The following is a 115,343-nucleotide window of genomic DNA, read 5'->3' on the forward strand; positions in this document are numbered from 1 at the left end:
GATCTACGGGTTTGGGTGATCCTGGTTACAGTGTCCTTGGCGTTAGCCAGCTGATGCATAAACCGTTTTTTACTTGTGGAAATCTGATCGGATACCTCATTCAGTACTGCAATGCAAAGCCGGGGCATGGTTTGCAGGAATGTGAGCTCGTCCAGGATCTGTTCAGGACTGTCCTCGGCTGAAATACTTTTTAACTCATCCAGGGATATGATGACGTGCTCAATTGATTGGCGTATGAGATCCTGGTGCTGGGTTTCTTCCATAATCTTGGTAAGGGGGACATTGATGCTGCGGGCCTGTTCCACCAGATCTGAGAGACCGGTGGTGATATTCTGGAGCTGGTTCAAAAAATCGGTAAAGGTTTTGGAGCATTCTTCCTCGATCCGGTCAAAGAGCCGCGCCTGGAAGGTGCTGACCTCGTTCATCTGCCCCCGGAGGTTGTTAAAGTTGGTAAGAACCTGTTCTCCGCTCTGGGTAACTCCATCGGTCAAGGAGATGATCTTGGTAGAAAGCCGCTTCAGTTCTTCCGTAATGTAGGAAAACGCCCTGCCGGAACTGCCTGCCTTCAGCGCTACGGTCATGGCGTTGAGAGAAATGATTTCCATTTCAATGGAATCTTCCTTGATATGTTCAATTCTGGCTCCCAGGGTTGAAATGCTCTGTATGCCCTCCTCCAGCCTGCTAAAAAGGGAGTCATCGTCCTCTTCCATGGAGTTCATGGTGCTAATGGTTGCGCGAATCAGTTCCTGGGTTTTATTCACCGCTGCAGCGAGCCCAAGGCGGTCATTGCTGCCTGAGGCCATGGCGAACTCCCGGCACACCGCCTGGGCACGGCTGAGGCTGGTGGTGGTTTCCTTTAACAGCTTCGGGTACTCCTTGGCGAAGCCCAGGTAAATCTCCTCGGTTTTTGTGATAATACTGTTTAAACTGGAAATCAGGCTGTTTCGTAGTTGGAGATTTTGTAGTTCCATAGTGTTAGTATAGGGTGTCATAGTAGTACTCGCAAGGGTTCTCTGCTCACCCGGCCGGGGGGCGGGCAGGCTGTGCTTAGTGGTATGCGGATCGAAGGAAAAAAAGGCCCCGCAGCGGTGCTGCGGGGCCGATCCACAAAAGGAGTGTTTCTTACAGGTTGATAGCTTCTTCGGTTTCGCCGTCGAAGAATACAGCCTTGTCGAGGTTCGGCACGAACTTGGCCTTATCGCCAACACTGAAGGCGATGCTTGGCTCGGTTCGGGCGATGAGCTGGTGCTTCCCGGTATTTACATACACGTGGGTTTCTGCACCCAGGGGCTCAATAACCTCAACGGTGGTAGGAATGAAGCTTCCTTCAGCTGCCTTCATATCGTACTGACAGTCCTCGGGGCGGATACCAAAGGTAACAGCCTTGCCTACGTAGGGCTTGAGGGGCTCAGCGTACCGGCCTTCGATGGCCATTTTGAAGGTGCCTTCATCAATCCAAATCTTCCCGCCCTCTTCTGTTACCTGAGCAGCCAGGAAGTTCATGGGAGGAGATCCGATGAATCCTGCTACGAAGCGGTTAACCGGCTGGTTGTACAGGGAAAGAGGGTCACCAATCTGCTGGATGACTCCGTTGCGCATTACAACGATCTTATCACCCATGGTCATAGCTTCAACCTGGTCGTGGGTAACGTAGATCATGGTAGCCTGGAGCCGGGTGTGTAATGAGCTGATCTCAGCGCGCATCTGAACCCGCAGCTTTGCATCAAGGTTAGAGAGGGGCTCATCGAAGAGGAATACCTTGGGGTGACGCACGATAGCACGGCCAACAGCAACACGCTGTCGCTGTCCTCCGGAGAGCGCCTTAGGCCGGCGTTCCAGAAGTTCCCGGATTTCCAGGATGTCCGCAGCCTCGTCAACACGCTGCTGGATAGTTTCCTTGGGCATCTTACGGATCTTCAGACCGAAGGCCATGTTATCGTACACGGTCATGTGGGGATACAGAGCGTAGTTCTGGAAAACCATGGCGATGTCCCGGTCTTTCGGGGGTACATCGTTCACCCGCTTTCCGTCGATAAACAGATCGCCGCCGGAAATATCTTCCAGACCGGCTATCATTCTGAGAGTGGTGGTCTTACCACATCCGGATGGACCTACCAGAACAACAAATTCTTTGTCCTGAATGGTTATGTCTGCAGACTTAACCGCCTGCACACCGCCGTCATACACTTTGCTGACGGACTTGAGTTCAACAGTTGCCATGTTGATACCTCCAAGTGTGTTATCTTATTCGTTTCTATCTTATGGCCATTTTGCCGGTCTGTCAATTTTTTATTCCCTAGAGGTTCTTGCATTATTCCATGCCGGCTCGGGAATTTCTCAGGGCCAGGTGCTTAGGAGGCTGAAATTCTGGATGAGTTCGGATAACGAACTGAGGAGATCAAGGATGACGGCATTGTGGGCGAATCTGCCCTTACTTGTGAGGCTGAGGGCGTCCGGGCTGTCTATCCATTCTTCGGTCCAGGCGCCTGCCCGGATCGCCCGGAGCACCAGGTCGTCCATGGCCGGGGGAAACCCGCGGCCCGATGGGAGATCCAGGGAGAAGCGGGTGTTTAGCAGGGAACGGGATAAGCCCCGGCGGGTTCGGGTGGCGGTGAGAATATGGTCTGCCAATAGTTCCCAGGGAGAAAGGTGTTCCCGGTGGGGGGTGTAGTCTCCCAGGGGGCGGGAGGGGGGAGAGTAGGCGAATATATCGGGGTTAGTGGTGCGGATAGCCGGCTGCCGGGGATTCCCCGTGGGCAGGGTAGAGACGGCTCCGGGTCCAAGGCCGATGTAGGGGGTCATGGCCCAGTAGGAGAGGTTATGGGCGGATTCGGCTCCGGGGCGGGCAAAGTTACTGATCTCATAGTTGGTATATCCGTGGGTTTCCAGGTAGTCGTGGGCGATGAACCATAGAGTATCGTATTCCTGCTCCGGGAGGGGGGCGAGACCGGCGCGGATGTATTGTTCCAGGGGGGTGCGGGGTTCGATGGTGAGGCTGTAGACGGAGATGTGGGCGGGGTCAAATTCTCGGGCGGTGTCCAGGTCCGCCAGGAGGTTCTGCCGGGTTTGGCCGGGAATTCCCGTGATGAGATCCACGTTGAAATCACCCTTCCAAAAACCGGAGAGAAGGTTCAGAGCATCTAAGGCATGACCGCGGGTTGCCCGACGTCCCAGGGTGTGGAGGAGATCGTCCTGGAAGCACTGGACCCCTAGGCTGATTCGGGAGACGCCGTGGTTGTGCAATACCTCAAGGAGGGCCTGGGAGAGGGACTCGGGGTTGCATTCCACGCAGAATTCCCGGAGATGTCCGGGGTTCCAGGATGGGTCCGTTCTTCGTAAGTTCTCCGATAGTTGACGGAGGAAGGAGTCGAATTGATCCGGAGGTACGGTGCTGGGGGTACCCCCGCCGATGTAGATGGTTTTTAGCTGCCGGGCCGAGAAGAAGCCGGGGTGGTAGTGCCGCCGGGATTCCTGGAGGATGCCCTCCAGGGTCCGCTGCATGATCCTGGGGGACCAACCGGTTTCAAAGTAGAAATTACAGTAGCGGCAGCGGCTGGTACAAAAGGGAATGTGGATGTAGAGACTGTGCATAGGCTACCGCAGCCGCCGGTAGAGAAGTAACAGCAGTCCCAGGCCCAGGGTAGCCAGGATGTTTAGGATGATCTGGAGGCCTCGGTCCACGGGCATGGCTTGGGACATGGTGGACAGGGGGCCGAGCAAGGAAGACCAGATGAGGGCAGTTCCCAGAAGGAAGAGCAGTAGGAGGATCCAGCTAGGGGGTCGGCGTTTGGGGGTTTGTGTTTTCATGGCCGTTCTTGGGCAGACTAACATGATCGCGTTTGAGATACCAGAAGGTGGTGAGGAGTCCAAGCAGGATGATGAGGTAGTAGGTGCCGATGCGCCAGGAAATAACGGCGATGAGGGTCTGTTCGGGCAGGCCGGTGAGCCCGGCGAATACCAGGGCGAAGAAGCCCTCGATGGTGCCGCTGGCGCCGGGGGTGGGAATATAGAATACTACCTGCCACACAATGATGAAGGTTACGATACTATCCAGCAATCCGATGCTCTGCCCGGCCAGCATATACACGGGATAGAACACTGCCAGGCCTTCCAGAAAGATAACCAGAAAATTGAGGAACACATCGGTGATCATGGTGGAGAGCTTCTCAGACCAGAGAAACTGGATCTCCGTCCGCAGGGAATGGGTCCATTTCATGAGGGATAGGGACCAGTTGGGTTTTTTTGAGATCTTGCCGATCCAGGTACCCAGACGGTTATGCCGGAGTTTAAGGCTTATACGGCCGATGATGGTGGGGTTGATGAGTACGATCAGAAAGAAGATGGCAAAGCTGAAGGTTACGATGAGGCCGAGGTAAAATACGAAGGCGCCGATGGTAACCGATCCGGCGATCTGGATAATCTTCGGGATGGAGAACAGGAGAACCGTAAGCAATGCCATGGCGTTGACTACGAACCGGGAAAAAATGATGTTGGTTGCGGTTTTTGCCTCGAACCCATGGCGTTGGAGATGGTAGATCTGAAAGGGCTGGCCTCCGGCGGCCATGGGGGTTAGGGCGTTAAAAAAGACTCCCAACATGCTGTTGATAAAGGAGTCTGCCGGGGAGATCCTCTGGCTGAAATGCCGGCCGATTAGCACGGTTCTCAGGGCGTTTATCAGGATGAGCCCGAACTGACAGGCAAAGGGAACGATGATGATCCAGGGCGACACCTGGCTTACCGATGAAAGGAGTTTCTCCCCGTCCAGGAAAATGCCGATGAGGCCGTTTACCAGGATGCCGAAGAGCAGGGCCAGAGCGATGCCTCTGGCTAGTTTTTTGGCCGATTGGGGTTTGTAATCAGATTCCGGCTCTGCAGCCGCCTTTATCGGTTCTTCTTGGGGGTCCGGTTGCGTCTTATCGTTCATGGTCTTCACCAACGGGACTATAGCACGGAGGGAGCGGTTTATTCAGGGCTGCCGGGGGCTAAACTATGAATTTTCTATGAGCTGTTTTCCCGAGGCCGGGGGGAGGTATCTGGACAATGAAAAATGGGATGGTTATTGTAATGTTTATGTTAAGGAGGAGCGTATGAAACGTGTGTTATCAGGTGTATTACTCTTGATATTGGTTCTGGGGATCTTGGTGACCCTGGGGTGCAGCCAGGAAAAAGAAGTTAAGATCGGATTTGTCGGTCCCATGACCGGGGACTATGCCAACTATGGAGAGCTGATGAGCCAGGCGGTGACCATTGCCGTAGAGGAATGGAATGCCAACGGCGGTATCGGCGGAGTGCCTGTTGCGTTGGTGATCGAGGATTCCGAGGGTAAGGCGGATAAGGCGAATGCAGCGATTGAGAAGTTAGCCAGCGTAGACCGGATTTTCGGGCTTGTGGGAGCTGTTTTTAGTTCCAGTTCATTGGCTATAGCTCCCCGGGCAAACCAGGAGAAGATTGTCATGATCTCTCCCTCTTCAACCCATGCTGATTTGACCGGCCTCGGGGAGTACATCTTCCGTGACGTGGCCAGCGATGCCCTTCAGGCTCAGGTTTTCGCCCATTATGTCTATAAAGAGCTGGGGTTGCGGCGCATTGCAATCCTCTTTACCAAGAACGATTACAGCCAAGGTCTTGCTGAAGGATTTCAGAGCACCTTCGAATCCCTGGGCGGACAGATTGTGGCCATGGAGAGCGGCCAGCAGGGCGATAAGGACTTTAAAACCCAGCTGACTACCATTAAGAACGAGAATCCCGACGGATTGTTCCTTCCCAACTACGTTGCGGAAATCGCTCAGATGCTGGAACAGGCTGCTCAGTTGGGCATTGAGGCTCAGATTCTCAGTGCTGACGGGTTCTCAAACCCCGAAATCTTCGACCTAGCCGGTGACTATGTGGATGGAGTTATCTATTCAGGTCCTGAGATTGAATCTGAGGGCGGCTCTGCAGGAACCGGTACCGAGGCGTTTACGGCGAAGTACACCGAGAAGTACGGGGTTGGACCGGACAGCTTCAGCCTGAATTCCTATGACGGTGCAAATATTATTTTTGCTGCGATTCAGAAGGCGTATGAGGCTGCCAGCGATGCTGACAAGGAGAGCTTGAATCTGAACCGGGATCTTATCCGCCAGACAGTGGCTAATACCCAGGGGTACCGGGGAGTTTCTGGAGAGATAACCTTCGATGCTATCGGGGACGTGGTGAAGAACCAGGGTATTCTGACCGTTCGAGACGGCGCTTACAGCCAGCTCGGGGTTTACCGGGTGGAGAATGATAATCTGCTGAAGGTGGATTAATCCATATTGGCCTGAGAGGGTTTGTGGATGAACGCCGGTTGTGCCGTGGTGGTACAGCCGGCTTTTTTTGTTTTGTATGTAGAGAGCAAAAGATTGGTGGTGCGCAAAAGGTTGTAATATTGCACCCCGGTGACACTATTCCTGGTTTGGTTCCCAAGTGGTGCCACTAGGGGTGGTGTAGTTTGCAACCACTTGTGCACCAAGGATTTCTTGTTGGGGTTTGTATCGGGTCGTCGGGTCGTCGGGTCGGATGTGGGGGAAAACCCCCGCTTAGCCGGGGAAGAACGGAGAGCCGGTTAAGCGGGGGTGTGGAGTATGGGCAACTATGGATGTTATGGGAGAGGGATTACCCTTCCATTAACTGCTGGATTTCCGCCATGAGGTTCGGGTCGCTCTGGGCTTGGGTGATGATTGTGTTATAGTCGTCCACAGAAATCCCCTGGTCCTCTACTGCTTCTACCATCTTTTCCTGGGCTTCACCCTCAACTGCAGTTACTTCATTCAGTACTTCCTGATAGATGCGAAGCTGATCTTCGGGAATATTGTCCGTGGGGGTACCTTGACTGATTTGGTTGTGAATTTGGTAGAACTGATCTGTATCCATATCACCGTTTTCAACAACTTCGTTTATTTCTCCCTGCATATCTTGTTGGATGCCCTGGATAGCAGTTAAGGCCTGCACGAAGGATTCAAGATCCGATTGAGAAAACTCTTCAGCCTGGGCAAAGGCAGCGGGCGCTGTCAGTATTGCTCCTATCACTAGTAGTACTGGTAGTATTGTTTTTGCTTTACTCATACATTTTACTCCTTGTTTATAATAAAGATTTTAGATTTTGCAAAAGCGGGCCTGTTGTTGAAATAAACCCGTCTTGGTATCATAAAAACGGCACCTCCGGTTCCCAGACGAGGGTAGCGTCCGACATAAGGGCTAACCTGAACTGAGAGCCGATAACGGGGTGAGGTCTAATATTCCTGGTTCATCGTGTTTGGATCTTCGGGCCTTCCGAACTCACCTTCCGGGGCTTCACAACTCAAGAAGGCTAATGCCAGGATTAGACCGAGGGCTGTAATGCTCAGTGCGCGTTTCATAAAACGCCTCCTTTCTTATTGTTCTTGTACTAGAGGGTGCCATGGCGATGTCCGGGGAGTTTTAAGGCTATGTTAAGAGTTTGTAAAGTAACGGACGGAATATACCGGGTACTACTGGTGGTTGGTTTTATCCTAGTATTTCCATGGGGGTTCAGTCAGGTGATCCCGGCGGCTACGACAGGCCTGGATACATCAAGTATTCCCGACCCCCTCGGTGAGTTGCGAGGCGTTGTGGATCGGGTAATTACCTATGAAGGGGTTGGTACTCCCGGAGCACTCGTTCGTCTAGAAGAGCTTGAAGTGAATGAATCTGACGTACTGGTGACATACTTTGAAAACGGGCGAGCTGTTGAAACGGCTACCTTTGTGTACCGTGAGGGGATGATTCAAGAATACCTGGTGCAGAGCCTGCCGGGCAATGATATCCGGAAAAAGATCAGACGTGTTCCGATCACAGATTCCCAGGAGTTACCTGGAGCGGGTTATCGGGAGTATCACCTCGGTCCCCTTGGCGAGTTATTATCTATTCGTGAGGTAGAATTTGCTGAAGGGTTCGATTTCTTGAGGATTATTCGAGAGAGTTATTATGATGGCAACGGCCAGCCGCTGTGGGAGAGAAAATATGCACCCTGGGAAGGGAGCCAAGAGGATTCACTGGAGTTGGATTGGGAGTTGATTCAACACGATGGCACGGTATTGTCCCGGGGAAGCCAAGTCTTCACCCCAGAAGGGCTCATTGTTACCGAGACAGTGGAATCACCCCCGGGCACCCCTAAAGAGTATATCCACCGGGAGTTTTCCCCCGATGGCCAGCTGGTGGCTGAGCAGGTGTATTCCGGCCCCAACAGAGAACCGGTTCATGAGGTGCGGGGAAGGTATGAGAATGGAGTGCTGAAGCACCTGCGGAGAACAGACTTTGTGAAAGATGGGGAGCGGATACGGGACGAGTACTTTAGTTATGATAGCCACGGGAATTGGGTTCAGAAGCGGCGGCTAGTGGTTCTGCGGTTAGAGGAGGGGGTTTCCAGGGTGTTGGAGAGCCGTCTTTATACGAGGAAGATTTTTTATCCAGAGGGGGCGGTTTGACCGGTGAAATAATTCTTGTGGAGGATAATCAAGATATCCGAGAGGCGTTACGGGAATACCTCATTATTGAGGGATACACAGTAAAAGAATTCTCCGGAGTGAAGGGTGTTTCCCAGGAGTTGAAGCAGCAGCGTGGTGACTTGGTTATTCTGGATCTCATGCTGCCCGACGGGAGCGGGTTCAGTTTGCTGAAGGAGATCCGTTCTATCCGTGGTGTTCCGGTACTCATCCTCTCGGCCAAGGACACTGAGTCGGATCGGATTACCGGCTTTGAGCTGGGGGCAGATGATTATGTGGTTAAACCCTTCTCTCCCCGGGAGATAGTCTTGCGGGTTGGGGCGTTGTTACGCCGGGGAGGGGGATCTGAATTCGAAACCAAGAGAGGTCGTGACGAAGCCTCAATTATTGAAATAACTGTCCGGGGCACAACCATTGTGCAGGACCTGGATGCCCATAGCCTGATGGTAAACGGAGAGATAGTGGAGGTAACCGCTGCGGAGTGGGAGATTCTCGGTTTATTATTATCCAGTCCGGGGAGGGTGTTCTCCCGGGAGCAGATTCTGGACCGGTGTCTTGGATATTCATTGGCAGGTACTACCAGAACAGTGGACACCCATATTTCTAATCTACGATCCAAATTGGGCGGTGAAGGCTGCATTCGAACTCATCGGGGGTACGGGTATGCCATCCACTCGGATCAATCTGTCCCGGATTAATGAGATGAAGAAATGAAACGAAATCCCCAGCAACCAGGAATGTTCTCCTTCATGATCGTGAATGCCCTCCTGCCTGCGGTGTTATCGGTGGCTGTATTCTTTGTGGTGGTGATGGTCTCTCTCCAAGATTCCGTGGAGAACTGGAACAGGTACCGACATCAGGCCAGGAGCGAAACCTACGCATCCATTATTACCTCAATCTACGCCTCTCAGGGGGAATTAGGGGAATCGGCTCTTCAGGATGCCCTCTCGCCACTGCTGGATGGAGGCAGCTATCTGTTGGTGGCGGATACCCAGCGTCAGCCGGTGTGGGTGTATATTCGAGGTCAGCGGGTAATTCCCCCGGAGGGGCAGAGTCCCACCCAGGTTCTGGCTGCCCAGGGGATCAAGGGGACGGCGCTTCCCCGGGTTCTCCTAAACGGGGCTGAGGTGGTAGGCTATCTGTACAGCGGCATCGGCGGATTCCTGGATGATCCGGCAAATGTCCAGTTTTTCACCCACATCCTCCGGTCCCTTTTTTGGGGTGGAGGGATCGGTCTTGTTAGCGCGTTTGCCATAGGAATGTTTAGGTCTACTGGGTTCAGTCGATCCCTGGGTCGGTTGAGCAGGGTCTTACAAGAAGGTGATTTGAATGCCCCCGATCTGGAGCATCTGAGGGTTCCAACCCGGGAAATTGATGAACTTGTATCATCGGTGGTGAGTCTTCGAAGGCGTCTGAACCGAGAGAAGGAATTACGAAAACACTGGAATCAGAACATAGCCCATGACCTTCGTACCCCCTTGACGGTGTTCCGTGCCCAAATTGAGGGGATCTTAGACGGCGTGTTAACCCTGGATCAGGACCGCGGTACCCGGCTCCTTACCCAGTTGGAGCATATCGAATCATTGGTACAAAACCTGAGGAACCTCACCGCAGCAGAAGATCCGGACACTGCGGTACAGATGGACTGGTATGAGGCCGGGGAGGTATTGGAGCATTTACCTGGGGTGGAAGAGAAACTAACTATCACAATTTCTCCCAAGACACTGCGTATTTACGGAGATCTTCATCTATTACGCCGGGGGGCGGCGAATCTCATTCAAAATGCCCTGGATAACAGCACCAGCGGCAGGGCAGAACTTCTGATTCATCAGGCAGGTACCGGAACTCACCGGCTCCTCAAAATCACCGCTAAAAATCCCGGCAGCGTAGAATCGGAGAATGATTCCCCGAAGGAGGGGCCGGAGATTACCCGGGGTCGATTCCGGGGGTTTGGAATCCCCATTCTACACGCCATTGCCCAGCGCCACGGCGGGAGCTTTACTATGGCCCAGCAGGGTAGTGAGGTGGTTTCTGAATTAGTAATTCCTCAACCGGCGGCTTGATCCTTTTTCCAGGCTTGGCAGCTGAATTCCAAGCCCTGGGCGCAGGGGGTTTGAGGTTGGTATCCCAGGTCGGATCGGGCCTTGTCCATGGAAAAGTGGTAGTGGTGTCCTGCCTGCTGCACCCGATAGCGGGTCAGGGGAGGGGGTGTTTTTATGCCCAGAAGGCGGTAGACCAGGGTTAACAGGGCTGCTGCGGTGTGCCCCAGCCAGGCTGGGATACTGGTTTTAGGCCGGGTGAGTCCGGCGAAGTCTGCCGCAAGCTCGGAGTAGGCGCGCCAGGTTATGGTTTCTCCGCTGGTTATGTTGTAGATCTGCCCGGAAATTCGGTTTCGGGCGTCCTGATCGCTTCCCAGATAGATGGCGACCATCCGGGCGTAGGCCTGTACCAGGTCGTCAATGTACACCGGGCAGGTGAGGCTCCGGCCGCGGTCGATGTAGCCGTAGATTCCCCGCCTCATGGCTCCCAGGATGTTGTAGAGAGTGGTGGTATCTCCGGGGCCATAGACGTTCCCCGGCCGTATGATGGACCGGGGTACCGTGCCCGGATGGCCGAGGACGAGGGACTCAGCCCGGAGTTTTGATCGCTGATAGTGGCTGACCGGGGCTGTGTAGGGGCCGTCCTCCCGGGTATTCACATGGTCCCGGCCAAACCCGTGAACAGAAATACTGGATGTGTATAAAAAAAAGCACATGGATTGGGCTTCGGCTTGTTCTAGGAGGTGGAGGGCGCTGGATACATTGGCTGCTTCGAAGGCGTCAGGTTTTCCCCAGTCCAGGGCGAGGCCAGCCACGTGAATGATGCCTTCGACCCGCCAATCCGGGCTGCTCAGGAGGTCCCGTACCTCCGAGGGGCTGGTGAGGTTGGTTTTAAGGGATTTGAACGCGGGTGATTCCGGGAGCCTCGGGGGATTACGGTTGTAGGTCCCCAGGACTCGGTGGCCGGCCCGGATGAGTGCCTGGGCGATGCTGCTTCCGATGAAGCCTGAGACGCCGGTGACCAGAAGGGTTGCCATGTTCAGAACCTCCAATGTTTGGTAGAATCCGGGGATGTTTCAATCCCTGATACCTAGTTGGCGTGCAAACGTTGTAACCAGCACCGGATGCAGCGGAGCTATCTGGGGTCCGGCCCCAGGGGGAGCGCCGCCGAGGGGCAAGGGTACTACCTTTTGCGCACTACATACCTATTAAAGCAGATAAGGAGAGGGTATGACCAGTCAGCTTCGCCGTTTTATTCTACTGGGGGGTATAACCCTGGCAATTTCCGGATATGTGTATCTTAATCTGCCTCTGGCACAGGTTCCTTGGATTGCCCGGGTTCTGGGATTGGGGAATTTACCCGGGGACCTTCCCTGGTATGCGAACCGGTTCGGTTCAGCGTTTCTTCTCATGGGGCTGGTTCCCATGGGGTTATTCCGGCTCCTGGGCTGGCGCTGGAACCAGGCATATCTGAGGCCCCGGGGAGAGTTTATTACCGATCCGGTGTATTGGGTCCTGGTGGCAGGGTTTCTCGGTGTGATTGCCCTTTCCGCAGGCAGTCCCCCCATCCGGGGGTTTTACCCCTTTTCCAAGACCCTGGGGGAGATGGCTGCCCAGGATGGCTGGGGGTACTTCTTGATCCACGGTGTATTGTATGTGGGGCTGTACTACCTGCCCTGGGAGATTTTGTTCCGGGGAATTCTGATAGGCGGATTGATCCAGGAGCCTGGAAGCATGACCAGGGTCGAGGCTAGGGCTGGCCTTGGTAGGCGGCCGGCGGGAGCCGGTGAGGCTGCCGGGGAGGTCCCGGGCAGGAGGGACGGGAAGGGAAGCCTCCGGGCATGGAAGGCGAGCCTTGCCGGGCCACTGGGGCTGGCGGGGGTTCAGGTGCTGCCCACGGTGTTGCTGCATATTAACCATCCCTTTTCCGAGGTGGCCGGGGCGGTGGTGTTTGGCCTGGTAGCGGGGCTGATGGTGGTGCGCTACCGGAGCATTCTGCCGGTATTGGTGCTGCACGGGGCCGCGGGGCTTTTGACCGACGGCATCATAATCGCTGCCGGGTAGGGTGCCGGAGCTTGTAGAGCCGGTGTACAGGTCGGGAGGCATGGGAATCACCCTAGGAATAGAGAAAATATAGGCCCCAAGGCGATGGGGGGCTTGTCCGGGGGAGTAGAGCTGTTTATCATGATTTCACCAAAACAGACCGACGGGAGACCAATGTGAGCGAATTAATGCAACACCTGGTAAACGGATTGACCCTGGGAGGGATTTACGCCCTGATTGCCCTGGGCTATACCATGGTGTATGGAATTCTGAAGTTTATAAACTTTGCCCACGGGGAAATACTCATGATGGGTACCTACGCCGGGCTTTTTACCTATAACCTGCTACGTACCGGGCTTCAAGGACCGGCTCTGGTGGGGGTGTTTTTTGTGAGTGTCCTGGTGGCTATGGTAGCCGGGGGCACCCTGGGGGTTGTGGTCGAACGGATTGCCTACCGGCCCCTGCGGCGGGCTCCGCGTCTGGCGCCCCTGTTGAGCGCCATCGGGGTGTCTATTATTTTGATGAACCTCGCGGGGTTCGTGTTCGGTACCAAATCCCTTAAATATGAGTATCCCTTCAGCAATAAGCCCTTTGTTGTGGGCGGGGTTTCGATTACCCCCAATCAGCTGCTGATTCTGGGTGTTTCGGTGGTGATGATGGTGCTGCTGAAGCTCTTCATCGACCGTACCCGCATGGGACGGGCAATGCGGGCAACCAGTTTGGATCAGGATGTGGCCCGGCTGATGGGGGTGAGTGTGGATACCATCATCAGCCTGACCTTTGCTATCGGTTCAGCCCTGGCTGCGGTGGCGGGGGTACTTATTGCCCTGGAATTCAAGGTGTATCCGACCATGGGAACCATGGCCGGGCTTAAGGCCTTCGTCGCAGCCGTTGTGGGAGGAATCGGGAATATTTCCGGTGCCATGATCGGCGGGGTGCTCCTGGGGATTCTTGAGACCTTCGGGGTGGCGGTGCTGGGTATTCCCGTGGGCTTAAAGGATACCATTGCCTTTACGGTGCTGATCATCATTCTTTTGGTGAAGCCTGCGGGTATCTTGGGTAAGGCAATTCGGGAGAAGGTGTAACTATGATTAATTTTGTTTTACTGCTCCTGGTATATATGGGGATTTATTCGATTCTGGCCCTGAGCCAGAACCTGATTACCGGGTTCGGGGGAATGCTCAGTCTTGCCCATGCTGCGTTTTTTGCCATTGGCAGCTACACCACGGCAATCATGATGCATTCTGCGGCCCAGGCCGGGGCAGGGTTTGATCTGATCTGGGCGTTTATGTTGTCGGCCCTGTTGAGCGGTTTGCTGGGGGTGCTCATCGGACTGCCGACCCTGCGGCTCCGGGGGGATTATCTGGCCATTGCGACCCTGGGATTCGGGGAGATTACCCGGAATGTGATCCTGAACTGGGATTCCCTGACCAGGGGGCCCATGGGGTTCAGCGGGTTGGCTGCCCCGAAAATTTTGGGGTTGCAGCTGGATCCGACCAATAAGTGGGGTTATGTGATCATGACCTGGCTGGTGGTGGCCCTGGTGTTCCTCCTGCTCCGGCGATTGACCAGGAGCAGGATCGGCAGGGCTCTGGATGCGGTCCGGGAGGATGAGATCGCCGCCTGGTCCATGGGGATAAATATTACCCAATACAAGGTGGGGGCCTTCATTGTAGGGGCCCTGGTGGCTGGGTTCGCCGGAACCCTGTGGACGGCCTACAACCAGTCTGTATCGCCGAATAGTTTTGATTTTCTTCTGTCTGTGAATGTTTTATGTATGGTGGTTCTGGGAGGTCTGGGGAATCACTGGGGTTCCATCCTCGGTGCGGTTCTCCTGGTGCTGGTGGCGGAGCTGCCACGGTTATTGGGGCTTTCCAGCATCCTGCCCCCCCAGGTGCGGCAGATTCTCTTCGGTGTTGTACTGGTGTCTATGATGATTTTCCGGCCCCAGGGGATTATTGTCCGGCGGAGACCGGCGTTACCCGGCCGGAGGGCCGGGGGCGGCGGATCTAGTGGAGGGCCTGGCGGCGGGTCCGGAGGACGGGCCGGCAGCAGTCCCGGACAGGGCATAGGGGATGCGGCGGTGGATGTTTCCGGGGGTGATGCATGAATGTGCTGCTAGAGACGAAGGGCTTGACCCGCCGGTTTGGCGGGGTAGTTGCGGTGAATGAGGTGGATTTCATGGTTCCACCCAATCTTATTTCCGGATTGATCGGTCCCAACGGTGCGGGGAAGACCACCCTGTTCAATACTATTACGGGTATGGATACGGCAACCTCGGGGGGCGTTACCCTTGAAGGTCGGGATATTACCAAGGCTCCGGCCCATGCAATTTCCCGGTGGGGTATCGGCCGTACCTTTCAAAATATCCGGCTGTTCAAGGAAATGACGGTGCTGGAGAATGTTCTGATCGGGCGGCATGGGAAGAACAGCCATATGGGAAGCTTCGGCAGCCGGTTTGTGCATGCCGTGGCGAGCTTTTTGATGATCCAAAAGGATGAGCAGGAGTTGCTTGAGGGTGCCTGGCGCTGGCTGGATTTTCTTAATCTTGGTGAATTCGCCCATAATCTGGCAAAAAACCTGCCCTACGGTAAACAGCGGGAGCTGGAAATCGCCCGGGCCTTGGCAACCGAACCGAAGCTCCTGTTTTTGGATGAACCTGCAGCAGGAATGAACCCTGCGGAAACGGCGGAACTCATGGATACCATCCGCCGGATTCGGGATACCGGGGTGACGGTAGTGCTCATTGAGCACGATATGAAATTGGTGATGAATATCTGCGACCGGATTACCGTGCTCAATTACGGCCGGAAGATAGCCGAGGGAACCCCCGGGGAGATCCGGCAGAACGAGGAGGTCATTGAGGCCTACCTTGGAAAGGATGACGATTAGGTATGTCAGAACATCTTATTTCAATCCGGGATATTCAGGTCAATTACGGAAACATCCAGGCTCTGAAGGGCATTTCTATTGATGTGCCGGAGGGTGAGATCTGTTGTCTGATCGGTGCAAACGGGGCGGGAAAAACCACCCTGCTTAAGGCCATTGTGGGACTAGAGCCCCTGGTAGCCGGATCTATTGAGTTCGACGGACAGCTGATCGCCTCCTCGGAGAAGCGTAAAAGCCTTGCGACCAATGAGATTGTCAGCCGGGGAATTGGCCTTGTTCCCGAGGGGCGCAGGGTATTCGCCGACTTGACCGTGGAAGAGAACCTGGAAATGGGGGCCTTTTTAATCCGGGATGAGGCCAGAATCCGGGAAAAGAAGTCAGAAATGTTCGAATTGTTCCCAATTCTGGAGAAGAGGCGCAGGCAAAAAGCGGCAAGCCTCTCCGGGGGGGAACAGCAGATGCTCGCTATCGGCCGGGCTCTCATGAGCAGCCCCCGGGTCCTGCTTCTGGACGAGCCAGGGTTAGGCCTTGCTCCTCTCATAATCAAGCATATTTTTGACATCATTGCCCGGGTAAATCGGGAAGAGAAGGTCACGGTGTTCCTGGTTGAGCAGAATGCCAGGATGGCTCTGTCCGCTTCGACCAAGGGCTATGTAATGGAAACCGGAACTATTGTGCTAGCCGATGAAGCTCGGCTGCTCCTAGAAAATCCAAGGGTGCGGGGCGCATACCTCGGAGAATAACCATACCCATTGAGGAGGCAGGGAATGCAGATCGCACGGATAATGACGAAAAATCCCTTTACCATTGGACCGAAGGCAAAGGTTACCGAGGCTCAGGCGTTGATGCGTCGGGAGCGGATTCACCGCCTTCCGGTGGTGGACGGAGGGGGACGGCTTGTGGGGATAATCTCCGAGAAGGATCTACTGAACGTCTCACCCTCACCGGCTAGTACCCTAGACATGTATGAGATGAGCGCTCTCCTGGCAAAGATTACCGTAGATTCGGTGATGACTAAAAAGACTATCGTAGCCGACGAGGCGTGTTTGATCGAGGATGCAGCGAGAATGCTGGTGGATAATGACATCGGAGGGCTGCCCGTGGTGAACAAGGATCATGTGGTGGTGGGGATTGTCACCGAATCGGATCTGTTCAAGCTGTTCATTGAAAGTTTCGGGAGCCGGAAGCGCGGACTGCGTATTACCTGTCTGGTACCCGAGCGTCAAGGAGAGTTAGCCGAGCTCACCGGGGCCCTGAGTGCCAAGGGCGGTAATATCATCAGTCTGGGAACCTTCCCCGGTGAAGACTCCACAAACTCCATCGTCGTCATCAAACTTGAAGGCTTGGAGCAGACCCAGGTCTCGGCAATCATTGAGCCGCTTATAGTCCAAGAGCTTGATATACGGGAGGTGTAAACACCTGCTTGAGTAGGAGGTTGATTATGGTAACCCCTACCATGGTAAGAAATATCCACCGGATGAGCCTAGTGCCCCGGTGGATAACCACGTGGCTTCCCAGATAAGCGCCGCTGACCTGGAGAAGTCCCATGAGCAGCCCAAGTGCCGGGGCAATGGATCCGGCAATGGCGAAAACCCCCAGGGAAACGAGATTGCTGGTAAGGTTCATAACCTTCGTCGAGCCTGTGGCGTGTTTCAGATCCATGCCCAGGAGTCCCACAAAGGCGATGGTCCAGAAACTACCCGTCCCGGGGCCGAAAAACCCGTCATAGAATCCCAGGAGCAGGCCGAATCCGAGGTAGAACAATGGTTCTTTCAGCTTTGGCGCCTGGGTGATCTCCGATACATCCGGTTTAGCCAGCATGTACACGAACACACCGATCAGGAGAACCGGAATTATCCTGTTCAAAAAGTCCGGGTTTATGCCCTGGATGGCCAGGGTTCCTCCGGCAGCCCCCACAAAGGTCCAGAAAATCCCCCCTGCCATGGTCTTTGGCGAGGCCAGTCCCCGGCGGCTGTAGCGGATGGCGGCGGTTAAACTTCCAAAGCTTGCCTGGAGCTTGTTTGTTCCTAAACTCAGGTGTGGGGGGATTCCGATGCCCATGAGTACCGGTACGGTAATGATACCTCCGCCCCCGGCGATGGAGTCGATGAAACCCGCTGCAAAGGCTGCCAGTAGCGCAAGTCCGAGCTGGAGCACCGAGAGATTGCCTCCGAAGAGTTGAGCATCAAGGAGGGGGGCAGTGATGGAGGACATGAATTCCGGCATGAGAGGCACTATAGCGGATGCGGTGCCGGTGGACAAGCTGGATCATGTATTTTTCTCGACTGGTACGGCTTTTTTGGGTACCATAGACTCTATGAAAAAACACATACAACAGTACGCAGAATTGGTGGTACAGGTTGGTACCGCCTTGAAACAAGGACAGAATCTGCTCATCCAAACCGGAGTGGGCACCTTCGATTTTGCACGAGAAATCGCCCGGGCAGCCTACCGCAGGGGTGCAGGATTTGTGGATATCCGGGTTGTGGATAACGAGCTTCTGAAAGCCCGGCTCGAACTAGCGGATGAACAGACCCTGGATTACGTTCCGCCGGCGGTCATTGCGGATAGCTACCAGCAACTAGCTGAGGATTGGGCGAGAATCAGGATTGACAGCACAGAGGAGCTCGATGTGCTGAAGGGGGTCGATTCGGCGAAACTCGGCCGGGTAACCCGGGCCAACCGGAGCGCCCTATCCGTCCATCGGGATGCTATGATGCGCCACAAGCATCAGTGGCTGGTCATTGCCGCCCCGGGCCCGCGATGGGCTCAAAAGGTCTTCGGCGGTCCCGAGGTGGGAGTTGACCCCAGACTTGATGAGGAGCGGACGGAAAAACTCTGGTCGCAGATGGTTAAGATCCTCCGGCTGGATACCCCGGACCCAGTGGCAACCTGGCAGGATCTGGCAAAAACCCTAAAAACCCGGGCTAAATCCCTGGATGAGATGAAACTAGACTACCTGCATTTTACCGGTCCTGGCACTGATCTGAAGGTAGCCTTGACCGAAACCTCGGTGTGGGCCGGCGGACCTTCCAAGACCCCCGAGGGTACGGTGTTTGAACCGAACCTCCCCACCGAAGAGGTATTCACCACCCCGGACTTCCGGCGAACCTCGGGGCGTGTCGCCTGCACCCGGCCGGTAAAGGTGATGGAAAGCCTGGTATTGGGTGCCTGGTTTGAGTTTAAGGATGGAAAGGTAGTGGATTTCGGGGCAGACCAGGGTAAGGATGTCCTGGAGAAGTACCTAACCGTTGATGAGGGAGCAGGGTACCTGGGAGAGGTTGCCCTGGTGGACGCATCGAGCCCTATATACCAGAGCGGTCTGCTGTTTAACAGTATTCTCTACGACGAAAATGCCAGTTGTCATATCGCCCTCGGGGCGGGGTATCCCTTCTGCCTGTCCAATGCCCATGACCTGAACTCCCCTGCCCAGCTCAAAGAAGCGGGCTGTAACGTCAGTTTAGTTCACACCGATTTTATGATCGGCAGCCCCGAGGTAGATGTAACCGGTGTAAGTAAGAACGGCGAGGAACACGCCGTCATCCGCCAGGGCAGTTTCGTCCTCTAGGGTTCGCCCGGAGGTCGCGCGCCCTGGAGGCCTCGGGGCGGCGGTTTCCAGAGCTACCTGGAAGGGCTCCGGCTCACCCCGGGTGATGGTGGTACCCACCAGTTTTCTAAAACTGCTCTGCAATTTTGTAAAACGTGGCGGCTGGCAAGCCCGCCGCCACGCTATCTGAGGCTGCCCACTAACGATCCGTGGGAAGTCAGCCGCCAAGCCTGCCTGCTACTTCGATTCTTGCTATCTTAGAGCGCGGATAGACATATCCCGGGTTCTCCCATTACAGAGTACTGATAGGACCCTCCCGGATCCATGAATCCGGGAGAGACGGGATTAGAGGCGGCTTAGGAGGATTTCCTCGATTTCCTTGGGGCCGATGGCCTGGTTTTCCCCGATTTTGCCACCCCGCTTTCTAAAAATTTCAGCGATGATACCCGGACACTCATCCAGGGGCGGGGCGGAGGGCGGGATGTGGTATTCCTGGAGCCGGGTATGAACCCCAAGATTTTCGAAGAACAGCACCATTCGCCCAATTGCCTCGTCCATGAGCACGGTTTCATCCCCCTGGGATAATCCCCAGACCCGCCGGGCGAACATAAGCAGTTTGTCTTTCTTTGCCTGTTTTTCATGGGAGAGCAGTCCCGGCAAGACGATTGCCAGGGTTCGGCCGTGGTCAATCCCGTACATGGCTGTGAGTTCGTGTCCGATGGCGTGGGTTGCCCAGTCTTGCACGGTACCTACTCCGATGATGCCGTTGAGCGCCATGGTGGAGGCCCACATCAGGGTCTCCCGGTATTGGTAGGCGTGGGGTTGTTTGAGGCAACGGGGGCCTACTTCTATCAGGGTCGTTAGAATCCCTTCAGCCCATCGGTCTTGGATAGGCGTGTTAACATCCTGGGTGAGGTACTGTTCGGTGGTGTGGACAAAGGTGTCGACAATACCGTTGGCTGTTTGTCTGAGGGGGAGTGAGAAGGTGGTTTCAGGATCGAGGATGCTGAACCGTGGGTAGAGATGAGTGCTGCCGAATCCGATTTTTTGGCCGATTTCCCTGCGGCTGATGACTGAATTGGTATTCATTTCCGAGCCGGTGGCCGGGAGGGTTAGTACCGCACCCACGGGCAGAGCGCCCTCGATAGGGGCCTGGCCGGTAATAAGGTCCCAGGGCTCGGTCATGGCCGTTCCATTACCCCGTGCCCAGGCTGCTGCTGCAATAAACTTGGCGGCATCCAATACACTTCCCCCTCCCACGGACAGGATAAAATTCAGGTTGTGTTCTTCTATGAGGTCCAGGGCTTTCAGGCAGGTTTCGTACTCGGGGTTGGGTTCGATGCCGGACATTTCGGTTACTATGGGAGCTGGAATAGCCAGGGCGGTTTTTACCTGATCGTAGACCCCGTTTTTTTTGATGGATCCGCCGCCGTAGAGCAGTAACACTCTGGCGTCTTCGGGGAGCAGGCCGGAGAGGGATTGGATGGTGCCCCGGCCGAATTCAATCTGGGTCGGATTTTGATAGGAAAAGTTTTTCATGGCTTCCTCCTAGGTGGTATACTGGTGGACAGTACCGGATATTGTAGCATCCCACTGCAATCCATACCAGATTCCTCATGAAAAAGGATGTACCGTGACTAAACCAACCGATCTTGAGATTGCCAGACTGGCTGTACCCCTGCCTATTACGGAAATTGGAAAAAAAATCGGGCTTTCGGCCCAGCAGCTGTACCACTACGGTCCCCACATTGCCAAGATTCAGGGAACTTTCCCGGATCAGAGCCTGGGGGGCAAGACTCAGCCCCAGGGTCACCTTATTCTTGTTACAGCCATGAATCCCACCCCGGCGGGGGAGGGAAAAACCACGGTCACCGTGGGGTTGGGGGATGCGCTATCCAAGATAGGCAAAAAAACCTGTATTACCCTCCGGGAGCCATCCCTGGGGCCGGTGTTCGGCATGAAGGGTGGTGCTGCAGGGGGCGGGTACTCCCAGGTAATTCCCATGGAAGACTTGAACCTGCATTTTACCGGGGACATCCATGCAGTGGCCACGGCCCACAACCTTCTTTCCGCATTAATTGACAACCGGTTATACCGGAGGATGGAGCCCAGACTGCATATAAAGAAGGTGTATTGGAAACGGGTTATGGATATGAATGACCGGTCCCTGCGGTCCATGGTTTGCGGCCTGGGAGCCGGCGGGGGAACGCCGAGGGAAACGGGGTTTGACATTGCCGTTGCCAGCGAGGTTATGGCGATCCTCTGCCTTGCCGAGGGGCCTGAGGACCTGACCCGGCGTCTTGCCAATATTATCGTGGGTATGGATGAGTCGGGCAATCTGGTTCGGGCAAGGGATTTTCAAGCCCAGGGAGCCATGGCTTCCCTTCTACACCGGGCCCTGCTTCCGAACCTAGTGCAAACCCTGGAGCATACCCCGGTAATTGTTCACGGCGGTCCCTTTGCAAATATTGCTCACGGGACGAATTCCATGGCTGCTATTAAAACGGCCTTGAGCAGGGCGGACTACGTGGTTACCGAGGCAGGATTCGGAGCGGATCTGGGGGCTGAAAAGTTTCTTGACATCGTCAGCCGAAAGGGTGGCATATGGCCCTCTGCCGGGGTGATTGTGGGGACGCTCCGGGCTGTAAAAATGCACGGGGGAGTGGCTAAGGCTGACTTAGCGAAGGCAAATTCCCAGGCTATCCGCCGGGGGTCGGCGAACCTTCTGGCTCACGCTGAGAACCTGACCCAGGTTTACGGGTTACCGGTGGTTATCGCTCTGAACCGGTTTCCCTCCGACAGCCGTGAAGAATTAGATTTACTGGCCCAGATCATCCGGGAGGCGGGGTACCCTGTCCAGGAAGCCGATGTGTGGGCCCGGGGCGGGGGCGGCGGTACGGGCCTGGCTGAACAGGTTGTTCAGGTTTGTAAAAAACAGAGCCCCCGGTATCTTTATGACCTTGAAACACCGGTAGAGGAAAAGATTTCGGCAATTGCCCGGAGAATTTACGGTGCAGGTAGGGTGGATCTGAGCGATTCAGCCCGGAAGACCATCGAGATTTGTAAATCTGAAGGCCTGGATACCCTGCCGGTGTGCATGGCTAAAACCCAGTACTCCCTAAGCGCCGACCCGAACCTACTAGGACGCCCCCGGGGATTTGACCTACCGGTCCGGGAAATACGGATATCCGCCGGTGCCGGGTTTCTGGTTGCCCTGACCGGTGATATAATGACCATGCCGGGGCTGCCAAAACACCCTGCTGCGGAGGGTATTATGCTCGATGGTGAGAATCGCATTCATGGGCTCTTTTAAGGTTCCGCAGGGGGTACGCGACTTTATTGCGTGTAAATGGATTAGCCAATCGCAGAAATCATATTGCTTGCGGCATGCGTAAATGGAAAAAGCAACTCGTTTCACAGAAATGAGCTGCTTTAGTTTGGCCGGCGCATGGTTGATTCACAACTCCGATTTGAATCAACCTCGGTTGTAACCGTCCGTGCTGCCGACCCTGCCTGAGGCGTGGGCCTTGGATGGAGCGGCTTATCCGGTGCTTTTTACGTGGTGCGCAAAAGGTTGTAAAAGACACAAGATATAGCGGAGCAACCTAAGTTAAAAATCGCATGAGCGAGGATGATCATGAAATACCAAGATTCACGGTCCCAGGAATTTTTTTCGGTTAATATCGTGTTGTTCTACATATGTTACGCCTTCATCATGTTGGGGGCGGCGTATGCTATCTATCTGGATTTCGGGTATTGGGACGAACCGCCCATCATAAAAATTGTTGATGTGGGTGGATTTGTACTGATGGTGATCTCCTTTATCTTATCCATGACCGGTAAGATTACTAAAAACATCGGGGCTGCCCTGGTATTATGGATTGCAGCGTTTATGTGGGTGGTGTCCACCATCGTCACTACCACCAATGGTAAGGCGGTGGAGAACGGCGTCTATACGCTTTTGGTGCTAACCGCCATTGCCGGGGGATCTGCCTTTTTGGTTCACCGCCAAACTGTTGTAATTCTGGGTCTGATCAACTTCGGTATACTGACCTTTTTAACCTACTATAGCCCGGTTCCGTCGCTGTATAATATGTATCCGCTCTTTGCCATTGTTATTATTGGTTTTACGGTGGTTCTGTATTACTACCGGTTTCTCCTGGATTCTCTGGTTATCCGATTGAATAACAGCTACGACAACCTCCAGCTTACGAGTATGGAACTTAAGCGGTTGAAGGATAAGGCGGAGAATCTGAATGCCCAGAACCGACCCTTTGTGGTCTTCGGAAAGAATACCGCAGGTCTGGTACATGATTTTAAGAATGACTTGAGTCTTTTTACGGCTAGTCGCTCTCTCTTGGAACTGAAGATACAAAGAAATATGCCGATCACCCCGGATGATCTGGGGAGTCTGAATAATGGAATCCGCCGCTTGGAGGAGAGGATTGACCGGGTTAAGTTTATTACCTCTGCCCGGGAGGATGCGCCCCTGGAGGATTTGGATCTTGTAAGTTTAGCCCATCATGCTGTGTATCCCTTCACCCTGACGCGGGAGGTTAACCTCGCGGTGAATTTTACCTTCGAGACCCCCGATGAGCCGGTGATTCTTCAGGGGCAACGCTTTTTGCTGCTGCAGATCATGGAAAACGTAGTGCGTAACTCCTGCGAAGCTATTATGGAACAGGGGGAGACGGGGCAAATAACGATTACCGTATCCAACCGGCAGGATTCTGCTGTGCTGTCTATTCATGATACCGGTCCGGGTATTCCCTTCTGTGTGGACTGTGACCGGGAGCAAAGGGATTGCGCCACCTGTTTTGCCTTCGAGATTGGAAAAACAACCAAACCCAACGGCTCGGGCTACGGAATGTATAACGTCATGCAGGCTCTAAAAAACCTCAAAGGGACTATTCAGATCTTTTCCGGTCCCGAGCGGGGAACCTTGATTGAAATGACCTTTCCGCGGCAGGCTTCCGAAACCACTGAACCCACTGAACCCACTGAACCCTGAGACAGCCTCCTTGACTTATATACCCCGAGGGGGTATATTTTACTGACCTTGGAGGTTCCTGCAAAACCTGTATCGCAAGAACCATGAGGACACCTACCACGCTTCTCGTTGGTAATCGGTCGGCAGGAAGCCGAAGGTGTAGAACCGGCGGGTTGTTCAGTTACCGGATACCGGGTTCGGGGGCTGTGAGGGGTGTATACGGTTCTGCAGCTGTACAAACGGTCTTGGATCCTACCGCCCGGGTATCTGGGGCGGCTCGTTTACGGAGGATACTATGTCGGAAAAACAAACGACCTTGCATATAGAAGGGATGTCCTGCACCTCGTGTGCTGCATCCGTGGAGAAGGCATTGAAAACCCTCGAGTTTGTAGGGGATGCCCAGGTGAGCTTCGCCGGTAAAAAAGCGGTGGTCCGCTATCGGGATGAGGAGCAGGAAGAAGATATTCGTGACCGCTTTGCCAAGGTTATAAAGGATGCCGGATACAGTCTTCTGGATCCGGTTAAGCGTCGAGAGGAGGAGGCTGCCCATTTGCGGAAAGAACGCCTGCGGCTGACCTGGAGCTGGATTCTGACCGCACCCTTGGCGATAAAAATGCTCCTGATGATGATCTGGGATATTCACCTTGTACCCCTGGCTGTGGGTATTTGGGTTGATGTTCTGGTCTCAGGAACGGTCATCTTTGTAATCGGCTGGCCTGTCATCAGGACGACTCTGAATAATTTCAAAACCTTCCGGTTCAGCATGGACGCCCTAATAGGAATCGGAACCATCGCAGCCTTCAGTACCGGAATTCTGCGGATTCTCGGGGTACCGGTACTGAGCTTTACCGACATCGGGGCCATGATTATGGCAATAAACTTTATCGGTAACTACCTCAAACTTCGGGCGACCGGCAGGGCCAGCAGCGCTATTCAGGCGCTGTTAGAACTGGGAGCAAAAACCGCCAACCGTGTGAATAGCGACGGCACCCTTACCCAGGTTCCGGTGGAAGCCTTGCGGGAGGGAGACCGCGTCCGGGTTCTTCCCGGGGAGAAAATCCCCTTAGACGGCACCATCGAGTCCGGGCAGACTGCCATTGACGAGTCGATGATCTCCGGTGAATCGGTGCCGGTAGATAAGGCGCCGGGAGACGAGGTCATCGGGGCTACGGTTAATCAGATGGGGGCGGTAACCGTCCTCATTTCGAAAACCGGAGAAGATACGGTACTGAGTCAGATAGTCCGGATGGTGGAGCAGGCCCAGGGCAGCCGGGTTCCTATTCAGGATGCCGCGGACCGTATTACCGGGGTGTTTGTTCCGGTAATCATGGTTCTGGCTGGGCTCACCTTTGCACTGTGGATGATCTTCCCCCAGATGGGCGGTCAGCTGTTAGCCTGGGCGGACGGTTTTTTACCTTGGATATCCCTGGGTATTCCGCCAGCCAGCCAGGCCCTTTCTGCTGCAATCGCGGTATTGGTTATCGCCTGCCCCTGTGCCCTGGGATTGGCTACCCCCACCGCCCTGATGGTCGGAATGGGCAAGGGCGCTGAATCGGGGATTCTGATTCGTAACGGGGAGGCCATTCAGGTTGCGAAAAACCTGACAACTGTTGTCTTTGATAAGACCGGTACGCTAACCGCTGGAAGGCCGCGGCTTACCCTGATCCAGGGGCGTTCGGAGGACGGCCGGAGTGTCTATGAGGTTGGGTTTTCCGGGGATGGATCTGTGCAGGGTGATTCTCATGGTGGGGCATTCCATTCTCTGGTGGGGATGCTACATGCCTTGGAGTCCCACTCCGAACATCCCCTGGCCAAGGCCCTGGTCCAGGACCTGGCCGGAGTTGTCGACGGAACAGCTGAGGAACTAGGAGAAACCCGGGTGATTCCCGGCCGGGGAATCCGGGGAACCCTGGGGAGAACCGCCTCCTCTGTAGCAGCCGGCAGCCGACGGTTCATGGAAGAACTGGGGGTTGAGAGCCGGGAGTTTGAGGCCTTTGCCCAGGCTGAAGAGAAGCTTTCCAGTCAGGGACATACCCTGGTGTATGTTGTCCGGGACGGATCACTCCTGGGACTGGCCGCTCTGGCGGATACCGTGCGCCAAGACGCCCGGGACGGCATTGCCGCCCTGCATGCCATGGGGATACAGACCGTCATGCTCACCGGAGATAACCACCGGGCCGGGGAGCATATTGCCCGGGGGGCAGGCATCGACCTCGTGTTCGCCGAGCTCCTTCCCCAGGATAAAATTCAGAAAATCAGGGAGCTCCAGGCCCGGGGCGAGCAGGTAGCGATGGTGGGAGACGGTATTAATGACGCCCCTGCCTTGAAGCAGGCCCAGGTCGGGATTGCCGTGGGTACCGGCACGGATATTGCTATTGAAGCTGCGGATATTACCCTGATGTCCAATAGCCTGGCCGGGGTGGCCAGAAGCATTGAAATCAGCATAAAAACCTTCGCAAAAATCCGAGGAAACCTTTTTTGGGCTTTTATGTATAATGTCGTTGCGATTCCCTTGGCAATATCCGGAATGCTGCATCCCGTGGTGGCTGAGATTGCCATGGCTTTAAGCAGTATTACCGTGGTTGTGAATTCCCTGCATTTAGCGCGGAAGATCGAGGAGCGGCCTGGGCGCCAAAGAAGGACAGGGTAGCATCGCCGAGGCGGAAATGTATATTGGTTTACCGTTATTCAGCGGCGGAGAATAAAAATTTATACCTAAGGAGGTATGTATGGGATTGTTTTCAAAGAAGAGTGTTATGACGGTCCGGATACCGGACATGAACTGCGGGCATTGTGAGGGAAAGGTGAGTTCGGCCTTGACCCAGGTGTCGGGGATCGACAAGTTTACGGTGGATCTGCCGGCAAAGACGGTTAGCATTACCCTAGCAAAGAAGGAACCTGCGGATTTTGAAGCGGTTCAGCATGCCCTGACCGAGGCGGGGTATCCCGGCGAACAGGCCTAGGGAAGCCGGCGTGACGATTAAAGAGGTGGCCCAGCGGACCGGTTTATCGGAACACACCCTGCGCTATTATGAGCGGCTAGGGATTATTTCCGGGGTAAGCCGGTCCGAGTCGGGCTACCGGGATTATTCCGAGCAGGATATCGGGTGGATTGATTTTATTCAGTGCCTGAAGCGTACGGGTATGCCCTTGGAGGACCTGCGGGAGTTTTCTCAGTACTTGAACTGCGGGCAGCCTTCTGCAGAGGATTACCAGGCGGTCTTGGATATTCTGAATCAGCAGCGCAGCCGGGTATTGGATCAGATTGAAGAGCAACGAAAATCCTTGGGGCACATTGAATTTAAACTGTCTCTCTTCAGCGAAAAGAAACAGCGCTCCCTGGAGGAGTCTGGCTGTGAGGGGCGAATGGTTCCCCCGGGGTCTACTCAATAAGCCCTTCGGAAAGCGAAAAACTTAGGCTGAGCGGTATGACCGAGAGGGAGATGATATGCTCCTTCTCGAAGGGTATGTCTGTAAGGCGGAGATTGGCGATGAGTTCCTTGGCGGTTTCCACCCCGGGAATGCGGGCTAATACCAAGAGCTGCTCTCCCGCCCGTTCCCCACGGTCGCGGAAGAATCCGGTAAAGAGACTAAACTCGCTTTCCAGGCTCTTATCCAGGTTTTCTCCCGAGAGGCAGGAGGCCTGGTTTATGCCTACACTCTGCAGGGCCAGAAACACATCTTCTTTATAATCGATATCGTTGATTTCTAGGATCATTAACTGCATGAATTCCTCCCGTAGATTCCTCTATTTTGTATCCTGATCATGGCTATGGATTTCTCCAGCTTTTCCCAGGGCGAACCGGGTGAGCAGGGGACCGATTATTTCGGTAATGATGGTGGTGAACAGCAGCACGTTGATAATCACCGTAGCAAGATCATGGCCGGCCGGACCGAACCGGGGGTTGGTGAACTGCTTGCTGATGGCCAGGGCCAGCGCCAGGGCAACCCCTACCTGGGGAAGCAGGGAGAGGCCGATGAGCCCGCGGATTTTCTTGGGTGCCCGGCCGATTATTGCACCCAGGGTAGCCCCGCCGATCTTTCCCAGGGCCCGGGCGGCGAAGTATACGAGTCCCAAGAGTCCGATTCTGGAGATGAGTCCAAGATTTAGATGGGCCCCCCCCAAGATGAAGAACGCCGCTAAAAAGATGGGGGTAAGGCTTCCAAGAATACCTTCGCTCTTCTTACTGAGTACCGGGGATGCATTGGCCACGATCATCCCGAATACCATAATGGACAGAAGTTCGGATACATGGAGGATCTCACTGATTCCCAGGAGACCGAAGATGGCTGCAGCTAACAACAGGGTAATCCAGTCGTTGTTTTTTACCCGTCGGAGAACTGCCACGTACAGGAACCCGGCTACAAGACCGATGCCCCCGGCCATGAGCAGGGAGAGTACCGCTTTACCCAGCATGTGGCCCCCTGAGAGGGTAGCTCCGGTGAGGTTGGCAGCTACAAACCCCTCAACAAATACGTAAATAATCAGGGCAACGGCATCGTCAATGCCAACCACCGCCAGGATTGTGGAGGTCAGGGTTCCCTTCGCCTTGTATTGCCGGATAACCGCCACGGTGGCTGCCGGCGCGGTAGCCGAGGCAACGGCTGCCAGAAGAAGGGAGGTATTGAGATCCGCACCGATGATCAGGTAGACCCCGGCGAAGACAACCCCGAAGGCCGCCAAACACTCCAGGACCACAATGCTGAGAATGCTCATGCCCAGGCGCCGGATAACATCGAAACGCAGTTCGCTGCCTATCAAAAATGCGATAATGCCCAGAGCAACCGTGGAGAGAGGGGAAAGGGCTGTCAGGATTTCTTCATTCAGCAGACGAATGACGGATATGCCCAGGATTACACCCAGGAGAACATATCCGGTGACCTCGGGGACCTTGATGGCCGAGGTAAGGACCTTTACCGCGTATGCTGAGGCGAAGAGGGCGGCCAGGTATAGAAATAGATGCAACTCCATGATACTGCTCCGGCCTAGAGTTCGGAGAACTCAGCCAGGATGGCCTGGGCATCCGGCGCCTTCAATAGGGCTTCACGTCTGCCGGCATTTTTTATTACCAGGGTTATTTTTGAAAGGATCTTTAGGTAATCTGACTGTCGGTCAGCGGGACCGCCGATCATGAAAACCAGGCGGACAGGCTGTTTATCGATGGAATCCCAGTTGACTGCCTCCCGGGTTACCCCGATGAGTACAAAAAAGTCCGCGATGCCGGGGATTTTGGCGTGGGGCACCGCGACCTGGAGGCCGATTCCGGTGCTCATAATCTGCTCACGCTCCAAGATGGCGGTGCGGAACTGGTCCAGGCCCGGAACCATGTTCATATCCGCAGCGTGGCGGCACATGGTTTCGAGAATCTGGGATTTATCTGTTTCGGTTAGAAAAAGGACGGAGTCCGGGGTAAGATACGTACTAATTTGCATGGATGACCTGCCTTATTAGGGTTGTGATAGGATAGCTTTTTACCGATACTTATGTAAATCCCCTTGGGAATAACCGGTTTAGTGTGAGTTCCCATGTTCCAGAGGAGTAGGCATGAAAAGGTTGGATTTCCGGATCCGGGTGGCGTTAGTAATCGCCTTGGTCGTTGTTGTGAGCCTTATTTATCAGTTGGCTGGGTACGGGGTCATGTGGGCCTTCCTCTCTAAGGATTTGGGGAGATTGGGCAGCTATCTCCTGGATTCCTTTGATGTGGTTGCCATGGCCACGCCGATTATCCTGATCGTGGTTTTGTTGCTGTTCCGGCAGATGACTCCTTTGTACAAGGCGGTCAAGAGCATTGAGGCCGGGGACGCTCCGGATGATGCCCTGTATTTCAAGGCGCGAAGCCGGGTCACCCAGATGCCGAGAACCATCCTGATCGTGAATATCATCGGATACACCATCGGGAGTCTGCTGAATTTCCTCGAGAAGCCCGGGTTCATGGCCACTCCCCAGGGAGTGATTGAGTTGCTGCTCAATGTTACCGCCGGGGCGCTGTTCTCCCTGGTACAGATCGGTATGATCAATCGTATTTTGGCTCACCCCCGGCGGATTCTGGGTATAACCAGCATCGACCGCAAGAACGGTGAGAAGGAAATGAGTATCTGGACGAAGCAGCTGCTTACTGCGGGTCTACAGATCTCCTACGCCGTATTGTTCATTGTAAGTACCACCCTTCAGCCCATTATCCGTGATTCCATCTACAGCGAGGTTCAGACCAAGCGGATGGAGGGCACAATTTCCGCCGCCCAGGCCGAGGAAGAGTACTATCAGCTGGTGAACCGGGAGCTTCTAACCTTGAATCCCCAGCGGGACTATCCCTACGACAGGTCCCCGTCCTCCAACCGTGACTACGCCGGGGTTTTTCTGCTTTCCTTCTTCCAGGTGTTGGCGGCGGCCATGGTGATTCAGTATCTGGTGTCCCGGGGCGATACGGATGAACTACGGCGGATGAGGCATAGCCTGCAGCGGTTGAACAATGACGATCAGGGGGATGATGAGCACCTCATTCTGACCAGATACGATGAACTTGGCGAGATCAGCCAGGAGATCAATACCCTTATTAGTCAGCAAAAGGAACGGATTGCGCACATTGAGTATGTGAGCGAGGATGTGGCCCAGTCGAGCCAGCAGATGGCCGGGGTTATTTCCCAGGTTTCAGCCTCCATCAACCAAATTCTGGGTAATATCCAGGAGGTGGATGATGATGCCCGGCACCAGGTGGAGTCGGTTCGACAGACCGGGGATTCCATCAGCCGGATGCTGAAGGCCTTCGATGAGATTTCCAGTAACGTGGATACCCAGGCTGCCTTCGTGGAGGAGACTTCCAGCGCTATCAACGAGATGGCGGCGAGCATTCAGTCTGTAGCCAAGGTGACCCAAAATGCCAACCAGGTAGCCTCTGAACTGGATGAGGTAGCCAGGCTGGGATCATCTTCCGTGCGGAACTCTCTACTATCCATTCAGGAGATAGAGGGGTCCTCAAAAAAAGTAGGGGATATACTCCGGGTCATGACGAAGATTGCTGCTCAGACAAATCTCTTAGCTATGAATGCCGCCATTGAAGCGGCTCATGCCGGGGCTGCGGGCCGGGGCTTTGCCGTAGTGGCCGAAGAGGTCCGGAACCTGGCTGAAAATTCCCAGGTGAGTGCGAAGGATATTGCATCTCAGATCAAGGCGATGCAGGATCTGGTGGCCAACGGGGTTAATTTATCCGGGGAGGCAGGGGATTCTCTGACCAGGATTTCTGAGGATATTGATAAGACCACCACCCTGATTAACGAGATTGCCGCCGCAATGAATGAGCAGAGCCAGGGAACAACCCAGATTCTGGAGGCCATGACAAGTCTGGTAAGTTCCACCGAGAAGATCCGTGAAGAGAGCCAGGCTCAGCATGAACGCTCCCAGGAGATCCGGGAGGCTATCAGCCAGATGGTGGGCAGTTTTGAACAGGTTCATACATCCATGAATGAACAGGTGCAGGGAAGTCGTGATATTTTGACTGCCGTGGAGAGTCTGAGAAGCGTTGCGGAGAAGAATACCTCCATTATTACCCAGTTGCGAGGGTTATTTAGCAAGGAGGGCTCCGAGGTTTAGCCGATGGAAGGTGCGTTGATGTGATGATTACCTAGTATGTAAAAGGTTGTACCATTGCACCCCGGCGGTACCACCCATGGGTGGACGTATAGATTGTCCCGCTATATCCGGTGTCGTTTACAACCTTTTGCGCACTAGATGATGATAAAACAGGAACTGTGAACACAGGCCGGGCAAGGTGACTGCCCGGCCTGTGTTATTGTGATTAGTCTTGATCCACGTAGGCGGTTTCTATTTTGGCCGCTTCTTTGGCCTGCTGAGCCAGGCGCTCGGCTTCGATTTCCTTTTGTTCTTCCAGGACCTCTTTATCAATGTCCGGGAGCAGAAGGTTGAGGACGATCCCCACCAGGGTAGCCAGGGCGACCCCGGAGAGCTCGAATTCCAGCCCTTCCCCAGTGGCAAACTTCAAGGCTCCGCCGCCGATACCGATGACGAGAATCACTGAGGAGACAATGAGGTTCCGTTTATGGGAGTAGTCCACACCGCTTTCCACCAGGGTCCGGATTCCGGCGCTGGCGATGATCCCGAAGAGCATCATGGTGATGCCTCCCATAACAGGGCTGGGAATGGTCTGAATGAGCAGTCCGAACTTATGGAAGAAGGACAGAACCAGGGCAATGACGGCTGCACCGCCCACAACCCAGACGCTGTACACCCGGCTGATGGCCATTACACCGATGTTTTCGCCGTAGGTGGTGTTCGGGGGGCCGCCGAATAGGGCTGCCACGCTGGTGGCCAGACCATCCCCCAGGAGGGTTCGGTGTAATCCCGGTTTTTCATAGATGTCTTTTCCAATGACCCGGCCTATAACCAGGGTATCCCCCAGATGCTCGCTGATGGTTGCCAGGGAGACAATGAGAAATACACTGATGGGAATAATATCGAACTTTAGTCCCATGATACTGGGGAGGCTGATCCAGCCACCCTCTTGAACGGCACTGAAATCAATGAGGGCAAAGGCGGGGTTTACCGAACCCATGATCAGGGTGAAGAGATACCCGCCGACGATGCCGAGGAGAATTGGAATCACCGTAAAAAATCCCTTTAGGAAGATGCTGGAAATAATGGCGATGCCCAGGGTGACCAGGGCGATGAGGACTGCGGGCATGGAGAACTCACCGTCCAGGTAGAACACCTGGCCCATGGCCACGGGGCTGAGGCTCAATCCGATGACGATGATCACCGATCCGATGACTACCGGAGGCAAGAGCCGGGACAACCAGGACTTTCCGAAGAGGCGGATGAGGCCAGCAACCAGGGCATAAAAGATTCCCACCACGAAGGCTGCCCCCAGGGCGTACTCCGGGCCGTAGGCAGGGCTGGTCCCGACGCTGATCAGGGGAGCGATAAAGGCGAAGGACGATCCGAGATATGCTGGAACCTGGCCGCCGGTAACGGCGATGTAGAGCAGGGTTCCGAGTCCGGATGTAAAAAGTGCCACCGAAGGACTGAATCCCGTTAATAGGGGGACCAGGACGGTGGCACTGAACATAGCAAATACATGCTGGATACTGAGGGGAATCCACTTAGCCAGGGGCGGCCGCTCGTGGATACCGATGGGTTGGTGATGCATAGAATTCCTCACTTGTGGTTTTTTTGTGTGTATACCACCAGCCGGGATTCGTCAAGGCATTTTTTCTTCGGCCCCGAGTTCGGCCATGGATCCGGAGACCTCCAGCCCCGCAGCGGTGGATTCGTCCCGGGAGAAGAGGGAACGCCCGCGGGCGGTGTCGGTTAGGGCGACGGAGAGGTGGGCAGCCACACTCTCTTTTATCGTCCGGACCATGCTTCCCTGGACCGGGGCCGCGAGTTCCTGGCCGTCATCCCGGTGGGCATGTACCTCTAGGAGCCTGGACCGGGTTCGGATCTGGATGCGGATATCCTGGGGGAGGATCTCCAGGTGAAGGATTCGTGAACCGAGGTAGCTACCCAGGTGGTAGAACCGGTTCTCGGTGTACAGGTAGCCAAGAAGGCCGGTAAAGCTGGAGCCCATCCAGGGAATCCGGGCAATGGAGAGCATGAAGCTGGCCTGGGGGTCGGTTGAGAAATTGTTTGCCTGAAGCCATATCCAGCTGGATGGGAAGGACCGTCCCCAGTCCTTTTCTATGTAGCCCCGGCCGCCGGTAAAATCCAGGGCGGCATCCCCGTACTGGATGGAGCCCTCAAGGTCGTGACCGGCGCTCACCAGGCCGTGGTTACACTCCATGGCGGGGACATAGGAGTAAGGCCCCATGATGCCCGGCCGGTAGAGGCTTTTGGGGTAGGGGATTCTACTGCGGTAGGTCACCTGTCCCTGGATGGGGGTACCGTCGGGTGTGCTGAGATCTAGACTCATCCCCTGGGGGGAAAACAGGTTCTTCCCGATACGCACCCGGTATTCCCGGGGGCTGAGTTCAGCCTGATCCAGGGGGTAGCGGCAATACCATGACGCCCCAAGACTGGTATTGATCTGAACGAAGGCGTGGGAATCGGAGCCGAGGGAAATGCCGGGTATGGCCGCCAGGGTCGTCCGACCGTCGGGTGCTACAAGCTTGTTGTACCAGCCCTCAAAGTAATTTTTTTTACGAAATGAGCCCTGAAAGGCTTCGGAGTTAAACATCTTCATTTATAGTATTGTAGAATAATTTGGGGATTTTCGGGGGAAAAAAGGAGGTACTATGTCCCAGGTCTGGTCTTTGCTGATTCTCGGGCTCTTCGGACCCACCCTTGTTACTGCTATTTTGCTCAATACCCTGCTGCTGCAGATCTTTGATATTCTAGGGCTTCATACCCTCTGGAACTGGATTCAGATCCGGTTCCGGTTTAATCCTCCCCGACGTAGGGGAACCGCCAGTTCGTTAGCCGGGGTGGTGGACCGGGTTGATCGGGTGGTCCGGGCCTTTGTAGAAATGGGATTTTCATCCGATCCGGGTAGACGCCGGGTCATGATCCTCAACGGGAGATTCGGCCTGCGGATTGACCACGCCACGGCGGTGAATTCCAAGAGCGGCAAGCCGAAGTATGCCATGTACGTTGAGGGTACCCGGTTTGAGATGGGGCGATTCATCGGGGCCTTGGCGGAACCGGAGCTCTTCGCCATGAGCCGGGATTACGTTGATAATGTGGTCTTTGATTTCATGAACATGCCGAGGCACTCGGTGTTAGGCAGCATCATCGGCGATACGGTGTTTCGCCTTTCTACCTGGATGGACCGTGATGTCCCCGATGAAATTAGCGCAGAGATCTTCGGTCTCTGGGCAGGAAGCCGGCATCCGGCTTTGCCTGGAGCTGCCCGGAGGCGGGTACTCATCCGGGACCTGTTTACCCTGAACTACGGGATCGATGTGATTCTATCGTTTGTGTATGCCCAGGTTCAGCCGATTTTGGCGATCCTGGGAATCAAGATTAAAGAGTATATGCCGCCGGTGCACTGTAATGCCTTTAGCCTGAGCCGGGGGCTTGCGGGGAGTTATGGGGATGGCAGCCCAGAGGATCCGCGGCCCGGGCATCTCTTCGGCAGGGATTTTATGTTTCCCACCTGTGATGTTTTTGACCAGGTGGCCTGCCATGTGGTGTATAACTTTTTTCCCGATGACCAGGGAGACCAGGAACGGTTATTGAGCCTCAACGCTCCCGGCATGGTGGGCAGCGTAGTGGCCCTGAACGAGCATGCCCAGATTATGGGTACGGACATGGTAAATGGCCGAAACTGCCGGTGGTACAAGCTGGGGGTTAACTCCCTGATGATGGTGCGATGGGCCATGGAGGGTTCGAGGAGCTGGCAGGATACGGTGCGGCGGGTAGCACATACCCCCCGGGCAGTTACCTGGCTCTACCCCTTTGCGGACGGACGCCAGGACCGCGGCGGGGTGATTGAGGCCGGCCGCCGGGAATCACGGCCCCGTACTATGCTGCGGTACGTGCCTGGTTGGCTGAAGAAGAGCGGGTTACTCCCCGACAATGAGTATGTTGAGGCCAACCCCTCGGGCCCATGGAACCAAGGTGCGCTGGTTCGGATGGATGACTGGCAGTATCCCCAGGGATACGGTGATTTTAACCGGGGACTCTTTGAGGATTGGCAGCTGGCCTACCATCCCGAGCGTTTTACGGACCCGGCGGGGATGTTGGTAGATAACCCAAAAGCTCCCGGCCTGCCCCTTGCCTACTATTTCGCCCCCCTCCGGGTAGCCTGGCCGGGTATGTTCGTGGTTACCAATCTGTTTATAACCCCGGAAATGCGTCTGCTTGCCATGAACGACTGGACCGTTCAGGTGCCCGCGGCCTCGAACGAGTACTCGGATTTCCAATGGCGGTATGACGAGCTGAACCGGACCCTGTGCCAGGCCTTGGAGGAGGGGCCGGTATCCTGGGAGAAGGCGTGGCAGTGTATCAACTTCCTTCAACCCTATGACGACCGGGGACACAAGACCCGGAACTTCTTCTATTACGGCATACGTCAGGGCCGGGAGCTGCCTCGGGAGGAGATCCAGGTTGGAGGGAGTGTGAGCCTGGCGGATCTGCACGCTCTGGTAATGAAAACCCGGTACGGCCAGTATGTGGACGAACCGGTTACCCTGGAATTCGGCAGGATTCTCGCAAGCCTGGACGGGTGAAATAATCATATTCCTTGACAGAGCGATACGTGCAACCTACTATTCCTTCGGGGAGTGCCATGAAGCTGCTGGTTTTTGTACTGAATAAGGAAGAATTTCTCGAAGATGTGCTGGAAGCCTATGTGGAAGCCGGAGTTGCCGGCGCCACCCTCTTGGACTCCGAGGGAATGGGGCGTTTTCTTGCCTATGAGGTGCCGCTGTTTGCCGGGTTTAAGGAATTCATGAAGGGCAATAAGCCTTACAATAAGACGATTATCTCGGTAATAAAAAATGATGCGGTCATAAGCCGGGTCAAAACCCTGGTAGATCAGGTTGTCGGCGGCCTAGAGAACCCTGGAACAGGAATAATGTTTACCATTCCCGTGGATTGGGCCACCGGATTAGTTCCCGAAGACGAAGAGGTTTAACCAAATGAGTTTGCTTTGTAAAATGATTTCTCCAGAATGGATTCTTGTGGATGAGGATGCTGAGAATAAGCAGGATTGTATCAAGAAGCTCATTACAGCATTGCAGGCGAGTGGAGACGTTGCGGATCCGGAGAAGTTGTATTCGGATATCATGGACCGGGAAGCCCTTTCTTCCACCTCGGTGGGATCCGGGTGTGCTATTCCCCACGCTCACTCCACCGCCATCGGTTGTACGAGGGTTGCAGCCCTGCGTCCTAAGAAACCAATTGACTTTCAGGGTCCGGACGGGGAGGAAGTGCGGCTTGTGTTTCTCATGGCGGGACCCAAAAAGGATACGGGAATTCACCTGAAGGTTCTCTCTAAGATTGCCCGACTGCTTCATGATCCGGCCTACCGCAGCAAATTCCTTGAAGCCCCGGATGCGGAATCCTTTTACGCCGTTCTCTGCCAAACGGAGACCTAGGCTATGCGGACGGAGCAACGATGGCGGGTGACCCGCTTTTTCATTACCAGCGCCGTTCTATACCTTACCTGGCTGATTTTTACCGCTAGTGTTGAACCCTTTTCCCTGATTGCCGGTGCCGTGGGATCGATATTCGTGGGCTCCCTTACCTATGATGAGTTCATCGCATCCCATGAGGCCTCCCTCAATTCCTTCATGCCCAAGCCCCTCATGTTGATTCTCTATTTATTTCTGCTGTTGTATTCCTTGTACGCTTCCAGCTTCACACTATTGGGAGCGGTATTCCATAAGCGAATAAATCCTCGGATCATCCATTTTAGAACAAGAATCAAGTCCGATTTAGGTAGAATGGTTCTGTCTAATTCCATCACCTTCACGCCGGGAACCATCACCATCGACCTGAATGATGATCACCTGATTGTCCATTGGCTTTTTTGCAACACATCGAATTCCCGCGCGGCGGGGGAGCAGGTAAAGGGCCGGCTTGAGGGGCTGCTGAGGAGGGTGTGGCAATGAGGGAGTTCATGCTGGAGGCGATGCAGTGGATTCTGGCCGGGGCATCTGCAGCGGTCTTTATTCGCTTGATTATTGGACCGACGGGGGCTGATCGGCTGGTGGCCCTCAATATTCTTTCCGGTCTGGCACTGGCGTTTTTGGTTACCCGGGGGGTTGCCCAGGGCCGGGCTCTGTACCTGGATGTGGCGTTGGTTTACGATATTTTCGGATTCCTCGGGTTCCTGGCCATTGCCCGGTTTCTGAAGGATAAGATTTCTGATGAGGACGGTTCCGCCTGATGGAAGTAGTACGAGAAATTTTCGCTGGTATTGCCTTCACCTTGGCGGGGATTTTTACCCTGGGGGGGATCATCGGGTTGTTTCGGTTTCCGGATGCCTATACCCGCCTTCAGGCCGGGTCCCTGGCGGGGACTACGGCGGTGATTTCCGTGTTTCTCGGCGCTTTGGCATTGGCCCCCAATTGGGCAGTCGCTGGCAGGATCATCATAATCATCATCTTTTTTCTTCTCTCCTCTCCCACCGGCGGGCATATTGTCGCCCGGTTTGCCTGGAACTCTGACCTCCCGGCATGGAAGCCCCGGGACCAGAAGCGGAGCGGGCCGGAGCGAAAGAAGAAAGCCGGGAAGGAAAGACGAAGGATACAGCTGTGGAGGGCATTCTTCCGCCGGTTTAGGAACCAGCGGGACAATGCCTCGGATTCTCAGGAAGGAAACACCGAGGGTGAATCATGATAATCCTTTTCTTAGGGCTGATCGTCGTACTCTCGGTGTATACCCTCATTTCTCGGAACCTGCTGTACGGGGTCATGGCACTTTCGGGGATCAGCCTTGTTTCTGCCCTGCTATTTTACATTCTTCAGGCTCCGGATGTTGCCATTACTGAGGCGGCGGTGGGTGCCGGGGTTTCAACGGTAATATTTGTTTGGGCAATTAAGGCAACCCAAAAAAGGGGGAAGGATGAGTAAAAACCGTACCCGCGGGGAATCTCCCTCAAGAATATCGTTTTATATCCAGATAGGCGTTTCTCTGGTTGCGGCTGGAATATTATTGGTTCCCTTGATATTCAGCGATGTCCCCTGGCCCGAGGCCGCCCGGGATTACCTCCAGGGTTCCGCCCTTGAGGATACCGGCGCCGTAAACACTGTGAGCTCCATCTATCTGGGATACCGGGTGTTTGATACCCTGGGGGAGACCATTGTTCTCCTGGTGGCGGTGAGCGGTACAATCAGCATTATCGCCTACAGCGGCTCTGTCTTAGCCAAGGGATTTAATCTGGATGAAGCGAATACCGTCACTCCGGTGGAGGGGATTCAAGGGAGGCGGCTGCGGACGGCTTTAATTGAGGTGGTAACCGGAAAGCTAGGACCAATAGTCCTGCTTTTCGGGGTCTATGTGATGCTTTACGGACATCTTTCACCCGGCGGCGGCTTTCAAGGGGGTGTGGTTATCGCATCGGGGGTGGTGTTTCTATCTCTCGGAGGGCGGCAGGGGGCTTCTACACGACTGACAGAGCCGAGAGTCCTTGCCGGTCTGGAGGCGGGGGCGTTTTTTATTCTCGTGCTTGCCGGGTTGAGCGGCAGCATTCTGGCCCAAGGTTTTTTTTCGAATTTTATTTCCGGTCTGGGGCTGCCTGATGTGGCGTTTATCGTGTTTCTCAACACGGTTATCGGGCTGAAGGTTGGCGCAGGCATCGGTTTCATGAGCATCGCTATGTTAGGGAGGGTACATGATTGAGCGGATACTGTTGGCATTGATCTTCCTTACGGGATTCACCGCCATCATTGGGAATCGCAATATCATCAAGAAGGTTTTTGGTCTAACCATTATTAATAACGCTGTCGTACTTCTGTTCATTATTGAAGGATCGGTTATTGGCAGTGATTCCCCGATACTGGGAGACGGGGTTCGATCTATCGTGGATCCTGTTCCCCAGGCACTGATGCTCACGGCCATTGTTATTGGAGTGTGCATAACGGCCTTGGCCCTGGCTCTGGCCTACCGGCTGCATCGGGCAACGGGGTCATTCAACATCGATACCATCTACCAGCGGCTGAATAGTAATGACAATGATTAATTCCGATATTGTGTATACTCTGGTGGGGCTGCCCCTGCTGGGCTCTGCCTTGGCGCTGCTTTCTAAGGCATTTTGGCCTGGTTCCAAGAACCGGGTTCTTGAGTATGCCGGTGCCTTCATTGGCCTTGCACTTCCCTGGGCGGTGCTGGTATATACCCTCCCTGATGTCCTAGACGGGCATGTGTACGGGGGGATAATCGGAGGTTGGAGTCCCCAGGTGGGTATCCAGTTCCGGTTTGACGGCCTTGCCTGGCTGGTGAACCTTATGGGCTTTACCGTGGCCGGAACCGCTTGGATCTACAGCCTCGGAAAGGGCCCCCGGGGTGCGGGATTCACCTCCGTATTCCTTATTCAGACCGCAGCCCTGGCGGCCACATCCATGACCGCAGATATATTCAACCTCTTTGTTTGTCTAGAGGTGATGGGAATCGCGTCCTACGTCTTGGTGGCTTCCAGTGAGAAACCTGGGGCGATTCTTGCTTCCTTCTCGTATTTGATGGTGAGCGCCACCGCCATGGTTTTTTTCCTGATCGGTATATTCGGGCTTTACCGGCTTACCGGGAGCCTGGGATATCAGGATATCGCTTCCTCCCTGGCTGCCCTTCCGGACCACGGAGGTATAGCCGGGGTGGTATCCATAAGCCTCATTGTTGGTGCCGTGGCTATTAGGGTTGCGATTATGCCGGTGTACGGATGGCTTCCCGATGCCCACGCCCTGGCTCCTCATAGTATTTCTGCGGTTCTCTCCGGGGTACTCATAAAGACCCCGCTTTTTGCGCTTTCCCGGGTGATTCTACTCATTCCTGCCGGGGCAGCCGCGGCCCAGCTCATGGGATATGCCGGGGCTGTGACCGCCCTGGCAGCGGTGATTATTGCTCTATCCCAAAGCGATGCCAAACGGCTGTTGGCCTACCATAGCGTGAGCCAGATCGGGTATGTGGTAACCGCATGGGGGGCAGCCCTCCATGTGGGGCCGGAAACCCCCCAGGGAGCGGCTCTGATGACCGCAGCCTTCCTCCACGCCCTCTTCCATGCCATGTTCAAGGGGCTGCTCTTTTTAACCATCGGAAATCTCAGCGATTCCGCCGGGGAACGGAACGTGTACCGCCTCAAAGGCGGTGCAGCCCTGCTTCGTCGCCAGGGAGAAATTCTGCCGGTTACGGCCCTTGCCTTTATGACCGCTGCCCTGGCTATTACCGCCATTCCGCCCATGAACGGGTATGTGAGCAAAACTGCTCTCTCCTATGCCCTGAAGGGAAGCTGGGAATACTATCTTCTCTTCGCAGCGGGGATCGGAACCATGGCCTCCTTTATCAAACTAGGAAAAACCTTCTTCGGCAAACCCGTCGCCGATTCGGCCCAAGGCCAACTTCAGTCCCAAAACCAACCTCATCCCCAGGGCCAAATCCAGGACCGAAGTGACGACCTGCCCCGGAAGGCCGAGGGATCAAATGGCTCCTCGGGGTTCGTGTTAGTGAGCCAGTCCATCCTCGCCCTGGCCGTTGCCGCTACGGGGATTTTCGGTCCTTGGATGTATCGCTTTGTACTGACCATGTTTGCCTCCGGGGCGGGGGAGAACCTGCAGTATGACCCGAGGGGTATGAAGGGGCTGAGCCTCTACAGTCCCGGGGGTATCCGGAACACTGCGATTATTCTTGCTGCGGGGTTCCTTCTCTATGTTCTCACCAGGACCCGGCCGGGAACCCGGTTGCTGAAGCGGATCAGGGACCGCCAGCGGGGCTTTCACGGCCTCTTAACATCCTTTACCCTGGGAACCCTGGCTATTGCGCTGTGGATGTACCTGAGGTAGGGGCTTTCTCCACGGTGATTCGCGCGAGGTATTCTTGCCCCGCCGCTTCAAACACCAGGGTCTTGGATAAGATCAAGGTTCCATTACTCGTTTTTCCTATGGATTTTAGGGGAATGGTGATTCTAATGGGTAAGGTATCGGGAAGCACCTCGGGTCTACGTGAGGAGTCCAGGAGTACCATGGTCTCGGTGTCCAGATCATCCGAATGAATTTCGACCTGGAGGATCACTGCTTGGTCTTCTTGGGAGGGCTCCCAGTCCACAGAGTAGTCCACCCGTACCTGATCCTTCCAGTGGAGGTAACCGGCACTATCGTCACCCTCCTGGTGAACTCTGGTTAGTGCAATAAGGTGATCCGGATACAGCACCATGTTAGATCCCGTAAGAATCTGTTCTTCAACGAATTGGCTGCCCAGGCGTTTTCCGGTGTCCAGGTAATACCGGGCCACATCGGGCATGATTTCATGAAAATCACCGCTAAAAAACTGAAAATAGGGCATGTGCCAATACTGCCGGGGATAGTCCTGGTAGTTTAGCAGTTCGGCCCCGTGGTCCATGGCCCGGAAGATGAATTCTTTCTTTTCCTCCAGGGGAATATCCGCCTGCTTTAGGTTGGTCAGAAAGGTTGTAAAGAGGGGCTCATCGGTGTAGGTGTTCAGCTGGTTTATATCCGCGCCGCGTTCCACCAGTTCCATAGCCTTCATGATCTGTCCGTCATCCAGTACAGCAATGATCGGGGTATAGTCCTTATACCCGGGTAGATCTGGATCCGCCCCCTGATCCAGGAGGACGTCAGCCGCCCAGTAGGAATCTGGATCTGTTAGGGCGTAATACAGGATATGGTAGCCGTTTTCCAGGCGGTGGGCCATGCCCTGGGCTGAAATATGGGGTGCGAACTCCTGGAACGCCTGGCGTAGTCCCCGGCGGATGAGAGAATGGGCGATGCTGTACTGGTTACCCGGCGGGATGTTCTCCAGCAGCTCCGGCGCCTCCTGTTTCAGGTATTCAACCTCTTCGATGAATCTCTCCTCCGAGGCGTAGGCGCGAAGGAACCAGATGAGACTCCGGCGCTTATCGCCTGCGGTGAGGGAGCGCTGTTGGGGGAATAACTCTATATACCGCTCCAAATCCGGGGCAAAGTTCTCCACCGGATCGTAGCGGGTGTCTGAATCCCGGGCGTCCCAGATGTCGAAGTGTTTGCTATTTATGTAGGTGTGTAGGACCGGATATCCGCCATTGCTCCGTAGATCGGGATCTGCACCGGCCTTGATGAGCACCTGGACATTCTCGAGCTGATCTGAGGCTGCTGCGGTGATTATGGCCGGGGTTCCGTTGGCGGCCCGGGAATCGGGGTCGACACCCCGATCGATCACCGCCTGGACCAGGGTGGGACTGCCGTACTGGACTGCCAGATGCAGGGGCGGCCAGCCGTCGGAATCCTTCTGTGCGGGATCGGCTCCGTACTGAAGAAGGGCCAGGGCGAACTCGGTATCCCGGCGGGCGATGGCGTAACCCAGGGGGGGATCATCGTTGATGTACCCGGCATTCGGATCGGCTCCATGCTTCAATAGCAGCTTCAGGCCCTCCAGAAAATCCCGGGATATGGATACCGTCAGGGGGGTGGAGGAGTTCCTGGCATGGCTGACCTGCACCTCGGCTCCGTGTTCGATGAGAAGCCGCATGGATTCCAAGTTTTTTTCTTGGGTGGCCCGGAAGAGGGCGTTGTAGTTGTAGCTGTTTTTAACGTTGGGATCGAACCCAGCTTCCAGGAGCAGTTTCAGCGCCTGGCTGTTGGGGACTGCGTGATGGGTCCAGGAATACCCGTCCACCGCAGGTGCATCGATGTACTGGTACCGGCGGAGCAGGGAATCTACGGTGCTCAGGTCGTTGTTCGCAATGGCATGGTAGAGATCGAAGTCCTTCCGGTAATAGGGAATGAGGGATTCGGGCTTTTCATCCGGGTTAAAGAGGGCCTGGATGTCCTGGGATACCTTGATTCCCTCCGGGAGGGGGGGGAGGTCCCGGGTGAACCGGGGGAAGAAATCGGGCAGGGACCGTTCGCCGGTTTCCAGGAGGGTTCGGGCCTGCTCTCTGGCTGCGTCCCAATATTCGGCCTGCCACTCACCTCCCTGCAGCAGGCGCCACACCTCGATACCCCTGGTGGTGGTTGCTACCTGGAGGTTGTTGCTGCCACGGTAGAGAATTCCGATTCCCACCAGCTGGGCATGGGCGAGAAGCGGGAAGTCCCAAGGGGTGGCAGCCAGACTCAGGCCGATGTCTTCCATGAGCAGGCGGGTCTCTTCCTCGGTTAGGTACCCTGCGGCGTATCCCCAGCGGACCAGGGAGGAGAGGCGCCCCAGTTCGAAGACGCTGAAGGAGCTTAGGGTCATGAAGGAATGATTTCGGAGAATGAAATCCAGGGCGCCGATATCAGAAGCGGCATCGGGCTGCTCTTCAAGATAGGAATCCCAGAATCCCTCTTCGAGAAAGCGGTTGGGTTGCCCCATCTCCTGGGGATGGTCCAGGAGGATGTCCAGCACCCGGCGGTACAGTCCGGGAAAGCCCTTGGTGTAGGCCAGGTTGTCCAGGGTGGAGAGCAGGTCCTGGCGGGAGAAAACCTCCCAGACCGGTTCCAGGACGGCTTTTGCGTGGGAGGCGTTTTTTTCCGGATCATCCCCGAAGGACAGGGTGGCCGGATCTCGATTATTCGCGAGATTGACTGCACCGGAGGCGAGGATTCCCAGTTGTACCATGGGTTCCCGGGGTGCGGGATCTGACTGGGCTTGCCTGCGGCTCAGGGCATCGTGCAGCCACCGGGATTCGGGCTGTTCCAGGATCGGAGCCTGGGGTGTCTGGGTTGGGGACGGGGTGGCACAGCTCAGGACGATGGCGGAGAGGAATATCAGGATTAACAGCAGGAAGGTAAGCTGGCGGGAAATCCTGGGGACGGAACCGGGGGTAGGGCCGGACCGAGATATGTTCGAAGAAGGGAGTGATTGGCGTACATTCATTGGGTATCCTCCGGGGGTTGATTGAAGCGGGATGACGTTAGAATCTTCCAGGAAAAAAAGAATAAAAGACCGATTACGGGAATGAGAGCCAGAGCCCAGAGTTTGCCCTGAAAGAGGCCGAGGAAGAATACCCGCATGAGGTTTCCGCCGTCCAGAAAGCTGGTGATGGGGCCGTCATACCCGGGAACGGTGAAGCCCACGTCCTGAGCCAGGGTGGTGAAGAGGGGGGCAAGCCCGCTGGCGGTGTAGAGTACGGCGATGAGCACCGGGATGCCGATGATGACCGACCGGATTACGTTGCCCCGGGCGGCTACAGTGATCATGGCTACCAGGCCGACCATATTGGCTAGATCGCCGATGGGGATGAAGCGAACACCGGGAAGGATGAAGGCCAGAATCAGGGCGATGGGTATGAGCAGGATGGCTGAGACGATGACGGAGGTATGGCCTACGAGAATGGCGATGTCCAGGCCCATGGCGGCATCGGCGAGTTTCGGTACCCGGCGTTTCAGGAAGGCGGTCATTTCTTCGGAGACGATCATGAGTCCCCGGCCGAGCAGACCGCTCATCATGGGAAGAAGGGTTACCACCGCGGCGATTTTTACCGCCAGTTCAAGGATATCCTTAACCTCGTAGCCCCCTGCTATACCAAGGCTCAGTCCTATGAGGAATCCGAGGACCATGGGTTCGCCGAGCAAGCCGAGTCGGCGCCGGATGGCCTCGGGATCGGCTTTGAGGTGCTTGATTCCCGGGGTACGCTCCAGGAGCCAGTTTCCTACTAGGCCGATGGGATAGTAGGTCAGGGCCGAGAGGGTACTGATGGTGATTCCCTTGAGGTTGCCGAACTCGGCGACCTGGGGTTTCGCGCCGTCTGCAAGTTTGAGGGTGATGACGGCCAGGATGAGGGCGCTGGCGATGCCCAGGAGGGTGCTTCCGGTGGTCTGCACAATCAGGGCGGCCATGAAGATGAAATGCCAAAAGTTCCATATATCAATGTTGACGGTTTTGGTCCAACCGGGGAGGAGCATGAGGATGTTCACCAGGAGGATCAGGGGGATGAGAATGGCGGCCAGGGGATAGGCCCAGGTTATGGCAGCCAGGGGAGGCCAGCCGACATCCAGGATGGGGTAGTCTAAACCGGTGCGCTCAGCCAGGGCGGTGACCGCCGGCCCCAGAGCCGCAACAAAAAAATCGAAGACCATGAAGATTCCCACGAATCCTACGGCTATGGTCAGGCTGGCCTGAAGGGCTTTTTTAACCGGTACCCGGAGTACCAGGCTGAAGACCAGGATGATGAGGGGCAACATGGTATATGCCTTAAAGGAAAGGATGTATTCGACTATCTGGGTTATCTGTTCCATCCCTGTAGTTTACCAGGGAACCAGAGGTTTGGGCCAGGAAGTTCTTGAAAATGAGCCTGGGTTGCAAGGGGTATGTAGTGCGCAAAAGGTTGTAACTTTATACCCCAGGGACACCACCCCCGGGGCCCGGGAAGGCGTCCTACACTCAAGGCTTTGCTGGAGTTACTGAACCTGGCGGGGAACCGGCCATCCGTATTACTCTATACCGTAATCCCGGATTTTCTGGAGGAGGGTTTTCCTGGTGATGCCCAGTTCGGCGGCGGTATGGGTTCGATTGCCGCCATGGCGGAGCAGGGCTGCGGTTATGGCGTGTTTTTCCAGTTCCCGGAGGGAGGACCCGGCCGGGGGGCGGGAGTCTGGAGAACGGGAGTCCGGGGAACGGGAGTAGGGGGAGGAGCCGGTCTGAGCAGCCGGACGAAGCTCCGGGAGGGCTTGGAGAATCTGGGCCTCGGTGACGCGTCGGTTGTCCGATAGAATGGCACAGCGTTCCAGGATGTTTTCCAGCTCCCGTATATTGCCCGGAAAGCGGTACTGTTCCAGGCGTCGGATGGCCTCGGGTTCGACGGATAATTCAGCCAGACCGAGACGGTTTCGGATGGAATCCAGCAGGATGGCGGTGAGCTCCGGGAGATCCTCAAGACGGTGACGCAGGGGAGGTAGGGTTATAGGGATGACATTGAGCCGGTAGTAGAGATCCGTTCGGAAGGTGCCCTGGGTAACCATTTCTGCCAGGTTCCGGTTGGTGGCGCAGATAACCCGGATGTCCACGGGAATTTCCCGGGGATTTCCCACCCGGCGAACCGTACCTTCCTGGAGTACCCGGAGGAACGCCGCCTGCATGGAAAGGGGAAGTTCCCCGATCTCATCCAAGAAGAGGGTGCCGCCCTGAGCCGTTTCGAAGAACCCCTCCCTGCGGGTTGCTGCACCGGTAAAGGCACCCTTTTCGTAGCCGAAGAGTTCGCTTTCCATGAGTTGTTCGGGTAGGCTCGCCAGGTTGACCGGCAGGAAGATCCGGTCGTGCCGGGGGGACTGCTGATGGATCCACTGGGCGGTAACCTCCTTTCCGGTGCCGCTCTCCCCGGTGAGCAGAATGGTTGATTTGGTGGCTGCGGCCTTCAGCGCCAGGGTGTAGTTTCGGCTGTTCTGGGGTGAGGAGCCCCAGTAGCAGGAGGTTTCGGGGATTTCCCGGGTGCGCCGTTCCAACTGTGCGGTGTGCAGGGTCCTGCGGATACGGAGTAGAAGCTCCTCGGGATCGTAGGGTTTTGTCAGGTAGTCCCTGGCGCCCAGTTTCATGGCCTGCACCGCATCCGCCACCTCGCCATGGGCGGAGAGAATAATGACCGGGGTAGTGATTCCCAGGGCTGTAATCCAGGCTAACAGCTCTAACCCGTCCATGCCGGGCATTCGCAGGTCTAGAAGGATGAGTTCGTAGACCCTACGGCTCAAGAGAGACTGGGCCTCCAGGCCTGAGGCTGCACTCTGGCATTCGAATCCCTCCAGTTCTAAGAAACGGGAGAGACTCTGGCGGACATTTTGATCGTCATCGACAAGGAGGGTGGTCATGGTTTCTCCGGAAGTATAAGGATAAGGGTTGTACCCTGGGAGCCGGTATTCCCCAGGATGAGGTCGCCTCCGGCGGCCTGGGCGAACTGTCGGGAGATTGCAAGGCCCAGCCCCGAGCCCTGGGCCTTGGTGGTGGCGAAGGGGGAAAACAGCCTGGGTAACAGATCCGGATCGATGCCGGGGCCTCGGTCCGTCACGGATATTCGGATGTTACGCCGCCGTATTTCCGCGGTTATGTGGACCGGCGGGGGACTGCCCGCTTGTTTGGCGTTGGTTATGAGATTTTCGAAGATTGAGCGCAGGTGGTCTGGGTCTATGAAGATCCTTCCAGGGATGCCCTGGGGTACAGCAATTTCTTGGGGATACTGGCGTTGTAGATCTGTCATGAAAGATTCTAATGCCAGATATTCGGGCGAACCCTGGGGAGCGACAAGAAGCTGGCGGATCTTTCCGCTGAGGCGATTCAGGCGCTCCACCTCCTGGGTTATGCTCTGGATATCCTGCTGGGCCTCAGGTGGGCTCAGGCGTTCCAGCACCCCCAGGCGCAGGCTGATGGCGTTGAGGGGGTTTTTAATCTCGTGGCTGATGGTCCGGGAGGCCTCTCCAAGGGTTACCAGGCTGCGCTGGGCCTCCAGGGTCTGACGGTACCGCTGATTTGTCAACAGGATCCGGGCGATCCAGGCCATGGCTCCTCCCAGGACTCCCACCAGAACCACGAAGGTCGACCAGGTGAAGAAGGTCGGCCTCGGGGGTGAACTGGGTACTGCCTTGAGGTAGAGCAGGCTGGGCGGGTTTTGTACCGGTAGTTCTCCGGGGAACCCCTGGCCCTCCCGGGGCGGGGGCGGAAATCCCCGGCTTGCAAACCGCCGGAGGTAGATCAGACTATCATCCCGGGATAGACGGCTGAGCTGTTCCTTCGGGGCCTCGGGATCTGCAGTGAGGTGTTCGGGGGCGTCTCCTTGGGCCACCAGGGGGAACCCGGATTCGTCGTAGAGGGCGAATCCGGTAATCTCCAGGGGGAGGTCTCCCGAGGCCCGCTGCAGGTAATTCCCCGAAGGATTTGACCGAACCAGGGCAATGGTTTGAGCCAGGGCTTGTTCGAGCTGGTACTGGGTAAGCAGTCTGCCCCGGGATATCTCGCTCTGGAACACCAGGAAAAACATGGCGGAAAGCAGGAGGAAAACAAGGGTGAGGAGAAAGAGCGTAATTGCCGGCTGTCTGGTTCTCATGGGGATCCTATTCATAACTTAATGCCTTTATGGGATCCAGTCTACTTGCCCGGAAGGCGGGGTAGAACCCGAAAAACAGTCCGATAGCCGTGGAGACACCCAGGGCCAGCATAATCGCCCCGGTGTTGGGCATAAAGGCCCAACCCAGGGTATTTGAAACCGCCAGACTGACCCCCATCCCGACTCCCACGCCCAGAATTCCTCCCAGGGAGGTAAGAACCCCGGCCTCGATAATGAATTGCCCCATAATAACCCCGGGAGCCGCACCGATGGCCTTTCGGATCCCGATTTCCCTGGTCCGTTCAGCTACAGCCACCAGCATGATATTCATTATTCCGATGCCCCCCACCAACAGGGAAATTGCGGCTATGCCGGAGAGCAGGAGTTGCAGGGTTCCGGTTACCTCCGAAGCGGTCTGGGCGATGGTCGCCGGGCTTAACACCCGGTAGTTCCCCTCCCCAAGAATCTTATCCAGAAACTCCTCCAGGTCGGCCTGGACGGCCAGGGGATCGGCTCCCGGTATAATCCGGATGGACAGAGAACCTACCTGGGAGCTGCGGGTATACCGTTGTGCGTAGGTCTGATAGGGAATGTATACGGCGCTGTCGTAGCTTACCCCGAAACCGGCGGATTTTTCTTCCATCACCCCGATAATCTCGAAGGTCCTGATCTGTCCTCCCCCGGTTATTCGGACCCGTTTACCCAGGGCATCCTCTTCGGGAAACAATTCCTCGGCTACCTCGGATCCAAGGACTACCAAGGATCGCCTGGCAGCCTCGTCAGCCTGGGTAAAAAAGCCCCCGGCTTCCGGGCTGTAGTCCATGACCGAAGCGAACTCTGCGGGAACCGCATTGGCGGTTCCCTGCCAGGTTTGATCGCCGCTGCGGATTTGTACCCCCGTTTGGCTTTGGGGGAGGACTGTGGCTATATCCGGAATAAAGCGCAGGATGGGTTCAATAAGCTCCCCGGTAAAATTATCCCGGATTTCCCGGCTGCCGCCCCGGGGGCTAACGGTGAGGTTTTCCAGACCGGCCTGGGCAATAGAACTGGTAACGCTGGCTGAGGCGCTCTCCCCCAGGCTGGTGATGGTTATTACCGAGGCAACCCCGATGACAATACCCAGCAGGGAAAGCAGGGTCCGCATTTTATTAGAGGTCAGGCTGTGGATAGCCAATCTGAAGTTTTCTAGGATCATGGTTGTACTCCTCCTGCCGGTCCGATATCCGATTCAATGAGGCCGTCCCGGATGGTGATGGTCCGCCGGGTCATAGCACCGACCTCGGGATCGTGGGTTACCATGACCACTGTAAGTCCTTGTCGGTTGAGATCCTGGAAAAGCTCCAGGATCTGATGCCCGGTTTTTGAGTCCAAGGCACCGGTGGGCTCATCGGCAAGGAGAAGACTCGGCTGGGTAACGATGGCCCGGGCGATGGCGGCCCGCTGCTTCTGTCCCCCTGAGAGCTCGTTGGGTTTGTGGTGTACCCGGTCAGCCAGACCAACCCGTTCCAGGGCCTGGACCGCGAGTTTTTTGCGTTTTGCCAGGGATACACCGGCGTAAAGCAGAGGAGCTGCTACGTTCTCCAGGATGCTGGTGCGGTTCAGGAGATTAAACTGCTGAAAAACAAAGCCTATCTTCCGGTTTCGCATCCGGGCCAGCTGGCTCTCCCGCATCCGGGCGGTTGATTCTCCGTCGATGAGAATTGATCCCCCGCTGGGGGTATCTAAACAGCCCATGAGGTGCATGAGGGTGGACTTCCCGGATCCGGAAGGGCCCATTATGGTGGTTAATTCCCCGGGGTTTATGGTGATTGAAACGCCCCGCAGGGCATCCACCCGCACCGCTCCCATCTGATAGGTTTTTTCCAGGTCGACGGTTCGGATAACCGGTTCGCCGGACGGACTCTTGAGAAGGGATATGCCTTCAGGTTTCTGCTTCATCTCGGTATCTCCTAATTCCGGGTGCCGGAGGGGCCGGTGGGGCCGGAGCTACCGCTGGGTGGTGCTGGGCCGTCTGCTGGGGGTGCGAAGCGGCTGGGGTCGCCTCCCCGGCTTCCCTGGCCGCTGCCAGGCAGTCTCAGCCCTGGAAGAGAGAAGCCGTTTTGGGCGCTGGTCTGTTGAGACATGACTTCCTCGGCCGCTGCAGCCGAAACAACCTGAAGCCCATCCTGAACCTCTCCGGAGATTTGGTACTCCAGCAGGCTGTGTTCCTGGATTTCCACCGGGAGAGGACTAACCCGGAGGGGATCCTGGGAAACGACCTGGTAGAGTATACCCCGGTCCTCCGTGAGGGATTGGACTGCCCGTTTATCCACAATCAGGGCCTGTTCCTCGGCTGAAACAAACACCGAGCCCGAGAAACTAAAACCGGGCAGGATACTTTCCGGCACCTGGTCTAGGCTGATATCCACATCCACAACGGTGTAGCCGTTTCCGGTGACTGTTCCCTCCTGGGCAATTTCGAGGACAGCTCCGTAGACCGGAGTATCTTCCAGGGCATCGAAGTATACCCGCACCTCTTGCCCTGGTTTGATCCTGGGAACATCCAATTCGTCAACGGATACCGTGGCCATAAGGTCGTGCCTGGTGATGATCCGGGCGATTGTCCCTCCTTTCTCCACGGTATCGCCGGATTCCACCGGCACCTCAACCACCAATCCAGAGAACCCTGCATACAGCCGGTAGTTTGTTCTCTTCTCTTCCAGGAGGGCGAGCTGGCTTCGAAGCAGGGCAAGTTTACGGGGTGATCCGGAAATGGCCTCCTGTTCAATTTGGTACTCCAGTTCGGCAATCTGGTAGGAAAGCTCACTGTTGTCCAGCCGGGCGATAAGATCACCCTGATCAATCCACTGCTGTTCCCGGACCTCCAGACTCTCTAGGCTACCCGCCAGGGAAAAGCTGTAGTTCCTGGATTCCCGGGGCTGGACATTACCTGAGATCTCCACCTCCTGGCGCGCCGAGGCGGCTTGTACCTGGTAGATGGCCGTATCCTGGGCGAGGCTGAGCTGCCGGGCGGTTGGATTGGCCTGATCGGAGGTTGGCTCTGCCCCATCCCCGGGACGGTTCCGGTCTGTAGACTGGTCTGAGGCAGCACCAGTGAGGGGGACATTCGCCTGGGAGATGAGGATGTAGGCTCCCGTGCCCCCTCCCAGGATTACAATGGCCAGTACGGAAATGATTATAATAACGGTTCGTCGTCTCATAGGGTTATCCTTGTTTGCTGAATTTCTAGGGATAGGATGTTCAGGGCCAACATGCGGCCCTGAATTCGGGATAGTTCCAGGTTCCGCCGGGCTTGCTCCAGGGCTGACGCGCTGGAGAGGCCGGATTGAACGGCTTGAGCCGTTTTATCCAGGGCGGTCTGACGGACCTGGGTTTGCAGACGCCAGGATTTAATCTCGGTTTCTAGGGAGGTTATCTGGCTTGCCAGGTTTCGGATCTGCCTCTGGCCCTCGGAGATTGCCTGGTCGAGGGCGAGCTGGGCGGTGTTGACCTGGATTTGGCTGTTCCGGCGGGTGAGGGCTTCCTCCTTGGTATTCTCCGAAGTCCAGGAACCCGAGAGGGTGATGTTCCATAGGTCCTGGGGGTTTTGGGTTGAACCCATGGTAACCGAGAGTCCGATGTCCCAGGCTCCGGGGTTCTCCAAAACCGCCCCGGCCCAAAGGGATCCGGAGAGTTGGTCGGTGGTATACCTCCCCCCCGCTCCGGCGGTAAGCCTCACCTGGGGATCATAGGACACCATGGCTTCGGCATCCTGGATCATAATACGTTCCAGGGAAGCTCTGGCCGTGCGGAGACTAGTCAGATCCGCCAGAGCAGGGACTGTCGGCAGCCGGGATTCATCGGGTTGATCCAGGGGGATGGCGAGCAGGGTTTCAGGGGTGAGCTCCAAGATACCGGTTAGCTCCCCTAGTTCTGTTACCCCGGCTTCCAAAGCGAGGGTGGCCAGTGAAATGGTAAGCTCTCCGGAGAATTGTTCCTCAAGCAACTCCTGGACAGCCAGACTGCTCTCTGCCAGATTGTCGACCTTTCGGGCGGTGTCCAGCTTCTGGCCGACGCTTTCCAGGGCACTCTCAGCTTGGAGAATCTTCTGGTGTTCGCTGTGGATCGTCTGAAGGGTTGCAATAATGGTTGCGGCGATGTCGAGGCGGGTTTGTGCATGAGCCCGAAGATTATCCTCCAAACCCTGGCGGTATTCTACACTGGCACTGTCCGGGATGGAGACAAGGTCGTCCAGGGTAAGCTGGTATTCCAGGGTTCCCTGGATGGAGGACCCTTCTGCCAGCTGAGGAACGAGCTCCAGGGGAGCGGAGATACGGAGGCTCTGGTTTCGGGGCAGATTGAGCTGGACAACCGGGGTGGCTGTAAGGCTTGAATGGCCTTGGTCTGTCCGGCTGCTGTAGCTGATCCCCTGGGTGCCGGTGGAGAGAGAAATTTGGGGCTGTTCGATTCCCAACCGCAGGGTCTCGCGGTTTTCCAGGAGCTCCCACTCCAGGTTGAGACGCTCAAGTTCAGGACTGGTGGTTTCAGCCGCCCGGATGAGTGACTCAAGCCGGAGGGATTGGACGGATGATTCCTGGGCGGATACCATCCCCAAGCCGACGGTAAGAACGAACAGGAGCCCGAAGGCTCCTGTTCGTAGGGTGTGTGTTGAAATCCTTTGGTACTGCTGCATGGTGATTAACTTGCAAAATGCGTGCCAAATAAACAAAAATGAATTTGTTTTTGTGAATTATTGGGAGGTGCACCATTCAAGGCCGCCTACAGGCCTTCAGGCCTGTCTGACTCAGCATTTCGGGGTTATTTTGGATTTCTAACCCTACCAAGAGGATCTATAGGAGGGGATTGAACTGGTACAAAAGTATCCACTGTCCGGAGCTGGGTAGTATTGTTACAGCTCCTCTTGGATTAATCGGTCCAGCTGCTCCTGGGCTTTGGGGAAGTCGAAATCCTCTAGGGCTTGGCGGATCTCTGAGAGTGGTTGTTCCCAGGTGTGGTAATCTGGGTTGGATAATAGGTCGCGGATTTGCGGAAGGGCTGCACTATCGCTCGAGGAGATCAATGCTAAAAGGTCCTCCAATCCTTGGCGGAGCTGGTCGGGTGACCTGTTAGATGCGTATCGGGATGATGATTCTGCAGGTAGGTCCTGGGTCGAAATCCATCCCTTCAGGGATTCAATTAGGGAGGTGATGCCTTGAAGCATGGTTTCTTCCAATTTTTCCACGCCCTTTGCATCAGGAGTGGTTTGCAAAGCCTCGTTCAAGGCAGCTACCTCGGATTGTAGTTCCCGAGCGCCCAGGGTGCCCAGGATGCCTTTCAAGGTGTGGACTTCCCGAATTCGTGCTTTCAGGCCGGAACTCTCTGCTAGGGATTGGTACCGTTCCGTAAAATCCTGGTAGGTGGTATAGAAGGTGCGGAGAAGACGCTGGTATAGTTTGTAGTTTCCCTGGAGTCGGCGGATTGCCCCGGCCTTATCCACGGTGGGAAGGTTCGGTACCGCGGGGGAGTCATCCCGGATATCCATCGAAGTATCCTCGGCCTGGTCCTCTTGAATTTCCAGGGAGTCAATGCCCTGACCACGGGAATCCAGGAGATTAAGCATGGTCTGAAACAGGTGTTCGATGACAATGGGCTTGGTGATGTAGCCGTTCATACCCGCTTTATGCACCTGCTCCTCAACCCCTGCCATGGCATCAGCAGTCATGGCCAAAATGGGAATGCTCCCAAAGGCCTGGTCCTTGCGAATTTCTTCCGCTGCAGAGTAGCCGTCGAGCACGGGCATTTGCAGGTCCATGAGAATAAGATCCGGGGGGGTCAAGGCTTTGGCCGCATCCTGTACCGCCTGGATGGCCTGCTGTCCATTGAGGGCTTCTTGGACTTCTAACCCCTCGGCTTCCAACACTTCCCGGGCTACTTGGCGGTTTATTTCGTTGTCTTCCACCAACAGGATCCGGATTTTACCGAGGGCATGGAGTTCCGCACTGAGTTTATCCAACGCGGTACCCCCTGTCTTGGATGGCCTTAATTCCTCCCCTAACACTGCCATGAGGGTATCAAAGAGCCGGGATTGGCTAACCGGCTTGCTCAGGAGAGCATCCACACCGTTGGTTTCCAGAATGTCCGGAGAGAGCTCGTCCCCGAAGGCGGTCACGAGGATGAAGACTGCATCGGACTGCGGACCTGTCTGTTCCCGGATGGCACGGATGGTTTTTAAACCGTCTTGGTCGGGCATCTGGTAATCAATCAGAAAGAGGGAGTAATGGTCCGGAGGGTGGGATTCCAGGGCCTTGAGACTGTCCTGGCCGCAGGAAACCCGGTCCACCTGGAGGCCGAAATGCTCCATGTAGCGGGCCATGACCTCCCGCATCGCTTCGTTGTCATCGGCCACCAGGGCTCGTTTATCCCGAAGGATCTGAGGAGCAGCCAGGCTCTGGGGTTGAGCCTGATCTGCCTGCAGGCCCAGTTCCAGGGTAAAGAAAAAGGTGGTTCCTATGTCCTGCTGGCTATCCAGCCAGATTGTGCCGCCTTGAATTTCTACCAGGCGTTTGGTAATGGATAGGCCAAGACCTGTTCCTCCGTATTTCCGGGTAATGGAGCTGTCGGCCTGACTAAAGGCTGCAAATAAATTATGTTGCTGGGCCGGGCTCATGCCTATTCCGGTATCGGCGACGGAGAACCTGAGTACCACCCGCTGGCGGTTGAACCGTGCTACCTGAATATCCACCCGGACTTCCCCGTGATGGGTGAACTTGACGGCATTTGAGCAGAGGTTCAGAAGAATTTGGTGAAGCCGCAGGGGATCGCCGATGAGCATCATTGGAACATCGGTTCCCTGGGAGAGGATGAATTCCAGGTTCTTCTCCTGACACTTCAGACCGATGACTCCCACAAGGCCGTCAATGATATCCTGAAGATTGAAGGGAGTGGATTCAATACTGAGTTTCCCTGCCTCAATCTTCGAAAAATCAAGAATGTCGTTGAGAATCCCCAGAAGGTTCTGGCTTGCCTGGGTGATTTTATCGGTGTAATCCTGCTGCTGGGCTGTGAGGGACGTCCGGGAGAGCAGGTGGGACAGCCCCATAACGGCGTTCATCGGGGTGCGGATTTCATGACTCATATTCGCCAGAAAGCTGCTCTTCGCCTTGGTTGCCTGTTCGGCGATTTCCTTAGAACGGCTCAGTTCATCGTTGAGGTGCTTGAGATCGGTAATATCGCTGGAGAGCCCGAAGAGGCCGAGGATGCGTCCCCGGCTGTCGAAGAGGGGGCGTTTGCTGGTACGCTCATACCGGCTGTCCCCCGCTAGTCCGATGTAGTGGTGGATCCGATCGGTTACCGGCTGGGCGCTTCGCAAGACCTCTTTATCTTCTTCCCAGAATTCCTCAGCGATTTCCCGGGGGAAGATCTCAAAGTCTGTTTTGCCAACGGCATCGCGCCAATGGGCGAATCCTAGGAGTAGCGCGAACTGCTGGTTAACAACCCGGTACCGTCCCTGGACATCCTTGATGAACATATAGTCCCCGGCGTTTTCCAGGATGGCAATGAAGTCCCGGGTCATTTCGATGAGCTCTGAGATATCCCGAAACAACATGACAGTGCCGATCTGCTCTCCTTCCCGGGTGAGGGGAACACTGGAGAGTTCGGCATTGAAGGCTGTGCCGTCCTTGCGCCAGAGCAGCTCATCGCCGTTTTTATACACGGTTCCCTGGGTCCGGGTTCGCAGGACCGGGCATTGGTCCTCGGGGTAGGGGGAGCCCTCGGGCAGGGTATGGTGGAAGAGGGTGTGGGGATTGCAGCCCTTGAGCTCCTCCTGGCTGTATCCCAGAATCGCGCTTGCAGCGGGATTGCTGAACATGATCAGACCCTGGTCGTCCAGTTCAATAATCCCCTCCTGGACAGATTCGAAGAGCAGCCGGAGCTGCTCCTCCGCCTGGCGTACCTGGGCCTCACGGTTCCGGATCTCGGTAATGTCGGTAATCAGGGCGAAGGAGCCCAATTGAAAACCGTCATTGGTACTCATGGGTGCAAGGTTGACGAGGCACGGCACCAGGCTGCCCTCGGATTTCTGGAAGCATAGATCGTAGGAACCCTCAGTTCCCGCTAACTCCTGAAAGGATTCCTCCCAGCGCCGGCTGTCATCGGGAGCCATAAAGGATTCCAGGGGGCGGCCGAGAATATCCTCCTCCCGGCGATCCAGAATCTGACAAAAGGCGGGATTGGCTTCCATGATTTCGCCGTAGGTATTGATGATGGTAAAGCCTTCCTGGGCGGTCCGAAGAATCTCCCGGAGCCGGTGTTCGGAGTTCGCTGCCTGTTGTAGCGCACGCTGAAGCTCGGTTGTCCGGTTATCCACCTCCTGTTCCAGGCTGCGTTTATGGGTATCCAGTTCCTCCTGGTACTTGCGGTTTTGCCGGGTGTATTCCCAAAAGGCCTGGCTTAGTTCCTGAAATTCCGCGCTTCCCCCATGGTGATGGGGGGAGAATTCCTGGGAACCATCCTCGCCAAGGCTTCGGACCCCCCGGGTCAGGGCTGCCAGGGGAGTAGTGACCAACCGGGATGCCGCGATACTCATGAGAATCCCCATCAGGGCCAGGCTGATACCCAGGGGGAGGATACCGGATCGAATGAAGTGATTCTGCTTGTCTAGGTAGATAGATTCAGACATGGCGGACAGCAGAAACCCCGGAGGCTGGGTCAGGCGCTGGGAACTCAGGATGTACCGGTTGTTTCCTAACGAACGGGAAACCGGCCGGTCCGACTCGAGGATGTCCATGAGCTCCGGCCCCCGGGGTAAATCGGTCAGGTATTGGCTGGGAACACCGGTGTTACGGCCGTCGGTACTGAAGTACCCGAACCAAAAAAGATTGCCTGGGGGTACGGCGAGAATGTTCCGGATATTATCCATGGTAACATCCATGCCGATGACCCCGTACACCTGCCCTGAGGGCTGTACCAGAGCCCGGACTACTCCAATATTGACCAGATCTTCGGTAACCGATGGATAGGGTTCGGTGAGCACGGTCTTGCCGCCCTGGGAGGCAGCCTGGATGTACCAGGGCCGCAGTCGCGGATCGTAGGCAGTGTTGCGCTGTCTCGGGTGGCTGCGGACAAAGCTGCCGTTCGCCCTGCCCATGTATACTGAGTTAACCGCAGGGTGGGTCAGGCGGTAGGCATTAAAGATGTTGATGATTGTCTGTTCCCGGGGCCCTGGTGATAGCGTGAAGACCTCGGGGTCTGCATTCAGGTAACTGGTGAAGTCCTGGTGGTCTTCTTGGGAAACCGTTTGAATCCCCGCCAGGGTTTCCAGGTCCGATTTAGTACGCTCAAAGTAGGTATCCAGCTCACGGGTAGCAGCGGCTGAACGCGTGTACAGGATCTCCAGGCTTTCTTCGTAGGCTCTGGATTTCTGGAGAAGATAGAGGCTGAGCCATCCGCTGCCCATGACTACCAGAGAAATAACAAGTAGGCCGAGCAGCAGCTGGGTTCGGAGTTTCATGATCTACCGCTCCAGGGCTTCCCGTTCTTCGGACAGCTCTACTCCGGAGCGGGCGATGTTTCGGAAGGTTTCGGTGAGCCCCTGGAAGACCTGGACGAGGGTCGGGTCGAAGTGGGTTCCCGATCCATCCAGGATGGTTTGTACAGCCAGGGAATGGGGGAAGGGCTGCTTATACACCCGTTTACTGATCAGGGCATCGTACACGTCGGCAATGGCCATAATTCGGCCTGCCAGGGGGATATCTTCTCCGGATAATCCTTGGGGATACCCGGTTCCATCCCACTTTTCATGGTGGGTGTAGACGATTTCCCGGGCGTACCGGAGGAAGCTTGTGGTTCCGATGGACTGTTCCGCCTGAAGCAAGGCCTGGTATCCCAGGGTGGTGTGGGATTTCATAATCTCGAATTCTTCCTTGGTCAGGGGGCCGGGCTTTTGGAGGATCGCATCGGGGATTCCCACCTTGCCGATATCATGGAGGGGGGCGGACTTGTACATCCGGTAGATGTCCTCGTCGTTGATTTGCTGGGCGTACCCGGGCAGATCGGGCAGGGAGATGGCCAGGGTGCGTACGTAGTTCTGGGTCCGCCAGATATGGCTGCCGGTTTCCTTGTCCCTGGTTTCCGCCAGACCGGCGAGACTGGCGATGGTCACATCCTGGGTGATGGTCAGTTCCTTGGTACGCTCCCGGACCCTGCGCTCCAGTTCGCGGTTCTGGAGGGTGAGGTGGTTCCTGGCGGCTCGGAGTTCCAGGTGGTTCCGCACCCGGGCCAGAACGATCAGGGGAGCTACGGGTTTTACCAGGTAATCCACGGCTCCGAGCTCTAAGCCCTGGGCTTCATCCTCAGTTTCGTCCTTGGCGGTTACAAATATGACCGGAATATCCCGGGTTCTGGGATTCTTCTTAAGTGATTTGCATACCTCATAGCCGTCCATTTCCGGCATGAGGATGTCCAGGAGGATAAGGTCCGGGGGATCATCGGATTCAGCAATCTGGATACCGCGATAGCCCTCCTTGGCCGCTTTAATCCGATAGTAGGGGTTCAAAATATCATCCAGTACGGCGAGGGTAGAGGGTGAATCATCAATGATTAGTATGGTGTCTTGCAGATCTGTTTGTTCCATCTCCGGCAACATCCTTCAGACCAGGGGATTGGTCAATGTAACGAGCCTACTGTTGTATACATGATACTGCACACAACCCAACTATTCTTAAGTATGGGGCGGAACAATTGATTTCACAAGCAACCTGCAGGAAAATTTGCGAACCAGGGCACGGGGACTGTCCCGTGAGCCGGGGCTCCGCTCTAACACGGAGCGGGTCGAGGGGTTGATTTATCCCCTATCAGGGGGAGTTTGTGGTATAGTTTAACCTATGAGTGATGTACCGGCGGATTTACAGAAGCAGTTTCCTGCAGCCATTGAGTACCTGACAGATATTTATGTGATTCAGCGTGAATACGGACGGGTTACCAACGCCCGCTTGGCCGACTGGATGCAGGTAAGCCGGTCAGCAGTGACCCAGGGAATTTCTCGATTGAAGCGCCTGGGGTTGACTATTCAGCCCCGGTACGAGGCCATCCAACTTACGGAGAAGGGCCGAGAGCTGGCAGTAACCTTTCTCCGGCGCCATTATTTGGTGGAGCACCTCCTGGTACGGACCCTCGGTTATCCCTGGGATAAGGCGGATGAGGAGGCTAAGGTGCTCCAAGGGGCTATTTCCGATGATCTTGCGGAGTACCTCTACGACAAACTCGGTAAGCCCCACACCTGCCCCCACGGCAATCCCTTCCCCGAGGATCCCATCGAAGAGCGGCTGGTCAAGGCCCAGGCACTCGATGCTGTTGAACCGGAACGAGAGCTGCGACTGTTGCGGATTACCGAAGAAGGGGAGGCATATCCGGGAATGCTGCACTTCTGTTATAATCACCAACTCAGCCCGGGCAGCAGGCTTTCGGTTACCCAGACTGAACCGCTGAGGATAGTTCTCCACCGCCCGGAGAGCGGAGAGGCTGAGAACATTGAAATCCCCCCGGATATGGCAAAGCATATTCGGGTAGAATACCTAAGCACCTAGGAACCCTGCCCGCCCATGGAACCCCCGATTTTCAACCTCTATACTCATCTGCGTTCTCGCCTGGGGCCCCAGGGTTGGTGGCCGGTAAACCGTCGGGCTGACATTCCCCGGAGGAACGATGGTGTTCCCCTGGATGGGATTGCCCGCTGGGAGATCATGGTTGGGGCGGTTCTGACCCAAAATACCGCCTGGAGAAATGTGGAGCGGGCCTTGGATAATCTGCGGTCCCTCCAATCCTCGGGAGAGGGGAGAATTCCCGGCCCGGATCGGTTCACCATCCTTGCCGGCGAAACCCTGGCGGAACGGATTTATCCAGCGGGATACTATAACCAGAAGGCAAAAAAACTCCGGATTCTGGCCGAAGCGGTGACCGCCCGAGACTGGCAGCCCTGGGGAGCCAGGGTTCCCCGGCGGGATGAGATCCTTTCCTTGTGGGGGATCGGGGATGAAACCGCAGATTGTATGATGGTCTATGCCTTCGGTGTGCCCCACATGGTGGTGGATCAATATAAACGGCGGATCCTGGCCAGAATTGCGGGGAATCCGGGCAGCGGCTTCCCTCGTTTAGGGGGTGATTTTACCGCCAGCGAGCAGATGCCCTATGCCGAACTGGCAGGGATGCTGGAGGATCAGCTCCCCAGGGATGTTCGGGTGTATAACGAGTTTCATGCCCTGCTGGTCCGCCTGGGATCCCTGGCCTGCGGAAAGCGGGCGGTCTGTGCTTCATGTCCCCTCGGACCTTCAGGGTCGGGGATGTGCCGGGGGGTGTAGGGCTCTTCCGCGCGATGCCACAGGTACAGTGTAACGGGCACCTAGGCAACGGGTTGTGCCTATTCACCCCGATGCTACCGACCCTGGGAAAATCTCAGTTCTTTCCCCACATCTTTTCCCCACATCCGCCGTAGGTTACAAGCCTTCCCACACGACCTCCCGGGTACGGTTCCTGGGATCTGTTTGGGGCGGCGTGGAGTCGGGACGTGGAGTCGGGGGCGTGGAAAGGGTTTCGGGGGGAGAAAGCCGAGGTGCGAAAACGGTCTCGGGGCAGGGCGGGGATTCAGGGAGCCGGTCAGCCTTCCACCAGAATTTGCTTGGCCAGCTGGTAGCTCAGGGCAAAATCGCGGCTCATCTCCGATGAGCGCAGGGTTATGGATTCCGCGGCGGGGATGTTTTGGACCACCTGGAGTACACTCCCCGGGGTGACGCCCTGGGAGAAGAGCAGGCGCAAAAAATCCGGTTCGGTGTTCCGGATTCGGGCGATACGGCATTCTGTTCCCGAGGGGATATCCGACAGCAGGACGGTATTGGGTGTAATCATCTCTCCGGACTCGGACGGTATGGGATCACCGTGGGGATCAATCCTGGGGTGCCCGAGAAGCTGGTCAATTCGTTGAATGAAGCGCTCCGAAACGGCGTGTTCCAGCACCTCCGCTTCCTCGTGGATCTCCGACCAGTCATATCCCAGGGTTTTAAAGAGAAAGGTTTCAATCAGGCGGTGATACCGCAGCAGGCGGAGGGCCATGTCCTTTCCCTCCTGACTCAATCGTCCGCCCTTCCTCGACTGGTAATCCACCAGATGGATCTCTGAAAGATGTTTCAACATCACCGTCGCTGTCCCTGGGGTGACTCCCAGGGCGTCAGCCAGCTGCTGAGTAGAGACCCGCTGTCCGGTTCGGCTTTCCAATTGGTACAGGACCTTTATATACTGTTCGACAGTACTCGTTGCCACCCTGGTAGTCTATGCACCTTTGCCCTGGGCATCAAGCTCCCGCTGAACAATTTGCAGGTTGCGTTTCAGTTCCTTGCTGTCGGGAACAAGGTCCAAGGCCTCCTGCCAATAGATTTTGCAGTCCTGGAGTTTCCCGGTTTTCAGGCAGCAATGACCGAGCAGATTGAGTACCTTCTGGCGCTCGTGTTTATGGATGAAAGAATCCTTAATAGTCTTAAGGGTTTCAATACACACGCTAAACTTCTTATCCCGGTACTCCAAAAGCGCTTTGGTAAACTGTTCCTTCGCGGCCTTTAGATCCTCCGGGGATTGATATGCCATGTGCTCGGCTACATCGGTATCAATATCCTTACCCCAACTACCCGAGGTAATTCCCAGAATCAACAGGGTAATATCATCCGTAGCGGGGGCATCTCCCCGGAAAGACAGCACCTCGTCAACCAAACTCACTGCCATCTCCTTGGGCTCCAGCTCAACCTGGTTGGAAATCGATTCAATGAGCCGGTCCTCGGTAAAGAACTCGCCCTGGGCATTGCGGATCTCGGTGAGGCCGTCGGTGTACAGGATGAGCCGATCCCGGTCATCGAGCAGCTCCTGCCGGGTAGCGAACTCTAACTCCGGGAATTTTCCCAGGAAGGGTGCGGTCGGTGAGAGTACCCGGTGGGTGCCATCGCCCTTGAAGAGCCAAATTTCTCCGTGTCCGGCATTCGCATACTCAACGGTTCCCTGGTGGAGATCAATCAGGGCGTAGAATGCGGTTAGGTAATGATCGATATCTTCGATTACCGCACATAGGTCGTTATTTACCCCCCGCATAACCTCGCTAGGGGTGGCTCCCGGAACGCTGTGGGTAGTGAAGGAGACCTTGGCCATCATGGTTATTAATGCAGCAGGAACCCCGTGTCCGGAAACATCGGCAATGAGCACCGCCACCTGATCCCGGGAAATGCGAATCATATCGTAAAAATCGCCCCCGAGTTCCTCCATGGGTTTATAGATCCCGTAGGTCGAAAGGTTTCGGACCGCGGGGAACCGCCGGGGAATAACCGCCTCCTGGACACGCTGAGCCGTGGTGAGCTCCAGACGTACCTGATTGTTGTAGGATTCCAACTGAGAATTCTTCTCCTCCAGTTCTCTGGTATTCTCCAGGATTTTATTACCCATGTCAGAGAAGGCCTGACGCAGCAACTGGATCTCGTTATTGATACTCTCCGGGGGCTGAATGGGGGCCCGTTCCTGAGAAAAGGCGGAAATCTGGTGCTGCAGGGCGGCGATGGGTTTGAGGATGGCTATCCGGAGAACCAGGAGAATACTGCCTCCCAGGAGTATAACGGCAATCAAGCCGAAAATTATCATGATTATAGTGATTTGATCGGCAGGTGCGCTGAGGGCCTGCTCGGAATCGGTGACAATGCTGTACCAGTTGGGATTATTCAGGCGGTAGTAACTCAGGTACATATCCGTGTCGTTTTGATTTTTATAAGCAGCGAAACCCTGTACCGGACTCTCCGGGCGGAACAATGCCGCCATACCCGGCCACTGGGCCGCACTAGTTAAGATGAGATCTCGATCAGGATGACTGAGAATTACTCCCTGGGAATCTACCAGGAAGGTAAACCCGCTCTCCCCGAAGTTCAGGGTACTCAGAAAGTCTATAGCAAAGCGTTCCAGGTTGAAGACCGCTACTATTGCGCCGGATTTCTCTAGGGAGGAGCCCAGCAGAGGCATGGCAATGGATACCGCCGGACTACCCGCTCCGGAGATATAGGCTTGGCTATCTCCCACCAAGGTTCCCTGACTCAGGGCCGCCTGGACGGTTTCGGGTTTGTCCACCCGCAGTCCCAGGTTGCGAAGGCCGGCGGAGGCCAGAACCACGCCCTGGGGATCAACCAGCATCACATCTTCAAAGTAGTTGGACAGCTCCCGGGCATTGTTGAGCAAACCGATGGTCTGCCGGGCCGTCCCTGTTTCGAGGGCCTCCAGAAACCGCGGATTATCGGCGTAGCTTGAAAGAATGGTATTAATTGAATCTAGCTGTAAGCGTATGATTTTTTCTACACTGCCGGCGTTGAGTTCCAGGTACTGTTGCTCCCGGTCGAAGACCTGCTGTTTAATACGTTCCGCGGTTACCAGGGTCAGGAGTAGAACCGCCAGAATCAGGATTGCTGCTAAAATCAAGGGGATTTTAACGCTGAGACTTTTTCTCATGGTGAGTGTGGGAACCCGTGTATCGTTCATAACTACCCCCTACTTTTACATAGTGTGTCCTAAGAAACACATTGTATTATACCAACAGTATAATCCCAAACTCCGAAAAGTCCCCGGCAGCCATAACAGCATGGCTGCCGGGGTAAAGGAGGAACGAATATACTGCAGCGCGGTTACAGTTGAATGGTTTTTCCTAGTTGCGCGCTCTGTTGTGCAAGTTCAATAATGCGGATTACTTCAGCACCCTCATCAATGGTCACCGGATTTGCATTATCTCCCCGGATTGCTCCGGCAAAATCGCGGTAAAAGCCCAGGTAATTACCCTTCTCGGGCCGCAGGGTTGCGGTAACGGTGGAGTCATGATCACTAGGCAGGTACAGGGTGCCCCATTGGTTCTTATCTTCCACCCCGAACAGCTCCGAATCCGGCCGCACACCTTGTTTCAGCTGGTCTTCTTGGGGATCTAACCCCAATTTCACCAAACTGCCTTCGGTACCATTAACGATGTAACGGAATCCCGGACCCCGGCAGAGGGAGGTAATGTGGATAATTACGGGGAAAGACCCGTAGTCTAAAATCAGATGGACATAATCGTCAGATTTTCCCCCGGTACGTTGGATCCGAATATCAGCGGTAACCCCCCGGGGTAGACCGAAGAGCTGTAGAGTCTGGTCAATCAAGTGGCTACCGAGGTCGTAGAGCAGCCCTGCGCCGGGCTGATCAGATTCCCGCCACCGCTGGCGCACCTGGGGCCGGTAACGGTCAAAGTGCAGCTCAATATGACTGAGATCTCCCAATCGCTCTTCCTGTAGGAGTCTCTTGAGGGTTAAAAAATCCGAATCCCATCGGCGGTTATGGAAAACGCTGGCTACCAGACCGGTTTGCCTGGCAGCTCCGGCAAGATCTTCGGATTCCGCAGCGGTAATGGTTGCAGGCTTTTCAACAATCAGGTGTTTGCCCGCCGCCAGGGCCTCCCTGCTAAGGGGGTAGTGGAGGGTATTAGGCGCGGTAACAACGACCGCATCCACTTGGGGGTGCGCAAGGAGGTCCTGGGGACTGGAAAACACCCTGGCTTGGGGCAGTACGGCGTGGACTGCCTCGGGCTTGCTGGAGGATACAGCAGTAATCTCGAACTCCTCGGGAAGGGCCCGAAGGAGGGGAACATGGAAGGTTTGGGCTGCAAACCCAAAGCCGATGATTCCGATGCGTATGGTGTTACTCATGGTGTTGTATCTCCTGATCCTAAAAGAATCCCGCCTGCCCTGGGCAGCAGGCGGGATACGGTAACGGTACCTAGTTTCCCTTCTTCCTGCTGGCAATATCGAACCATACCGCCAGGAGTAGAATGAGTCCCCGGAATATCATCTGCCAGTCGGCTGAAATATTCATGAGGCTCATGCCGTTGTTGAGACTTGCCATTAACACGGCACCGATGATGGCGCCTACGACTGTACCTTCACCACCCATGGTACTGGTACCGCCGATAATGGCTGCTGCAATGGTATCGAGCTCAAAGAGGTTTCCGGCGCTCGATGCCGCAGCGTTCAGTCGGGCGGTGAATACCACACCGGAAAGGGCTGAAAGGAACCCCATGCTGATGAATATCCACATGTTTCTGCTGCGGATATTGACACCGCTGAGGCGCGCTGCCTCCTTATTTCCACCCAGGGCATAGACCTGGCGTCCGAAAACGGTGTTGTTGGTAAGGAAGCTGTAGAACACTACCAGAGCGAATACCACCAGGATCGCGTAGGGCATTCCCCGGTAAATCATCAGAACGCCGAAGAAGGCTGCAATGATGGAAGAAATAAGCACCATTTTCAGAATCTGGTAACTCATGGGCGGCACATCGAATCCGTAGGCGATCTGTTTACGCCGGGACTGTAAATCCATGACCACATAAATCAGGATAACTATTAATCCAAGGATGAGGGTTGTATCGTTGAACTTCAGTGTCTCTACGATTTTCGGAACATACCCCGATCCCAGCGCGGCGAAATCATCCCGGAGGGGAGCAATGGTTTGGCCTTGGGTAATGGCGATAAGCGCACCACGGAAGGCAACCATGCCCGCCAGGGTTACGATAAATGCCGGAATATTCCTGTAGGCGATCCAATAGCCCTGCCAAACCCCGATTAAGAGTCCTGCAGCCAGAGCCGCTCCGATGGCCGGAATGGTAGCCCAGCCGAAGTTAACCTGGAGAATGGCCGCTATGGCACCGGTGAATCCGGCGATGGAACCCACCGACAGGTCGATATGCCCTGCCACAATAACCAGAACCATTCCGACTGCCAGTATTGCAATGTAGCTGGTCTGTACGAAGAGGTTGGACAGGTTTCTTGCGCTCAGGAAGATACCGTTTGTCAGGATATTGAATATAATCCAAATTCCGATCAATGCCAGGAACATGGAATACTGTTTTAGATTGTGCCCGGCCTGCTCCTTGATAACCTGGCCAAGCCCTTGCTTTTTGGTTAAATCGTTCATGGTTTATCCCCTTGTTGCGTAATACATAACCTTTTCCTGGGTTGCCTCTGCAGAGGTTAATTCGCCGGTAAGGCGTCCCTCATGCATGACCAGGATCCGGTCACTCATCCCCAGAACCTCTGGGAGTTCGGAAGAAATCATGACAATCGCTACTCCCTGCTCAACCAGGTCGTTCATGATGTTATAGATTTCGAACTTAGCGCCCACATCAATACCCCTGGTAGGCTCATCGAGGATGAGCACCTTGGGCTCGGTCATGAGCCATTTTCCGAGGATTACCTTCTGCTGGTTTCCTCCGCTTAAGTTCCGTGCCTTTTGCTGAATCGTTGGTGTTTTTACATTCAGCTGCTTAACGTAGTGTCGTGTCTGCTTGATTTCTTCAAGCTTGTTGAGAACCCCCCGTCGGCTTACATGGAGAAGACTGGCCAAGGTGGTGTTCTCGAGGATGTTCATCCCCAAAACCAGACCCATGGCCTTCCGGTCCTCGGTTACATAGCTGAACCCGTGTTTGATAGCCTCAGCAGGATCCTTAATGGTAATCTCATTACCCTCAAGGTAAATTGCGCCGGTTGCCTTGCTCTTGAAGGCACCGAAGAGGCTCATGGAGAGTTCTGTTCTTCCGGCACCCATAAGGCCGGCGAGACCGAGAATTTCCCCTTTCCGAATCTGGAAACTCACATCGTCGATGAGTTTCTTGCCCGGAATCTCAGGATGGTCTACGCTCCAGTTCTTAACCTCCATAACCACCTCACCGGCGGTGTGGTCGATCTTGGGAAAGCGTTGGGTGAGGGTTCGGCCTACCATAAGAGATATTATCCGGTCTTGAGTCCAGCCGCCGCCTTCCTCCTCGGATTGATCGTGGGTCGCAATGGAGTTTCCGTCCCTCAATACGGTAATTGAGTCGGCGATGGAGAGGACCTCTTCCAATTTATGGGAGATGTAGATACAGGTTACTCCCTTGGCCTTCAATTCCCGGAGGATATTGAGGAGGTTTTCACTCTCGGCCTCGTTAAGTGCCGCAGTCGGTTCATCCAGGATGAGCAGACTGGTCTCTTTCGCCAGGGCCTTTGCAATTTCGATGAGCTGCTGTTTTCCTACGCCAAGGTTGATTAATTTGGTATGGGGATTAACATCCAACTTTACCTCTTTGAGGAGCTTTGCTGCTTCGGCATAGGAGGCAGCCCAGTTTATAACGCCGGTTTTTCCGGCTTTTTCGCTTCCCAGGTAGATGTTTTCAGCAACATCCATCAAGGGAACCAGTGCCAATTCCTGGTAGATAACAGCAATTCCGCATTTTTCACTGTCTTTGATGGTGGAAAAATGCTTTTCCTGTCCATCCACCAGGATTTTTCCCTCATAGGTACCTGCGGGATAAACCCCGCTGAGCACCTTCATGAGGGTCGACTTTCCCGCGCCGTTTTCCCCGACCAGGGCATGAATCTCACCCCTGCGAACCTTCAGGTTAACTGAGTCGAGGGCACGTACACCGGGAAACTCCTTGGTAATGTTCTGCATCTCTAAAATGTATTCACTCATTTTGTTTCACTCTTTATTTCGGTGTCGTTCTATGGGAATGGACCCCGGCGGTATCTCCCCTGGATCACCCTCCGGCTACCGCCGGTGTCCTTCCCCTTCTTCCCCGTATCTGCATCCGACACATAGCCGGGAAGAAAGAAGGCGGGGTGAAAACCCCGCCTTGCCTCTGTACGAATCGGCCTTAGTTCAGCACGTCTGCACTGAGGTAACCGCTGTCGATGAGCAGCTCCTGAAGGTTGTCCTTGGTTACAACGTAAGGAGTCAGCAGGTTCGAAGGAACCTTGATGCTGAAGTTATCAGTAGTAGCATTGGTGGTGGGCTTGTTTCCCTGGGCCATCTGGATAGCAGCGTCGATGGCAGCGCGGCCAAGAAGACGGGTGTCCTTAAAGATGGTCATTCCCTGGGTTCCTTCCATGATCCGCTTTGCAGCAGCGGCTTCTGAGTCCTGACCGGTAACGGGAACCTGGCCAGCAAGACCCTGGGCTTCGAGAGCTACAATGGCACCACCGGCTGTTCCGTCATTGGGAGCCAGGATAGCATCAACCTGGTTTCCGCTGGCGGTCAGGGCGTTTTCAACGATGTTCAGAGCATTTGCAGGCAGCCAGTTGTCAACAGCCTGGTCAGCAACTACGTTGATTTTACCGGAGTCGATGAGGGGCTGGATGAACTTCATAGCACCTTGCTTGAACAGACGAGCGTTGTTGTCGGTGGGTGCACCGGACATGATGATGTAATCACCTTCGGGAACCTGTTTGGTCAGCCATTCACCCTGGAGCTCTCCAACCTTTACGTTGTCGAAGGAGATGTAGAGGTCGAGCTTGTCAGTGTTAGTGATCAGACGGTCGTAGGAAATTACAGGAATTCCTTCGGCATCTGCCTTGGCAACCAATGACGCAGCAGCTGAAGCATCGTGGGGAGCAAGGATCAAAACGTCAATGCCCTGGGCAAGAAGGTTTTCAACCTGAGAAGCCTGCTGTGCCATGTCGGCATCGGCAACGGCTACCCGGAGATCAACGCCTTTTTCCTTGGCATATGCTTCCATGGTTTCCTTGTCTGATACCCACCGTGCTTCCCGCTGTGTGGGAAGGGACAGACCAATTACCAGTTTGTCAGAACCTGCTTCACCTTGACCTCCGGCGAATACAGGACCGACCATTGCGAATACCAGTACGAGAGCCAACAGGCCCAATAGGTACTTCTTCATAGATTCCTCCTAAAGAAACGATTGTCTTTCACGGCCTCCTGCCGTGTTGAAGACAGGCTAACCCTGGATAATCTGGACTGTCATGAGGAAAAATTTATAAGGTTCTGGAAAATGTTGTGAAAAACCGGGGCCTGGTTTCGGCGAAGCAGGACAAACTTGTTGAAAAAAAAATCCAGATGTGGGAGGGACGGCCGCAGAAGCCCCGTAGCGGCCGCAGAAGTCCCGCACTAGCCCCCGACGGCGGAAATTCCCGCTGATCCGGGGATGACTGCCTCAGAGACCGTCATGCTATGCCTACCGGTAGACATCCTCGGAGCGGTGGAATCCGTCGGCGATGACTGTGGAATCCATATTCTCCTTGGTTACCCGTACCGGGTCCAAGGCGATGAAGGGAATGGAATCATGGCCGTTGTCGATGAACCGGGAGGGAACCACCGGCTTCTGGGATGCCAGGGCGACCGCCGCCTCGGCTGCTTCCTGGGCAATTTTCCGAATGGGTTTGTAGACCGTTACCAACTGGGTGCCCCGGACGATGCGCTGACAGGCCGATAGGTCCGCATCATGGCCTGCTACGGGGATGATCCCCGCAAGACGCCGCTCTGCCAGGGCCTGAATCGCCTGCTCGGCTAGAAAATCGTTGGCAGCGATGACCGCATCCATGACCACTCCCTGCTCTAGCAGCTCATTCATGAAGTCCCGGGCTTCCTCGTTCCGCCAGCTTTCGGGCCAGAGCTCCGCCACCACCTGAATGTCTCTCCGGTCGATGGCGGGATTCAGAACGCTGAAAAATCCCTCGTTGAACATGATGCTGTTATGGTCGGAGGTGGCGCCGTTGATGATGACGTAGTTCCCCTGGGGGGCGTGGTCTACCAGGGTTTGAGCCATGATGCGGCCCACCTGGCGGTTTTCGAAGGAAAGGTACAGGTCCACCGGGGCATCCAGGATGAGCCGGTCATAGGAAATCACCGGGATTCCCTTGGCTTTCGCCTCCTGGACAACCCCCGAGAGCAGGGTGGCATGGTTCGGAACGATGACCAGGACGTCCACCTCCCGGGTGATGAGGCTTTGAATCTGGGCGATTTGAATGAAGGGGTCCTCAATGGCGTTTTCTACCAGAACCTCAGCCCCCAGGTCCTGGGCGGCTTGGATGAAATAATCTCGGTCCCGGGTCCAGCGCTCAACCACCAGGCTGTCCAGGGAAAGCCCGATACGGATCGGCCGGGATGGCTCGGGTTCCTCCTGCCCCTGACATGCCAGAAGGCTGAGAATCACCCCGAATATGCATATGATGCCCACTATCCTGCGGGCTCCCGGGTTAGTCATGGTGATCCCCCTCGCTGAACTCCGTGGGGCTTACCCCGGTAACCTTGCGAAAGATCCGGCTGAAGTAGTTCGGGTCGCTGTAGCCCACCTGGTAACTGACCTCCTTAACAGAAACGCCGGGCTCGCAGAGCAGGACCTTGGCGGCCTCCATACGGATGCCCGTGAGAACCTCAACGAAGGTCGAACCGACCTCCTCGGTGAAGAGCCTGCTGAGATAGCTTGGGCTTACCCCGGCAAAATCCGCAGCATCCTCCAGGCTGATTTGGTTGGGGTACTGGCTTTGCAGATGTTCGATGACCTTGGTGATGATGGGGGAGTAGCGCTTGGCGAAGGCCATGGAATCAATGATGCCCCTGATACGGCTGCGTCCCCAATCCAAGAGGGATTCCGGATCGGGGTTGGAGTAGATTTCCTCCGAGAGGTTCGCCATGGGCATTTCAGCGGTGTGGAGGATCAGGGCGAAGCTCTGTACCACCCGGGTCTGCAGCCCTGGGGACGGCCAGGTGGAGTACCGGGTCTGGAGGTGGGAGAAGAGGGCTTCCCAAGCTTGGAGGGCCAGTTCGGTGCGCCGTTTCGCGGTAGCCTGGAGGAGATCGTTTCGCTTCAGGGTATAGGTTTCTTCAAAACCGCCCTGGAGGGTGTCATCGTATTTGGAGGAGAGCAGGCGGTCCACGGCCTCCCGGGCTGATTGGCCCAACCGTGAGAGGGGGTAATAGTTCCCGGCTCCCACGAGGATGGCTTGGGAGACGCCCCATCCCTGGAGGGCCTGCTGGCCGCAGGAAAGGGTGTACTGCACCAGGTCGATGGTGAAATCCTGGTTCATGGGAATCAGGTAGAACCGCCGATGGCCGTCGGGCACCCCGCCCAGAGCCCGGAGCCGGTACTGGAGCTGCTCCTCAATCTGGTCGTGGGCCCGTTCCAGGTCTCCAGGCATGGCCGGTAGCTCGGTTAAAATGATCCGGCCTCCCTGCTCGCGGATTCCCAGAAGCTCGCAGTAATGGGGAATGAGGTGTTCCACCGGCTCGTGATGGGTCAGGGCGGAGAGGAGGCCGTATTGCAGCAGCCGTTGACCGCGTTCGAGTTGGGTCCTGCTGTCCTCCATGCGCTGATCCTTACGGCGCTGCTGTTGAATCACCGTAAGGGCAGACTCAATGGTTTCCACCAGCTTATTCTGCCGGACAGGCTTCAGAAGGTAGGAGTACACCCCCAGGCCGAAGGCATCCCGGGCAATATCAAAGCGCTCGTAGGCGGTTACCAGGATGAAGATACAGGAGGTGAATTGCTGACGTACCTCCCGGATAACCTCCAGGCCGTTCATACCCGGCATATGGATGTCGATGAGGGCTATCTGCGGCCGGGTATCCAGGATTCGGTCCACCGCCTCCCTTCCGGTCCGGGCGGTAGCGGCGATGGATAGTTCCGGAAAGTTCTTACGAATGATCACACTCAGCCCCTCCAATACCGGAGCCTCATCGTCCACCAGCACAATTTTTACGTCATTCATCAATCTGCTCCTCGTAGGGAAGTACCATCTTTACGGCGGTACCCTGTCCCGGTTGGCTCTCGATGGTAACCAGACCCCGGCGTCCGAAGAAGAGGTGGATCCGGTGGATTACGTTCCGAATTCCGATGCCGGGGTTCCGGCCCTCGGGGGTCTCGCCGCTGAAGCTGTAATCGATCAGATCCTCGTTCAGGGCCTCCTCCATGCTCGGCACGTCCATGCCCCGACCGTTGTCCCGGACCTCAATGAGAACCGCGGTGCTCAGCAGACTGCGGGCATCGGGCAGGATCTCCGGGTCTGCGTGGTAATCCAAGGGGCCGGGATGCCAAACATCTTCCCGGTTAAAATCCGCCATGACCTTCCGGGCTTTTATCTCGATCACACCCCCGGTTTCCCGTTCCTTCAGCCCGTGCACCAGGGCATTCTCCACCAGGGGTTGAAGAATCATGGAGGGGATTCCAACGCCTCTGCAATCCGGATCGACAGCGTGCCGGAAGCTGAAGCGGTCTGCAAACCGGATCTGGACCACGTAGATATAGCTATCCAGGACCTCCAGCTCCTCCTTCAAGGTGCTGGCCCGGTTTATGTGCCGGACGTTATGGCGGTACACCTCTGACAGGTGTTCCAGATAGGAGCTGGTACGCTCGGCGCCCTCCACGATGGCCAATTGTACCCCGGTATTCAGGGTGTTGAACAGAAAATGGGGATTAATCTGGGCCTGGAGGGCCTGGATTTCCGCACTCTTCAGCAGATGCTGCATGCGCAGATTTGCTAGACGCTGCTCCATAAGCCCCTTTTCGATTTCTCCCTTTTCTTTAATCTGGGCAATGTAGTCCAGGATGCTGGCTTTCATGGTGTTGTAGGCGGTGGCCAAGCGGATTACCTCGTCAAATCCCCGGGGGTTAAAATCTGGCAATTCAAAGTTGCCGGCGGCGATTTCGTCCGCCCCGTCCGCCAGGTTCATGATGGGCTCGGAAATCTGGTAGGTGGAATAGGTGAGTAAAAAGAGGGCGAAGAAGGCGGAGAGCAGGGTCAATATGGTGCCCAGAAGCTGAATTTTACTGAAGAGGGAGCTGAACAGCTGGTACTGGAGGATATTCTGCGCCAGTTCGTTCTGGTTGAGTTCCTGGATGGTTTTAGAGATGAAGCTGTTTATCAGCTCCGCTTCCCGGTAGTGGGCGATGTAGCGTTCCACAAACCGGCCCCGTCGGGCGGCCACCGCCGCGTCCCCCTGGATGAGGTACTGGCTGGTGAGGGCTTGGATGTTTTTCCGGAGGATCCTGGTGCTCTGACCCCTCTGGCTCCGGCTATCCGCTGTTTCAACCTCCGGCGGTGTGGCATTGCTCATGGGAATTGCCTGGCCCATGCGGCGGATTTCAGCGGAGTTTTGCAGGTATAATTTGAGGCTGTCCGAATTGTTGGTGGAAAGGTAGTCCCCCAGGGCTGTGGTAGCCTCATCCAAGGTATGTTCCATGGAATCAAAAAATACGTTACTGGAGAATAGCTGGTTCGCCACGGAGAGCAGGCCCTGGGAGTTGAGGGTCATGGTGGTGGTTGTCAGCAGGACGGGCAGCAGGGTAATCAAAAAAAACTGGACGGCCCGGCTGCGGATGCTGGGAACCCGGAGTCGGTAGATGAGGTGGCCTAGACTCCAGCGGCGGTTTCTCCGGGTCATTGGCGTACTCCGGAGAGGGAGATTTCTTCGGGTTGGTCTGGGGATTCCGGACTCCGGGATGAGGAGGGTTCCCCTGGTTCGGAGTCTTCTGAGGGGTTGGTGTACTGCAAATCTCTGGCGAACTGGATAATGATTCCCGGATCCAGGGGATTCTCATAATCCTGCCCGGTTTTCATCTGAAAGGCGGTGTGTACGGACCGGTATCCCACATGCCAGGGTAGCCGGTTCAGGGATGCGTGAACGATCCTCCGGGCGAGGTACCGCTCCAAATCTCCGGACATATCGTAGCCGATTATCCCGATGTCCCCGACCATATTGTTTTCCGTGAGGCTTTGAATAATCCCCAGGGTATCCTTGGGATTGGTAGATACGATTATATCTACCAAATGATCACCCTGGAGGATTTCCTGCATCACCAACTCGCCGCTGAGCTGATCTCCCGGAGAAAGAAAGGGGGGAAGCAGGGTGTAGCGGTCTATACCGAAGAGGGAGGCATTGATTCCCTGGAGCAGGAGTTCGTTATGTTGATTCAAATCCTCTCCCTGGGCCTGGTTCAGAATCAGACCGATGGTGCCGGATTGCCAGGACTGACGGATGATGGTGGCGGTTACCACACCGAGCTGGTAGGAATTAGGCCCCACGAAGGCGCTGCGCCTGCTCTGGGGCAGATCGTTCACCATGGTAATGACTGGGATTTCCAGCTGCCACGCCTCTTCAATCAGGTCCATGATGGTAGGATTCGGATCGATGAGGTACAGCAGGATGGCATCTACCCGGGAGAGAATGGCATTTTTCAGGTAAAAGGCGGCATTTAACTCCTGGTCCTCGGGTTTTGCCCGACGTATTTCAAGGAGCAGGTTCAGTTCCTGGGCGCGGGCCCGCATCCCCGTCTCGAGGCTCTCGGAAAAGCTGCTGGAGTCGTCGGGAAGGATGGCTGCCAGGTGGCTGCTCGGGGCGGCGGATTCCACCCCGCTCGTCTGGTCCTCCGGGGCCCGGGACCGGAACAAACCCCGGGCCTGGGTGGTGAGAATGATGAACAAGACGGTGCAGGCGATGAAGGCCGCACCGAATAGGAGGGTCCCCACAAGGTAATACGGGGGATGGTTTTGCTGCATGGCTGTTATTCCCGTGCTTCCGGTTTTCCTTCCTTATAGCTCCAGAGCCGGGTTTCATCAAGATGTATTTCTCCTACGAGCCGGGTTTCACCGCTGGAGAATCCGCCGTGGATCCGGTACACCCCCGCTTCGGCTACCCAGGCGGCTTTTTCAGGCCAGTAGAATGCCAGATCCCGGAGGGACCAAGAAAGGGGTACGGTTCTTGAGCCCAGGGCAGGAAGGGTGATTTTCTTAAAGGCCAGAAGACTGCGGGCAGGCCGGGGAAGGCTGCTCTCCGGATCCTCCAGATAGAGCTGTAGAGTGGGTTTTCCCGGCAGATCCCCGGTATTGGTAAGGGTAACCTGGGCGTCCCAGCGGTCTTCATCCGGGTTATCCACATCAGGCCGCTGCTTAATCTGGACATCTCCCAGTTCGACGGTGGTGTAGCTCAAGCCGAAGCCGAAGGGGAAGGCCGGGGTAGCATCCGCCGCATCCAGGGGCAGGGGCTCGGAACCCGCCGAGGTATTCCAGCCTGCGAAGGCCCGGTACCCTACCATCTGCCCCTCCTTATAGGGCATGGACCAGGGTTGCCGCTTGGTAACCTTGCCTTGATCCAGGAATACCCGGCGCAGGGCTATGGATCCTGGATTGTCTACGTAGTAGTGATTCGAGGGCAGGTCGTCCCAACGGCTGATCATGGTAAAGGGGAGTTTTCCGGAGAAGGTATCCCGTCTGGATAGGAGCCGGGACAGAGCCTCGGGGCCTTCCTGACCGGGGTATCCCGCCCAGACAAGCCAGTCTACCTGGTGCAGCCAGCTGCGGGTTTCTACTCCCCCGCCGGTAAACAGGACCACTCCCAGCTTGAATCCTTGGCTGGCGCGGCGGTTCATGAGTTTTCCGAGGACCAGGAGCTGGTCTTTGGGAAGCTGCCAGTCCCGGTCGTAGGCCTCGGACTGGCGGTCCTCGTCGAAGCCGCCGAGGAAGATGACGGTGTCCTCGGGTCCCAGCTCCTTCATGAACGACCGTTGATGGTCCCAGGAGAGAATCTCCGCTCCGGAACCGAGATCCTTTGCCAGTTCCGAGGCGAAGACCTGGGTATGCGCAGGGCTGCGGACCAGGCATGATCCACCCCCTCCCCGGGGGAATTTTTCCTGGAAGGGGCCGGCGAGCATGATCCGCATGGTCCGGTCTTCCGGGGGTGTTAGGGGAAGGGGCGGGAGCTCCCGGGGGGTGGTTTGAGGACCAGCCGGGGAGTCGTCAACCCCGGAGGCGGGGGTGGCGATGGCAGTAGAATCACCATTTTTTAATAGTACGATGCCCTCCAGGGCGATAGCCAGAGCTGCTTCCCGGTGGTCGGGGTCGCCGATGGGGATGGGCTCCCGGGGAATGACGGGGTTATCATAGGCTCCCATCCGGAAGAAGACGGTTAGAACCCGACAAACCATGGTGCGTAGCTGCTCCTCCCGGATCTCCCCGGCTTCCAGGGCTTGAAGGATGCGTTCCCGGGAAAACCAATCCGCCTTGGGCATTTCCAGATCCAGGCCCGCTTGGACCGGACCGGCGGTGTCGTAGAGGCTCAGCCAGTCGGACATGACAAAACCATCGAATCCCCATTCCTCCCGGAGGATTTCCGTGATCAGTTCCCGGTGTGCGCTGGCAAAGATGCCGTTCACCGGGTTGTAGGCGGTCATGACTGAGCCGACTTTCGCCCGGCGGACAGCCCGTTCAAAGGCGGGAAGGTAGATTTCCCGGAGGGTCCGGGGATCCACATCGGAGCTGGCACGGTGGCGGTCGTAGTCGGAATTGTTGGCGGCGAAGTGTTTAATTGTGCAGATTGCCCCCGCCTTTTGGGCTGCCTTGATGTACTCCTCGGCGAGTATGCCTGCCAATAAGGGGTCTTCGCCCATATACTCGAAGTTGCGGCCGCCGGTGGGGTTCCGGTAGATGTTCACCCCCGGTCCAAGGATGACATAGGCTCCTCGGGTCCGGGTTTCCTCCCCCACGGTTCTCCCGTAGTTTCCCGCCAGGGCCGGGTTCCAGGAGGCTGCCAGATTCAGGGGTGAGGGCATGGAGGTGCAGGGCCCGAATATCCGGGGGCCGCTGGTTGCATCGGTGAACCAGATCGAGGGTAATCCGGCCTTGGGGATGGCTGGGAAGGCCATACTCTTATATCCTCCCAGGCAGCTAATTACCTCATCCAAGGACAGGGCGTCTACAATCCTCTGGGCCCGCTGGTCCGGCTCAAGTTCCGGGTCGGGACCGGGGCCCTGGTAATCGGCATCATCGGGACATTCCACGGTCATACTGAAAGGGCCGTTCATCAGGCCCTGAAAAAATCTTCGTTTAAGTTGATCCATCATAATCCCAAGGGTACCATTGCTTTGTCCGGTCTGCACTAAAAAAAATCCCGTCCCCCAAAAGGGGAACGGGATCCGTTGTGTTCTTGGCAGTGAGTACTGCTTAGAATGGGCGATCTGCCATGTACCGGAGCTGCTTGTACTCCAGTTCCAGATCCTTTTTAGCCTGGGCCAAGAAGGCTGCTGCCTGCTCGGGTTGGCTTGCCTTCAGGCTCTTAAACCTGATTTGACTGTAGAGGTAATCCTCCAGAGGGACGGACGGCTCTTTGCTGTCCAGGCTGAAGGGGTTCTTTCCTTCCTGGGCGAGTACGGGGTTATACCGGTAAAGCGGGAACATACCGGCGTTTACCGCATCCTTCTGGTAGTTCATGCCCTGTCCCATATCCTTGATACCGTGGGCGATACAGTGACTGTAGGCGATGATGATGGAAGGACCGGGGTAGGCTTCCGCTTCCTGGAAGGCTTTTATGGTCTGAATTCGGTTGAATCCCATGGAAACCTTGGCTACATAGACGTATCCGTAGCTCATGGCGATGGCACCGAGATCCTTTTTCTTAATGGCCTTTCCGCCGTAGGCAAACTTAGCGATGGCACCCGTGGGTGTTGCCTTGGACATCTGACCGCCGGTATTGGAGTATACCTCGGTGTCCATTACCAGCACATTGATGTTTCTGTCGCTGGCAATGACATGGTCCAGACCGCCGAATCCGATGTCGTAGGCCCAGCCGTCGCCACCGAGAATCCAAACCGATTTCTTGATCAGGTAGTCAGCGGTGGAGGCCAGCTCCTTGGCGAATACCGATTTACTGTTGGGTAGCGCTTTTTTCAGGGCGGCTACATTTCTGCGCTGCTCTTCGATCTGAACCTCTGTGTCCTGGGTATTGCTCAGGATCGCCTGGAGGATGTTGGCGTTCACATCGTTTTTACCCTCGTCCAGGACGGCTTTGCAGAGTTCCAGGGCATATTCACCCATCTTGTCTGCGGTGAGCCGCATTCCGAAACCGAATTCCGCTGCATCCTCAAAGAGGCTGTTGGACCAGGCGGGACCCCGGCCGTCCTTGCGGGTGGTGTAGGGAGTGGTGGGAAGGTTTCCGCCGTAGATGGATGAACAGCCCGTTGCATTGGCGATTACCGCACGGTCTCCGTAGAGCTGGCTCAGGAGTTTGACATAGGGAGTTTCACCGCAGCCTGCACAGGCGCCGGAGAACTCGAAGAGGGGCTCCAGGAGTTGGCTTCCCTTGGTTGTCTTGGTGTTCAGTTTCTCCCGGTCGATGTTGGGAATTTCGTTGAGGAAGTATTCCCAGTTTTCTACCTCCTGGTCCCTCAGGGGAGCCTGGGGTTCCATGTTGATGGCCTTGAAGCTGGTCTTGTTTCCTTCTGCATCCTTTTTGAATGCCGGGCAGATGTTCACACAGGCGCCGCAGCCGGTACAATCCTCGGGGGCTACCTGGATGGTGAATTTCATGCCGGGAAAGTCTTTTCCCCGGGCGTCGGCGCTCTTAAAGGTTTCCGGCGCTTTATCAAGAAGGGCGGCATCGTAGACCTTCATACGGATGGTAGCGTGGGGGCAGACCGCTGAGCAGTCCCCGCACTGAATACAGGTTGCGGGATCCCAAACCGGGATGGTTTCGGCGATATTCCGCTTTTCGTACTTCGTCGTGCCTACCGGGAAGGTTCCGTCGTCGGGAAGCAGGCTTACCGGTATCTTTTCTCCCCGGTTCGCCATGATCTCGCCCGTTACGCTCTTAATGAATTCCGGAGCATCGTCGGGGACAATTTTCTTCATGTGCAGGCTGCCGGCGGCCCTTTTCGGGTAAGAAACCTGTTGAACCTTGCTAACCGCAGCATCAACCGTACGGATGTTAGCATCGACAATATCCTTACCCTTCTTGCTGTAGGTTTTAACAATAGCGTCTTTAATGAGCTGAAGGGCCTGATCCTCCGGAAGTACGCCGGAAATCTTGAAGAAGGCTGTCTGCATGATAACGTTGATCCGGTTCCCCATGCCCATCTCTTCAGCTATCCGGGTGGCATCAATCACGTAGAACTTGAGTTCCTTGTCAATGATCTCCTGCTGAACCTCTACGGGGATCTTTCCCCATACCTCATCGGCGCTGTAGGGGCAGGCCAGGAGGAAGGTTCCTCCCTTCTTAGCCATGTGCAGCATGGGAACCTTTTCGAGGAAGGCAAACTTATGACAGGCGACGAAGTTCGCATCGCCTATGAGGTAGGTGCTTCGGATGGGACGATTTCCAAAACGGACATGGCTTACGGTAACCGTTCCGGCCTTTTTGGAATCGTACACAAAGTACCCTTGGGCATAGTTCGCTGTGGCGGAACCGATGATCTTGATGCTGTTTTTATTGGCACCTACGGTTCCATCGGAGCCAAGTCCGAAGAATACGCCGCGGAATACCTCATCGGGTTCGATGTTGAAGCCCTGCTCCCACTCAATAGAGGTGCCGGTAACATCGTCATGAATACCGATGGTGAAGTGGTTTTTCGGTTTATCGGCTTTGAGGCTGTCCAATACTGCCTTACACATAGCAGGGCTGAACTCGTTGGATCCGAGTCCGTACCGACCACCCACAACCTCGGGGTAGCTGGTGAATTTGCTGGATCCTTCGCCCATGATTTCCCCGATAGCGGTGCGGACATCCTCGTACAGGGGTTCGCCCAGGGAGCCGGGTTCTTTGGTCCGGTCAAGCACGGCGATCTTTTTAACCGTCTTGGGCAGGGCATCAACGATGTGCTGGGCGCTGAAGGGCCTGAAGAGCCGAACCTTGAGCATACCGACCTTTTCGCCCTGGGACAGCAGGTACTCAATGGTCTCATCCATGGTTTCTGCTCCGGAGCCCATGAGGACCACTACGCGATCCGCATCGGGAGCCCCGACGTAATCAAACAGGTTGTACTGCCGGCCGGTGAGTTTAGCAAACTCATCCATAACCTCCTGGACGATTCCCGGGGTCGCATTATAGTACTTGTTTACAGTCTCGCGGCTGGCGAAGTAGACATCGGGGTTCTGGCTGGTCCCCCGGATGGAGGGGTGTTCAGGATCCAGCGCCCGGGCCCTGTGGGCATGGACGGCTTCTTCGGGGATCATCTTTTTCATGATCTCGTAGGGGATTTCTTCGATTTTCTGTATTTCATGACTGGTTCTGAAACCGTCAAAGAAATGCAGGAAAGGAACCCGGCTTCGGAGGGTAGCTGCCTGGGCGATCAGCGCCATGTCCATGGCTTCCTGAACGGAGTTGGAAGAAAGCATGGCAAACCCCGTGGACCGGGCAGCCATGACATCCGAGTGATCCCCAAAGATTGAGAGTCCCTGGGCTGCAATTGCTCGGGCTGCTATGTGGAAGACGGTAGGGGTGAGCTCCCCGGCAATCTTGAACATATTCGGAATCATGAGCAGCAAGCCCTGACTGGCAGTGAAGGTGGTGGTGAGAGCGCCTGTGGTCAGGGCCCCGTGAACAGCACCCGCGGCACCGGCCTCGGACTGCATTTCTACAACATCGGGAATGGTACCCCAGATGTTCTTCTTTCCCTTGGCACTGAACTCATCGGAGAGTTCTCCCATGGGAGATGAGGGGGTAATCGGATAGATGGCGATTACCTCATTGGTAGCGTGGGCAACGTGGGCAACAGCCGCGTTACCGTCCACAATAACCATATTTTTGTCGGCCATAGTGATCCTCTTATCTAATGGATTTTGGTTTCTCGTAAAGAGCCTTACGTGGTACGTTTTCCTTCACTATATACCCCAGACCGGGGTAATGCAAGGTTATTTGAGATGAGTATGCGTTTTAATGCAAATATGAGTAAGTTAATATGATTTATTTCACAATAAATCAACTGGATTTCCAGGGTAGATTATAGGGCTGGGAGGCAGGTTCTGTCCAGGGAGGGGCATGTCTTTACCGAGGGTGGGGAGTTCATGAACCCTCATGGCCGGCCTTGATTTGTCCCTGGTGCGGATACTCCCTCTTTCACTTTAGACGACGTCTGAGGGGGGCTTTCCTGTGGCGAATTTCGGATAGAGCCTGCCATCATGGGTGGTTTGCTAGTGCATTACCTATCTGAATAAAATGATACAGTGCTTTCTGACGATGGAATCCGGTTTCAAGGTTTGGATTGACTTCGCCGTGAACGGTTTGGTATAAGCAGTTTGCATAGGCATCCATCTGATTCGAATTCAGAGCAGGCCACTTACCGATAGCAGATAGATTTTCAATCTCAGACCAGACCCTGGCATTGATGCCCGGCCATTGAAACGCATAGGGTGATCCTTGATCGGTACTCTCCTCAAGATAGGTAATGGCGTTGCTCAAATGGAATTCCAGAACAGGGTTGAACTCATGGGAAGCGGGTAGTGCCTGTTTTAAAGCAACTAATCCGCTTACGATGAATCCATGGTACCATGCCTCCTGGTTATGAGCGTTACCGAAGGAACCGTTGTCATTGCTCTGAGATATCACCGCTTCTTGGGTCATATTGACAGCTTTATCTAGATAGTCCTTGGTTTGGGTTACCCGATAGGCAAAGGATAGTCCTTCTATCACAGCCGAATTGTAATTGACATTGTGTACCGCTGGCTTATCGAGGATCCAATTAGCTCCCCGTTCGATGAATGGTAAAAGTCCTTCATCGTGGGTGTCTAGATATACCTTCGAAAAAGCAGTGAGGGTCCTTCCATGATCATAATACAGGTGCGAAATATCATCACCCTCAAGGGTATATAAGAATCCGTTTTCAAAATATTCTGGGTGTACTGCCTTAATATCCTGTATCAATGAGCCAAATTCCGGATTGTTTGCATCAGCCGGAATACCCCAGACCCCTTGGTCTCCTTCGATAATTTGCACGCGTTTTAGGTATTCCAGGGCTTCGTCTCTTCTTGCTACATACACCCCGGGGCTTGATGGGTCGTGGGTTCCCAAGAAATGATATGCTTCAACCCTCCAACTATATATCTCTCAGGGCCATCTTATAACCAACCGTTGATTCACCCCAGGTTCCGTTTTTCGGACCGTCATAGAGTTCCTCACTCAAACCATGCAATGTTTCATGGAAGTAGGTTCTTGATTCTGTAATGACGCTCTCAAATTGGTACGGTTCAAATACAACCCGGGAGTCAACGCCAAGACAAGAACTGGTTAGGATGCACAGTATTGAGAGAAGGTATATTACAAATTCTTTCATATTGGATATCCTCGGCATTGGTTTCCTCAGTCTTCAGCGAACAGATGGAACTAATCTGTAGTGCGCAAACGGTTGCAACCTTACACCTTGGCCCCACTACCCCTGGGGAGAATTCCGGAAGATTCTGCTGTATCTGGCGTAGTTTTCAGCCTTTTGCGCACTAAGGAACCACTAGAACGGGAGGGAATCCCCTTCTCCGTCTTAATACAATCTATACCTCGGAGGTACCCAGATTTTCCATTCCCGGGAACCCCCGGGGCAGATCCAGGGCATCTCTGAGGGCCTGACAGGCGGCCACGGCATTCAGTTCGATGTGCAGATCGGAGATTGCTGCGGTAAACGCCGAGGGCAGGGGGTTGATTTCAATAATGCGTGCTCCGAATTTTTTGGCGATTCCGGGCAGGGCCGCTGCAGGAAAGACCTCTCCGGTGGAACCGATGACGATCATAGTATCGCAGCTCTGGGCAGCGGTCTGGCTGCTCTGGGCCGCTTCGGCAGGAATGGTCTCTCCGAAGAAGACAAAATCGGGTTTATACACCCCACCCTGGGGACTCAGGGGGGGCAGATCGGAGAGGTCTACTGCATTGGCAGGAACCCTCTGTCCGGTTTTTGTACAGATCAGGGTCCGGGTATTTCCGTGGTACTCTGCTACGGCCCTGCTCCCCGCCCGGTGGTGCAGTTCGTCGATGTTTTGGGTGATGAGATACCTAAGCAGTCCTTGGCGCTCAAGGTCCGCCAGAAAGTAGTGGGCTTCATTGGGTTCGGCCTCAAGGAATTGGTCGTAAAAGATCTCCCGGATGACCTTCCAGCACTGCTCGGGGTGCTGGCGGAAGTAGCTTATTTCCAGAACCCGGGGATCATAGCGGTTCCAGATCCCGTCTTGTCCCCGGAAACTCGGGATGCCCGACTCAACAGATATACCTGCCCCTGTGAATGCGGTGAGATACCGGGATTCCCTGATCCACTGGGCTGCTGTGGCAATAGCGCCTCTTCCCATCATAGAACAGCTACTTTATAAGCCGGGAGATGGTCCGGAATGCCGGATCCTCGGCGGTTTCCAGGAGCTCAAACAGGATGGATTCCACACTTCCGATCCGGGCTCCCTCCTGGCGCATCCGTTCCAGGGCCTGCTGGTGATCAATGATAGAGCGTGATCCTGCGGCATCGTGAACTACCATTACCTCCATACCCAGGTTCAGGGCTTCTAGGACCGTCTGCTGGAGACAGACATGGGTTTCGATTCCTGCCACGATGAGTTGTTTTGCTCCGGTCTTCCGTATGGCCTCCCGAATTGCACCATCGGAGAGGCAGCTAAAACTGAGCTTTTCGTAGCATGGGCTGGGCGGGTTAAACCCGTTGAGGTGGGATTGCAGGGGCAATACAGTGTGCCCCAGGCCTCGGGGATACTGCTCGGTATGCAGAACCGGCACGTCAAGAGCCTGCAACCCCTGAAGCAGGGTACTGCACGCCTCTTCGATGCTGTCCGGGTTGCCCATGGCCGGGAGCAGCCGTTCTTGTATATCGATGATGAGTCCCAGGGAGGTTTGTTTTTCTAGTTTCATGCCCGAAGTATAGCGATTTCCCGGGGTTCTGTGTATGCTTACCGGGAGGTGCCCCCAAGAATCCTATGCCTCACCATCCCTAGGAGGTTTCCATGTCTCAATTGTTTTTCCATCGACTGTCACAGCGCTGTCAGGAGGCTCAGACCCTGCTCTGTGTAGGTCTTGATCCCCGGGTTACCCTGGTTCCCCAAGCAGAGGTTTCCGAGGCTGTACAGCAGATTGTTGAAATGAATCGGCGTATTATTGATGCTACCAGCCCCTACGCGGCGGCATTCAAACCGAATATCGCCTTTTATGAGGCCTTCGGGATTCCGGGATTGGAGGCCCTTAAAATCACCCTAGAACTCATTCCTGAAGAGATTCCGGTAATCCTGGATGCGAAGCGTGGAGACATCGGCGCCACTGCCAGGGCCTATGCCCAGGCGGTATTTGAGGATCTGGACGTGGAGGCGGTAACCCTGAGTCCCTACATGGGCAGTGACAGTGCCGAGCCCTTTCTGGATTATAAAGACCGGGGGGCCTTTTTCCTCTGTAAGACCTCGAACCCCGGGAGCCGGGATTTCCAGACCCTGGAGAATTGTAAGGGCACGCCCCTGTATCTCCAGGTGGCAGACCGCGTTCTGACCTGGGGGGCCGGGGAGGGACAGTGCGGCCTGGTGGTGGGAGGAAATGATATCCCGGCACTCCGGGCGGTGCGGGAACGCCACCCCGGGGCGTGGATGTTAGCCCCGGGGATCGGGGCTCAGGGGGGAAGTATTGAGGATTGTATTCGCTGGGGAGCCGGGAAGGATGGTATGGGTATTCTTCCGGTGGTTGCCCGGGGAATAGCCCAGGCTGAGAATCCCGGAGAAACCGCGAAATGGTACCGAGACCAGTTGAATGAGGCTCGTAGGACGGTTCAGAGTCCGGGCAGTTCCCTTCAAAACCTCCAGCAGGGATCGGCGATTGAAGATTCTGAACCTACCCTGAGCGAGGATGATCACCTGCGCCGCCGGGTGCTTCGCGGACTGGTGGATAACCAGTGTTTCCGTACCGGAGAGTTTACCCTGAAAAGCGGGGAGAAAAGCCCTTTTTACATCGACCTGCGGCTCATCATGTCCAGTCCCGAGCTGTTGGCCGTCACCGCCAAGGCCTACGCGAGTCTGCTCGACCGGGCATCCCTCCGGGGGTACAGCTTTGACAGGATCGCAGGGATACCCGCCGCCGGCCTGCCCCTGGCTACGGCAGTGAGCCTGGAGACGGGGATTCCCATGATCTTCCCCCGGCTGAACGTCAAGTCCCACGGGACGGGGCGGTTTATCGAGGGGGCCTACAATGAGGGTGAACGGGTGTTGCTTCTGGATGACCTGATTACCTCGGGAAAGAGCAAGATCGAAGCCCTGGAGGTGCTGCGGCAAGCAGGGCTACGGGTGGATCACTTGGTGGTGCTGTTGGAGCGGGGAACCCAGGGCAGGAAGGATATGCAGGCGGCCGGCATCACCCTGGAGGCCTTTGCCCATGTGAATGAATTCTTTCCCCTCCTGGAGGATTTGGGGGTGCTCTCGGCTGAACAGCGCCGTAGCATGGAGGAGTTCGCGAACCGATAGCCTATATTCATACAATCGGGTATACTCCGGGGTATGGAGTTTCTTGCCCAAATCATGGATTTCTTGAAGCAGCCCATCCGAATAGCCGGTGTTGAACTTCCCTTTAGCATCGGCGCATTCTTTCTTGAATTTCTCCTGTTGTCCGTGCTGGTATTTCTGGCCGGGGTTGTACTCCGACGGATACTGGCGTGGGCCCTTGGCAAAAGCAGGCTCCGGGAACAAACCCGGGATAAAACCAGCAGAACCGCCCGGCTCGTTATCAGGGTTTCAGAGTGGCTCGGCGTCTTGCTATTATTCGCCCGGATTTTGGGTGCGGAGGTTCTGGGGTTCTTCGGTACCCTAGCGGCCTTGGTAAATACCCCCTTCATATCAACCGGAGCAATGCGCATTTCCGTACTTACCCTCGTCGCTCTGGTCCCCATCGGGTGGCTCGCTGTTTGGAGCGGGAAGTGGAGCCGCTACCTCCTAGAGACCCGGGTGTTCGACCGCCTGAAGGTAAAACATAGCCAGCGGTTCAGTATCGGGAATCTGGTACGGTATGTGGTTATGACCCTGGTTGTGCTTCTGGGACTGTCAGCGGTTGGTATCAGCTTATCCGGTTTGGCGGTTCTTTTCGGGGTCTTGGGTGTCGGGCTGGGTTTCGGACTCCAGGGGACGGTGGCTAATTTCTTTTCCGGGTTGGTAATAATCCTCTCCAGACCCATTAAGGAGGGGGATTTTATCAAGGCGACCTCGTCGGACGGCACCTACGAGGGGACTGTTACCCAAATTAAGCTCATCTATTCGGTCATTAATACAGCCTTGAATGAGACGATTATCCTTCCGAATTCCGCCATTGTGGGGAACTCGGTGCATAACTATTCCTACGATGACCCCTCCATTACCCTGTTGATACCTATCCAGGTATCGTATTCCAGCGATATCGACCTAGCCTTAGAGGTGCTGAGGGACATCGGGGATGCCTGTCCGGTACGGAAGCCCCGCAGCGAGACCCTGGCTGCCATCGAAAGCTTCGATGACTCAGGGATAACCTTGAAACTCCTGGTACCCCTCCGGCGGGCGGATGAAAAATATCAGGCCCGCAATACCATTCATCACCAGATTTGGCGTAGATTTAAAGATCAAGGCATTGAAATTCCATTTCCGCAGCTGGACTTACATCTAAAGGATCATATTCTGCGGGGTATTACCGTCGAGACAACGAGCTCAGAGAATAACAAAGGAGGAACCAGTACATGATACTGAAAAAGGAATTATCCCGGATATACCGGGGCAGCGACATTGAGGATAGGCTCCGAGCTCCGTCCCTGGGTACTATCGTGCTACTCTATGCCGCGGTGTACATCACTGCGGTAATCGTCCAGCTGGTGTCCGGCCGGGGGATTGATCCGGTGATGATCGGGCTTCCGCTTCTCCTGGGCCTCACCCTGCTCCCCTTAATCAGGGGGAAGTTGAATATTGCGGTTTGGGCGGCGATGATTCTGCTCTTCGGCGGCACCCTGGGAAATCAGGTGCTGCAGCTCTCCCAGGGAAGCTCCACCGAGATCCTGAGTATGGTGATCAGCGACGTTAGTCTGGTGCTGGTCGTTGCAATACTGATTAAGAATCGGAAGATCAGCTATGTTCTGTACGGCCTCATTGGGGTGTGGTTTTTAACCATGCTGCTCATCGGCCAGTTTTCCGCCGGTAGCTCCGATGTCGTATCCGGGGCAACCAACTGGCAGGAGAACGTCCAGGCCGACTATTTTAGCGCCCTGTACTCCCTGGTCCTGAACCTCGTGTTGGTGGCAACCCTCCGGAGAAACCTTGAGCTTATCATTACCCACTCGGAGACCCAGCGGGATATGGTGAAAACCCGGGAGGAGAGCGCCCGGCGGCTCATCGAATCCACCAGTAACCAGTTTTCTCTCTATGAAGACCTGGACAGCCACAGCGGTACGGCCGAGACTGCGGCCCGGGGCATCGAGTCCTCGGTATCGGAAATCGCCCAGCGGATTGAGGTACTCCAGCAGAGCAGCCGCCAGCTGGAAGAAGCGCTTTCCCACACCGGCAGCAGCTTCGCCAAACTCAAGAACTCAGCCCAGGACCAGATGAGCCACGTAACCCAGTCGAGTGCGGCGGTGGAACAGATGGTCGCTTCTATCGGGAGCGTCCGTACCGTAGTGGAGAATCGTCAGGAAAGCGCTGAACGGCTGCGGGGTGCTGCTCAGGAGGGCAGTCAGACCCTTAGCGCTGCCTCTGCTACCAGCAAAGACGTTATGGCATCCATCGGGAATATCAATGATATGATAGCCATCATCTCCAACATCGCCAGCCAGACCAACCTTCTGGCGATGAACGCAGCTATCGAGGCGGCCCATGCAGGTGATGCCGGCCGGGGGTTCGCGGTAGTTGCTGATGAAATCCGCAAACTTGCCGAGTCCAGCGGCTCCAGTGCGAAAACCATCAAGGGGACCCTGAAGGAGCTTATCCAGGGGATCGAAGAATCGAACCGGGTGGTTCAAAGCTCCTCGGACTCCTTTTCCCAGATTACCGAGGATATCGAGTCGGTTATCCAGGCCCTGCAGGAGATCAATCATAGCACCCAGGAACTGGCGGCAGGAAGCAAGGAGATTCTGGAGAGTACCGGCGTGTTGAATCAGACCACGGCTTCCCTGGGCGATACCCTGAAGCAGGTGGAAGAGGACCATGGTAAAATGTCCAGGGCCAGTGAATCCATTACCCAAGCCACCGGGCAGGTAGCCCAGGGCTCGGAGATTATCGGAACCCGGGGTCAGGAGATTCAGGGGGTGATTGACGAAATACGCCGGGTTGCCCGGACTATGAAGCAGAAGGGAGAGGAGCTCAAGGAGGCTATCGCCGACGCCCAGCACTCCTGAGGCCTCGGGGCTAATCCCCGGCTTGCACGGAATACCCATGGACCCTGCCCACCCCGGCGGGGTTCAGGGTGATTTTCATGCCCGGGGTCGTCTCATGTGCCGAAACCTAGGGTTGCTGGGAACTTTCAGGGTGATTTTCATGCCCGGGGCCCAAAAACGCCGGGAGGTTCTCCGGTCAATGCCGGAGAGATCCCGCGGATGACCTATCCTATTTTAACGTCCTCACCGGATAGGAGATTGTTCACCTCCGAGTTTTGCGCGTCATCCATGATTTTCTGGAGGGTGATGCTGTCGAAAAAGCTGTTTATCTTTTCGCTGGCTTCTTTCCATACATTATGGACCAGGCAGGTGTCCATTTTGGTGCAGGGGATGGCATCGTCGCTGCAGCTGGTACAGGGGGTGAGATCCAGTCCTTCGTCCACGGCTTCGAAGATGGCCCTGACGGTAATCTCCCGGGGTTGCTGGTGGAGGATGAATCCACCGCCGGGACCCCGGACGGAGCTGATGACCCCCGCTTTTTTTAGTTTAAAAAAGATTTGCTCCAGAAACTCAGGAGAGATTTCCTCTTCTGCGGCAATGGATTTGATTGCTTTTGGTTTGGTGGTGTCAGAAAGGGCGAGGTTCGTCATTGCGCGGAGCGCATACCGTCCCTTGGTAGTAATTCTCATAGGTACAGTTCCTTATCTTGATTCTAATAGTAATGTATCCCGAAACCCCATAAATGGCAATCCATAGCCTTCCCGGACAGGCCAGGGGTAGTAATAGAGGTGTTGAGATAGATCCGGTTGGCGGTGAAGGGCGTAATATTCCCTTCGAGGCAGGGTTCGGGGGGGGCTTTGCATCCCTTGGTACCGGGAGCCGGGGATCCTGATGGACCCCGGGTTCCTCGATTGTCGTTTTATTGGTATGGAGGGACCTGCAAATCGGGTGCTGCACGTCCCTCGGGGTGTGGTTCTAGCTGTTTACACGCTCAACGTAGTCGCCCGTTTCGGTGTTGACCATGATTTTTTCGCCCTCTTTGATGAAGATGGGGCATTTTACCTGAAGGCCCGTCTCGCAGGTGACCAACTTGGTAGCACCGGTAACGGTATCACCCTTAATAGCCTCGGGAGCCTCAGTGACCACAAATACCATTTTCATGGGTAGGATGATGTCGATGGCATTCGCCTCCCAGAATACGATTTTGTAGCTGTCGCCTTCTCTGAGATAGGGTGTTTTATCCTCCATGCCCTGGACCGGTACCTCAAACTGGTCGTAGGTATCGTTGTCCATGAAGTGGAGCACCTCGCCGTCGGCATACATGTACTGGGCGTTTTTTTCGTGAACATCCGCTTCCTCGACGTTGTCGTTGGATTTTACGGTTTCTTTGAGAACCGAGCCGTCCTTCAGGTTCTTGAGTTTGAGCCGGGAGAAGGCCGCACCCTTTCCGGGGTTAACAAATTCCCGCTCTACTACCAGGTAGGGTGCACCCTTCATAATGAGGCACATTCCCTTGCTTATCTGACCGCCTTTTATCATTGTCGTATCTTCCTTCTTAGAATTCGTGTGTGGTTGTTCATCCCGCCGACTGCCGCAGCTGCTGTGGGGCTTGATCTGTGATGGGATTCTGACAGTCTATCCTATTCAGCCGGGGGATGTCCAGCTGCGGGGATTTTCGGGGTATTAGTCCCGATCCAGGCTGCTGTGGAGGGGAAAGAGGGTCACCTGGGCAATGTGGTCCAACCCCAGGGCGAGCATAACCAGGCGGTCAATCCCCAGAGCACCCCCGGAACACCGGGGCAGGGATCCGGCTACGGAAACAAACTCCGGGTCGCCCTGAACGGGGCTGCCCTGACGGCGTAGCTGGGCAAGCTCCCGTTCCATGAACAGCCTGGTTACCCCGGGATCGCTTTCTTCGGTATAAACGTTGGCAACCTCCAACCCTCCCGCATAGAGCTCCCAGCGTTCAGCCCAGGGAGTACCAGGTTTGCGTTTTGCGGTACTGGGTACCAGGTAGGGATAGTCCAGGAGAACCAGCGGCCGGTCCTGGGGAAGCTCCGGTTCGATGTGGGTTAAAAAGATCCGCTGGAAGATGTCATCCCACGACTCATCGGGTTGAACACCCATATCCAGGCTGCTCGCCATGGCAGCCAACCCCGTCCGAGCCTGGTCGGGGTGATCAGGATCGGCGGCAGATGCCAGATCCCGGCCGAGGATCTGTGTGAAGGCGTCTTCCATGGTGAGGATATGGAAATCCCGGTGTAATCCCCCGGGGCCGGGCCAGGCCGAGGCGGAATCAAAACTACCGCCAGAGGGGGTTGGGGGCTCAGGGGCATGGAAATCACCCTGAATACCCAAGGGGAGGCTGGCAAAGAGTTCCTGGGTCAGGGCGATGGAATCACGGTAGTCTTTTTGGACGCTGTAGTATTCCAGCATGGTGAATTCCAGGGAATGGGCCCGGGTTAAGACCTCCTGGTTTCGGAAGCACGGAGAGATGGAAAAGAGATTTCCCCAATCCCGGGAGAGGAGCTGTTTGAGGTAGTATTCCGGGCTGGGCAGCAGGTACAGGGGCTGGGCCTCCCGGTCATCGGCACCGGGGATGCGGTAGGCGGTAGAGAATAGGGGAATGGTTGCCTCGGGGATGACCCTGGGGCTGAGGATGGGCGGGGTAATTTCGAGGTAGTCCCGGCTGGTGAAAAAATCGCGGACCGCCTGGATGATCCGGGTCCGGGCGCGGTAGGTTTCGGGGCTCATGTTCATGCCATGAGTATAGCGGTTAGCCGGCTTGTGGGCTACAATGCGGGGTATGAGTATACAATTTTATAACCGTCGGGGTACGGGATCAATTAAGTGGGATAGGATCGGTGAGGATGTGCTGCCCCTGTGGGTTGCGGATATGGATGTGGCCAGCCCGGAGGTGATAACTGAGGCGATCAGCCGCCGGTTGCAGCATCCGGTTTTTGGTTACACCGACCCGGATGATGAGTTTTTCCGGAGCTTTGCGGAGTGGACCGCCCGCCGCCAGGGTTGGCGGCCCGAGCGGAAATGGCAGCTCTATGCCCCGGGGATGATGCCCGCCGTCCGGGCCCTGGTGGCCGGGTTTGCTGAACCGAGTCAGGGGGTGATCGTTCAATCCCCGGTATACCATCCCTTTTTCACCGCGGTGACCGGCCAGGGGCGTAAGCTCTTGGAGAATCCCCTGGTACGCCGGGAGGATGGAGGGTACGAGATGAATCTCCGGGAACTTGAGCAGTTGGCGGCTCTGCCCGATGCCCGGGTACTCCTGCTCTGCTCCCCCCATAACCCCGTAGGCAGGGTTTGGACCGTCGGCGAGCTGGAGGCCATGATGAATATCGTGGTGGAGCATAATCTGGTGGTGGTGGCTGACGAAATTCACGGGGACCTTATATTGCCGGGGAACCGGTTTGAATCCCTGGGTCGGTTTTTGACCCGGGAACCCTGGGCTGACCGGGCTGAAGACTCGGTGGTGGTGCTCCAGTCTCCGGGAAAGACCTTCAATATACCGGGGCTGCCGAGCTGCCAGGCTGTGGCTGCCGGTGAAGGTCTCAGGCGGGGGGTGCGCCGGTCCTTCGAAGCGGCGGGGTTTGATATTTCTAATATTCTGAGCCTGGAGGCCTCCAAGGCGGGGTACCGGGGTGGCGATGCCTGGTTGGATGAGGTGATGGATCATGTGGCGGTAAACCGGGGGCTGCTTGCCCGGGGAGTGTCCCGCCTGGCGGCCCTGGTAGGAGCCGGTAATAGTCCGGGAGCCCTCCCGGAATCCGGGGACGCCCCGGGGCATGGGGTGACGGAAGCTGGGGGATCCTGGCTCAGCCCGGCCCAGGGAACCTATCTGGCCTGGTGGGATGCATCGCCCCTCTGCCGGTTTTTTAAGCTCGATGCGGAGCAGTTGAACCGCAGGATACGGGATGAGGCTGGGGTGTTTTTCAGCAGCGGACCCCAGTTCGGCGCCGGGGGGGAAGGGTTTCTCCGGGTTAATCTCGGGTGCTCCCGGGAGATGCTGAGGGAGGCTTTGGAACGTCTGGAGGCCTGGCTGACCAAGGTAGTGGCAGCGGAGCCAGGGGTCAGGTGAGGCAGCGCCGGACGAGGGTGTAGAAGGGGCATTCGAATCACCCTTCGGTCTTGATCCATCGGATGTAATCGCCACCGGGACTACCGGGGGCGTTCGAATCACCCTCCCCGAAGCAGATCAGAACATGCAGACCCTAGGGCATGGGTGGTTCGGGGACCTGCTGAATTTGGTACTTGGGCATCTGGAAGGTGATGCCGGCCTGGGACAGCCGCTGGGTGAGCATGGTGAGGACGCTGTTCCGGGTAACCACGTAGTCGGTTTTGCTGAACCAGACCCCGAAGAGCACCTCGATGCCCGATGGACCGAAGCCGGTAAAGAGGATGAGGGGCGCCGGTTCGTTCAGGCAGTAGATGTTCTGGGCATTTATATCCTCCAGAATGCTGGTGACAAGGTCGGTATCGGCATCGAAGGCCAGGGTAAATTTGAAGTCCTGGCGGCGGATGGGAAACCGCGTAATGTTGGTAACCTCGGCGTTGAGTATTTTTTCGCTGGGGATTCGAATGTACTGGTTATCGAAGGTGCGAATCTTGACCGAGAGCAGGTCGATGGACTGGACGATGCCGGTTTTATCCCCGACCTTGATGATATCCCCTACCACGAAGGGCTTTTCCGAGATCAGGAAGACGCCGCTGACCATATTCGAGAGGCTCGCCTGACTTGCAAAGCTCAGGGCAACCCCCAGGATTCCCGCAGCTCCCAAGAGGGGGGTGGCGTCGATTCCAAGGCTGGTAAGGGCGAAGAAAAATATGAGCAGCATCAGGGTGTATCGGACAAGTTTGTCGATGAGCATGCGGAGCTGGTCTGAGAGAGGCTTGAGCAGGTAGCGGCGGAGGATGAATCCCACAAATCGGGTAAGGATGTAGCCCCCTACCAGGATGAGTATGCCCTGGACCAGTTGGAGCAGGGTTTCGGTGGTGAGTAGGGTTTCAAAATTAACCGAGGATAGGAGGTTCTGCATAGCTTCTATTGTGCATCAATTCGAGGAAAAAGTCTGCGGAAAAAGCTGCGGAAAGGGTCTGCCGGCGGGGATGGGGGCTCCCCGGGAATCCGGCGGGGGTGAGGCGTAGTTCCCCGGGGCTCCGGCCGGGGTTTGGTTCCAGGCGTTGACGGGGCTTGGTCCCTCCCTCGGGGGCTCCCCGGGGCTCCGGCGGGGGTGAGGGCCGCGGTTTGGTTCCGGGCCATTTCTTCGATGCTACCCACCAGGTTAGCAGAAGGCCGGGTTCGGAACTTGGCCGTTTATGCCTGAGGAGGCGCCGGGCTCGGCCGCTCCTCCCTCGTTCTTCGGGCCTGGAATTATAGACCCGTGATTTCTTTGAATCGGTCGAAGGTTTTTCGGATGGCGCCCTTGTTTGCAGGAACCCTGGCTGTCCGCAATCTGGTTGTTTTTCCCTGGGATTCTCTGGCCGGGGTCTTTTTTATGTCGATCTGGCTGAGCAGCTCCGCTCCCTTGTAGGTAACAGTAATCTGATTCGTCCAGAGCTGTGTCTCCTCCTGATAGAGTTCCAGGTTTTCCACATGCAGACAGAGACGCTGAAACTGGAGGAGCTCCTTGGAGCTGTTCTTGATGGTCAGGGGACAGATGGCGGTGACCGGGTTTTTCTGGATTTCATCGGGGCTGCGGTGGAAGGGGGTGTCCAGGGCGTAGCATAGTTCACCCCCGGTGGTGTTCCCGAACCAGGTGTTGGAGAGCAGGGTCAGGGGGATCTCCTGGAAGATGGTCTGTTCCTTGGATTTCAGGGTGACAAGGTTGGCCCAAACGGGTATTGCGAGAAAAAACTGTGCCCACCGGCCGGGCAGCAGGGTGGAGGACATGCTGGGGCGTATGACCAGGGGACGGTCCGGGAGAGCCGGCAGCAGACCTAATTCATCCTGTTGGAGGGTTACGAAGCGGCTCCAGCCGTTGACCTCCGGGGGATCCACAGGGATTGCCGCTTCCAGGGGTAGGTTATCGGTGGTGTGGTGGGTTGCTACGGGCAGGGCGTAGTCCTGGGCGTGCTGGGTGAGGACGAACCACTCGTCTGTGACGCGGCGTATCCAGAGTTCGCATTGGGGAAAGGACCAGTAGAGGCATGTGGTGTCATCAGTCCGGATGGGGCCCCATAAATCGGTGTTCTTCATGGCAGGAATGGTACATTCTTTTATGATTTTGGTTAAGCAGGGCCACGACCCCCCCTCGGTGGTAAAGGGGTTGTGAACTATTCATCACATATCCGCCCGGGTGTACCGTTTTTGCAACAAGTCGGTAATACCGAAGAGAATCCACCCCAAGACTGAAAGGCCCAGAATTCCTGCGTACATATCCAAATAGTCGATTCTCATCCAGGCATCCATGGTGAAGAAGCCCAGGCCATGGCGGGTGAAAAAGGTCTCGGCAAAAAACAGTACAGCCAGGGCTGTGCCGATGCCGATGCGCAGGGCGGTAAAGAAGGCGGGCAGGATGGCCGGGATCAGCAGGAGGGTGACTTTTTTAAGCCCGCGGCCGCCCATGGTGGTAAAGGTTTCTATCAGCTCCCGGGGAATGCCTTTTGCAGCATCCCGGATGGCCAGTACAATCTGGAAGAACAGCACCAGGGCAACGATGAGGACCCGGGAGAGTTCGCCGATGCCGAAGAGCAGGAACAGAACAGGTAATAGGGCGATTTTGGGAACCGGGAACAGAATGTAGAATCCCGGGGTCATGAGGGTGTCGGCCAGGGGTTTTCGTCCGCTGAGAATGCCAAGAGGCAGGGCAAATAGACTCGCGATACCTACCCCGGCGAGGGTCCTTCCCAGGGTGGCCAGGCTGTGGATGATGAGCCGTCCCTGACTGGTAAGAAGCACAGCCCGAGCGAAGACGGCTTCCGGGGGCGGCAGGGCGCTACTGACGATTCCCAGGGATACCAGCTTCCAGAGCAGGATCATGATACCCAGGGAGATCGTCCGGTGGAGCACGGTTTTTATGCTTCCGGGCATTGCAGTTCCTCCAAGCGGGTTCGAATGGTCCTGCATCGGTGAAAGTACCCGGGGCTGGTACGCCCCTCCAGGGCAGAGGACCGGGGAGGTCTGGAGACAACCTGCGGGGTGGTTTTTTGGGGCGGGTCTACCGGTTCCCTAAGGATTTCCAGTCCCCGGGGGGTCAGTATCCCGATTTGGGTTCCCATTATGGCCGCTTCTTCAATGCTGTGGGTGACCAGGATACAGCCAAGATTCCGGGATTGGATAAGGGAGGCGAGGAGGTCTTGCAGGGATTCCCGGGTCATGGCATCCAGGGCGGAGAAGGGTTCGTCCAACAGCAGCAGTTTGGCCTGCCCTGCCAAGGCCCTGGCCAAGGCGGCCCGTTGCAGCTGTCCCCCGCTGAGCTGGGATGTGCGCCGGGTCGTGAAATCACCCAGATCAACACTATCCAAGGCCTGCCGGGCTGCGGCGATCCTGGGTTGTTTCTGTATGCCCTGGAGGGTAAGGGGCAGGGCTACGTTTTCCTCCAGGGAGAACCAGGGGAACAGGCTTGTGTGCTGGGGGATGAAGCTCATCTGGTGGGGTTTGTAGCTGCGGACAACCCTGCCTGAGGATGGCTGGTGAAGATCGGCAAGGGTCCGCAGAAGGGTGCTTTTCCCGCAACCCGAAATACCCAGTACGACAAGGCAGTCCCCGGGGTGTACAGATAGATTCACCCCACGAAATACCTCCGGGGCATCCCGATAGCCGGCGGAGAGGTTCTCTGCTTGCACCATTGCCGGGACAACTGCCATGGGGGTTAGTCTTCCTGTACAAACCGGGTGTCGATCACCTGGCTGTAGACCGGCGGATCGGTGAGTAAACCCTTACTCTGCATCCAATCCAATACGGACTGATAGGTCTCCGGGCTGGGAGGCAGGGCCTGGGTGAAATCCGGAAGCTGGATGGATTCCCTGGTGGGGGCTGGAAATCCGAGACCTTGGATAATGATGTCGGTGTAAGCCTGGGGATTTTCAGTTAGGGCTTGGACGGCACGGTTATAGGCCCGATAAAAGGCATGAATTTCTGCAGGCTTTTCCTGGATGGCCCGTTGGGTGAACAGGAGAACCCCCGGGGTTTGGTCTAGAACCGTTGTTTCCGTGATGATATGACCTCCCGCTGCGGTAACGATCCGGGTCAGGGGTTCGGGAAGGCAGGCGGCCTGGAGTTTTCCGGCCAGAAGCATCTCGATGCGCAGGGGCATTTGCAGGACGGACACCAGATTGATGGTTTGGGTATTACCGCCGGATTGGCTGAGCATGGCCTCGGTTACGTAGTAAATAATAGACTGTTCCAGGAGCCCGGTATCGATGGGCCCGGGGTGGGCGTTCCATTCCTCCAAGGTTGTAATATCCGAGGCCGGGCTGGTAACCAGGGCGAAGCGGCCCTGGGTTGTGGAGGTCACCGAGAGAGGGAACCCCTGCTGGACTGCACTGATGGCATTGATCAGGTCCGATACCGAGCCGTCGATGGTCTCGGTTTGTAACGCCGTTTCCCGGTACATCTGGTTGGTAAACAACTCCAGGGTGACCCTAAGGCCCTCTTCTTGGAAATACCCCAGATGTTGAGCCACAAGGAGCGGGATTGAATTGACCGCCGGCATGAGGCCCAGGGTAAGGCTCTTTAGTGCTGGTGCCTGTTGCTCCTCCCCTGGCGGCGACCCGGCCTCCCGGGCCGAACCGCCAACCAAAGGCAAGGGAAGCGCCAGCAAAAACCCCAAGAGCAGTCCCGCTGCCCTTCCGATACCGGAGGAAATGCCCCCAGCCGCCCCAGGCGCCGGGGGTACCCGGGATGGGGAACCCGCACAGGAGCCCTTGAGCCGCTCTACATCAGGAGCCGGGCTGAACCGGGGAACACGTAAATCATGTATGAATTTCGATAAATTATTACCCATACCCCTATGGTATCATAGCTTAGACAAAAAGAGCCAGACTTAAGGCCATGACCGCCATACCACCCACCAGGCCGTAGATCGCAATATGGTGCTCGCCATATTTTTCTGCAGTGGGAAGCAACTCGTCCAAGGAAATGAACACCATAATGCCCGCCACGCCCGCAAAGAGCAGCCCGAAAACCAGGTCGTTCATAAAGGGAAGGAGCACAAAATACCCCAAGGCTGCACCTATCGGCTCTGCCAGACCGGAGAGGAAGGACAGACCGAAGGCCTTCCTTCTACTCTTGGTAGCATAGTAAATCGGGACGGAAACCGCGATACCCTCGGGAATATTGTGGATGGCAATGGCTACGGCAATCCCGATGCCCAGGGCGGGATCCTCCAATGCCCCGATAAAGGTGGCAAGGCCCTCGGGAAAGTTATGGATGGCGATGGCCAGGGCGGAAAATACGCCCATCCTCAGCAGGGCCGCGTGGCTGTGGGGATGGGGCTGTCCCTGAGGCTCAGCCTCCCCCATTTGACGGGGTTCGTGGGGATTTTCGAAACTGGGTACCAGCTTATCGATGATAGCGATGAGGGCGATTCCCCCGAAAAAGGCCAGGGTGGTATACCAATACCCGGTTTTCGGTCCCACGACCTCAGCTAGGGAGGTGTACGCCTTGGCGAATATCTCCACCAGGGAGACATAAATCATAACCCCGGCTGAAAAACCCAACGCTCCCGCCAGGAACCGTGGGTTGGTTTGTTTTGTAAAAAACGCCAGGGTGCTGCCGATGCCGGTGGCTAATCCGGCAAATAGGGTAAGCCCGAAGGCAAATAGAATATTCGTTGTAGTTATCATACCAAAAATATATTTTGAGTACTCAAAAAAATCAAGACGATGAATGCACATTCCTACTAAAATATTTCTTACCCCGTCACCCTACCTTTCTGCTCCAGCCTGTAATGGCGAGGAGCTAACGGGGTGACTAGTGCGCAAAGGGTTGTACCATTGCCCCAGCGGAGTTTCCCCTGGAACCGGCTGAAAGCTAGTACCGCTACCCCTGGTGTGGTTTACAGCCTTTTGCGCACTAGGTATTTCTTCCCACCCGGCCCCTATTTGCCCGGTCCAGCCCCCTGTTTCTGGATGATGTATACCGCAGCGGCGGAGAGGCTGCCCCCCAATAGGGTAAATATCCCGGGCTGTTCCCCCAGGAGAATCCAACTGAGTAGCAGGGCCGAAAGGGGCACCAGAAAGGTAAAGCTCGAACCCCTGCCGCTGCCCAGGGCGTGGGCGGCAAAGAAGTACATTCCCGTGGCGAATACCCCGGCCGGAAGGGCCAGGTACAGTTCGTTCAGCCAGAAATTCGGCTGGAACATGACCGGATCGCCCAGCCAGGTGAATCCCCGGGTGGCAAGCAGCAGAACCAGTAGAATCCCCGAGGATAGGCTGTACACCCGGGCCGTGTAGGTAAACACCCCGGAACCCCGCTGAGCCCGGTGGCTGCATAGGGTAAGCCCGGCCCAGAGCAGGCCCGCCCCCAAAAAGAGAAGGGTGTAGACCGTCAGTCCCCGATCGCCGCCCAGTAGATCCGGGAGGGTCTGCAATGCCCCGCCTGCAATTCCCAGGGCGAGGCCGAGCCATTGCAAGACCTTGGGTTTGTGGGCCTCGAAGAGACTGGCCAGGAGGAAGGCAAAAAGCGGGTTGATGGTGGTAACAATGACCCCGGCCTTCCCCGAGGCTCCGTATTGGAGCCCGCCGAAAAACACCAGGTTGTACAGGGTCAAGAGAACTGCAGCCAAAACGGTCCAGCACCAGGTGTGCCTGTTGCTCTGGGTTGTTTTGTTTGTTTCGGGTGATTTTGCTGCCCGGTGCTCCAGGCCCTTCCCGGGATTCACCGGGGGCGTAGTCTCGGCTCCTCCACCAGCCCTGATAGCCCAGGATCCCAGGCGGCGGTCCAGGCGGATAAGGGGCAGGGCCGCCACACTGATCAGGGCGAAGCGCCAGAAGGTTAAGAGCACCGGATCTGCAGTCACCGAAAGCAGCTTGGCACTGACCCAGCTTCCCCCCCAAAAGAACATGGCAAGAAACATAACGATAAACAGCATATTCACTCCAGGACCGCTACTGTACTCTAAAAAACCCATTGCAGGGTAGTCCCCCGAGGGCTACAATCCAGGAAGGGGTAGGATTGTGAGTACTGATTATGAGATTTCCGTACAACCCCGGGATGATTGGATGCAGGTGTTTCTCAGTATCCGGGTCCGGGGCCCGCTGACAGAGACGATACCCGAGGAAGAGATCTATACCCGGCTGACCACCCTGGGGGTAACCCAGGGTATCGACATTCCCGCCATCCGGCGGAGCATAGAGGCAGCCTCCCGTCACGGGATGTCCCAGAAACGGGTACCCATCGCCCATGGGGTACCACCCAAGGCCCAGTGCCCAGGGTACTATATCTTCGCACCCAAACTCCGCGCCCTGGATCCCATTTTTCGCCAGGACCGGGATTGCGGTCCCGATGAAAAACCGGACCGCCTACCCGACAATGCTGAGGGTGCCGAGGTCAGCCCCTCCCCCGGCCCGGACTCCGGCGGGGTTTCAGATCCTCAACGCGGCCTTCGGTCTGCACCGGAGTCCCAGTCGACTTCCGGAACCTTTGCGGGAGAGTCCCCCGTTGGGGACTCCGGCGGGGTTTCCGACTCTCAAGCAGCTCATCCGTCCAAACCGGAGTCCCCGTCTTCCGGCGGCCCTGTCGGGCATTCGGCTTCCGGGACCGGGAAAAGCACACCTGAAAAATCCACACCCGGAAAAGGGCCGGATTATTCGGAACCCGTGAGCATCCACAACCGGGTGGACTACCGGGAGATCCAAAGTTACCTTGTGGTGTCCCGGGGAGAAATTCTGGCCATCTGGAAACAACCGACCCCGGGAGAGCCGGGCTACGACGTACGGGGCCGTCAGGTTACCCTTCCGAATCAGACCATTACTACCCTTGAACCCGGGGAGGGCACGAGGGTAGAAGGGGGCCGGGTCTATGCCGAGGTAACAGGGAAACTGAGCTGGAATGCGAAATCCTTTTTTGTGGAGACCACCATCCGGATTAAGGGAAATATCGACTACCGGGTCGGCAATATCCGTTTTCCCGGAAACCTGATCCTGGAAGGGGAGGTTCGGGACCGCTTCAAGGTTTGGATCGGAGGAACCCTGGACTGCCTCCACGGACTGGATGTGCACCAGATTATGACCGGGGGAGCGGTGACGGTGAAGGAGGGCATCATCGGCCACGGTCGGGGTTTATTGCGTACCAAATCACGGGTTTCTGCCCGGCATGTGGAAAACTGTACCATCGAAGCCCTGGGCGATGTCGTCCTGGAGAAGGCTTGTTACAACAGCCGGGTGTATACCCGGGGCTCGGTGATCCTACCCAAGGGCAGGATAGTGGGCGGCCAGGTGAAAACCCGGGATACGATTTCCGCCGGGGTCGTCGGGAATGTGGCCGAGAGCGTTACGGAGCTGGTGTTAGGCATCGACTTCGTGGTTGAACGAATGGTGGATCACTACAACACCCGGCAGCAAGCCATTCGATCTGCCCGGCGGGAACTTGCCCGGGAAGCCCGGGTGGGCCGTATCCGGGAACAGCGGGCGGAAAAACGCTTTGCCCAGCTCATGGAGGAAGAGGAATACAATAATGAACAGTTGATTCGGTTATTACCCCTCCTGGATGTCAACGATACGGCGGCCCTGGAGGTTCACGATACCATCTATCCAGGGGTACGGTTACGAATCTGCTCCCTGCAATTTACCCCCACAAAGCCCCTGAAGGCGGTACGGTTTTTCATCGACAAGGAAAACGGGATAATTTCCTATGAAAAATTGGCGCGTTCATAGCCGGGCCCTGGGGGCGGGGATTTGTTTGGGGGTGATTTTGGGCGCCCTGCTTACCCTTTGGACGGTAACCCGCATTCAAGACCAACGGCACATCGACCAGCAGCGGATGGTGGAAGCCCGGTTATCCTCCCTCCAGGTGGAACTGGACCAGTACCTATCCCGGCTCTCCCTTGCCGTTGAGGGTCTGGCCGATTTCGCCGCTCACCAGCAAAACAGACTATCCCGGGAGAATTTTGAGGTAGCAGCCCGGGTTCTCCACGCCGGCCTTCCGGTTCTCCGAAATCTTTACCTTGCCCCCGCAGGAGTGATCACCCATGTGTATCCCCACCAGGGAAACGAGACGGTTTTGGGTCTGAATCTCTTTGCCGATCCTCGGTCGGCAGTGAGAGAGGAGGTGTTCATGGCCCAGTATTCCTCGGGGATTACGGTTTCCGGCCCCCTGGAACTCTTTCAGGGTGGGCAGGGACTGGTGTTTCGGCGGGCTGTCCGGGATGCCCAGGGGGATTTCTGGGGGTTTGCCGGTCTGGTGGTGGATGTGGATTCTATGGCCGGGATGCCGGGCCTCCAGACCGATCCAGCAATAGAGCTGGGGGTTAAAAACGAGATGGGGACACTGCTCTGGGGTTCCGAGGGGGCCTTCGATGAGCATGCCCTCCTCCGGGATGTCCGGCTGCCCGACGGCGAGGGATGGTCCGTGGCAGCCGTCTACCGCCCGGAACAGGCGATGTCGTCCCCGGGGTTTCCAGCGGCCCGGGGTGCGGGTGTTTTTTTCGCGGCATTGGCGCTGGTTGCCGCCGGGGTGACTGGTACCGCCGGTTTATACCGGAGAGCAGTCATGAGGGCCGGGGCGGCAGGCCCTGGGCTGCTGGTGGATAACCGTGGCTGCGTTCTTGGTCCCCTGCCTCGGGAATGGACAGGCACGGATGCGAATCACCCCCTGATTTCCCTATTTCCCCCCGGCTCAGTCCTGGGCGAGCCTTTCGGACCGGGTGAGGGACCGGGTACGGGGGGGTCAGAGGACACCGGGGGGCAGATCACCGCGCAGGTTGGCCCTGAGGAACGTATCTTGGGAATGACCAGGAGGAAGATCCCCTTCAGCTCCCTAGGGGCGGTAATCCTGGAAGATATCAGTGTCCGGGTCGGAGCGGAAAAAGAGCTGGCTCGGTTGAGGGACCTTTTTACTGACCTCTGGTCTCAGGATGCTTTGGGTCTAGTGTGGATTTCCCGAGACGGCATAATTCGGAGCATAAATCCCTGCGCTTCCTACTGGCTGGGACTGCTCCAGGAGGGAAGGGTGGTTCAGCCCGGAATGGTTATGCCCCTGGATCTGCCCGAAACCGGCGGCTCTCGGGACGTTGTTCTGCCCGGAGGCGAGCCCATGAGGATGAGGACCCTGGGTTCCGAGGATGGTCGGCATCTGTTGGTTGTGCTCCAGGGCGCTGCCCGAGAAGTCAGGACGGCCGGCGAACTCCAGTCGCTCCGGAGGGAGGTGCAGGGGTTGTTCGACCGCACTAGCGCTGTGGTACTCCGGATTGATCCGGGGGGTAAGCGGGTGTTGGAAGCTAATCCAGCTGCTGCAGCCTACTACGGCTACAGCGAGGAGCAGTTTCGGGGAATGGCCTTCTCCAAGCTGGGTATGCAGGGTGTCCCGGATTTAATCCGAGAGGATGGGGCAGCCGGGGAAGCGCCGGGGGCCGGGACTAGAGGGGCAGCCGGGTCGCCCGGTGAGGATGGGTCGGTAGAATCAGCGGAGAGGGGCAGCGGATTTGGTACCGTACGGGAGCTTCATGTGGATGCATTCGGCGAGCCCAGAGCGGTAGAGGTCAGTTACAGCCGATCTGTCGCCGGAGAAGAGGGTGAAACCGGCTTCGCGGTGATCCATGATCTCAGGTCGCTGACCCAAGCTCAGGAGCGCATTAGCGAGGTTTTGAAGGATAAGAAGACCCTGCTCCGGGAATTGTACCACCGTACCAAGAATAATATGCAGGTCATTGCCTCCATGATTTCCTTGAAACGGTTTACCCTGGATGACCCTGCCATGGACGGGCTGTTGGCTGAGCTAGAGGGAAAGATTCACTCCATGGCTCTGGTTCACCAAAAACTCTACCAATCGAAAAGCCTGTCCCGGCTTAGTCTGGGAGAGTACCTGGAGGATGTGGCCCAGTTAGTCATTGCCACCCTGGCGGGATCGGGCATACGTCTTGAGGCGGACTGCGGGGACGTCGAGGTGCTCATCGATATTGCCACCCCCCTGGGATTGGTGTTGAATGAACTTATCACCAACTCAATAAAGTATGCATTTCCCAAGGGCGGTCCGGGGGTTATCAGTTTGGAGGTCGCCCGGGAGGACGAGGGGCGGTGCCGGATAGAGGTGGCAGATTCCGGATGGGGTATGCCCGGAGGATTTTCCTTGGCTACCCACGGGGGCATCGGACTCCAGACCGTGGGTAAAATCGTTGAGGGTCAGCTGAGGGGTACCCTGGAACTCCGGGAGAACAACCCCGGTGTCCGATGGGTGATGACCTTCTACAATACCCTCTACACGGAACGGGTATACCCTCAATGAATTGGTTCGGGCTGGTCAGGGTTGATTATCCAGCCGTCGAATCACCACCGGTACAAGCACAAACAGCAGTATCAGACACACCGCCGAGGGAATAAAGGCGCGTTGAATTCCCCCTTCACCAAGACTACCCATGAGGGGAAGTACCAAGCTGGTGATGGCCCCCAGGGAGGCGTAGGTTCCGCCGTTGAAGAGGCCTTTTTTCTCATCGGGAAGATGGTTGTTAATGAACTTTTGCATAGCGGGGAAGATTGGACCCAGAGCAAGCCCGATAACCAGGAAGGTCCAAACCCCGGCTCCGAGGATCCATCCTATCAGAGCCAAGAATGCAATGCCTACACAGGCAAGCACCAGGGTTTTTGTGCCGAAGCGCCGGGCAAGAGGGTCGGTGATAAACCGCGAAAGGGTGAACACCACCCAGAATCCGCTGAGGACCAGACTCGCCTGGGCCGGGGTGGTACTGTAGGTTCCGATGTGCTGGTTTCCCGCGTAGGTTACGATTCCAATCTCCGCGGCTGCATAGGTACCCATTACCGCGATTCCCATGATCAATAGGGGGCCGAGCAGGGTTTTTACCATGGACCCCATGGAGCCGTTTTGGTATTTCCGGTTTTCCAACCCGGGAAAGAGCAGAAAAACCAAAAAGCTTACGAACATAAGTATGAGGTACACCAGGAAGATCAGATGGAAGTCCAACCCGCGGTTCTGTACGAACCCGGTTATCAAGGGCGCGACGATACCGCCGATCCCGAAGAAGGCGTGGTAGAGACCGAAGTCGCGGTAGCGTTCCGGCAGATGGCTGTAGAGGGTGGTCAGACTGGTGAAGGCTGAACCGATGGCAAAGCCGTAGGCGATGTATGCCAGGGTCAGGACCGCAAAGCTCGGGCTCAAAAAGGCAAGCAGGCTGGCGAGGACACCCAGGATTCCCGCCCCCAGAATCATCCGCTTGATTCCCAATTTACCGATGAAAAACCCTACGGCCAGGTTTGTGAACGCCAGGGAAACGGTGTAGATGGTAGGCAGGGCGCTGCTGGCGAAGATGCTTAATCCCAGTTCCTCCTGGATGGTGGGAAGCAGGGGTTGGATGGTATTCGCCGCCAGGGCGAAGATGAACTGGGCTCCCAGAACCAGAAACTGGACGGCCCTGAAATTCGTCGGTGATGGGGATTGTGCTTTGTTGGACATACCGGAAAGAGTGGTGGAAAAGCTCCGGTTGGTCAAGCGGACGATCTATCTTCCCCGGGGTCGGATAGGGGCTTCAGGGGTTCGGGTGTTCCTGATTTCCCTGATGAATGAGCTGCTCCAGGGTCAGTCCGATCCGGCACAGCTGTTCATCCTGGCCGGGGCGTACCAACAGGCTTACCCCGATGGGGAGGTGTTCCGGGGTCCGTCGGCGGTCCAGGGGCAGGGTGGCGCTGGGCCAGCCGCTTATGGCGGCGAGGCTGGAGGTTCCCCCGGAGTATCCCTGGGGTTTGCCGGGACGGCGTATCCATGCGGGTCCGTTGCTGGGCATGAGCAGCAGATCCAGATTGTTGGATTCGAAGAGGGGAACCAAGCAGTCCTGGAGCATGATGTGGTTCAACCGGTCCCGGCTCTGACGGTAGGCGTGGCTTCTTTTGCCCGGCGTCCCGAGGGCCTGTTCAAACAAATCCTGGCCGAAGTAGGGCATGACCTGTTCTCGGTGGATCTCGTTGTAGCCGATGAGTCCTTCCAGGGATTGAATGGGGCTGGTGCTGCGCCGGGTGGTGAGGTACTCGGTAATCTCGTCCCGGAACTCATGGAGCAGAATCGCCATTTCTAGTTCACCTGCCTCCCGGAGGGAGATTCTATCCTCGGGATCGCAGAGCTCATCGGGGACCCGTACAGCCCCTGCCTGGACCAGACTGACTGCAAGTTCCTCCAGGAGCAGAAGAATCGGTGCATAGGGTTTCTGAAGGAACACCTCGCCCCCCGTCCATACACCGAAGCGTAGACCGGCGGGATTGGCTGCCTGAGGGGTTATGAGTCGTTCAACAATAGCCTGTGCGGCGGGGTCCGGGGGAAGCAGGGCTGCCAGCAGCCGGGCAGCGCCGCCCATGGTTGCCGCCATGGGTCCCGGGGTGTCTTGGCTTGAGGCAATGGGGATGATCCCGGTGCAGTCCAATAGTCCCTTACTCGGCTTTATGCCGACGATACCGGCGTGGGCTGCGGGACTGATGATGGAGCCGTCGGTCTCGGTGCCCAAGGCATACTCGGCATATCCCCTGGCGATGGCTACCGCGCTGCCGGAGCTTGAGCCGCTGGGCGACCGGGCGGGATCAAAGGCATTGAGGGTTTGACGTCCCTTACTGCTCCATCCGCTTAATGATCGGCTGGAGCGGAAGTTGGCCCATTCGCTGAGGTTGGTTTTGCCGAGTACCAGGCCGCCGGAGGCCCGGAGATTTTTGATGATAGGGGCGTCGGAATCCACCCTGACCCCCGAAAGAGCCAAGGATCCAGCGGTTGTACCTAACCCCTGGGTGTCGATGTTGTCCTTCACCAGCACTGGGGCTCCGGCGAGGATGCTTTCCCTGATGTCCCGAGGGCTGGTGTTAAAGGGAGACCGGTTCCATTCGGACTCAAGCTCTGCCAGACGGATGACGGCGTTACACCCTGTTTCGTCCTCCTGGAGGATACGCTCCAGCCTGCTGTCGAATTCCCGGGCAATCGGAAGGGGTACCATGGGGCTATGGTATGACGATTTCTTGGGCTCTGTCCATGAAAAGTGGTTGCGGTCTACTCCCTGGGGTTATACAATTTTATATAAATGGAAAAGATTGAAGTAAGTCCCGGTGTATACCTGGTTACCATACCCAAGGCGGGGCGGTCGGTTCTCTGCGGCTGCCCCCCGGATGTCACAAAACACCTCATGAAGCGTGGGTTGATCCACCGAAAACCCTGGGATGGAGGCCTCTTTGAGTCCGGCCCGGATGCTATCCTGCTTTCGGATCTGCCCCTCCAGGGCGGGGTGTTCACCAACATGGCGGAGTTCCCGATTCTGCAGATGTTCTACCGCCAGGGGATGATTATTCCCGGCCATCCGGGGAACACGGGGCGTAAACCCCTCATCCTGGGTCTGAGCCAGCAGCTTCGTAGTCTGCGGGATTATTTGTTCCGGGGTACCTACGGACTGGGAACCCTGGAGGAGATCCAAGCCTGCGGGGTGGACGACCAGTTGGCCCGGGAACTGCTGCGGATTAAGCTGGCCTTTTCCTTTGAAAAGATCCGGAAATACGATGAGTTATTGGAAATGGTCAGCCTCGACGGCGGCCAGGTGGAGCTTGCTCCCGGGGTAACCGCCCAGCGCCTGGGAATGAACCGCTTCCGGTTTACCGAGGATGATCAGGAGCTGGAGGTAGATCTGAATCTGCCTGCTGGGCAGACCTATCCGGCCCCGGTAACCCTGGGGTTTCACCGGATTCAACGGCATTATTTCTCGGTTATCCACGTGGGGGAGGGGGACGGATGGGATCCCCACCGGCCGTGCATGTCCAGCATTGTGATGTTCCAGGGGAAGATTTATCTCATCGATACCGGGCCTAACATTCTGGATAGTCTCACAGCCCTGGGCATCAGCGTGAATGAAATCCACGGTATCTTTCAGACCCACGCCCATGACGACCATTTCGCCGGGCTCACCAGTCTCGTTCGCACAGACCACCGTATCGCCTACTTTGCCACCCCCATGGTCCGGTCCACTATCATGAAAAAACTGGCCGCCATCATGGGATTGCCGGAGAAACGGTTCCAGCGGACCTTTGAGTTCCACGACCTCAAGGAGGGGCAGTGGAATAATATCGACGGCCTGGAGGTTAAACCCATCCTTTCCATCCACCCCGTGGAGACCACGGTGCTCAAGTTCCGCAGTATGTGGGAGGGCGGTTACAAGACCTACGCCCACCTGGCGGACATCGCCTCCTGGGATGTCATGAAGAGGATGCTCCTGGATCATCCGAAGGCTGACGAATTTTCCCGTCAACTCTATGAGCGGATAGCCGGTCAGCTATTAAAACCTGCGGATATCAAAAAAATCGACATCGGAGGCGGGCTTATCCACGGAGATGCCCGGGATTTCTCCGGAGATCGATCCAAGAAAATCATCCTCGCCCACATGGACCGGGACCTGACCACCCAGGAAAAGGAAATCGGTGCAAATGTCAGTTTCGGCCAGGAAGATGTGCTCATTCCGGCCCACAGCGATTACGTCCGGGTTCAGGCCGGGGCCTATCTCCGATCCTACTTCCCCCAGGCGGCCCGCTACGACCTGCATATGCTGTTGAACTGCCCCCTGGTGAGTTTCAATTCCGGGGTGCTCATCCAGCGCTCGGGTGTCCAGGCAAAAAACGTGTATCTGATTGTTAACGGCGTAGCCGAGGTCGTACAGAGTTCCAGGGAACTGGACCATATGCTATCCGCCGGCACCCTAATTGGCGAGTTGGAGGCCCTGGGGGGCGAGGCTCCTGCCCAGACCTACCGGGCAAGGAGTTATGTGAACGCCCTAGCCATACCAACGGAACTCTACCGGCTCTTCATCCAGCGGAACGCCGACCTCCGCAGTGTTACCGCATCCTGTGAGGCCATGCTCTTTCTCCAGACCACCTGGCTCTTCGGCGAAATGGTCTCCAGCCCGGTCATGCACCGGGTGGTTCAGGCCATGGAAACCCGGCTATACCCCCCAGGAGACCGGATTAAAAACTTCGATGAATCCAGCCTCTTCCTGGTAAAGTCCGGCAGGGGAAGGGTTCTCATGGATGACCGGGAGATCGAGGTATTGGGGCCCGGGGACTTTTTCGGGGAAGAAAGCATATTCTTCGGTAAAACCGGCAGCCTCTTCTCCCTGGTTCTGGATGAGGATTCTCAGCTCTTCGTCATAAAGGGCTCAGCCCTCCGGGACATCCCGATTATCGAATGGAAGATTGTTGAAACCTACGAGCGGCGGCTCCGTGCCTTCGGCGAGTCGGTATCCCGGATACATTCCTAACTACCCAGCGTTTCCGACGGGGTTTAGGGTGATTTCAAGGCAAGGTACACCGTCAGGGTCAGGCCCAGATAGGCAAGGTTGTAGAAAAAGTCCTCCAGGGGAATGCTTCCCACCCGGATTCCGAGCATTGCCCGGGAATTATAGCGGATGGTGGGCAGGCTGGTGTAGATTCCGTTGACCAGGGAGAAGGCCAGAAACGAGAAGAGGAAGAACAGCCAGAAGCTTGATGAGGCAAAGAGCCCGGGAACAAGAATCAAGGAAACCAGGGCAAACAAGGCTACCGACGACATGGCCAGCAGGGTGTATCCCCGACGACGGAATAGGAAGGCCAGGGCCAAAAAGGGCGGGATTGCCAGGGCCTGGGTCCACCAGAGCTCCGGCCGGAGGGTTCCCATGCCGAAATAGGCCTCTACCACCTCAAAAATGAAGAGGGTTGCGTAGGGAACACAGAGAAAAAACAGCCACTCCCCCGGGGGAAGGTCGAGCAGCCGTCGTGTTCCCACAAATTCATCGTTGAACTGCCAATGTCCTGCCCGGGTTACCAGCATATCCCAGATGATATACAGGGCGCCGATGATTCCCGTGGCTCCCAAGACCGGGAGCAGGTACTGAATGAAGTTCACCTTCTGATCAAAGCTCAAAGCCAGGGGGCCGGCAATCACTACCAGGGCGATAAGGGTGTAGCTGTGTTTCTTCACTGGGACTCCTTTCTCGAATCCGTTCAGCCGAGGGCGTTTCTGACGGTCTGCATGGTGGTATTAAACCGCAGCTTCCCTGAATATACCCACTAACCCCGGGGGCGGGCAATGAAATCCCCCAAGACCCCGTCTCATGGAGCGGATCTCCGGAGGCCCTTGAACCCCGGGATACATTCTACCATAATCCCCCCATGGTAGATCATACATCCCTTCCCGGGCTGCGGCTCGGCATAATCGGAGGCGGGCAGCTGGGCCGGATGATGGCCCAGGAGGCGCGCCGCATGGGTATTCATACCACCTGCCTGGATCCTCAGGAGCATCCCCCGGCGGAGGGAGTGGCGGATATCTGTATCCGGGGTGACCTGCAGAGCCCGGAGGCGATCCGGGAACTCGCAGGCCGGGTGGACGTTCTCACCTTTGAAATTGAACATATTCACACCCCGGTGCTCCATGAAATCCGGAGCAGGGGCATTCCGGTGTTCCCCCAGCCCGATACCCTGGAAACCATCCAGGATAAACTGGTCCAGAAGCAGTGTTTCCTTCAGGCCGGTCTGCCGGTACCCCGGTTCAGTGCCTGGGATAGCCCCGGGGAGGGTCTGCCCCGGGGGTTTGGATATCCGGCGGTGCAGAAACTCCGCCGGGGGGGCTACGACGGCCGGGGAGTCCAGGTGCTCACCGGGCCCCGGGGGGAGATTCTGGAGGGGCCTTCCATGGTGGAAGAGTGCATATCCTTCGAGATGGAGCTCGCCGTACTTCTGGCCCGGGGCCGGGATGGTGAGATCCGAACCTGGCCGGTCATAGAGATGGTTTTCGATCCCCATACCCAGATCTGTAATTCCGTATGTGCCCCGGCCCGGATCTCCCAGGAGGTTGCCGAACGGGCTCTGGATGTTGGCACCCGGGCTGTGGAGGCCCTGGAGGGGGTGGGGGTGTTCGCCGTGGAGCTGTTTTTAACTCCCCAGGGGGAGGTGTTGATAAACGAGGTGGCGCCCCGCCCCCATAATTCCGGTCACTGGACCATTGAAGGAAGCCTTACCAGCCAGTTCGACCAGCACATCCGGGCGGTCTGCGGACTGCCCCTGGGCAGCACGGACCTGACCAAACCCTCGGTGATGGTGAACCTTCTGGGGGCGGCAGGCGCATCGGGAAGCCCGGTTATCCGGGGATACGATCAGGCCCTGGCCCTACCGGGGCTTAATTTCCACTGGTATGAGAAGGACCGGGTCAGTTCCCAGCGAAAAATGGGCCATGTTACCATCCTGGCTGATCGCCTGGACGAGGCGCTGGAGCTGTCCCGCCGGGCGGAGCAGATTCTGCGGGTTGAAGGAATATAGAAGGAATATGGAAGGAATATAAGGGAGGATGAGACGATGGTCGGAATAATTATGGGAAGCGATTCTGATTTACCGGTGATGGCAAAGGCGGCTGAGGTGCTTGAAGCCCTGGATGTTCGGTGCAGCACGACCATTGTATCTGCCCACCGCACACCCCGGAGGATGTTTGAATACGCCCAAAACGCCAGAAAGCAGGGCCTCAAGGTGATCATCGCCGGTGCAGGCGGGGCCGCCCATCTGCCGGGTATGGTTGCCGCCCTGACGGATTTGCCGGTCATTGGCGTGCCAGTACGGTCCAGCAATCTCCAGGGATTGGACTCCCTGCTTTCCATTGTTCAAATGCCCGGAGGCGTTCCTGTGGCAACCATGGCTATTAACGGTGCTAAAAACGCGGGGCTACTGGCTGCCCGGATGATCGCAGCCTGGGATGAAGAGCTGGCCCGGCGCTTAGCGGGGTTTCAGGAGGCAATGGAGCAGGAGGTGGGGGATAAAATTACCTCGTTGGAATCTCTGGGGTGGCAGGAGTACCTTCGGGGTATGAAGTAGCCGGCTGGGGGGATGCTGCCGAGGAAAAGAGGGCGACCAGGCGGTCAATCCGCCGGCGGAGTTCCTCCAGGGAGAAGTACCTGGCTTCCCGGATATGCTCCCGACCCTGGACGCTGACCAGAACCGCGGGAATGGTGAACACCGAAAGCTGGGCCGCAAGTTCCCGGTCCTGGTGGGCGTTGATCTCCAGGGCTGTGATATCCGGGAAATCGGCGAGAATCTCCCGGATCTTGGGTTTTACCGATGAACAAACCCCGCAGTTGGTTCCGGTAATATAGGTGAGGACCAGGGGGTTTTGATCCAGGAGGTCTTGGTATTCTTCCAGGGTGTGGACGGGTTTCATGGGGATTAAAATATAGTAAAATGCATATATAGTCAATGAGGCGTGAATACCCCGGGTGGGGGAGGAAACGGCATTGGAATCACCCTAGGACCGAAAAACCCTGGGAGCCGATTGTAAAACGGGGTTTTGCAAGAACCTTCTATGCTTGTATTTTTAGCGCCTTCCATGCACTATAGAGATATATTCAGGAATAAGGAATTGAACTCATGCCATTAAATTGCGGTATCGTCGGCCTTCCGAATGTGGGAAAGTCGACTATTTTTTCTGCCTTAACCTCCGCACCTGCGGAGAGTGCCAACTACCCCTTCTGCACCATCGATCCCAATGTGGGAATCGTGAATGTGCCCGACCCCCGACTTCAGAGCATCGCCGAGCATATACCCACCGAGAAGATTATTCCCGCGGTGGTGGAATTTGTTGATATCGCCGGTCTGGTGAAGGGAGCCAGCAAGGGAGAGGGTCTGGGTAATAAGTTTCTCAGCCATATCCGGGAGGTGGGGGTCATCGTCCATGTAGTCCGCTGCTTTGAGAATCCCGATATTGTACATGTGGACAACCGGATCGACCCTGCTGGGGATATTGAGACTATCAATATCGAGCTGGCCCTGGCTGATCTTGAGACGGTGGAGAAGCGTCTGGTCCGGATTGAGAAGGATTCCCGGGCGAGCAAGGAGGCTGCCAAGAAGGCTTCTGCGCTGGCTCCTATTCTTGAGCAGTGTAAGGCCCTGCTTCAGGAGGGCCGTCCTGCCAGGGCCTTGGAGTTGGATGATGAACAGGAGGAGCTCCTGCGGGATCTACACCTCATTACCCGGAAGAAGATGCTCTATGTATGCAATGTGGACGAGGCCAGTATCGGCACTGAGAATGAGTACGTGGCAACCGTACGGTCCATCGCCCAGGCTGAAGGGGCCGGGGTGGTGGTTCTTTCCGGTCAGATTGAGAAGGAGATCGCAGCTCTGGAGGATCCCGAGGAGCGTCAGGCCTTCCTGGAGGATGCCGGGCTTACCGAAAGCGGTCTGAGCAGCCTTATCCATGAGGGATATCGGCTTTTGGGTCTGCGCACCTATTTTACTGCCGGACCTAAGGAGGTACGTGCCTGGACCTTCCATGAGGGCGACAAAGCTCCCCAGGCGGCGGGGGTTATTCATACTGATTTTGAAAAGGGATTCATCCGGGCTGAGACCTACTCCTTCGATGATCTGGTAGCCTATAAAAGCGAGCAGAAGGTGCGTGAGGCCGGCAAACTCCGTCAGGAGGGTAAAGAATACCTCGTGAAGGACGGAGATATTATGCATTTCAAATTTAACCTGTAAGGGAGCCTGATTGTGCCAACCCCTAGAATTCTCATCGTGGAGGATGAGGGTATTATCGCCCGGAACATAGAGCGCCATCTGGAACGCCTGGGATATGGTATTACCGGTATCTGCGGGGATGCGGATTCGGCCCAGGCTATGTTGTCCCAGGAGCGTCCCGATCTTGTGCTCATGGATGTTCAGTTGGAGGGTGATTTGGACGGGGTCGGGCTTGCCGACATTATCCGCCGAGACCTGGATATTCCGGTAATCTACCTAACCGGGTACCTGGATGATGCCACCCTGGAACGGGCTAAAATCACCCAGCCCTTCGGGTACATCGCCAAACCCTTTACCCGGCGGGAGCTCCAGGTAACCATTGAAATAGCCTTGTACAAATACCGCATGGAGCGTACCTTGTCGGACCGGGAGCTGCAGATCCAGGAACTCTTGGATACCATGCAGCAGGGATTCTGTTTATTGGACGGGGAACACCGCATTATTTCGGCAAATAGGAAGCTGGCAGAGCTCATGGGTCTGGCCTCAGATGCCCTTCAGGGCCGGGATCTTTTTACCCTGATCCATCCCGAAGACCATGAGACCCTTCGCAGTGCTTTGAGCGGCCAGGATGCCCAAGGCGAGCGGCCCCGGAGAATCCGGATTCTCAGCTCGGCCCAGGGGGTTGTTCCCCTGATTCTCATTGCCAAGGTGTTGGGTTCCATCCAGGTGCCCCGGGGCAGCTTCATAAGCCTTACCGAGATTCCCCGGGAAGACTAGTCCCCACCCATGCCGGGGCCTGTCAGTCGAGATTTTGATTCACTCTGCAAAGCAGGAAAGCCCCCGCCCATGCCCGGTACCACGGCAAAACCTAGTTTTGCAAGCCTCCCCCCTATGCTACAATAGGGGCATGTCATTCAACTATGTTGCCCTACCGATTCCGTCCCGCAGCGAGCTTGAGGAACGCTACAACGGCTACGCCGATGCCTGGGAACGGGCCCTTTTTGAGATTCACCGCCGCATCCGGTCCCAGCTCATGGATCTTGGCCTTCGGGCTACGGTCAAATACCGGGTGAAGGAGTTCCAGAGTTATTACAAGAAGCTCCTCCGCCGAGGCGCACCCCTGGGGCTGGAAAACGGCCAGAACGGAGTGAATGGCCACAGTGAGGAGGGGGGGAGCGGTGCAGCGCCGGAATGTGTTCCCGTTACCGACCTGCTGGGAATTCGGATTGTTTGTCCCTTTATGGAGGATCTTACCACGGTGGAGCAAATCCTTGCCCAGGAATACCGGGTGGTGGAGCGGGAGCAGAAGGGGGCCGAGTTCTCCTTTAAGGAGTTCGGGTACGAATCTACCCACTACCTCTTGAATATCCCGGGAGACGTGGTGGACAGCTTCCATATTGACGCCGATCTTGTGTTTGAGGTACAGCTGCGGACCATCCTGCAGGATGCATGGGCCGAGGTGGAGCATGAGCTGGTGTATAAGAGCGAGTTTACCCCCTTCGATGATCCTATGCGCCGGAAGCTTGCCGCCCTGAACGCAAACCTGAGCCTGGCGGATATTATTTTTCACGAAATCCGGGTCTTTCAGCGTGAACTGCAGCAGCAGATCCGCCAGAGGCGTTCGGCGTTTTCGACGTTCCTGAGTGATGAGTTCTCCAGCACCCCCGACCCTTCCCAGGGGTCGGCTGTCCGGGAGGCTTTAGGGGATTCCGCTGCCCCCAACCCCGAGGTGGCCCCTCCCGCCGGTGATGGCGCCGCCCCCGGGGATGAACCCGAGGGGGGGATAGATATCATCCAACAAACCACCGGCGCGGCGAATACCACGGATTCCTTGCTGCTCAAGGCCCTCTATGCCCATAACAGGAGTGATTACCCCAGAGCGGTGGAATTGTACTCCAAGATTCTGGATTCTGAGCCCCGGTCGGCGGTCTACTTTGTGGTGGTGCTTCACCGGGGAATGGCGTATTTCGCCCTGGGGGATTATGCCGCGGCGCTCCAGGATTTTGAACGGTCCCTGGGCTCCAAGGGTGACCTCCGGCGTTCTTACCACTACCGGGGGTTGGCTCACCGGCAATTGGGGGACGACGGGGCTGCTCTGGAGGATTTCTGTCGGTCCCTGGAGCTGGACCCCTTTCAATACGAGGTGCTGATGAGCCGGGCGCAGGTGTACCATCGAACGGGGGACCTCGCCGGAGCGCTCAAGGACTGTGATGCAGCCCTGTCGCTGGAGCCCGATTCCAGCGAGGCCCGGCGAT

General features: G+C 56.2%; 96 protein-coding genes (2 of these 96 only partly in view). 41 read left to right on the plus strand and 55 right to left on the minus strand.

Annotation, left to right across the window (positions count from 1 at the left end; translation table 11 throughout):
* From DC28_RS09995 to DC28_RS10015, 5 genes are all read right to left on the minus strand, one after another.
* Nucleotides 1–971 carry the 5' portion of a methyl-accepting chemotaxis protein gene (locus DC28_RS09995; RefSeq protein ID WP_037548085.1) on the minus strand. Its footprint begins 817 nt before the window's first position, so 971 of the gene's 1,788 nt are visible here — the first part of the coding sequence; it begins with the start codon at nucleotides 969–971; its stop codon lies off the left edge, out of view.
* Nucleotides 972–1,122: 151 nt separating this feature from the next.
* Nucleotides 1,123–2,220, minus strand: a complete 1,098-nt coding sequence (locus DC28_RS10000) for an ABC transporter ATP-binding protein (protein WP_037548086.1) — start codon at nucleotides 2,218–2,220, stop codon at nucleotides 1,123–1,125.
* Nucleotides 2,221–2,337: 117 nt separating this feature from the next.
* Nucleotides 2,338–3,591 carry a radical SAM family heme chaperone HemW gene (gene hemW, locus DC28_RS10005; RefSeq protein ID WP_052078738.1) on the minus strand — a complete coding sequence of 418 codons (1,254 nt, stop codon included), beginning with the start codon at nucleotides 3,589–3,591 and terminating at the stop codon, nucleotides 2,338–2,340.
* A gap of 3 nt (nucleotides 3,592–3,594) precedes the next feature.
* A complete protein-coding gene (locus DC28_RS10010; protein ID WP_037548087.1) occupies nucleotides 3,595–3,807 on the minus strand; it encodes a hypothetical protein in 213 nt (70 codons plus the stop codon).
* Nucleotides 3,773–4,924, minus strand: a complete 1,152-nt coding sequence (locus DC28_RS10015) for a lysylphosphatidylglycerol synthase transmembrane domain-containing protein (protein ID WP_037548088.1) — start codon at nucleotides 4,922–4,924, stop codon at nucleotides 3,773–3,775. The genes DC28_RS10010 and DC28_RS10015 overlap by 35 nt, the downstream gene beginning before the upstream one ends.
* A gap of 163 nt (nucleotides 4,925–5,087) precedes the next feature.
* Between DC28_RS10015 and DC28_RS10020 the strand changes: the two genes are divergently transcribed.
* A complete protein-coding gene (locus DC28_RS10020) occupies nucleotides 5,088–6,287 on the plus strand; it encodes an ABC transporter substrate-binding protein (protein ID WP_037548382.1) in 1,200 nt (399 codons plus the stop codon).
* A 346-nt stretch (nucleotides 6,288–6,633) separates the two neighbouring features.
* On the opposite strand, the gene DC28_RS10025 is transcribed toward DC28_RS10020, so the two are convergent.
* Together DC28_RS10025 and DC28_RS16855 are read right to left on the minus strand one after the other, a co-directional pair.
* Nucleotides 6,634–7,083 (minus strand): DUF4168 domain-containing protein, encoded by a 450-nt coding sequence (locus tag DC28_RS10025; protein ID WP_037548089.1) that lies wholly within the window; start codon nucleotides 7,081–7,083, stop codon nucleotides 6,634–6,636.
* A gap of 167 nt (nucleotides 7,084–7,250) precedes the next feature.
* Nucleotides 7,251–7,376 carry a hypothetical protein gene (locus DC28_RS16855; protein ID WP_280938013.1) on the minus strand — a complete coding sequence of 42 codons (126 nt, stop codon included), beginning with the start codon at nucleotides 7,374–7,376 and terminating at the stop codon, nucleotides 7,251–7,253.
* A 69-nt stretch (nucleotides 7,377–7,445) separates the two neighbouring features.
* On the opposite strand from DC28_RS16855, the gene DC28_RS10030 reads away from it, so the two are divergent.
* The 3 genes from DC28_RS10030 to DC28_RS10040 are packed head-to-tail and all read left to right on the plus strand — an operon-like array spanning nucleotide 7,446 to nucleotide 10,543.
* A complete protein-coding gene (locus tag DC28_RS10030; RefSeq protein ID WP_037548090.1) occupies nucleotides 7,446–8,462 on the plus strand; it encodes a hypothetical protein in 1,017 nt (338 codons plus the stop codon).
* Nucleotides 8,459–9,178: a response regulator transcription factor gene (locus DC28_RS10035; RefSeq protein ID WP_238565804.1), complete on the plus strand. Its 720-nt coding sequence runs from the start codon at nucleotides 8,459–8,461 to the stop codon at nucleotides 9,176–9,178. The genes DC28_RS10030 and DC28_RS10035 overlap by 4 nt, the downstream gene beginning before the upstream one ends.
* Nucleotides 9,179–9,190: 12 nt before the next feature.
* Nucleotides 9,191–10,543: a sensor histidine kinase gene (locus DC28_RS10040; protein ID WP_037548091.1), complete on the plus strand. Its 1,353-nt coding sequence runs from the start codon at nucleotides 9,191–9,193 to the stop codon at nucleotides 10,541–10,543.
* Here the strand turns inward: DC28_RS10040 and DC28_RS10045 are convergent.
* Nucleotides 10,528–11,556, minus strand: coding sequence for an NAD-dependent epimerase/dehydratase family protein (locus tag DC28_RS10045; protein WP_037548092.1), 1,029 nt, complete (start codon nucleotides 11,554–11,556; stop codon nucleotides 10,528–10,530). The genes DC28_RS10040 and DC28_RS10045 overlap by 16 nt on opposite strands.
* A 193-nt stretch (nucleotides 11,557–11,749) precedes the next feature.
* On the opposite strand from DC28_RS10045, the gene DC28_RS10050 reads away from it, so the two are divergent.
* From DC28_RS10050 to DC28_RS10075, 6 genes are all read left to right on the plus strand, one after another.
* Nucleotides 11,750–12,583: a CPBP family intramembrane glutamic endopeptidase gene (locus tag DC28_RS10050; RefSeq protein WP_037548093.1), complete on the plus strand. Its 834-nt coding sequence runs from the start codon at nucleotides 11,750–11,752 to the stop codon at nucleotides 12,581–12,583.
* A 167-nt stretch (nucleotides 12,584–12,750) separates the two neighbouring features.
* Entirely contained in the window at nucleotides 12,751–13,647 is an 897-nt protein-coding gene (locus tag DC28_RS10055; protein WP_037548094.1) for a branched-chain amino acid ABC transporter permease, read from the plus strand.
* Nucleotides 13,648–13,649: 2 nt separating this feature from the next.
* A complete protein-coding gene (locus DC28_RS10060) occupies nucleotides 13,650–14,672 on the plus strand; it encodes a branched-chain amino acid ABC transporter permease (RefSeq protein WP_081942121.1) in 1,023 nt (340 codons plus the stop codon).
* A complete protein-coding gene (locus DC28_RS10065) occupies nucleotides 14,669–15,454 on the plus strand; it encodes an ABC transporter ATP-binding protein (RefSeq protein WP_037548095.1) in 786 nt (261 codons plus the stop codon). Before DC28_RS10060 ends, DC28_RS10065 begins: the two co-directional genes overlap by 4 nt.
* Nucleotides 15,455–15,456: 2 nt before the next feature.
* The gene (locus DC28_RS10070; RefSeq protein WP_037548096.1) at nucleotides 15,457–16,194 is read left to right on the plus strand and encodes an ABC transporter ATP-binding protein; all 738 of its coding nucleotides are present in this window, start codon (nucleotides 15,457–15,459) and stop codon (nucleotides 16,192–16,194) included.
* Nucleotides 16,195–16,218: 24 nt separating this feature from the next.
* The gene (locus tag DC28_RS10075; protein ID WP_037548097.1) at nucleotides 16,219–16,866 is read left to right on the plus strand and encodes a CBS and ACT domain-containing protein; all 648 of its coding nucleotides are present in this window, start codon (nucleotides 16,219–16,221) and stop codon (nucleotides 16,864–16,866) included.
* Here the strand turns inward: DC28_RS10075 and DC28_RS10080 are convergent.
* On the minus strand, nucleotides 16,832–17,677 hold the full coding sequence (locus DC28_RS10080) for a TSUP family transporter (RefSeq protein ID WP_202962969.1): 846 nt from the start codon (nucleotides 17,675–17,677) through the stop codon (nucleotides 16,832–16,834). The two genes, DC28_RS10075 and DC28_RS10080, sit on opposite strands and share 35 nt — an antisense overlap.
* A 91-nt stretch (nucleotides 17,678–17,768) precedes the next feature.
* Between DC28_RS10080 and DC28_RS10085 the strand changes: the two genes are divergently transcribed.
* A complete protein-coding gene (locus DC28_RS10085) occupies nucleotides 17,769–19,019 on the plus strand; it encodes an aminopeptidase (protein WP_037548393.1) in 1,251 nt (416 codons plus the stop codon).
* Nucleotides 19,020–19,343: 324 nt separating this feature from the next.
* Here DC28_RS10085 and DC28_RS10090 read toward each other — a convergent pair whose 3' ends face one another.
* On the minus strand, nucleotides 19,344–20,537 hold the full coding sequence (locus DC28_RS10090; RefSeq protein ID WP_037548098.1) for an iron-containing alcohol dehydrogenase: 1,194 nt from the start codon (nucleotides 20,535–20,537) through the stop codon (nucleotides 19,344–19,346).
* A gap of 94 nt (nucleotides 20,538–20,631) precedes the next feature.
* Between DC28_RS10090 and DC28_RS10095 the strand changes: the two genes are divergently transcribed.
* The 5 genes from DC28_RS10095 to DC28_RS10115 all read left to right on the plus strand — a co-directional run bounded on the left by DC28_RS10095 (nucleotide 20,632) and on the right by DC28_RS10115 (nucleotide 27,381).
* Nucleotides 20,632–22,311: a formate--tetrahydrofolate ligase gene (locus tag DC28_RS10095; RefSeq protein WP_037548099.1), complete on the plus strand. Its 1,680-nt coding sequence runs from the start codon at nucleotides 20,632–20,634 to the stop codon at nucleotides 22,309–22,311.
* Nucleotides 22,312–22,635: 324 nt separating this feature from the next.
* Nucleotides 22,636–24,009 carry a sensor histidine kinase gene (locus tag DC28_RS10100; protein WP_162180222.1) on the plus strand — a complete coding sequence of 458 codons (1,374 nt, stop codon included), beginning with the start codon at nucleotides 22,636–22,638 and terminating at the stop codon, nucleotides 24,007–24,009.
* Between the two features lie 274 nt (nucleotides 24,010–24,283).
* A complete protein-coding gene (locus DC28_RS10105) occupies nucleotides 24,284–26,638 on the plus strand; it encodes a heavy metal translocating P-type ATPase (protein WP_037548101.1) in 2,355 nt (784 codons plus the stop codon).
* 79 nt (nucleotides 26,639–26,717) lie between these two features.
* Nucleotides 26,718–26,951: a heavy-metal-associated domain-containing protein gene (locus DC28_RS10110; RefSeq protein ID WP_037548102.1), complete on the plus strand. Its 234-nt coding sequence runs from the start codon at nucleotides 26,718–26,720 to the stop codon at nucleotides 26,949–26,951.
* A 10-nt stretch (nucleotides 26,952–26,961) separates the two neighbouring features.
* Nucleotides 26,962–27,381 (plus strand): MerR family transcriptional regulator, encoded by a 420-nt coding sequence (locus DC28_RS10115; protein ID WP_052078741.1) that lies wholly within the window; start codon nucleotides 26,962–26,964, stop codon nucleotides 27,379–27,381.
* Here DC28_RS10115 and DC28_RS10120 read toward each other — a convergent pair.
* From DC28_RS10120 to DC28_RS10130, 3 genes are read right to left on the minus strand one after another with little or no spacing between them, the layout of a single operon-like run.
* A complete protein-coding gene (locus DC28_RS10120) occupies nucleotides 27,371–27,715 on the minus strand; it encodes a hypothetical protein (protein WP_037548103.1) in 345 nt (114 codons plus the stop codon). The genes DC28_RS10115 and DC28_RS10120 overlap by 11 nt on opposite strands.
* A 21-nt stretch (nucleotides 27,716–27,736) precedes the next feature.
* Nucleotides 27,737–28,960 carry a cation:proton antiporter gene (locus DC28_RS10125; RefSeq protein ID WP_037548104.1) on the minus strand — a complete coding sequence of 408 codons (1,224 nt, stop codon included), beginning with the start codon at nucleotides 28,958–28,960 and terminating at the stop codon, nucleotides 27,737–27,739.
* 14 nt (nucleotides 28,961–28,974) lie between these two features.
* Nucleotides 28,975–29,421 (minus strand): PTS sugar transporter subunit IIA, encoded by a 447-nt coding sequence (locus tag DC28_RS10130; RefSeq protein WP_037548105.1) that lies wholly within the window; start codon nucleotides 29,419–29,421, stop codon nucleotides 28,975–28,977.
* Nucleotides 29,422–29,533: 112 nt separating this feature from the next.
* On the opposite strand from DC28_RS10130, the gene DC28_RS10135 reads away from it, so the two are divergent.
* The gene (locus DC28_RS10135; RefSeq protein WP_037548106.1) at nucleotides 29,534–31,576 is read left to right on the plus strand and encodes a methyl-accepting chemotaxis protein; all 2,043 of its coding nucleotides are present in this window, start codon (nucleotides 29,534–29,536) and stop codon (nucleotides 31,574–31,576) included.
* Between the two features lie 205 nt (nucleotides 31,577–31,781).
* Here DC28_RS10135 and DC28_RS10140 read toward each other — a convergent pair whose 3' ends face one another.
* Together DC28_RS10140 and DC28_RS10145 are read right to left on the minus strand one after the other, a co-directional pair.
* The gene (locus tag DC28_RS10140; RefSeq protein ID WP_081942124.1) at nucleotides 31,782–33,149 is read right to left on the minus strand and encodes a solute carrier family 23 protein; all 1,368 of its coding nucleotides are present in this window, start codon (nucleotides 33,147–33,149) and stop codon (nucleotides 31,782–31,784) included.
* Between the two features lie 51 nt (nucleotides 33,150–33,200).
* Complete coding sequence (locus DC28_RS10145; protein WP_037548107.1) at nucleotides 33,201–34,181, minus strand: tocopherol cyclase family protein; 981 nt, start codon at nucleotides 34,179–34,181, stop codon at nucleotides 33,201–33,203.
* 52 nt (nucleotides 34,182–34,233) lie between these two features.
* Here DC28_RS10145 and DC28_RS10150 point away from each other — a divergent pair, with 52 nt between their 5' ends.
* From DC28_RS10150 to DC28_RS10195, 10 genes are read left to right on the plus strand one after another with little or no spacing between them, the layout of a single operon-like run.
* On the plus strand, nucleotides 34,234–36,168 hold the full coding sequence (locus DC28_RS10150; protein WP_037548108.1) for a hypothetical protein: 1,935 nt from the start codon (nucleotides 34,234–34,236) through the stop codon (nucleotides 36,166–36,168).
* Between the two features lie 59 nt (nucleotides 36,169–36,227).
* Nucleotides 36,228–36,575 (plus strand): P-II family nitrogen regulator, encoded by a 348-nt coding sequence (locus DC28_RS10155; RefSeq protein WP_037548109.1) that lies wholly within the window; start codon nucleotides 36,228–36,230, stop codon nucleotides 36,573–36,575.
* 22 nt (nucleotides 36,576–36,597) lie between these two features.
* On the plus strand, nucleotides 36,598–37,038 hold the full coding sequence (locus DC28_RS10160; protein ID WP_037548110.1) for a PTS sugar transporter subunit IIA: 441 nt from the start codon (nucleotides 36,598–36,600) through the stop codon (nucleotides 37,036–37,038).
* Between the two features lie 3 nt (nucleotides 37,039–37,041).
* On the plus strand, nucleotides 37,042–37,554 hold the full coding sequence (locus DC28_RS10165) for a Na+/H+ antiporter subunit E (RefSeq protein WP_037548111.1): 513 nt from the start codon (nucleotides 37,042–37,044) through the stop codon (nucleotides 37,552–37,554).
* Entirely contained in the window at nucleotides 37,551–37,832 is a 282-nt protein-coding gene (locus tag DC28_RS10170; RefSeq protein WP_037548112.1) for a monovalent cation/H+ antiporter complex subunit F, read from the plus strand. The genes DC28_RS10165 and DC28_RS10170 overlap by 4 nt, the downstream gene beginning before the upstream one ends.
* Nucleotides 37,832–38,284, plus strand: a complete 453-nt coding sequence (gene mnhG / locus DC28_RS15640) for a monovalent cation/H(+) antiporter subunit G (protein ID WP_052078744.1) — start codon at nucleotides 37,832–37,834, stop codon at nucleotides 38,282–38,284. The genes DC28_RS10170 and mnhG overlap by 1 nt, the downstream gene beginning before the upstream one ends.
* On the plus strand, nucleotides 38,281–38,517 hold the full coding sequence (locus tag DC28_RS10180) for a hydrogenase subunit MbhD domain-containing protein (RefSeq protein ID WP_037548113.1): 237 nt from the start codon (nucleotides 38,281–38,283) through the stop codon (nucleotides 38,515–38,517). The genes mnhG and DC28_RS10180 overlap by 4 nt, the downstream gene beginning before the upstream one ends.
* Complete coding sequence (locus DC28_RS16755) at nucleotides 38,510–39,286, plus strand: MnhB domain-containing protein (protein WP_052078745.1); 777 nt, start codon at nucleotides 38,510–38,512, stop codon at nucleotides 39,284–39,286. Before DC28_RS10180 ends, DC28_RS16755 begins: the two co-directional genes overlap by 8 nt.
* On the plus strand, nucleotides 39,279–39,626 hold the full coding sequence (locus DC28_RS10190) for a sodium:proton antiporter (RefSeq protein ID WP_037548114.1): 348 nt from the start codon (nucleotides 39,279–39,281) through the stop codon (nucleotides 39,624–39,626). Before DC28_RS16755 ends, DC28_RS10190 begins: the two co-directional genes overlap by 8 nt.
* Nucleotides 39,619–41,436 carry a complex I subunit 5 family protein gene (locus DC28_RS10195; RefSeq protein WP_037548115.1) on the plus strand — a complete coding sequence of 606 codons (1,818 nt, stop codon included), beginning with the start codon at nucleotides 39,619–39,621 and terminating at the stop codon, nucleotides 41,434–41,436. The genes DC28_RS10190 and DC28_RS10195 overlap by 8 nt, the downstream gene beginning before the upstream one ends.
* Here the strand turns inward: DC28_RS10195 and DC28_RS10200 are convergent.
* The 10 genes from DC28_RS10200 to DC28_RS10245 all read right to left on the minus strand — a co-directional run bounded on the left by DC28_RS10200 (nucleotide 41,408) and on the right by DC28_RS10245 (nucleotide 59,211).
* The gene (locus DC28_RS10200) at nucleotides 41,408–44,446 is read right to left on the minus strand and encodes an ankyrin repeat domain-containing protein (protein ID WP_037548116.1); all 3,039 of its coding nucleotides are present in this window, start codon (nucleotides 44,444–44,446) and stop codon (nucleotides 41,408–41,410) included. The two genes, DC28_RS10195 and DC28_RS10200, sit on opposite strands and share 29 nt — an antisense overlap.
* Nucleotides 44,443–45,807, minus strand: coding sequence for a PTS galactitol transporter subunit IIC (locus DC28_RS10205; protein ID WP_037548118.1), 1,365 nt, complete (start codon nucleotides 45,805–45,807; stop codon nucleotides 44,443–44,445). Before DC28_RS10205 ends, DC28_RS10200 begins: the two co-directional genes overlap by 4 nt.
* Before the next feature lie 195 nt (nucleotides 45,808–46,002).
* Nucleotides 46,003–47,370: a sigma-54-dependent transcriptional regulator gene (locus DC28_RS10210; protein ID WP_037548120.1), complete on the minus strand. Its 1,368-nt coding sequence runs from the start codon at nucleotides 47,368–47,370 to the stop codon at nucleotides 46,003–46,005.
* Nucleotides 47,367–48,599, minus strand: a complete 1,233-nt coding sequence (locus tag DC28_RS15650) for a sensor histidine kinase (protein ID WP_052078746.1) — start codon at nucleotides 48,597–48,599, stop codon at nucleotides 47,367–47,369. Before DC28_RS15650 ends, DC28_RS10210 begins: the two co-directional genes overlap by 4 nt.
* Nucleotides 48,600–48,606: 7 nt before the next feature.
* A complete protein-coding gene (locus DC28_RS10220; protein WP_037548122.1) occupies nucleotides 48,607–49,794 on the minus strand; it encodes an ABC transporter permease in 1,188 nt (395 codons plus the stop codon).
* The gene (locus tag DC28_RS10225) at nucleotides 49,791–50,537 is read right to left on the minus strand and encodes an ABC transporter ATP-binding protein (protein WP_052078747.1); all 747 of its coding nucleotides are present in this window, start codon (nucleotides 50,535–50,537) and stop codon (nucleotides 49,791–49,793) included. Before DC28_RS10225 ends, DC28_RS10220 begins: the two co-directional genes overlap by 4 nt.
* 11 nt (nucleotides 50,538–50,548) lie before the next feature.
* Nucleotides 50,549–51,799 carry an efflux RND transporter periplasmic adaptor subunit gene (locus DC28_RS10230; protein WP_037548123.1) on the minus strand — a complete coding sequence of 417 codons (1,251 nt, stop codon included), beginning with the start codon at nucleotides 51,797–51,799 and terminating at the stop codon, nucleotides 50,549–50,551.
* Nucleotides 51,796–53,271, minus strand: a complete 1,476-nt coding sequence (locus DC28_RS10235) for a TolC family protein (protein ID WP_037548124.1) — start codon at nucleotides 53,269–53,271, stop codon at nucleotides 51,796–51,798. The genes DC28_RS10230 and DC28_RS10235 overlap by 4 nt, the downstream gene beginning before the upstream one ends.
* A 216-nt stretch (nucleotides 53,272–53,487) precedes the next feature.
* A complete protein-coding gene (locus DC28_RS15655) occupies nucleotides 53,488–58,089 on the minus strand; it encodes a PAS domain S-box protein (RefSeq protein ID WP_052078748.1) in 4,602 nt (1,533 codons plus the stop codon).
* Nucleotides 58,090–58,092: 3 nt separating this feature from the next.
* Nucleotides 58,093–59,211 (minus strand): response regulator, encoded by a 1,119-nt coding sequence (locus tag DC28_RS10245; protein ID WP_037548125.1) that lies wholly within the window; start codon nucleotides 59,209–59,211, stop codon nucleotides 58,093–58,095.
* A 250-nt stretch (nucleotides 59,212–59,461) separates the two neighbouring features.
* Here DC28_RS10245 and DC28_RS15660 point away from each other — a divergent pair, with 250 nt between their 5' ends.
* Together DC28_RS15660 and DC28_RS10255 are read left to right on the plus strand one after the other, a co-directional pair.
* Nucleotides 59,462–60,163: a metal-dependent transcriptional regulator gene (locus DC28_RS15660; RefSeq protein ID WP_052078749.1), complete on the plus strand. Its 702-nt coding sequence runs from the start codon at nucleotides 59,462–59,464 to the stop codon at nucleotides 60,161–60,163.
* Nucleotides 60,164–60,178: 15 nt separating this feature from the next.
* Nucleotides 60,179–60,934, plus strand: a complete 756-nt coding sequence (locus DC28_RS10255; protein ID WP_052078750.1) for an endonuclease III domain-containing protein — start codon at nucleotides 60,179–60,181, stop codon at nucleotides 60,932–60,934.
* A gap of 295 nt (nucleotides 60,935–61,229) precedes the next feature.
* On the opposite strand, the gene DC28_RS10260 is transcribed toward DC28_RS10255, so the two are convergent.
* From DC28_RS10260 to DC28_RS10335, 16 genes are all read right to left on the minus strand, one after another.
* Complete coding sequence (locus DC28_RS10260; protein WP_037548127.1) at nucleotides 61,230–61,889, minus strand: metal-dependent transcriptional regulator; 660 nt, start codon at nucleotides 61,887–61,889, stop codon at nucleotides 61,230–61,232.
* Nucleotides 61,890–61,898: 9 nt separating this feature from the next.
* On the minus strand, nucleotides 61,899–64,127 hold the full coding sequence (locus DC28_RS10265; protein ID WP_037548128.1) for a SpoIIE family protein phosphatase: 2,229 nt from the start codon (nucleotides 64,125–64,127) through the stop codon (nucleotides 61,899–61,901).
* A gap of 143 nt (nucleotides 64,128–64,270) precedes the next feature.
* A complete protein-coding gene (locus tag DC28_RS10270; RefSeq protein ID WP_037548129.1) occupies nucleotides 64,271–65,320 on the minus strand; it encodes an oxidoreductase in 1,050 nt (349 codons plus the stop codon).
* 70 nt (nucleotides 65,321–65,390) lie between these two features.
* Entirely contained in the window at nucleotides 65,391–66,584 is a 1,194-nt protein-coding gene (gene mmsB, locus DC28_RS10275; protein WP_052078751.1) for a multiple monosaccharide ABC transporter permease, read from the minus strand.
* A 3-nt stretch (nucleotides 66,585–66,587) separates the two neighbouring features.
* A complete protein-coding gene (locus DC28_RS10280) occupies nucleotides 66,588–68,120 on the minus strand; it encodes a xylose ABC transporter ATP-binding protein (RefSeq protein ID WP_037548131.1) in 1,533 nt (510 codons plus the stop codon).
* Nucleotides 68,121–68,301: 181 nt separating this feature from the next.
* Nucleotides 68,302–69,324: a sugar ABC transporter substrate-binding protein gene (locus DC28_RS10285; RefSeq protein ID WP_037548133.1), complete on the minus strand. Its 1,023-nt coding sequence runs from the start codon at nucleotides 69,322–69,324 to the stop codon at nucleotides 68,302–68,304.
* A gap of 294 nt (nucleotides 69,325–69,618) precedes the next feature.
* On the minus strand, nucleotides 69,619–70,647 hold the full coding sequence (locus DC28_RS10290; protein WP_052078752.1) for a D-xylose ABC transporter substrate-binding protein: 1,029 nt from the start codon (nucleotides 70,645–70,647) through the stop codon (nucleotides 69,619–69,621).
* Nucleotides 70,640–72,151 (minus strand): response regulator transcription factor, encoded by a 1,512-nt coding sequence (locus DC28_RS10295; RefSeq protein ID WP_037548135.1) that lies wholly within the window; start codon nucleotides 72,149–72,151, stop codon nucleotides 70,640–70,642. The genes DC28_RS10290 and DC28_RS10295 overlap by 8 nt, the downstream gene beginning before the upstream one ends.
* On the minus strand, nucleotides 72,144–73,823 hold the full coding sequence (locus DC28_RS10300) for a sensor histidine kinase (protein ID WP_037548136.1): 1,680 nt from the start codon (nucleotides 73,821–73,823) through the stop codon (nucleotides 72,144–72,146). The genes DC28_RS10295 and DC28_RS10300 overlap by 8 nt, the downstream gene beginning before the upstream one ends.
* On the minus strand, nucleotides 73,820–74,938 hold the full coding sequence (locus DC28_RS10305) for a sugar ABC transporter substrate-binding protein (protein ID WP_037548138.1): 1,119 nt from the start codon (nucleotides 74,936–74,938) through the stop codon (nucleotides 73,820–73,822). The genes DC28_RS10300 and DC28_RS10305 overlap by 4 nt, the downstream gene beginning before the upstream one ends.
* A gap of 5 nt (nucleotides 74,939–74,943) precedes the next feature.
* Entirely contained in the window at nucleotides 74,944–77,277 is a 2,334-nt protein-coding gene (locus tag DC28_RS10310; protein WP_156104655.1) for a beta-glucosidase, read from the minus strand.
* 100 nt (nucleotides 77,278–77,377) lie between these two features.
* Nucleotides 77,378–80,962 (minus strand): pyruvate:ferredoxin (flavodoxin) oxidoreductase, encoded by a 3,585-nt coding sequence (nifJ, locus tag DC28_RS10315; protein ID WP_037548140.1) that lies wholly within the window; start codon nucleotides 80,960–80,962, stop codon nucleotides 77,378–77,380.
* Nucleotides 80,963–81,323: 361 nt separating this feature from the next.
* Nucleotides 81,324–82,139, minus strand: a complete 816-nt coding sequence (locus tag DC28_RS10320) for a hypothetical protein (RefSeq protein WP_037548141.1) — start codon at nucleotides 82,137–82,139, stop codon at nucleotides 81,324–81,326.
* Nucleotides 82,140–82,239: 100 nt separating this feature from the next.
* Nucleotides 82,240–82,476: a hypothetical protein gene (locus DC28_RS10325; protein ID WP_037548142.1), complete on the minus strand. Its 237-nt coding sequence runs from the start codon at nucleotides 82,474–82,476 to the stop codon at nucleotides 82,240–82,242.
* A 211-nt stretch (nucleotides 82,477–82,687) separates the two neighbouring features.
* Nucleotides 82,688–83,476, minus strand: coding sequence for an SIR2 family NAD-dependent protein deacylase (locus tag DC28_RS10330; protein WP_202962970.1), 789 nt, complete (start codon nucleotides 83,474–83,476; stop codon nucleotides 82,688–82,690).
* Between the two features lie 7 nt (nucleotides 83,477–83,483).
* Nucleotides 83,484–84,038, minus strand: a complete 555-nt coding sequence (locus DC28_RS10335; RefSeq protein ID WP_037548143.1) for a hydrolase — start codon at nucleotides 84,036–84,038, stop codon at nucleotides 83,484–83,486.
* Between the two features lie 92 nt (nucleotides 84,039–84,130).
* Between DC28_RS10335 and pyrF the strand changes: the two genes are divergently transcribed.
* Genes pyrF through DC28_RS10350 form a run of 3 tightly spaced genes read left to right on the plus strand, consistent with a single transcriptional unit; the run spans nucleotide 84,131 to nucleotide 88,503 of the window.
* On the plus strand, nucleotides 84,131–85,624 hold the full coding sequence (pyrF, locus tag DC28_RS10340) for an orotidine-5'-phosphate decarboxylase (protein ID WP_052078753.1): 1,494 nt from the start codon (nucleotides 84,131–84,133) through the stop codon (nucleotides 85,622–85,624).
* Between the two features lie 33 nt (nucleotides 85,625–85,657).
* A complete protein-coding gene (locus DC28_RS10345) occupies nucleotides 85,658–86,863 on the plus strand; it encodes a mechanosensitive ion channel family protein (protein ID WP_052078754.1) in 1,206 nt (401 codons plus the stop codon).
* On the plus strand, nucleotides 86,860–88,503 hold the full coding sequence (locus DC28_RS10350) for a methyl-accepting chemotaxis protein (RefSeq protein WP_037548144.1): 1,644 nt from the start codon (nucleotides 86,860–86,862) through the stop codon (nucleotides 88,501–88,503). Before DC28_RS10345 ends, DC28_RS10350 begins: the two co-directional genes overlap by 4 nt.
* Before the next feature lie 203 nt (nucleotides 88,504–88,706).
* On the opposite strand, the gene DC28_RS10355 is transcribed toward DC28_RS10350, so the two are convergent.
* From DC28_RS10355 to DC28_RS10365, 3 genes are all read right to left on the minus strand, one after another.
* Entirely contained in the window at nucleotides 88,707–89,171 is a 465-nt protein-coding gene (locus tag DC28_RS10355) for an RrF2 family transcriptional regulator (protein WP_037548146.1), read from the minus strand.
* Nucleotides 89,172–89,457: 286 nt separating this feature from the next.
* Entirely contained in the window at nucleotides 89,458–90,021 is a 564-nt protein-coding gene (gene efp / locus DC28_RS10360) for an elongation factor P (RefSeq protein WP_037548148.1), read from the minus strand.
* Between the two features lie 144 nt (nucleotides 90,022–90,165).
* Nucleotides 90,166–91,242, minus strand: coding sequence for an amino acid--tRNA ligase-related protein (locus DC28_RS10365; protein ID WP_081942128.1), 1,077 nt, complete (start codon nucleotides 91,240–91,242; stop codon nucleotides 90,166–90,168).
* A 46-nt stretch (nucleotides 91,243–91,288) separates the two neighbouring features.
* On the opposite strand from DC28_RS10365, the gene DC28_RS10370 reads away from it, so the two are divergent.
* On the plus strand, nucleotides 91,289–92,575 hold the full coding sequence (locus tag DC28_RS10370; protein ID WP_162180223.1) for a MalY/PatB family protein: 1,287 nt from the start codon (nucleotides 91,289–91,291) through the stop codon (nucleotides 92,573–92,575).
* A 133-nt stretch (nucleotides 92,576–92,708) separates the two neighbouring features.
* Here DC28_RS10370 and DC28_RS10375 read toward each other — a convergent pair whose 3' ends face one another.
* The 7 genes from DC28_RS10375 to DC28_RS10405 form a co-directional block, all read right to left on the minus strand.
* A complete protein-coding gene (locus tag DC28_RS10375; RefSeq protein ID WP_037548151.1) occupies nucleotides 92,709–93,533 on the minus strand; it encodes a mechanosensitive ion channel family protein in 825 nt (274 codons plus the stop codon).
* Between the two features lie 335 nt (nucleotides 93,534–93,868).
* Nucleotides 93,869–94,693 carry a DUF432 domain-containing protein gene (locus DC28_RS10380; RefSeq protein WP_037548153.1) on the minus strand — a complete coding sequence of 275 codons (825 nt, stop codon included), beginning with the start codon at nucleotides 94,691–94,693 and terminating at the stop codon, nucleotides 93,869–93,871.
* A gap of 84 nt (nucleotides 94,694–94,777) precedes the next feature.
* A complete protein-coding gene (locus DC28_RS10385) occupies nucleotides 94,778–95,527 on the minus strand; it encodes an ABC transporter permease (protein ID WP_052078756.1) in 750 nt (249 codons plus the stop codon).
* Nucleotides 95,512–96,303 carry an ABC transporter ATP-binding protein gene (locus DC28_RS10390; protein ID WP_052078757.1) on the minus strand — a complete coding sequence of 264 codons (792 nt, stop codon included), beginning with the start codon at nucleotides 96,301–96,303 and terminating at the stop codon, nucleotides 95,512–95,514. Before DC28_RS10390 ends, DC28_RS10385 begins: the two co-directional genes overlap by 16 nt.
* Nucleotides 96,304–96,308: 5 nt before the next feature.
* Nucleotides 96,309–97,442 (minus strand): ABC transporter substrate-binding protein, encoded by a 1,134-nt coding sequence (locus DC28_RS10395; protein ID WP_037548155.1) that lies wholly within the window; start codon nucleotides 97,440–97,442, stop codon nucleotides 96,309–96,311.
* A gap of 19 nt (nucleotides 97,443–97,461) precedes the next feature.
* A complete protein-coding gene (gene zupT, locus DC28_RS10400; protein WP_037548438.1) occupies nucleotides 97,462–98,283 on the minus strand; it encodes a zinc transporter ZupT in 822 nt (273 codons plus the stop codon).
* A gap of 254 nt (nucleotides 98,284–98,537) precedes the next feature.
* Nucleotides 98,538–99,530 (minus strand): DMT family transporter, encoded by a 993-nt coding sequence (locus DC28_RS10405; protein ID WP_037548157.1) that lies wholly within the window; start codon nucleotides 99,528–99,530, stop codon nucleotides 98,538–98,540.
* Between the two features lie 85 nt (nucleotides 99,531–99,615).
* Here DC28_RS10405 and DC28_RS10410 point away from each other — a divergent pair, with 85 nt between their 5' ends.
* Nucleotides 99,616–101,313 carry a DUF342 domain-containing protein gene (locus DC28_RS10410; RefSeq protein ID WP_037548158.1) on the plus strand — a complete coding sequence of 566 codons (1,698 nt, stop codon included), beginning with the start codon at nucleotides 99,616–99,618 and terminating at the stop codon, nucleotides 101,311–101,313.
* The gene (locus tag DC28_RS10415) at nucleotides 101,291–103,879 is read left to right on the plus strand and encodes a histidine kinase dimerization/phosphoacceptor domain -containing protein (RefSeq protein ID WP_037548160.1); all 2,589 of its coding nucleotides are present in this window, start codon (nucleotides 101,291–101,293) and stop codon (nucleotides 103,877–103,879) included. Before DC28_RS10410 ends, DC28_RS10415 begins: the two co-directional genes overlap by 23 nt.
* A gap of 15 nt (nucleotides 103,880–103,894) precedes the next feature.
* Here DC28_RS10415 and DC28_RS10420 read toward each other — a convergent pair whose 3' ends face one another.
* Both DC28_RS10420 and DC28_RS10425 read right to left on the minus strand, forming a co-directional pair.
* A complete protein-coding gene (locus tag DC28_RS10420; protein WP_037548161.1) occupies nucleotides 103,895–105,061 on the minus strand; it encodes an MFS transporter in 1,167 nt (388 codons plus the stop codon).
* Nucleotides 105,062–105,134: 73 nt separating this feature from the next.
* Entirely contained in the window at nucleotides 105,135–106,577 is a 1,443-nt protein-coding gene (locus DC28_RS10425; RefSeq protein ID WP_052078758.1) for an amidase family protein, read from the minus strand.
* 84 nt (nucleotides 106,578–106,661) lie between these two features.
* Between DC28_RS10425 and DC28_RS10430 the strand changes: the two genes are divergently transcribed.
* Nucleotides 106,662–108,875 carry a cyclic nucleotide-binding domain-containing protein gene (locus tag DC28_RS10430; protein ID WP_037548163.1) on the plus strand — a complete coding sequence of 738 codons (2,214 nt, stop codon included), beginning with the start codon at nucleotides 106,662–106,664 and terminating at the stop codon, nucleotides 108,873–108,875.
* A gap of 23 nt (nucleotides 108,876–108,898) precedes the next feature.
* Here DC28_RS10430 and DC28_RS10435 read toward each other — a convergent pair whose 3' ends face one another.
* Nucleotides 108,899–109,573, minus strand: coding sequence for a lycopene cyclase domain-containing protein (locus DC28_RS10435; protein ID WP_037548166.1), 675 nt, complete (start codon nucleotides 109,571–109,573; stop codon nucleotides 108,899–108,901).
* 191 nt (nucleotides 109,574–109,764) lie between these two features.
* Between DC28_RS10435 and DC28_RS10440 the strand changes: the two genes are divergently transcribed.
* On the plus strand, nucleotides 109,765–110,907 hold the full coding sequence (locus DC28_RS10440; RefSeq protein ID WP_052078759.1) for a 5-(carboxyamino)imidazole ribonucleotide synthase: 1,143 nt from the start codon (nucleotides 109,765–109,767) through the stop codon (nucleotides 110,905–110,907).
* A gap of 36 nt (nucleotides 110,908–110,943) precedes the next feature.
* Entirely contained in the window at nucleotides 110,944–111,453 is a 510-nt protein-coding gene (gene purE / locus DC28_RS10445) for a 5-(carboxyamino)imidazole ribonucleotide mutase (protein WP_037548167.1), read from the plus strand.
* Here purE and DC28_RS10450 read toward each other — a convergent pair.
* The gene (locus tag DC28_RS10450) at nucleotides 111,401–111,796 is read right to left on the minus strand and encodes a thioredoxin family protein (RefSeq protein ID WP_156104656.1); all 396 of its coding nucleotides are present in this window, start codon (nucleotides 111,794–111,796) and stop codon (nucleotides 111,401–111,403) included. The genes purE and DC28_RS10450 overlap by 53 nt on opposite strands.
* Before the next feature lie 206 nt (nucleotides 111,797–112,002).
* Here DC28_RS10450 and ychF point away from each other — a divergent pair, with 206 nt between their 5' ends.
* The 3 genes from ychF to DC28_RS10465 all read left to right on the plus strand — a co-directional run.
* Entirely contained in the window at nucleotides 112,003–113,109 is a 1,107-nt protein-coding gene (gene ychF / locus DC28_RS10455; RefSeq protein ID WP_037548169.1) for a redox-regulated ATPase YchF, read from the plus strand.
* Between the two features lie 12 nt (nucleotides 113,110–113,121).
* Nucleotides 113,122–113,865: a response regulator gene (locus tag DC28_RS10460; protein ID WP_052078761.1), complete on the plus strand. Its 744-nt coding sequence runs from the start codon at nucleotides 113,122–113,124 to the stop codon at nucleotides 113,863–113,865.
* A gap of 130 nt (nucleotides 113,866–113,995) precedes the next feature.
* Nucleotides 113,996–115,343, plus strand: partial view of a tetratricopeptide repeat protein gene (locus DC28_RS10465; protein WP_037548170.1) — the 5' portion only. It continues 35 nt past the right edge of the window; only the first 1,348 of its 1,383 coding nucleotides appear in the window; its start codon is at nucleotides 113,996–113,998; its stop codon lies off the right edge, out of view.

The sequence above is a fragment of the Spirochaeta lutea genome (genome assembly GCF_000758165.1).
Classification (GTDB): domain Bacteria; phylum Spirochaetota; class Spirochaetia; order DSM-27196; family Salinispiraceae; genus Spirochaeta_D; species Spirochaeta_D lutea.

Bases quoted from the DNA above. Each gene is read 5' to 3' on its own strand.
- DC28_RS10000 (WP_037548086.1), bottom strand. From the start codon at position 2,220: ATGGCAACTGTTGAACTCAAGTCCGTCAGCAAAGTGTATGACGGCGGT.
- hemW (WP_052078738.1), bottom strand. From the start codon at position 3,591: ATGCACAGTCTCTACATCCACATTCCCTTTTGTACCAGCCGCTGCCGC.
- DC28_RS10010 (WP_037548087.1), bottom strand. From the start codon at position 3,807: ATGAAAACACAAACCCCCAAACGCCGACCCCCTAGCTGGATCCTCCTA.
- DC28_RS10015 (WP_037548088.1), bottom strand. From the start codon at position 4,924: ATGAACGATAAGACGCAACCGGACCCCCAAGAAGAACCGATAAAGGCG.
- DC28_RS10020 (WP_037548382.1), top strand. From the start codon at position 5,088: ATGAAACGTGTGTTATCAGGTGTATTACTCTTGATATTGGTTCTGGGG.
- DC28_RS10025 (WP_037548089.1), bottom strand. From the start codon at position 7,083: ATGAGTAAAGCAAAAACAATACTACCAGTACTACTAGTGATAGGAGCA.
- DC28_RS16855 (WP_280938013.1), bottom strand. From the start codon at position 7,376: ATGAAACGCGCACTGAGCATTACAGCCCTCGGTCTAATCCTGGCATTA.
- DC28_RS10030 (WP_037548090.1), top strand. From the start codon at position 7,446: ATGTTAAGAGTTTGTAAAGTAACGGACGGAATATACCGGGTACTACTG.
- DC28_RS10040 (WP_037548091.1), top strand. From the start codon at position 9,191: ATGAAACGAAATCCCCAGCAACCAGGAATGTTCTCCTTCATGATCGTG.
- DC28_RS10045 (WP_037548092.1), bottom strand. From the start codon at position 11,556: ATGGCAACCCTTCTGGTCACCGGCGTCTCAGGCTTCATCGGAAGCAGC.
- DC28_RS10050 (WP_037548093.1), top strand. From the start codon at position 11,750: ATGACCAGTCAGCTTCGCCGTTTTATTCTACTGGGGGGTATAACCCTG.
- DC28_RS10055 (WP_037548094.1), top strand. From the start codon at position 12,751: ATGCAACACCTGGTAAACGGATTGACCCTGGGAGGGATTTACGCCCTG.
- DC28_RS10060 (WP_081942121.1), top strand. From the start codon at position 13,650: ATGATTAATTTTGTTTTACTGCTCCTGGTATATATGGGGATTTATTCG.
- DC28_RS10065 (WP_037548095.1), top strand. From the start codon at position 14,669: ATGAATGTGCTGCTAGAGACGAAGGGCTTGACCCGCCGGTTTGGCGGG.
- DC28_RS10070 (WP_037548096.1), top strand. From the start codon at position 15,457: ATGTCAGAACATCTTATTTCAATCCGGGATATTCAGGTCAATTACGGA.
- DC28_RS10075 (WP_037548097.1), top strand. From the start codon at position 16,219: ATGCAGATCGCACGGATAATGACGAAAAATCCCTTTACCATTGGACCG.
- DC28_RS10080 (WP_202962969.1), bottom strand. From the start codon at position 17,677: ATGCCGGAATTCATGTCCTCCATCACTGCCCCCCTCCTTGATGCTCAA.
- DC28_RS10085 (WP_037548393.1), top strand. From the start codon at position 17,769: ATGAAAAAACACATACAACAGTACGCAGAATTGGTGGTACAGGTTGGT.
- DC28_RS10090 (WP_037548098.1), bottom strand. From the start codon at position 20,537: ATGAAAAACTTTTCCTATCAAAATCCGACCCAGATTGAATTCGGCCGG.
- DC28_RS10100 (WP_162180222.1), top strand. From the start codon at position 22,636: ATGAAATACCAAGATTCACGGTCCCAGGAATTTTTTTCGGTTAATATC.
- DC28_RS10105 (WP_037548101.1), top strand. From the start codon at position 24,284: ATGTCGGAAAAACAAACGACCTTGCATATAGAAGGGATGTCCTGCACC.
- DC28_RS10110 (WP_037548102.1), top strand. From the start codon at position 26,718: ATGGGATTGTTTTCAAAGAAGAGTGTTATGACGGTCCGGATACCGGAC.
- DC28_RS10120 (WP_037548103.1), bottom strand. From the start codon at position 27,715: ATGCAGTTAATGATCCTAGAAATCAACGATATCGATTATAAAGAAGAT.
- DC28_RS10125 (WP_037548104.1), bottom strand. From the start codon at position 28,960: ATGGAGTTGCATCTATTTCTATACCTGGCCGCCCTCTTCGCCTCAGCA.
- DC28_RS10130 (WP_037548105.1), bottom strand. From the start codon at position 29,421: ATGCAAATTAGTACGTATCTTACCCCGGACTCCGTCCTTTTTCTAACC.
- DC28_RS10135 (WP_037548106.1), top strand. From the start codon at position 29,534: ATGAAAAGGTTGGATTTCCGGATCCGGGTGGCGTTAGTAATCGCCTTG.
- DC28_RS10140 (WP_081942124.1), bottom strand. From the start codon at position 33,149: ATGCATCACCAACCCATCGGTATCCACGAGCGGCCGCCCCTGGCTAAG.
- DC28_RS10145 (WP_037548107.1), bottom strand. From the start codon at position 34,181: ATGAAGATGTTTAACTCCGAAGCCTTTCAGGGCTCATTTCGTAAAAAA.
- DC28_RS10150 (WP_037548108.1), top strand. From the start codon at position 34,234: ATGTCCCAGGTCTGGTCTTTGCTGATTCTCGGGCTCTTCGGACCCACC.
- DC28_RS10155 (WP_037548109.1), top strand. From the start codon at position 36,228: ATGAAGCTGCTGGTTTTTGTACTGAATAAGGAAGAATTTCTCGAAGAT.
- DC28_RS10160 (WP_037548110.1), top strand. From the start codon at position 36,598: ATGATTTCTCCAGAATGGATTCTTGTGGATGAGGATGCTGAGAATAAG.
- DC28_RS10165 (WP_037548111.1), top strand. From the start codon at position 37,042: ATGCGGACGGAGCAACGATGGCGGGTGACCCGCTTTTTCATTACCAGC.
- DC28_RS10170 (WP_037548112.1), top strand. From the start codon at position 37,551: ATGAGGGAGTTCATGCTGGAGGCGATGCAGTGGATTCTGGCCGGGGCA.
- mnhG (WP_052078744.1), top strand. From the start codon at position 37,832: ATGGAAGTAGTACGAGAAATTTTCGCTGGTATTGCCTTCACCTTGGCG.
- DC28_RS10180 (WP_037548113.1), top strand. From the start codon at position 38,281: ATGATAATCCTTTTCTTAGGGCTGATCGTCGTACTCTCGGTGTATACC.
- DC28_RS16755 (WP_052078745.1), top strand. From the start codon at position 38,510: ATGAGTAAAAACCGTACCCGCGGGGAATCTCCCTCAAGAATATCGTTT.
- DC28_RS10190 (WP_037548114.1), top strand. From the start codon at position 39,279: ATGATTGAGCGGATACTGTTGGCATTGATCTTCCTTACGGGATTCACC.
- DC28_RS10195 (WP_037548115.1), top strand. From the start codon at position 39,619: ATGATTAATTCCGATATTGTGTATACTCTGGTGGGGCTGCCCCTGCTG.
- DC28_RS10200 (WP_037548116.1), bottom strand. From the start codon at position 44,446: ATGAATGTACGCCAATCACTCCCTTCTTCGAACATATCTCGGTCCGGC.
- DC28_RS10205 (WP_037548118.1), bottom strand. From the start codon at position 45,807: ATGGAACAGATAACCCAGATAGTCGAATACATCCTTTCCTTTAAGGCA.
- DC28_RS10210 (WP_037548120.1), bottom strand. From the start codon at position 47,370: ATGACCACCCTCCTTGTCGATGACGATCAAAATGTCCGCCAGAGTCTC.
- DC28_RS15650 (WP_052078746.1), bottom strand. From the start codon at position 48,599: ATGAGAACCAGACAGCCGGCAATTACGCTCTTTCTCCTCACCCTTGTT.
- DC28_RS10220 (WP_037548122.1), bottom strand. From the start codon at position 49,794: ATGATCCTAGAAAACTTCAGATTGGCTATCCACAGCCTGACCTCTAAT.
- DC28_RS10225 (WP_052078747.1), bottom strand. From the start codon at position 50,537: ATGAAGCAGAAACCTGAAGGCATATCCCTTCTCAAGAGTCCGTCCGGC.
- DC28_RS10230 (WP_037548123.1), bottom strand. From the start codon at position 51,799: ATGAGACGACGAACCGTTATTATAATCATTTCCGTACTGGCCATTGTA.
- DC28_RS10235 (WP_037548124.1), bottom strand. From the start codon at position 53,271: ATGCAGCAGTACCAAAGGATTTCAACACACACCCTACGAACAGGAGCC.
- DC28_RS15655 (WP_052078748.1), bottom strand. From the start codon at position 58,089: ATGAAACTCCGAACCCAGCTGCTGCTCGGCCTACTTGTTATTTCTCTG.
- DC28_RS10245 (WP_037548125.1), bottom strand. From the start codon at position 59,211: ATGGAACAAACAGATCTGCAAGACACCATACTAATCATTGATGATTCA.
- DC28_RS15660 (WP_052078749.1), top strand. From the start codon at position 59,462: ATGAGTGATGTACCGGCGGATTTACAGAAGCAGTTTCCTGCAGCCATT.
- DC28_RS10255 (WP_052078750.1), top strand. From the start codon at position 60,179: ATGGAACCCCCGATTTTCAACCTCTATACTCATCTGCGTTCTCGCCTG.
- DC28_RS10265 (WP_037548128.1), bottom strand. From the start codon at position 64,127: ATGAACGATACACGGGTTCCCACACTCACCATGAGAAAAAGTCTCAGC.
- DC28_RS10270 (WP_037548129.1), bottom strand. From the start codon at position 65,320: ATGAGTAACACCATACGCATCGGAATCATCGGCTTTGGGTTTGCAGCC.
- mmsB (WP_052078751.1), bottom strand. From the start codon at position 66,584: ATGAACGATTTAACCAAAAAGCAAGGGCTTGGCCAGGTTATCAAGGAG.
- DC28_RS10280 (WP_037548131.1), bottom strand. From the start codon at position 68,120: ATGAGTGAATACATTTTAGAGATGCAGAACATTACCAAGGAGTTTCCC.
- DC28_RS10285 (WP_037548133.1), bottom strand. From the start codon at position 69,324: ATGAAGAAGTACCTATTGGGCCTGTTGGCTCTCGTACTGGTATTCGCA.
- DC28_RS10290 (WP_052078752.1), bottom strand. From the start codon at position 70,647: ATGACTAACCCGGGAGCCCGCAGGATAGTGGGCATCATATGCATATTC.
- DC28_RS10295 (WP_037548135.1), bottom strand. From the start codon at position 72,151: ATGAATGACGTAAAAATTGTGCTGGTGGACGATGAGGCTCCGGTATTG.
- DC28_RS10300 (WP_037548136.1), bottom strand. From the start codon at position 73,823: ATGACCCGGAGAAACCGCCGCTGGAGTCTAGGCCACCTCATCTACCGA.
- DC28_RS10305 (WP_037548138.1), bottom strand. From the start codon at position 74,938: ATGCAGCAAAACCATCCCCCGTATTACCTTGTGGGGACCCTCCTATTC.
- DC28_RS10310 (WP_156104655.1), bottom strand. From the start codon at position 77,277: ATGATGGATCAACTTAAACGAAGATTTTTTCAGGGCCTGATGAACGGC.
- nifJ (WP_037548140.1), bottom strand. From the start codon at position 80,962: ATGGCCGACAAAAATATGGTTATTGTGGACGGTAACGCGGCTGTTGCC.
- DC28_RS10325 (WP_037548142.1), bottom strand. From the start codon at position 82,476: ATGAAAGAATTTGTAATATACCTTCTCTCAATACTGTGCATCCTAACC.
- DC28_RS10330 (WP_202962970.1), bottom strand. From the start codon at position 83,476: ATGATGGGAAGAGGCGCTATTGCCACAGCAGCCCAGTGGATCAGGGAA.
- DC28_RS10335 (WP_037548143.1), bottom strand. From the start codon at position 84,038: ATGAAACTAGAAAAACAAACCTCCCTGGGACTCATCATCGATATACAA.
- pyrF (WP_052078753.1), top strand. From the start codon at position 84,131: ATGTCTCAATTGTTTTTCCATCGACTGTCACAGCGCTGTCAGGAGGCT.
- DC28_RS10345 (WP_052078754.1), top strand. From the start codon at position 85,658: ATGGAGTTTCTTGCCCAAATCATGGATTTCTTGAAGCAGCCCATCCGA.
- DC28_RS10350 (WP_037548144.1), top strand. From the start codon at position 86,860: ATGATACTGAAAAAGGAATTATCCCGGATATACCGGGGCAGCGACATT.
- DC28_RS10355 (WP_037548146.1), bottom strand. From the start codon at position 89,171: ATGAGAATTACTACCAAGGGACGGTATGCGCTCCGCGCAATGACGAAC.
- efp (WP_037548148.1), bottom strand. From the start codon at position 90,021: ATGATAAAAGGCGGTCAGATAAGCAAGGGAATGTGCCTCATTATGAAG.
- DC28_RS10365 (WP_081942128.1), bottom strand. From the start codon at position 91,242: ATGAACATGAGCCCCGAAACCTACCGCGCCCGGACCCGGATCATCCAG.
- DC28_RS10370 (WP_162180223.1), top strand. From the start codon at position 91,289: ATGAGTATACAATTTTATAACCGTCGGGGTACGGGATCAATTAAGTGG.
- DC28_RS10375 (WP_037548151.1), bottom strand. From the start codon at position 93,533: ATGCAGAACCTCCTATCCTCGGTTAATTTTGAAACCCTACTCACCACC.
- DC28_RS10380 (WP_037548153.1), bottom strand. From the start codon at position 94,693: ATGAAGAACACCGATTTATGGGGCCCCATCCGGACTGATGACACCACA.
- DC28_RS10385 (WP_052078756.1), bottom strand. From the start codon at position 95,527: ATGCCCGGAAGCATAAAAACCGTGCTCCACCGGACGATCTCCCTGGGT.
- DC28_RS10390 (WP_052078757.1), bottom strand. From the start codon at position 96,303: ATGGCAGTTGTCCCGGCAATGGTGCAAGCAGAGAACCTCTCCGCCGGC.
- DC28_RS10395 (WP_037548155.1), bottom strand. From the start codon at position 97,442: ATGGGTAATAATTTATCGAAATTCATACATGATTTACGTGTTCCCCGG.
- zupT (WP_037548438.1), bottom strand. From the start codon at position 98,283: ATGATAACTACAACGAATATTCTATTTGCCTTCGGGCTTACCCTATTT.
- DC28_RS10405 (WP_037548157.1), bottom strand. From the start codon at position 99,530: ATGCTGTTTATCGTTATGTTTCTTGCCATGTTCTTTTGGGGGGGAAGC.
- DC28_RS10415 (WP_037548160.1), top strand. From the start codon at position 101,291: ATGAAAAATTGGCGCGTTCATAGCCGGGCCCTGGGGGCGGGGATTTGT.
- DC28_RS10420 (WP_037548161.1), bottom strand. From the start codon at position 105,061: ATGTCCAACAAAGCACAATCCCCATCACCGACGAATTTCAGGGCCGTC.
- DC28_RS10425 (WP_052078758.1), bottom strand. From the start codon at position 106,577: ATGGTACCCCTTCCGATTGCCCGGGAATTCGACAGCAGGCTGGAGCGT.
- DC28_RS10430 (WP_037548163.1), top strand. From the start codon at position 106,662: ATGGAAAAGATTGAAGTAAGTCCCGGTGTATACCTGGTTACCATACCC.
- DC28_RS10440 (WP_052078759.1), top strand. From the start codon at position 109,765: ATGGTAGATCATACATCCCTTCCCGGGCTGCGGCTCGGCATAATCGGA.
- purE (WP_037548167.1), top strand. From the start codon at position 110,944: ATGGTCGGAATAATTATGGGAAGCGATTCTGATTTACCGGTGATGGCA.
- DC28_RS10450 (WP_156104656.1), bottom strand. From the start codon at position 111,796: ATGAAACCCGTCCACACCCTGGAAGAATACCAAGACCTCCTGGATCAA.
- ychF (WP_037548169.1), top strand. From the start codon at position 112,003: ATGCCATTAAATTGCGGTATCGTCGGCCTTCCGAATGTGGGAAAGTCG.